This is a genomic window from Aeromonas sp. QDB68, assembly GCF_027707405.1.
In the GTDB taxonomy this organism is placed as follows: domain Bacteria; phylum Pseudomonadota; class Gammaproteobacteria; order Enterobacterales; family Aeromonadaceae; genus Aeromonas; species Aeromonas caviae.
The window spans coordinates 1-82,890 of the sequence record NZ_JAPCIQ010000010.1 but is presented as its reverse complement, the minus strand read 5'-3'; the positions used below and the strand labels follow the sequence as shown (position 1 = coordinate 82,890).

Genomic DNA, 82,890 nt, shown 5'->3' with positions numbered 1-82,890 from the left:
TGGAAGTTTTTTAAAAGCTTCCTGCACCTGCCCATCCTGCTTCGGATGTCGTGAGCGACTGGTTATCCAGGAAAACCCCAGCTCTCTGAGGAGGCGGTAGACATTGGAGAGTTCATAGGCCACACCAAACTCTCGTTCGATATACGTTTGAATATCAGTACCTTGCAGTCGTCCCCCGATGGCCAGCCGGCTTTGTTGGTCGATATATTCGCTAAGCTGGGATAGCTGTTCGGCGCCGAGCTTGGCGGGTCGGCCTGGTGGACGGACACTATCCAGCCCCGCCACGCCGTGTAGCAAGAAGTTGCTCACCCATTTGTTGACACTTGTGCGGCTGACTTTGAGAAAGCGGGCAATGTCAGTTCTGGAATGACCTTCTTGAAAGTGTGCTAACGCCAGGAATCGCATGCGTTTCCTGGCGTTGGTTTCTGCCTTGGCGAGGGCCAAGAAATCGATTGGATCGGACATACTGAGTACAGTGAAACCAGAATAGAGCAATTAGATCACATCTTTAATCTGATTGGTATGAGCCCTTTTTTATTGCAAACAAGCCTTGCGAGGATGCTCGCGACCAGGGTGACTGGAAGGAAATGGAAGCAGGAAGGAGGGGGAGGTGGGGAGGAGGTGAGGGACGGACCCCCACCTCGACACGTCGTTATGCCAGCCAGGACCAGGCTGATTTGGTGATGGCTGCGCCCACCATGTAGCCGAATACTGCGAGAGCGGCCACCCCGGCCACCAGCTTCTGACCGCGGGCAGGGCGCTTGAGCGCCATGACGCCCAGGCCGATGTAGATCACCAGGGCAATCAGCTTGGCCATCAACCAGGGCTGCTGGCCAGGGCTCATCTGCAGGGTCACCGCCAGCAGCACGCCAAACAGCAGCAGGAAGGTGTCGTTGATGTGGGGCAGCACCTTCAACCATTTCTGTTGCAGCCGCCCGCTGCCCGCCAGCGCCAGGCTCCAGCGGTAGAGGAAGAGCAGCAGGCTGACCAGGGCCAGGGTCATGTGAAGGTGTTTGAGCATGGGGTAATAGGCAATCATGTTGCGTCCTTGTCGTTGTCGGGCAGACCGCTGTTCCATTGATGGGCGTGGGTACGCTCCTGTCCTTCCTGATCGTCTTGCAGCAGGTCGGAGAGGATGTCGCGGTATTGCAGGCTCTTGTTGATATAGGTGTGCTCGTCGTCCAGGTAGTTGACCTGTTCCCGCAGCAGTCGGTTGTCATACTGCTTGAACATCTGTCCCGCACGCCAGGCCTGATTGGCCCTGAACCCCAAGAGGGTGAGTGCTTCTACTCCAAGATCCACGGCCGATCCCAGGGTTTCGCGGTGCACGCTGTCTATCCCGTGGCGCAGGATCTCGTGGGCATGGGGTCTGTCCTGGGCACGGGCCAGTATTCTGAGGTGCGGGAAGTGCTTTTTCACCATCTCGATCACTTCGAGGGAGGTGGCCGGGTCATTGAGGGAGAGCACCAGCAGTTTGGCCTTGTGGGCGCCGGCCGCGTGCAGCAGGTCGAGTCGGCTGGCATCCCCATAAAACACCTGGTAGCCGTACTTTCTCAGCATCTCTATCTGGCTGGCATCCTGCTCCAGGATGGTGGTGCCAATACCATGGCCGTGGAGCAGACGCCCCACGATCTGACCGAAGCGACCGAAGCCGGCGATGATGACCGGGTGTTCCACCAGCTCGGGCTGTTCGTGTTCGGGGGTGTCGCTCTGGTTGCGGTAGTCGAACCAGGGCTGGATCACCCGATCGTTGAGGATAAGCAGCAGCGGTGTCAGCGCCATGGAGAGGGCGACGACCAGAGTCAGCAGTGAGATGGTGCTGCCCGGCAGTACCTTGTTCTGGGCGGCGAACGAGAATAGCACGAAGGCGAACTCCCCGCCCTGGGCCAGGGCCAGGGCGAAGGTCCAGCGCTGGTTCGGGGAGAGGCGAATGACAAAGCCGAGCCCCATCAGCACCAGCCACTTGAGCACCATCAGACCGATCACCAGTGACGGGATCAACAGGGGATGGGCGGCAAAGAGGCTGTAGTCGATGCCGGCACCCACCGACATGAAGAAGAGGCCGAGCAGCAGTCCCTTGAACGGCTCTATGTCTGCTTCCAGCTCGTGGCGGTATTCGCTGTCCGCCAGTACCACGCCGGCGAGGAAGGAGCCGAGGGCGGGGGAGAGGCCGACGGATTCCATGAGCACGGCAATGGCGATCACCAGCAGCAGGGCGGCAGCGACGAAGATCTCCCGCATGTGGGACTGGGCGATGGCGCGAAACACCGGCCGCATCAGGTAATGGCCACCCAGCACGATGCCGGCGATGGCGGCCACCACCAGCAGGCCGTGCTGCCAGCCTGCCAGCTCCGAGCTGCCGCTGCTGGCGACCGGCGCGATGGCCAGCAGCGGCAGGATCGCCAGGATGGGGATGACGGCGATGTCCTGGAACAGCAACACCGCAAACGCGGAGCGGCCGCTCTCGCTCTGCATCAGTTTGCGCTCCTGCAGGCTCTGCAGCACGATGGCGGTGGAGGAGAGCGCAAGAATGAGACCGATGGCGAGTCCCTGCTGCCAGGGCAGACCCAAAAGATAACCCACCCCGGTCAGGGCGACACTGGTGAGCAGCACCTGCAGACCACCGGTGCCGAGGATGGGCCCTTTCAGTTGCCACAACAGGGCCGGGCGCAGCTCCAGACCGACCAGAAACAGCATCAGCACCACCCCGAACTCGGCGAAGTGCATCACGTCTTTCTGCTCGCCCACCAGACCAAGCAGGAAGGGACCTATGATGATCCCCGCCAGCAGGTAGCCAAGGACGGAGCCCAGCCCCCACCGCTTGGCCAGCGGGACGGCGATCACCGCCGCCGAGAGGTAGATCAGGGCGTCAAACAGCAATCCATGTCCCATCAGCGGCTCCTCCTTAACATGATGAATGCCGGTGAGGGCTGGCCGGGCCTGCGCCCGGATCGAGTGTGTGTCATGGGAGTACCCCCAGCAGATCGCGCAGATAGGGGCTCTCGGCCAGCTGGGCCGGGGTCAGCTGCTCGTCACGCAGGGCGCACAGCAGTTGGCGATAGTCCTGGCCGCAGCGGCGCAGCGCCTCGGGATCCTCGATCTTGTGGAAAGAGTGCAGCACGAAAGGGGGCAGCCAGCGCATGCCGCACAGCTGTGCGGTCTGCTGGAAGGGGAGCAGGAAGTCGAGCAGCGGGCGCTGGTTGTAGCCGGCGCGGCAGTAGGATTCGGGGCCACCCCCCGTGGTGATGGCGCTGAGCCACTGCTTGCCGTTGAGGGCGTGGGCCTCGGGGCCGTAGGCATAGCCGTACTCCAGCACCAGGTCCATCCACTCTTTCATGATGGCCGGGCAGGAGTACCAGTAGAAGGGGTGCTGGAAGACGATGATGTCGTGCTCCGCCAGCAGGGCCTGTTCCCGTTTCACGTTGATGAACATGTCCGGATAGCGCTGGCAGAGATCGTGCAGGGTGATCCCCTCCAGCCCCTCGATGGCATGCAGCAGCTGCTTGTTGGCCCGGGAACTCTGCAGCGCCGGGTGTGAAAAGATGACCAGAATACGTTTCATGGGATTCCTGAAGAGGGTCTGCTGCCGGCACATGCGACAGATTGTGAGCTGAAACGTTATCAAGAAGCTCCCTGGCCCGCCAGTTCCGGGATCAGTGCGCGCAGCGCCGGATTCAGGGTCTGGTGGGCGGGGTAGCAGAGGCCGATGCGGCGGAACATCCGGGGGCCGCTCACGGGCAGGGTGCACAAGCCCGCTTCGTCCTCCACCAGCCCGTCGGGCAGGAAGCTGATGCCCACCCCGGCCAGCACCAGCGCCATCACCAGCCCCTTGCTCTCGGCCTTGGCCACCAGATTGAGGGTGAGCCGGTCACAGGCCAGCAGGCCTATGGTTTGCTGATGGGCTTCGCAGGGTGGGCACTCAATGAAATCATGGTGTTGCAACTCAGCCAGCTCGATACGCGCCCTGTCCGCAAGAGGGTGTCCCCTGGGAACGCACAGCACGTACTCCTCTTCCCAGAGCGGCAGGAAGATCTCGTCCTCCCGGCGCAGGGCATCCAGGGTCAGCCGGCAGTCGGCCGGGGTGCCGTAATCGGAGAGGGTGAGATCCAGCTCGGGCAGTACCCCCTGCACCCGCCGAAGCAATCCCGCCAGCCGACGGCGGCTGAGGTCGGGCATGATGGCCATGTTGAGTCTCGCACGCGTCGCCTTCTGGCGAAACAGAGTCGGCAGGCGACGCGCCTCTTCCACCAGCTTGACGGCGTGGGGATAGAGATAGTGGGCCGGATCCTTCGCTTCCACCCCCTTCTTGCCCCGGATGAAGAGGCTGTCCCCCAGGCTCTCTTCAAGCTGGCGAAGGCCGGCGGAGAGGGAGGGTTGGCTCACGTGGCAGCGGGCTGCCGCCGCCGTGATGTTCTTCTCTTCATAGATGGCGATGAAGAAGCGCAGCAATCTCAGGTCCAGCATGGGGATACCATAGTTAATTCAGATGATAACCAGCGGAAAACTATATTTATCGCCGATGGATGTAGCGACTATAGTGACTGGGTCCCGTGCTGGCCAGCCCTTGTTTGACGCCCATTTCAACGCATCAGAAGGAAAACTCCATGTCCAAGTCCCTCGTGGTGATCACCGGCGCGTCCGCCGGGATCGGTGCCGCCATTGCCCGCGCCTTCTCCGCCGCCGGCCATCCGCTGCTGTTGCTGGCCCGCCGGGTCGAGCCCATGCAGGCGCTGAACCTGCCCGATACCCTCTGCATCGGGGTCGATGTCACCGACACCGCCGCCATGAAGGCCGCCGTGGCGCAGGCGGAGGCGCAATTCGGCCCGGTGGGATGTCTGGTCAACAATGCCGGCGTCATGCTGCTGGGACAGGCCGACGTGCAGGATCCCGCCGAGTGGCAGCAGATGCTCAACATCAACGTGATGGGGGTTCTGAATGGCGTGCATGCGGTACTGGCCGGCATGAAGGCCCGCCGCAGCGGCACCATCATCAACATCAGCTCCATCGCCGGTCGCAAGACCTTCCCGAACCATGCCGCTTACTGCGCCACCAAGTTCGCCGTTCACGCCCTGACCGAAAATATCCGGGAAGAGGTGGCCGATGTGGGCGTGCGGATGGTGACCATCGCTCCGGGCGCGGTGGAGACCGATCTGCTCAGCCACACCACGGACGAGAGCATCAAGGCGGGCTACCACGACTGGAAGGATCAGATGGGAGGCGTCATTGCCCCCGAGGTGATCGCCGACGCCGTGCTCTACGCCTGGCACCAGCCGGCCAACGTCTGCGTGCGGGAGATCGTGCTGGCGGCCACCCGTCAGCAACCCTGATGCAGACGGGGGAGGGGTTGACCCTCCCCCTGGGCCAAGGGTTACCATAGGCCCTCTTTCGTCAATGAGTCGTCTCATGGTCCTGACCCGTCGCCAACTCGCTCGCGCCCGCCGCTGGCTCCCCCTGTGGAGTCTGGTGCTGGTGCTGATGTCGTTTGGCAGCCGTGCGGCCACCGATCTCTGTACCCTGACGCCCCATTGCAGCCAGAGCGAGCGTACCCTGGAAAAAGCCATGCCCTGCGGCAGCTTCACCTCGGCGCTCGCCATGACGGTGCTCACCAGCGACAGCCTGACGGTTGCCCGGCTTGAGCCCGACAGGCCGACATACCTCTCACCCTCTCTGTTCATGCCGGAGGCGCCCCTGGAGCGTCTCGAGCGTCCGCCCCGTCACCACGGCTGAGTCGAGTTTCCCTTTCCGGGCATTTCTTCTTAACCGAGGTGAGATATGTACAAGTCCCTGTTACTGGCCGTGCTGGCCGGTACCATCAGTTTTTCTGCTCTGGCAACCGGGCAGATGACCGTCTACAAGTCCCAGTATTGCGGTTGCTGCAAGACCTGGATCAAGCACATGGAAGAGAACGGCTTTGAGGTCAAGGTCGTGGAAACCGAGCAGCTTGACCCGATCAAGCAGCAGCATGGCATCACCCCGCAGCTGGCCTCCTGCCACACCGGGGTGGTGAATGGCTATGTGGTGGAGGGGCATGTGCCCGCTGCCGACGTGCAGAAGCTGCTAAAGGAAAAACCGGCGATCCGCGGTCTGACCATTCCGGGGATGCCCCAGAGTGCGCCGGGCATGGATATTCCGGGTCAGCCCTATCAGGTGCTGAGCATCAGTGACGAGGGCGCGACCAAAGTCTGGTCGAGCTACCCCGGCTGATGGATGCTGACCGTGAGCAGACACACTTCCATCATGTGAGGCACACCTGAGCGAACCCGTGTCGCCCACGGTCAGGGAGGAGGGCCGCCATCGCGAGATGGCGGCCCTTTTTCGTCGATTTGGGGGGGAATGTCCGGGGAGCCCTTGCAACCCCGGGCGACAAGGGGCAGATTGATCGCCAATTTTTATTTTCTCAGGGACGCTTTTCCCACTGCCTGCCGGTGTGCCGTCTGGATGCGTGCAGCACCAGCGGGAGGGGCGGCCCTGTGACAGCGCAAAGGATGCGACATGTTCACCTTTTCCCGGGGGTTGCTGCTGGCTTGCCTGCTTGCTGCGCCCTGTTCCCATGCCAACGAAGAGTCCGCCATGCCTACAAGCGATACTTCCACCCAGCCTGTCATTGTCCCCCCGGTGGCTGCCAAGCACCCCCATACCCTGAAAAAACACGGGGACACGCGCGCCGACAACTACTACTGGCTGCGTGACGACGAGCGGCAGAAGCCCGAGGTGCTGGACTATCTCAAGGCCGAGAATGCCTACACCGAGGCCATGCTCGCACCGATCAAGCCGCTGCGCGAGCAGCTCTACAAGGAGATGGTGGCCCGTATTCCCCAGCAGGACGAGTCTGTCCCCTATGTGAAGAACGGCTACCGCTATCAGACCCGTTACGAGCCGGGCAAGGAGTACGCCATCTACTCCCGCAGCAAGGTGGAAGGGGACGGGGCGCCCACCCTGCTGCTGGATGGCAACCAGCGCGCCGAAGGCCACGAGTTCTATGCCCTGGGGGCGCTCGAGGTGAGCCGCAACAACCGTTGGTTGGCGGTGGCGGAAGATTATCTCTCCCGCCGTCAATACAGGATCCAGTTCCTCGATCTGGAGAGCGGCGCCTGGGCCGCCGACACCCTCGAGAACACCTCCGGGAACCTGGTGTGGGCCAACGACAGCAAGACGGTCTTCTACGTGCGCAAGCACCCCAAGACCCTGCTGCCCTACCAGGTCTATCGCCACGAGCTGGGCACGGACCCCGCGAAGGATATCCTGGTCTACGAGGAGAAGGACGACTCCTTCTATGTGAGCCTCTACGCCACCACCTCGGAAGATTTCATCGTCATCTCCCTCTCCAGCACCACCACCAGCGAGGCGCGCCTCATTGATGCCAATGTGCCGGGCCAGACGCCACGCCTGTTCCTGCCCCGCCAGGTGGATCACGAATACAGCCTGGATCACTACCGCGGTCGCTTCTATGTGCGCTCCAACAAGGACGGCAAGAACTTCGGCCTCTATGAGACCAAGGAGAGCCCGGTGGATCGCTGGAAGGCGGTGATCGCCCCCAATCCGGACGTGCTGCTGGAGAGCTATGCCCTGTTCAGGGACTGGCTGGTGCTGGAGGAGCGCAGCCAGGGGTTGACCCGGTTGCGTCAGGTCAACTGGCAGAGCGGCGAACAGAAGGAGATCGCCTTCGACGATCCCGCCTATGTCACCTGGCTTGCCTACAACCCGGAGCCGGACACCAGCGCCCTGCGCTATGGCTACTCCTCCATGACCACGCCGTCCTCCACCTACGAGCTGGACATGGACAGCGGCAAGCGGACTCTGCTCAAGCAGCAGCCGGTGGCGGGCTTCGTGCCTGCGCAATATGCCAGCGAGCGGCTCTGGATCACCGCCCGTGACGGCGTGGCTGTGCCGGTGTCGCTGGTCTATCGCAAGGACAAGTTCAAGAAGGCAGGGGGTGGTGCAGGCACCAATCCCCTGCTGGTCTACGGCTATGGCTCCTACGGCGCCAGCATGGACCCGGACTTCAGCAGCTCACGCCTGAGCCTGCTGGACCGGGGTTTCGTCTACGCCATCGCCCATATCCGGGGTGGCGAGGAGCTGGGCCGCACCTGGTATGAAGAGGGCAAGCTGCTCAAGAAGCAGAACACCTTCAACGACTTCATCGACGTGACCGAGGCGTTGGTGGCGCAAGGCTACGGCGCCAGGGATCAGGTCTATGCCATGGGAGGCAGCGCCGGCGGCCTGCTGATGGGGGCCGTCATCAACCAGGCGCCCCAGCTCTATCGCGGCGTGGTGGCCCAGGTGCCCTTCGTCGACGTGGTCACCACCATGCTGGACGAGTCCATTCCCCTCACCACAGGGGAGTATGACGAGTGGGGCAACCCGAACAAGAAGCGCTACTACGACTACATGAAGGCCTACAGCCCCTACGATCAGGTCAAGGCCCAGGCTTACCCGAATCTGCTGGTGACCACGGGGCTGCACGACTCCCAGGTGCAATACTGGGAGCCGGCCAAGTGGGTGGCCAAGCTGCGTGAGCTGAAGACGGACGACAACCAGTTGCTGCTCAGCACCGACATGGAGGCCGGTCATGGCGGCAAGTCGGGCCGTTTCAAGGCCTATGAGGACATCGCCCTGGAGTTCGCCTTCATTCTGGAGCTGGCTGGCAGCAAGGCGTGATGGCCGGGCCCAAATGAAATCAGCTTGTTACCAAACCCCGTTCCGGCAGCCCCGGATCGGGGTTTTTGCATCTTGGCGACAAAAGCGTCATTAACGTCGTGTTTATGCTGTTCAGTAAGCACTTCGCAATATAACGGACCAGGTTTCTAATCCTTGCCAGTCAAGGGTTGCGAAAGAATCTGGGCGTGCTTTTTATTGCTTCCCTTTGATAGTTCATGTAATTAATCTGCCCTTGAGAAATGAATGATCCGCTTCAAACTTCTCGCTATTTAAATCCGCCATTTTGCTGTTTTGTTTGATTTATGTTGGTGTTATGTGCTTAATCGGGGCGTTAATGCTTTTGAACTGACCCGTTTCTGGTCAGATCACCTCCGATCGGCATGACGCTGATTATCTCACCGCAGGATGATGGTGGCTTTTGGAAGGGCGCGTGCCGCTCGACCATTTCCTCATACGAGGTCGTATAGGCGAACCCAGTCTTGGTGCGGGTCTGTCTCATATTCTCCCGGGAAACGGGTGAAATAAATCAATGAAAAGGATGAAGAACATGAAAGGATTATCCTTGGCGTGCGCCTTGTCGGCGGCTCTGGTCGGTGTGTCGTTTGGTGGTCCGGTGCAAGCGCAGGAGCGCTTCGTGACCATAGGCACCGGCGGTCAGACCGGCGTCTACTACGTGGCGGGCCAGTCCATCTGCCGCTTCCTCAACCGCGGCGCAGCCGATCACCAGATCAAGTGCAACGCCCCGGCCAGTGGCGGTGGTGTTGCCAACGTCAACGGCATCCGCTCCGGCGAATTCAACTTCGGCATCATGCAGTCCGACCACCAGTACAAGGCGATGAAGGGCGTCGAGCCGTTCAAGGCCGAAGGTCCGATGGATGACATCCGCGCCGTCTTCTCCCTGCAGAGCGAAGTGTTCACCATCCTGGCCCGCAAGGACGCCAAGATTGCCAGCTTCGACGACCTGAAGGGCAAGCGCGTCAACATCGGCAACCCGGGTTCCGGTCAGCGTGACACCTTTGAAGAGATCATGGCCGTGAAGGGCTGGGACAAATCCGCCTTCAGCCTGGTCTCCGAACTGAAACCCGCCGAGCAGGCCTCTGCCCTGGGTGACAACAACATCGACGCCATGAGCTACTTCGTCGGCCACCCGAACGGCGCCATCCAGGAAGCCTCCACCACCACGGACACCGTGCTGGTACCGGTAACCGGCCCCGAGATCGACAAGCTGCTGGCCGAGAAGAGCTACTACAGCAAGGCCGAGATCCCGGGTGGTCTCTACAAGGGCAGCCCGAACCCGACCCCGTCCATCGGTGGCAAGGCGGTGCTCTCCACCAGCGCCAAGGCCGATCCGGAAGTGGTCTACCAGCTGGTCAAGTCCGTGTTCGACAACCTGGACCGTTTCAAGCGCCTGCACCCGGCCTTCGCGGATCTGAAGGAAGCCGACATGATCAAGGTGGGTCTCTCCGCTCCGCTGCATGAAGGCGCTGTGCGTTACTACAAGGAACGTGGCTGGATGTAATCCGGCTGCGTCTTCGGATGTGCCCCGGACTCGCTCCTCCTTCGGGGGAGCGAGTCTCATTTATTGCAGTACCTACAGAGTCACACTATGCAGCAAACACAACAACAAGAGGCGCTCTCGGCCGAGGAGCTGATCGCCCAGGACGTCGGTGCCAGGCTGCCCGTCGGCCCCATGAGCTGGATCATCGCAGGTCTTGCGCTGATCTGGTCCCTGTTCCAGCTCTGGATAGCCTCGCCGCTGCCCTTCTCCCTCGGCATCGGCGTCCTCAACGACACTGAAACACGCTCGATTCACCTGGCCTTCGCCATCCTGCTCGCCTACCTGGTGTTCCCCGCCATGCGCAGCTCACCGCGAGACAGGGTTCCCCTTGCCGACATCGCCCTCGGCCTCGTCGGTGCCGCCGTCGCCAGCTATCTGTTCGTGATGTACCAGGAGCTTGCCCAGCGTCCCGGCAACCTGACCACCATGGACTTCGCGGTGGCCTGCGTCGGCATTCCGCTCCTGCTGGAAGCGGCCCGCCGCGCCCTGGGCCCGGCCCTGGCGGTCATCGCCATCGTCTTCCTGGCCTACAGCCTGGCCGGTCCCTGGATGCCTTCCCTGCTGGCCCACCGCGGGGTGAGCCTGCATGCGCTGGCCAACCACCAGTGGATCACCACCGAAGGGGTGTTCGGCATCGCCCTTGGGGTCTCCACCAGCTTCGTCTTCCTGTTCGTGCTGTTTGGCGCCCTGCTCGAGCGCGCCGGTGCGGGCCACTACTTCATCCAGCTCGCCTTCAGCCTGCTGGGTCACCTGCGCGGCGGCCCGGCCAAGGCGGCCGTGGTCGCCTCGGCCCTGACCGGCGTCATCTCCGGCTCCTCCATCGCCAACGTGGTGACCACGGGCACCTTCACCATCCCCATGATGAAACGGGTCGGTTTCTCCAAGGAGAAGGCCGGCGCGGTGGAAGTGGCCTCTTCGGTCAACGGCCAGATCATGCCGCCGGTCATGGGGGCTGCGGCCTTCCTGATGGTGGAGTACGTCGGCATTCCCTACGTCGACATTATCAAGCACGCCTTCCTGCCGGCGGCCATCTCCTACATCGCCCTGCTCTACATCGTGCACCTCGAGGCGCTCAAGCTCGGGATGCAGCCCATCGGCAACCGTCAGCCGCGCCCCTGGCTGCGCCGCCTGACCGGCTTCGCCTTCGGTGCCGCCCTCATTAGCGGCCTCTCCATGGCGGTCTACTACGGTCTGGGCTGGCTCAAGCCGGTACTGGGTGACTATGCCCTGCCGGGGATCAGCGTGCTGCTGGCCGTCGCCTACCTGGGACTGCTGAAGATCGCCGCCAGCAACGCGCCGCTGCCGGCGGAAGATCCGGACAAGCCGCTGGACGAGCTGCCCGAGACCCGCGCCGTGCTGCTCTCCGGCCTGCACTTCCTGCTGCCCGTGGTGGTGCTGGTGTGGTGTCTGATGGTGGAGCGCCTCTCCCCCGGCCTGTCGGCCTTCTGGGGTTCGGTGATGCTCATCATCATCCTGCTGACCCAGCGACCGCTGCTGAACTGGCTGCGCACCGACGGCAAGCATGACTACGGCTCCTTCACCGATGGCGTGGTGGACCTGCGCGAGGGGCTGATTGCCGGTGCCCGCAACATGATCGGCATCGGCATTGCCACCGCCACTGCCGGCATCATCGTCGGGGCCGTCTCCCAGACCGGGGTCGGCCTGGTGCTGGCGGATCTGGTGGAGTTCCTCTCCATGGGCAACCTGCTGCTCATGCTGATCCTCACCGCGCTGCTGAGCCTCATCCTCGGCATGGGGCTGCCGACCACTGCCAACTACATCGTGGTATCGAGCCTGCTGGCGCCGGTGATCGTCACCCTGGGTCAGCAGAACGGCCTCATCGTGCCGCTCATCGCGGTTCACCTGTTCGTCTTCTACTTCGGCATCATGGCGGACGTGACCCCGCCGGTGGGGCTGGCCTCGTTCGCCGCGGCCGCCGTCTCCAAGGGCGACCCCATCAAGACAGGGATCACGGCGTTCTACTACAGCCTGCGTACCGCGGCGCTGCCGTTCCTGTTCATCTTCAACACCGATCTGCTGCTCATCAACGTGGACTTCGCCCACGGCGTACTGATCTTCTTCGTGGCCACCATCGCCATGCTGATCTTCGCTGCCGCCACCCAGGGCTTCTTCCTGGTGAAGAGCCGCTGGTACGAGAGCGTGCTGCTGCTGCTGGTGGCCTTCACCCTGTTCCGTCCTGGCTTCTGGATGGATCTGCTGCACGACCCGTATCGCGACACCGCGCCGGCCGAGCTGGCCCAGACCATGGGTCAGGTGGAGGCCGAGAGCACCCTGCGCCTGCGGATGGAAGGGGAAGATGCGGTGGGCAAGTTGCGCCGCTTCACTGTGTTGCTGCCGGTGCCGGATGGTGCGAGCGGTGAGGATCGTCTGACCAAGCTGGGGATCCAGACCTATGAGCAGGACGGCAAGATCCTGATCGACACCGTCACCTTCGGTAGCCAGGCGGCCGATCTGGGGCTGGAGATGGATCAGCAGATCCTGAGCGTCAAGGCGCCCACCGAGCGCTGGCCCAAGGAGCTGATGTGGCTGCCGGGCTTCCTGCTGTTCGGGGCCGTGGTTTGGCTGCAACGCCGCCGGGTCGCTCGACCCTGATCATCACCCAATAAAAAACGGCGCCTTCGGGCGCCGTTTTTTATGCTGGGCTGTGATGCTGGCCGCTTCGGACCATCAGTCCAGGGCATCAGTTGGACTGGGTCTGCTTCTGTTTTTGCAGTTGGTCGAGGGTCTGCTGCTCCTGCGGGCTGAGGCCAAGCTGCTCGCAGGCCTGTTCAAAGCTGATGCCAAGATGGCACATCATGATGTCGATAGCGGGCAGGTAGTTGGTCATAGCGTCTTCCATGGTGATCCTCCAGAGCTGTCTCTTATGCCCGAGGGCGGGGATGGGGGCAATTAGACTTTAGGTGTAGGGTGCCATCTGCTTCAGCCTCTGCCACTGGCCGGGGGAATTTGCTACTCTTGCGGGCACTAAAGAGGTTGCCGCCCCAGGGTGAGCAGCCGGTGAGGAGCAGGGCATGTTATTGAGTTTCTTGATCATCGCATCGGGCTGGTGGCACATCCGCGCGGCTTACGGCTCAGACTCCCGTCAGTTCTACATCAGCAAACCCCTGACCATGCTGTTCATCATCGCCCTGGCGTTTGGCTACCAGGGCGACGATCACAACGGCTCCCATGCCTGGATCCTGCTCGGTCTCTGCCTGTCGCTGGCGGGGGACGTGCTGCTGATGCTGCCACGGGATCGCTTCATCCAGGGGCTGGCGGCATTTTTTGTCGCTCACCTCTGCTACATCGTCGGTTTCGCCCAGGGACCCCTGGTGCTCAAGCTGGTGGACGGCCTGCTGCTGTTGCTGGTGGCTGGCATGGTGTTCGGGCTCCTGTGGGGCCAGCTCGGCGAGATGAGGATCCCCGTCTTCTGCTACATGCTGGTGATCATCGCCATGGCCTGGGTGGCTGCCGGTGCCTGGCATGCCTCTCTCACTGCCGGCAGCGCCGCCGCCCTGGTGGGGGCGCTGATGTTCCTCTTCTCCGACAGCATGCTGGCACTGGACCGCTTCCGCCGCCCCTTCCCCCATGCCACGGCCTGGATCATGAGCAGCTACTTCGCGGCCCAGTTCCTGATCGCCGCCTCCCTGGCGGGCTGACTGGCGGGCAGCCATGAAAAACGGGCCTTCTGGCCCGTTTTGCTATGTGATCCCCACCTTTCACGCCTCGACCGGTTCTGCGTCAGGGTCCCTCGGGGCCGGCTGCTTGAGCAGCAGCATCAGGGCGCTGGCGACGAGCAGGAAGATACCCATCACGTAGAACACCTGGTTGTAGGCCATGATGGCCGCCTCGCGGCTGATGGTGTTCGACAGCATGGCCCGGGCCTGCAACTGGGCCTGCTCCGGCCCGGCTCCCTGGGCCATCATGTTCTGGGCCAGCTGCATCAGATAGGCCTGCCCCTCAATGCTGGTGGCGGCAAGGGTGCTGCCGATCTGGCTGACATGAGTCCGGGTGTCGTTGTCGATCAGGGTGGCGATGATGGCGATGCCGAAGGCGCCCCCCAGGTTGCGCAGCACGTTGAGCAGGGTTGAGGAAGAAGGGATCTCGTCCGGCGTCAGGCTGGCGGTCGCCACCAGGGAGAGGGGCACCATTATGAAGGGCTGCCCCAGGGCCCGCACGATGAGGGACTGGATCAGCTGGGGCCCGGCGTAGTCGGCATTCATGTTCACGTTCATGAAGCAGCTGATGGCGAAGACCAGAAAGCCGAAGCTCACCAGATAGCGCGGATCTATCTTGTGGGTCAGCTTGGGGACCAGGGGGAGCACCAGCAACTGGGGCAACCCCATCCACATCAGCACTTCACCGATTTCCAGGGCGTTGTAATTGTGGATCTGGGTCATGTAGAGGGGCAGCACATAGATGGAGCCCATCAACCCCATGCCGAGCACCAGGTAGGCGAAGCAGGCCAGGGCGAAGCGCGGGTTGTGCAGCAGCCGCAGGTTGACCAGGGGGTGGCGGCGCAGCAACTGGCTGATGACGAAGAACACCAGGGCCACCACCGAGATGACGGTGAGCCGCACGATGAAGCTCGAGCCGAACCAGTCCTCCCGGTTGCCCTCCTCCAGCACCACCTCCAGGAGGCCGAGACCCACAGCCATGGTGAGGATACCGATGAGATCCACCCGCTTGATCACCTCCCAGTCCACCGGCTTCCTGTCCAGTCCGTGGGCCAGCATGGCCATCACCAGCAGGCCGGGCGGCACGTTCAGATAGAAGATGTAGTGCCAGGACATCTGCTCCGTCAGCCAGCCCCCCAGGGTCGGGCCGATGGCGGGGGCGAAGGTGGCGCACAGGCCGAACAGCGCCATGCCGGTGGCCCGCTTGTGCAGCGGCAGCAGGCTGACGATGAGGGAGAAGGCCATGGGGATCAGGGCCCCGCCGGTGAAGCCCTGCAGCGCCCGAAAGACGATCATGCTGGTGAGGTTCCAGCTGAACGAGCAGAGCACGGAGGCGACGATGAAGGCGCCCGTGGTCCACAGCAGGTAGCGCCGCACGCTCAGTCCCCGGCTCAGCCAGCCGCTCAGCGGAATGGCGATCATCTCCGCCACCAGATAGGAGGTGGAGATCCAGGAGCTCTCGCTCAGGGTGGCCGAGAGTGCCCCCTGAATGTCTTTCAGGGAGGCGTTGGTGATCTGGATGTCGAGGATGGCCATGAAGGCGCCGATGAGGCCCCCCATGACCGCGATCCAGTTGCGGCGTGGTATGGCGTCCATCAGTGGGCGGCCACCACGGGATCAGGGGTGCGGGTGTCGACGATCACCTCGGTGGAGAGGCCGGGCAGCAGCTTGCCCGCCAGGGCGCCCGGATCCGGGATGCGGATCTTGACCGGTACCCGCTGCACGATTTTGGTGAAGTTGCCGGTGGCGTTCTCCGGCGGCAGCAGGGCGAACTTGGCGCCGGTGGCCGGAGAGAGGCTGTCGATGATCCCCTCGACCGGTTGATCCGGATAGGCATCCAGGATCACCTCCACCTTCTGGCCCGGCTGCATGTGCTGCAACTGGGTCTCCTTGAAGTTGGCCTCGACCCACACCTGGCTCAGGGGCACCAGGCTGGCCACCTGCATACCGGACTGGACGTAGAGCCCTTCCCGCAGGCTGCGCTTGCCGATGATGCCGTCAGCCGGGGCTCGCAGCTCGGTGTAGCCGAGTTCCAGCCTGGCTTGTTCAAGCTGGGCCTCGCTCAAAGCCAGCCTGGCCTGGTTCTGCTTGGCTTCGGCATCCAGCACCAGCAGCCGCTCGCGGGCGGCCTGCAAGGCTGCCTTGGCCTCCAGTGCCTGGGCCTGGTTGACCTGCAAGCCGGCACGCACCTCGTCCAGGCTGTCCTGGGAGCTGTAGTGACGCTCATTGAGCTGGCTGACCCGGCGCACCTGCTGCTGGGCCCGGACCTGCTCGGCATTGGCCGAGCTGACTTTTGCCTCGGCCTGGCGGATGAGGCTCAACTGCTGGATACGGGTGGCGGCGAGGTTATCCGCCGTCGCCTGGTTGAGGTGCAGATCGGCCTCGGCCTCCGCCACCTTGGTCCTGTATTCGCGGTCGTCGAGCCGGGCGATGAGCTGGCCGGCCTTCACCGCCTGGTTGTCGGTCACCAGCACTTCGCTGATGTAGCCGGAGAGCTTGGAACCGATGCCGGTCACCTCGCTTTGCAGGTAGGCGTTGTCGGTGCTCTCGAAGTAGCGGCCATGCAGATACCAGTAACCGGCAAACAGCAGGCCGAGCAGGGCCAGCACCAGGGCGGCCAGCAGGGGGATCTTCTTGTGTTGACTCATGATATTGGTTTTCCTGAACTGTGGCGGGCAGGCTAACATCGTGCAACTGTTTCGATTAGTATCCATTCATGAGATATACAGTTTCACTGGTGAAACAATGGACCTGAATGCTGCCTTAATCCTCGTTCGTATCGTCGACAAGGGCTCTTTTACCGCCGCTGCCCAGGAGCTGGGCATGACCAAGGCGACGGTGAGCCGCCGCATCGCCGAGCTGGAGCAGCGTCTCGGCGCGCGGTTGCTCTATCGCTCCACCCGGCAGCTCACCCTGACGGAAGCCGGTGAACAATATTATCTACGCTGCAGCAAGGCGGTGGAGGAGCTGGCCCAGGCCGAGCTGATGCTCAGTGCCAGCCAGCAGGAGGTGACGGGGACCCTCAAGCTGGCGGTGCCCATCGAGACGGGACAGCTGGTGGTGGGCAGGCTGGTGGCGAACTTCCTGCAAGCCTATCCGGGCATGAAGGTGGAGCTGGAGCTGACCAACCGCATCGTGGATCCCATCAGCGAGGGGCTGGATGCCATTGTGCGGGTCGGCGACATGAGCGACTCCAACCTGGCGGCGCGGCGTCTCTGGAGCACCGAGCGGCTGCTGTGCGCCAGCCCGGACTATCTGGCGCGCCACCCGGTGATCCAGAGGCCCGCCGATCTGGTGCATCACGAGCGGATCGCGGTCAGCACGGGGTTCCTCGCCTCGCACTGGTGTTTCGAGCTGGATGATCGTGAAGTGCTGGTGGATCCCCCGTCCCGCTTCCAGGTCAACAACATCACCTGTGCCAGGGAGGCGGCGAAGGCGGGGCTGGGGCTGGCTTCCCTGCCCGCCATGCTGTGCCATGATGAGCTGGCGAACGGGACGCTGGTCTCCTTGCTGCCGGAGTGGCAGCAACCCAGGGTACCCATCTACCTGCTGTTTCCCGAGCGGCGCCTGATGCCGCGCAAGCTGAGGGCATTCATCGATTTTCTGGTGGCCAACGGCCCGGCTTACGGCATCGACAAGCTGCTGTGAAGAGCCCGATGCGGCGATGATTGAACTGGCAAGGGTTTCGAGGACAACGTATGGAGCGGTGGATGAATCTGTATCGGGCATCTTGCTCCCGGAAGATGCTCACCCTGGAATGATGGTAGTGCTGGTGATGACGGCACTGGCAAGGGTTTCGAGGACAACGTATGGAGCGGTGGATGAATCTGTATCGGGCATCTCGCTCCCGGAAGATGCTTGCCCTGGAATGATGGTAGTGCTGGTGATGACGGCACTGGCAAGGGTTTCGAGGATAACGTATGGATCGGTGGATGAATCTGTATCGGGCATCTCACTCCCGGAAGATCCTCGCCCTGGAATGATGGTAGTGCTGGTGATGACGGCACTGGCAAGGGTTTCGAGGACAACGTATGGATCAGTGGATTAACTTGTATCGCGCCTCTCACTCCCTGGAGGCGCATGCCCTGAAAGGGGCCTTGGAGGTAGAGGGAGTCAGGGTGCGCCTCAGCGGCGAAGGGCTCTCCGGCGCGCTTGGGGAGCTGCCGGTGGATCTGCTGCAAGTGACCCTGATGGTGAACGAGCGGGATCGTCAGCGGGCGGGCCGGATCATCGAGCGCTACCAGCAGCGCCAGGGCAACGGCTGGCTGTGCGGTCAGTGCGGGGAGGAGAACGGCGCCAACTTCGATATCTGCTGGCGCTGCCATCACGATCCCCAGGATCACTGAACGCCCCTCGCGCCCTCAGCGCAGGGTGAAGTCGATGTCATCCCCCGCATGGGCATCGTGGTAGGTGGCGAGATCCAGCTCCTTCTCGCTGCGGGCGATGAGCACGGAGACCAGGATGTCGCCGGAGACGTTGACCGTGGTGCGCGCCATGTCGAGGATCCGGTCTATGCCGGCGATGAGCGCCACCCCTTCCAGTGGCAGTCCCACGGCAGTGAGGGTCAGGGTCAGCAGCATCAGCCCGGTACCGGGTGTGCCCGCCGTGCCGATGCTGGCCAGCGTGACGATGCTGATGATGGTCAGGTAGTCCACCAGATGCAGATCCACCCCGAAGGCCTGGGCCACGAACAGGGCGGTGACTCCCTGATAGAGGGCGGTGCCATCCATGTTGATGGTGGCGCCGATGGGCAGCACCTTGGCGGTGATGGCGGGGGAGACCCCGAGCCTGCGTTCGGCGCAGGCCAGGCTGATGGGCAGGGTGCTGTTGCTTGAACTGCTGGTGAAGGCCACCGCCTGGGCATCGACGATGCTCTTGAAGTAGTGCAACGGGTTGAGGCGCGCCATCAGGAGCAGCAGGCTGCTGTAGACGCCGAGCACGTGGAGCAGGCAGCCGAGGTAGACGGCGCCGATCACCTTGAGCAGCGGCAACAGCAGGCTGACGCCGTACTTGCCGGTCATCCAGGCCATCAGGGCGCAGACGCCATAGGGGGCCAGGGCCATCACCATCTGGGTCAGCTTGAACATGCCCTCCGCCAGGGAGGTAAAGAACAGGATGGCGGGGCGGCCGCGTCGTCCGGTGGCGTTGAGAGCGAGAGCGAGGGCCACGGCGAACACGATCACCTGCAATATCTTGCCATCGCCCATGGCCTGCACCGGGTTGCGCGGCACCAGGTGGCTCAGCACGCTGGCCAGGGTAGGTTGCTGCGCCATGGCGCCCCGTTCATAAGGACCCATATTGGCGCCCATGCCCGGCTCCAGCAGCCAGCCCATCATCAGGCCGATGCAGATGGCGACGGCGGTGGAGCAGAGATAGAAGCCGATGGCCTTGCCGGCGATGCGGTCGAGCCGCTTGCCCTTGAGCAGGGCGGTGAGGCCTGCCAGGACGGAACAGAAGATGAGGGGCACCATCAGCATCTGGATGGTGTTGACGAACAGGACGCCGATGGGCTTGAGCAGCAGGGCCTGCTCGCTGAAGCAGAGCCCCAGACCTATCCCGGTCAGCATGCCGAGCAGAGTCTTCAACCAGAGCGGGCGACGGGTCCAGATCCGCCAGGGTTTGAAGACCAATCCATGGAACAGCATGACGCCAATGTCCTTATTTCTGTCTGCGGTGGCAAAAAGGGGCGACAGTGTAGCCATCCCCCCGTCAGGTTGCCACATTATCGACAAAGCGGCGCTCACGACCAGCCCGCTGGCGTTAAAAAAGGCGTTTTGTTGGCCTATATCAAGAACCCTCTCCGGGCTTCCGGCTTTAATTGTCATCTGACATGATGATTAAAGAGGTTCGAGATGCCCCAATCGATACACGGTCACGAAGTGATGGAGATGATGCTGGAGCAGGAGAGTCCGTTTACCCGGGCCAGCCTCAGGGCGGCGATCGCCTCGCGCTTCGGTGCCGAGGCCCGGTTCCACACCTGCAGCGCCAGCGAGATGGACGCCGACGCCCTGATCGACTTCCTGGCCAGGCGCGGCAAGTTCATCGACTCGGAGTCAGGGTTCCAGACCCGCGCCGACAAGATCTGCAACCACGGATGATCGCCAGTGGCGAGCGCGGTGGGGCGCTCGCCGAATCCCGCCACCTTTGTTATATTTCGCCCTCCTTCCCCTCTTGTTGAAAGGTTCTGCCCGGGCGCTCTATGGACACATTCTCCGCTGCCGTCATGCTGTTTCTGATCATGGATCCGCTGGGCAACCTGCCGGTCTTCCTCTCCATCCTGCGCCATGTCGACCCCAAGCGTCGACGCAAGGTAATGCTGCGGGAGCTGTTGTTTTCACTGGTGATCATGATGGGCTTCCTGTTCGCCGGTCAGCAGATCCTGAGCTTCCTCAACCTGCGTCAGGAGGCGGTCAGCATCGCGGGGGGCATCATCCTCTTCCTCATCGCCATCAAGATGATCTTCCCGAGCCCCGGTGGCGTGACCGGGCTGGCGGCGGGGGAGGAGCCCTTCCTGGTGCCCATGGCCATCCCCATGATTGCGGGCCCCTCCATCCTGGCTTCCCTGCTGCTTCTGGCCAACCAGGAGCCGACCCGGATGGTGGACTGGTCATTGGCCCTGCTGATGGCCTGGGGGGCCAGCGCCGTGATCCTGATGTTCTACGAGCTGTTCAACAAGCTGCTGGGTGAGCGAGGACTCACCGCGGTGGAGCGGCTGATGGGCATGCTGCTGGTGATGATCTCGGTGCAGATGCTGCTGGACGGGGTACACCACTATCTGGCGGTGACGGGTCAGAACTGACGGGGCGAATGCTGATGTCAACGTGAAACGGGGCTTCTTGAGCCCCGTTTTTTTTGCGCGTCAGGCGGCAGCGGCCGGGTCGTCCACCGAGGTTTCCAGCTTGCCCATGATGAGGGCGAGCAGGGTCTCCCGCAGCCAGCGATGGCCCGGATCCTCCTCGTGGCGCTGATGCCAGATGAGCAGGTGGGAGATGCTGTCCAGGGCGATGGGCAGCGGCAGCGGCACCAGGGGATAGACCTGGGTCGCGTGGCGGGCATAGAGCCGGGAGAGGGTCACTATCATGTCAGAGTGCATGCCCATGCGCAGGGCCGCCTCGAAGGAGGGCACGGTCGCCTCGATCCGGCGATAGAGATCCTGCTCCGCCAGCTTGTGATCCAGCATCCAGCGATCCCGCCCCTCGCAGTAGGTCTGCACGTGGGGGTAGGCGAGGTAACGGGCGAGATCCCACTCGGGCTCCTGCAAGGCAGGGTGATCCCGCTGCACCAGGCAGGTGAGATCGTCGATGGTGAGCAGCCGCTGGCAGATGGCGTTGGGCAGGGTGTCGAGGCGAAAATCCGAATTGATGCAGTTCTCCCGCACCGTGAAGGCGATATCCACCTGGCCCTGGCTCATCTCGGTCAGGCTGTGCTCGGTCCACTCCTCGTAGCGCAGGCGGATGCCAGGGGCCTGACGCTTCAGCTCGCTCAGGTAGAGGGGGGCAAACAGGGTGAAGGCGCTGTCCATGCTGGCGATGACGAACTCCCGCTCCGTGCTGGCGGGATCGAAGTCCGGCGGCTGGATCAGGTTGTCCAGGGAGAGCAGTATGGGTTGTAGCTGCTGCTGGAGATCCAGGGCGCGGGGAGTGGGATCCATCCCGTAGGCCGAGCGCACGAACAGGGGATCGTCAAAGGTCTCCCGCAACCGTCCGAGGGCCTTGCTGACGGCGGACTGGCTCAGGTGCAAGCGGCGTGCAGCCCGGCTGCCGTTGCGCTCTTCCAGCAAGACTTGCAGGATTATCAACAAATTAAGGTCTATGCGTGCAAGCTGTTCCAGCAACATGATATGAATCCTCTTCAATTCCTAGATGAATATATACCATTTGTTTTCATATCTTGGCGATCCTATGCTCGACGGGTCTCTCGCCCTGGTGGCGGCTGGTACAGGATGTAGCGGTTGAGGGGACAAGTAGCACCGACTCATACGGCGGCCCATGGTCGCCGTATTTTTTTGCGCCTCGTCGCCGTTTTTGCGCGATTTTTTCGCCAACTTGCACCTGCCTTGATTTTGCCCAACAATCGGTACGCTTTCTTTTGATACAACCTCCAGGTATCTAACAGTCAGGAGTCTCCCTATGGGACTGGGTGGCATTCATATCTGGCATCTGCTGATCCTGCTCGTGGTCGTCGTCGTGGTGTTTGGCAGCAAACGCCTGGCTGGCGCCGGTGAGGATCTGGGCACTGCCATCAGGGATTTTCGCAACGCCTTGCGCGACGATGACAATATCCGGAATAAGTAGGAGTGAACGTATGTCTGTAGACGAGAAAGTGGAACTGAACGAGACCTGTGACAGTTGCGGCTGTTTCGCCGAAATTGGCACCATCATCGGCGAAGGTGACGACGTCATGGAGCTGGTGATCGAGGCTGCTGCAGAAGTCGACGCCCGCGAGAAATTTGCGGCTTACGAGGCGCTGGCCAAGCAGGTCACTGCCGAAGCCAAAAGCAGCAGCGAGCTGAGCCGGGGCCCGGATGGCGTGATCCTGAAGGCCCGCCTGCAATTCACCTGCACCGCCGAGAAGCTGATCTTCGAGATGCGCGCCCGCTCCCTCTGAGATCGTGATGACACGGCAGGCTTGCCTGCCGTCTTGCTCTGCCCCTCGCTTTTTCCCTCCCTTTGCGTTGTATAGTGAGTTATCCCACGGACGATCCGTTTTCCGTCCGGCATGCGCCGATCGGCAGAAGATCCCGCGACGCCCCATGACTTGGCGCAGGCGCCTTCTCTGACAGACCCGACGGTGCGCACCGGCCCACAGCGAGGTGGTTAAATCATGATGCGGCGATGGATCTGGGCCCTGCTGGCTCTCTGCTCTCTCCCTCTGCTGGCGGCGGATCTCAAGCCGCAGTTGCTGCCCCAGGCCGGTGATCTCGAACACATCCTGCAAAAAAAAGAGCTCAGGGCCCTGGTGGTCTATGAGCGGGGGTTTTTCTTTTTCGACAAGGGAGCCCAGTACGGCATCCTGGTCAATCAGCTTCAGGGATTCGAGCGTTGGTTGAACCAGACCTACCTGGCCAAGGAGAAGCTCAAGCTCAAGATCATTTATATCCCGGTGCGCCAGGACAAGCTGCTGGACTATCTGGCCGAGGGGCGCGGGGATCTGGTGGCCGCCAACCTGACGGTCACCCCCACCCGGCGCGAGCAGGTGACCTTCTCCCAGCCGCTGATCGCCCCCATCGAGGAGTGGGTGGTGAGCCAGCGGGATCTCCCTGCCTTCAATCGCATCACCCAGCTGTCCGGCCGGCGGATCTGGGTGCGAGCCAGCTCCAGTTATTTCGAGAGCCTGCACCAGCTCAACTGGCTGTTTCGGGAGCTGGGGTTGCCCCCGGTCTACATCGAGACGGTTCCCGAATACCTGCAGGATGGGGACCTGCTGGAGATGGTGTCAGCCGGGATCATTCCGCTGACGGTCACCGACAGCTTCAAGGGGCGGATCTGGCTCGACATGATTGGCGGCCTCAAGGCCCACAGGCTGATTCCGCTGCGGGACAAGGGGCGCAGCGCCTGGGCCCTGCGCAACAACAGCCCGGAGCTGCTCAAGGCGGTGAACGCCTACATCTCGGAGTCGAGCAAGCGGACCCTCTACAGTGACATGACATTGCGCCGCCTGCTGGCGCAGAGCGACCGCATGAGCAACATACTGGCGCCGGACCCGCTGGGGCGACTGTCGACCATTCGCAAGGTACTGGAGGCCCAGGCGGACAAGTATCAGCTGGACTGGCTGATGCTGGCCGCGCTGGCTTACAAGGAGTCGGGGCTCAATCCCAATGTCGGCTCTCACCGGGGGGCCGTCGGCATCATGCAATTGCTGCCGAGCACCGGCAAGGAGGTGGGGATCCGAGGCGCCAGACTCACCAGTCTGGAGGGCAATGTGGAGGCGGCCTGTCGCTACATGCGGCTCATCCTGGACACCTACTTCAATGATCCCGGGATGGACAGGCTCAATCGCCATCTGTTCGCCCTGGCCGCCTACAATGCGGGTCCGAACCGGGTCCAGGCATTGCAGGCCAAGGCGGCCGACAAGGGGCTGGATCCGAACGTCTGGTTCGGCAATGTGGAGCAGCTGGTGGCCAACGACGTGGGCCAGGGGCCCATCAACTACGTTGGCACCATCTACAAATACTACGTGGCCTACCGTTTCAGCCTGCCCCAGCTGGAGGGCAAGTCAGAGGCCATCGAGGCGGTGCAGCCCTGAGCCTGTCAATGCTGGCCGGGGAGGGGATCCTCGTGATGCTGCGCAAGGGGTTCCCAGCCCAGATCCCGGTGCTGCTGGTACCAGGGCATCAACAGCCTGGCCGGGGTGGGATCCGGTTGGCTGGCATGAGGTCTCTGACTGAGGGAGGGGTGGTCGCGCAGTTCCATCATCGGCTCCTTGACACTGGGCTATCGGGGCGGTTGTCTGGGTTATGCCACCACCAGATGACAGGGAGATGACCCTTGATCCCCGCCGACTTTGCCTTGCTCGCCGATCCCGGCGCCGCCCTGAAGGCCCGATGCCAGTTGATCCGCCAGGCTCGCCACCGGATCCTCGCCCAGTATTACAGCTGGGAAGAGGACGGCAGCGGCAAGCTGCTGCTGGCGGAGCTGGTGCGGGCGGCCCGGCGCGGAGTGGTAGTGCAACTGCTCATCGATGATCTCTACGGCGGGGAGAACCGCTTTCTGGAGGCGGTGGCGGCGGAACCGGGCATCGAGGTGCGCCTGTTCAACCCCTTCTGGCTGCGGGGCTGGCGTCCCCTTACCTTGCTACTGGAAGGGGTGCTGAGCTTTCGCCGCATCAATCACCGGATGCACAACAAGCTGCTGCTGGTGGATGGCAGCCAGGCGGTGATCGGCGGGCGCAATATTGGTGATCGTTACTTCGGGCTGGGGATGCCGCCTCACTTCATCGACCTGGATCTGGTCTGCCGCGGCCCCCTCTGTCAGCAGGCCGAGCAGGGGTTCGCGCTGTTCTGGCACAGTCGCTGGAGCCACCCGGTCCGTCGCCTGTTGAGACGCCCCTTGCTGCCAGCCGAAACCCGGGCCCTGAACGATTTCCTGCTGACCCTGACCGACCCCGCCATGGCGGCCGCCTATGATCTGCCGGCCACTCTGTTTGATGAGTGCCCCGTTCCCCTTTGCTGGCATCCCGGGCGAGGGCAGTGCTGGTTCGATCGCCCCGGCAAGGGGCTGGTCGCCCGGCCGACCACGGCGCCCCTGCTGGGACGCATGCTGGCGAGCAATCAGGGGGCCCTGAGGTTGGTGAGCCCTTACCTGATCCTGACACGGGGGCTGCGTCGCCGGCTCAAGGGGCAGCGACGGCAGGGGGTCGACATCGAGATCCTGACCAACTCCCTGGCCAGCACGGACGTGCCCCTGGTCTATGGCGCCTATCGACGTCACCGCCCCTGGCTCGAGTGTCAGGGGGTCACCCTGTTCGAGCTGACGACGGAGGCGTTCAGTCTGCATGCCAAGCTGATCCTGATGGGGAAGGAGGAGGCGCTGCTCGGCAGTTTCAACCTGGATCCCCGCTCCCTGATGCTCAACACCGAGTTGATGCTGCACCTCCATAGCCCGAGGTTGTGCGACGAGTTGCAGCAACTCATTGATGGCTGGTTGCAGCAGGCCGTGCACCCGGTGGCGGCGTCCCCCTCTGCATGGCGGCGCCTGCTGGCGCAATTGAGCGATTGGTTACCTTTGCACCGTTGGTTGTGAGTGGGATCCGCCTTGTGCGAGATCTCGCAAAGCCTTGTGCGCCTTCGAGGATAACGTTTGCCATCCAAAGACGGGACTGGATTGTATAGTATTGTTTTTAATCGATTTATATTAAGAGCGGAGTAACAATCCAGGGGCCTCGACTGCATAGAGGTGCGTGTAGAACGGTTTTTTATTTTATTTAACTGCGTAGTATCTCGAGTGCAAGGACAAACACGGCGGCTGGTCTGCCGTGTGGGTGACGGCAACAGGGGAAATGGGCCAACCGGATTGCTCCGGCAGGCGAGGCGGATCGGGAGCGGAAACCCGTGATGCCAGACAGACCCCCGTGGTTGCGGGAGCCCAATATGGAACATGCTATTTGCGAGGGGGTGACATGCGAATGTTGCCCCATTTTTTTAGGCTATGTCCCAATTACGTGTTGCATCGGGTGCCCTAGCGCCTCATGCAAACACATCTTGGTATTTACCTCCCTGCCGTAACGTTCCAGCATCCTGCGCCAGCCCAGATAATTCCTCAGGTAGTGGGTTGCGACTCCATGGAATCGTTCCATCCACTCCTTCAACCGCCGGTGATATCCGTTCACATGCTGGATGTGGTATGCCCCAATGACTCGCTCACCTCGACGGTTGTACACCACCTGATGTGTTATGCCCCGCGCTTGGCTGAAACTGGCATACACCCCTGCACCATCACTGCAGAGCACTGCATCGGGCGCGATGAGTGGCTGCAACACCGCTTTCACCGTCTGCGCATCCAGCCTTTCCAGCTGAAAGTCGGCTTGATGGCCCGCCCTGTCCTGCACCACCATCACCGGGATGTAATCCCGCCCGGTCCCCCGGGTACGCCCTTTCCCGCCACGATGTCTTGCCGGACGAGGCAACCCTCGCTGCCCCTTGAACGATTCGAGGAAGAAGGTTTCATCCACTTCCACAATGCCTTCTTCCCGTGTTGCCTGGTGGTTTGCCATCGCCTTCAGGAAGCGGTGACGCCACAAGAAGGCGGTGTTCTTGCAAACACCGCAGCGGACGGCGGCCTGGCGGACAGTGAGCCCGTCGATGAGAGCCTGGGCGTAGTCCTCCCAATGCTCAGCCTTACGTAATCTGGCCAAAGGCGTCTTGGTGAGGAGGGAGCTGGTTCGCCGACACTGCTTACAACGGTAACGACGCAGCCCACGGCTCCAGCCCCAGGAGGCCAGCTGGGTGGCATCCGCCTGGCAGTGGGGACAGCCGCAGCATGTGGGTAACTGGGCATGGAGGGACGTAATCGGGTGTGGAGCGGCTAGCTCATGCTGAGCGACACGGCGCTGACGCAGAGTAAGTAATGGAAAGAGGGACAACAGGTGTTGGAAGGCTGGCGTATCCATGATGAAGGTCCTCGCGGTGATGACCTACTTCCAGATTAGCCTTCCAACACATAATTGGGACAGCGCCTTTTTTTATGCCCGCCGTCCGTTTGCCCAATCAAAAAGACCGCCTGCTGGCGGTCTTTTGCGTGATGTCTCGGCGATCAGGCGAGGCCCGCCAGCAGACGACTCCAGTTGCGCTTGGCAACGAGGAAACCGTCTCGCAACGTGCGGTACTCCAGTTGCAGCCTGAGCCTGTCGTAGCGTGCGAGGGCTGTGCGCTTGCGCTGCTCCAGCAGTGACTTGCGGCTGGCATAGTAGTGCTGGATCTGCAGGCTCAGCTTGTCGTACTCCTCCTGCAGCAGTGCCTGCCAGCGTTCCCTGTCGTCCTGTTTGTGCACTCTGGCCTGGGCGCGCTTGAGTTGCATCTCCAGCCTGGCCTGTTCGATGCGTTCCTCCGGGCAGGATCTCAGGTCTTTGGCGAGCCCGCACCAGGCGGCGGTGCGGATCAGCCACTTGGTGGGATCGAACTGCCACCACTGAATACCGTTGCGGTAGTCGTTCTCGAACAGGTGATGGAAGTTGTGATAGCCCTCGCCAAAGGTGAAGAAGGCCAGGATGCCGTTGTCCCGGGCGCTGTTGCGATCCGTGAACGGCTGGCTGCCCCAGATGTGGGCCAGGGAGTTGATGAAGAAGGTGGTGTGATGGGTCATCACCATGCGCAGCACCCCGGCCAGCAACATCATGCCGAGCAGATCCCCGTGCAGGAGGCCGAGCAGCAGCGGAATGCCGATGTTGGTGACCAGAGCCAGGGCCAGATAGTGCCTGTGCTGGAAGGCGACCACGGGGTTGTTTTGCAGGTCGCGCACATTGCTGTAGTCGTGGTAGGTATCGCGCTGGTATTCCCGCAGCATCCAGCCGATGTGGGAGTACCAGAAGCCGCGACCCGCACTGTAGGGATCCTTCTGGTTGTCATCCACGTGGCGGTGGTGGCGGCGATGATCCGAGGACCAGTGCAGCGCCGAGTTCTGCAGGGCGAGCGCGCCTCCGATGGCGAAGATCCATTGCAGGGCCGGGTGCGCCTTGTAGGCCTTGTGGGACCAGAGCCTGTGGTAGCCGGCGGTGATGGAGATGCCGCAATAGCAGAACAGCAGCAGGAAGCAGAGCCACTGCCAGAGGTCGTAGCCCTGGCTCAGTCCATACCAGGGGACCGCTATCAGTGCCGTCAGCCCGGAGAGGGCGAACAGCAGGGTGTTGGTCATGATGATCGGGGGGCGGTCCATTTCACTCGGCTCCTTTCAGCGAACAGCTGTTCACTATTCTCCATTGAGCCGGAATGCGGGTCAATGGTAAAAAAGTCGGAGACAAACCTGATCCCGGCCCCGCCTTCGGGTTATCATCTGGCCTCGCTAATCTCAAGGTGACTGTTTTCGTGGGTATTCGCGCGCAACAAAAAGAAAAAACCCGGCGTACGCTGATCGAGGCGGCGTTCAGTCAACTCTGCGCCAACCGCAGTTTCTCCAACCTCAGCCTGCGGGAAGTGGCCAGAGAGGCGGGCATAGCGCCGACCTCCTTCTATCGCCACTTTCGGGACATGGAAGAGCTGGGGCTGACGCTGGTGGACGAGGGAGGGCTGACCCTGCGCCAACTGATGCGCCAGGCGCGCCAGCGCATTGCCGGTGGTGGCAGCGTCATCAGCACCTCGGTGCAGACCTTCATGGAATTCGTCGAAAACAACCCGAACATCTTCCGGCTACTGCTGCGCGAGCGCTCCGGCACCTCGGCTGCATTCCGTCAGGCGGTGGCTCGGGAGATCCAGCACTTCATCGCCGAGCTGACCGATTATCTGGAAGCCACCACGCAGGCGCCACGGGAAGAGGCCTATATCCAGGCGGAGGCCATGGTGACCATCGTCTTCAGCGCCGGTGCAGACGCCCTCGACATGACTCCGGAAGAGTGCAAGGCACTGTCGGAGCGCACCATCAGCCAGTTGCGGATGATCGCCATGGGCGCCGAGGTGCAGAACCGCAAGCGCCACGAATCTCTCACATAACGCAAGGATGGACAGCCTCATGCATGAACCGAACGCGATTCCGAAGAAGCCCCTGGTGCTGGCCCTGCTGATCGGTATCTGTGGCGATGCCTTCCTGTCGGCCTTGACGGAGTCGGTCGTCCCCTTCTCCTTCTACCCCCTCATCGCCCTGTTGCTGGCGGCCAGCCAGCTCTATCAGCACTATCGCCATGAGCCCATGGTGGGCAACACACCCAGCTGCATTCTGCTCTGCTTCTTTATCGGCGTGTTCGGCCATTCTGCCCTGGTCAAGGTGCAGTACCCCGAGCTTGGCAGCAACTTCTTCTCCCTCATTGCCATGCTGCTGCTGCTCGCCGCTCTCTCCATCAAGCTGGGAATCAGCCTCGGAAAAACGCAAAAGGAGTGACGAATCACTCCTTCTGGTCGGGCCGGGGGTGGCCTAGTCGGCCCTGGGGGGAGTCTCTCCCTTCTTCCTGGCGTCTATGATGGCCTGCAGCTTGGTGCGGATATCCATCATGCCGAACACCCCGAAGATCAGCACCTGGGTGAATTCGAGACGAGTGACCGCGAAGTAGGGTTTGCAGGCCGCCTTGATCATGCTGGCCTGTACCCAGTGCATCAATATCACGATGACGCCGCACACCGGCAGAAAGCCGTTCAGTTTGCCCGGCAGGGTGCCCAGCAGGGCGAGTGCCACACCGAACCAGAAGAACAGCAGCACCCCCATCGCCAACAGATTAAACACCCGCTTCATCGTTTACCTCCCGTACATAGAGTTGATAGCAGGCCTGATGTGATCGACCTGCTTGTCCTTGAGCCGTTGTCCAAATTGACGGAGAAGGGGACTGTGCCCATCTCCCCTTTAAACCGCTGCGTCATGCTTGGTGTCCCGCAGATAGAGCTGATAGCAGACCTGACCAGCCTGCTTGTCCTTGAGTAGTTTCCAGCTGGCGGGCAGCGCCAGATCGGCCATCTCTTTTTCCCGCTCCAGATAGATGAGGGCATCGGATGCCAGCCAGCCGCGTTGCTCCAGCAGCTCGCACACTTGGGGCAGCAGCTCGCGACGAAACGGTGGGTCCAGAAAGACCAGATCGAAGGGGGTGGCCGTGCCTTGCAGCCAGCTCACGGCATCAGCCTGGATCACCTGCCCCTGGCTGCTGCCCAGGGTCGTCAGGTTCTTCTTGAGCTGGTCGGCGGCGCCTCTGTCCATCTCGATCAGGGTGACCTGTTCGGCATAGCGGGACAAGGCTTCCAGCCCCAGCCCGCCGCTGCCGGCGAACAGATCCAGGCAGCGGGTACCGCGCACGTGGGGAGCCAGCCAGTTGAAGATGGTCTCCTTGACGCGATCCGTGGTGGGTCTGAGCCCTTCCACATCCCTGACGGGGAGTTTGCGCCCCTTCCATTGACCGCTGATGATTCGTACCACGCCCGCTCGCCCCTGGGGGGCCGGGCTCTTGCTCGGGCTGTTACGGCTGGATTTCACTCTGGGCATCGCGTTTCGTCGTCAGAAAATAAAGTGATAGTATAAGGCGGTTCATTTTTATGCCGACCCGCCGAGGGACGGCTATCTTAGCAGTCAGCCTTTGATGTGAGTATTTTTAGATGGCAAAAGGTTTGTTTTCCTGGTTGGGTTTCGGCCGCAAGAAAGAAGAGGCTGAGGTCGTTCTATCGCAGGCGCCCGACGCTACCCCGGCGGTAGTCGAGTCGGAGGCAGCTGCTGTTCCCGCGCCTGTCGCCGATGTTGCCCCGGCTGATGCCCCCGCCGCCAAGCCCGAAGCGACGCTGAGCGGCCCTGACGAAGGCCCCCTGGTTGTGGAAGAGCCGGAGGGCGAGCTTGAGCCCGTCATCGTCAATGAGGCCTTGATCGCCACCGAAGCTCAGGTCGCAGACGAAGCCATTGTTGCCGCCGAGGCTCGCGCTGCGGAAGCCCGTGCCGCAGAAGAAGCCCGTATTGCCGCCGAGGCTCGTGCAGCAGAAGAAGCTCGTGTTGCCGCCGAAGCCCGCGCTGCGGAAGAGGCCCGTATTGCCGCCGAAGCTCGCGCCGCGGAAGAAGCCCGTATTGCCGCCGAAGCCCGCGCCGCGGAAGAAGCCCGTATTGCCGCCGAAGCCCGCGCCGCAGAAGAAGCCCGTGTTGCCGCCGAAGCCCGTGCCGCGGAAGAAGCTCGTATTGCTGCCGAAGCCCGCGCTGCGGAAGAAGCTCGTCTTGCCGCCGAAGCCCGCGCCGCAGAAGAAGCCCGTGTGGCCGCCGAAGCCCGCGCTGCGGAAGAAGCTCGTATTGCTGCCGAGGCACGCGCCGCAGAAGAGGCTCGCATCGCTGCCGAAGCCCGTGCAGCAGAAGAAGCTCGTATTGCCGCCGAAGCTCGCGCTGCGGAAGAGGCTCGTATTGCCGCCGAAGCTCAGGCTGCCGAGGAAGCTCGTGTCGCCAAAGAGGCCCAGCGAGCGGAAGATTTGCGTCTGGTCGCCGCGATGGAGGCTGAGGCCGCCGCTCTGGCCGCTCTGCCACTGGCCGCCAAGGTGGACGACGACACTCAGGAGAAGCCGCAGCGGGAGGGCTTCTTTGCCCGCCTCAAGCGCAGCCTGGTGCGTACCAGGGAGAATATCGGTTCCGGTTTCTTCGGCCTGTTCAGCGGCAAGAAGATCGATGACGATCTGTTCGAAGAGCTGGAGACTCAGCTGCTGACCGCCGATCTTGGCGTCGACACCACCACCCGCATCATCGAGGGGCTGGTACAGCACGCGGACCGCAAGCAGCTCAAGGATGCCGAGGCGCTCTACGGTCTGCTCAAACAGGACATGGGCGAGATGCTGGCCAAGGTCGAGCAGCCCCTGGTGATCGACACCAGCAAGAAGCCTTACGTCATCCTGATGGTCGGTGTGAACGGCGTCGGCAAGACCACCACCATCGGCAAACTGGCCAAGCAGTTCCAGGCCGAGGGCAAGAGCGTGATGCTGGCCGCTGGCGATACCTTCCGTGCCGCTGCGGTCGAGCAGCTGCAGGTGTGGGGTCAGCGCAACAACATTCCGGTGATTGCCCAACACACCGGTGCAGACTCCGCCTCCGTCATCTATGACGCCATTGAGGCTGCCCGCTCCCGCGGGGCTGATGTGCTGATCGCCGATACCGCCGGCCGCCTGCAGAACAAGAGCAACCTGATGGAGGAGCTCAAGAAGGTGGTGCGGGTGATGAAGAAGCTGGACGATGCGGCACCCCACGAGATCATGCTGACTCTGGACGCAGGCACCGGCCAGAACGCATTGAGCCAGGCCAAGCTGTTCAGCGAGGCGGTGGGCCTGACCGGCATTACCCTCACCAAGCTGGACGGCACTGCCAAGGGGGGGGTCATCTTCGCGGTGGCCGACAAGTTCCAGATCCCGATCCGCTACATCGGGGTGGGCGAGGGGATCGACGATCTGCGCCCGTTCGTCGCCAACGATTTTATCGAGGCGCTCTTCAGCCGCGAAGAATAAATCCGGCTGACATGAGTCGGCCCGGCCGTGACAAGCATGTGTTCCATACCCCGACTCCGGTCGGGGTATGTCACTATGAGGGCGTAGGCATGGCTCATCCGGGCAAGGATGACATGTGGCATGGTTGTGACCGGTGTTGTCATCCAGGTGTTGTGCCGGTACGGGGGAGTGAGCGCCCCATGCTTTATCCCGGTCGGGGTTTGTCAATCTCAGGGAACCGTTATGATTCGTTTTGACAAGGTCAGCAAGGTCTACAGTGGCGGTCATCAAGCGCTGCAAAAGGTCAGTTTTCACCTGCGCAAGGGGGAGATGGCCTTCCTGACCGGCCATTCGGGGGCGGGCAAGAGTACCCTCCTCAAGCTCATCAGCGTGATGGAACGGCCGACCGACGGCCGCGTCTTCTTCCACGGCGATGACGTCAGCCACATCCAGCGCAGTCAGATCCCCTACGTGCGCCGCCAGATCGGCATGATCTTCCAGGATCACCGCCTGCTGATGGATCGTACCGTGTTCGACAACGTCGCCCTACCCCTGGTGATCGATGGCTACAGCCATGGGGACATCAACAAGCGGGTGGCGGCGGCGCTGGACAAGGTCGGGCTGCTCGGCAAGGAGCGCTACCAGCCGCGCATGCTCTCCGGTGGTGAGCAGCAACGGGTCGGCATCGCCCGCGCCATCGTCAACAAGCCCCCCCTGCTGCTGGCGGACGAGCCGACCGGCAATCTGGATCCCCAGCTTTCCATGGACATCATGCGCCTGTTCGAGGAGTTCAACCGCTTCGGCGTCTCCGTGCTGATTGCCACTCACGATCTGGGGCTGATCGCCCGGATGCGCTACCGCACCCTGACCCTCAAGGCGGGTCGCATGTATTCGTCCGGGGAGGATCGCTGATGGCTATTGTTCGTCATAAACAGCCGCCGTTGCGTCGCTTGATGATGTATGGCGTGGATCACGTGCGCCAGGCCTTTGCCAGCCTGGGTGAGCTGTGGCGCAACCCGCTCGCCTCCCTGATGACCCTGGCGGTGCTTGGCGTGAGTCTGGCGCTGCCTTCCTGTTTCCACGTATTGCTGAAGAATGCCGAAGTGGTGGAGGGGAGCTGGCAGACCAGCTCCCAGATCTCTCTCTATCTGCGCAAGGACCTGCCGGAGCAGAGCATCCTCGACATGAAGCAGCGGATCCTGCTCTATCCGGAAGTGGAGTCCGTCACTTATATGAACCGTGACGAGGCGCTCAGGGAATTTCGGGAGATCTCCGGTTTCGGTGATGCCCTGGATTATCTGGACAGCAACCCGCTGCCGCCGGTGCTGAGCGTGATCCCGGATCCGCGCTGGCAGAATCCGGAAGGGGCCGCCGAGCTGCTTGCCAAGCTGGAGAACGAGCCCGGTATCGAGCAGGGCAAGCTGGATCTGCAGTGGTTGACCCGGTTGCAGGGGATCATGAACCTGCTGCGCCACACCATTACAGGTATCGCGGTGTTGCTGCTTTCCGCTGTGTTGCTGATCGTGGGCAACACCCTGCGCCTGAACATTCTGAACCAGCGTTCCGAGATTGAAGTGCTCAAGCTGGTGGGCGCGACCGATGCCTTCATCCACCGTCCCTTCCTCTATACGGGCATCTGGTTCGGGGTCATCGGCGGCATGCTGGCCTGGTGGCTGACCGAGGTAATGGTGATCTGGAGCGAGGGGGTGGTGAAGGAGCTGGCGGGGCTCTACAACAGCAACTTCCGTCTGGTGGGGATGGGGGCGTTCGACGGCTTCAATCTCATACTGCTGGGCGCCCTGCTGGGGTTGATCGCCTCCTGGTTCTCGGTGCACAGGCACATTCGCGACATAGAACCGTCCTGATTAATTTGTCAGCATTTTAAAGCGCTGGATTTTGCGAACTGGATCAAGTAAAAGAGTGGCCCGTTTCTGGCACGGGCCACTTTCTCAGAGTAATCTGAATTGTGTCTGCGTCGAGGATCATATGTGGATCCTCTGAACCTTTTGATTTATCAATGGTCTACTGACTGCAGCAGAATGAATACGGGTATGGCCCCTATGCCTTGCTCGTCTGACTTGGCAAGCATGTGAAGGTTGCGAGCTCCGCAACAATGGACTTAGCATGCTACTTTTCAGGGGTCCTTTACTGTGACCCCTTTTTTTTGACTGTTCATTTATGATTCATGCCGTCAGCCTAAGATAGGCCGGGTTCATGCTGGGGTGATGTATGATGCAGCACGCAGAATGATACCTGGTCGGTAGACACGTCTTCTCAGGGTGTTAGACTGATTCGATTGAAAAGTAAGAGGTAGAACATGGGAACTTCATTGCAACGCACTATGGCTCTGATTCCGCAAGGTAGTCTGGAAGGCTATATCCAGGCCGTCAACTCGATCCCTGTGCTGAGCGCAGAGGAAGAGCGCGAACTGGCGATGCGTCTGCAGCAGGATGGCGATCTCGAAGCTGCACGCCAGCTCGTTATGTCGCACCTGCGTTTTGTCGTTCACGTGGCCAAGAGCTACTCTGGCTATGGCCTGCCTCAGGCCGATCTGGTGCAGGAAGGCAACATCGGCCTGATGAAAGCCGTCAAACGCTTCGACCCGAGCGTGGGCGTGCGTCTGGTCTCCTTCGCCGTACACTGGATCAAGGCCGAAATCCACGAATATGTGTTGCGCAACTGGCGCATGGTCAAGGTGGCGACCACCAAGGCCCAGCGCAAGCTGTTCTTCAACCTGCGCAAGTCCAAGAAGCGTCTGGGCTGGCTGAACCACGAAGAGGTGCAGGCCGTGGCTGCCGACCTCGGGGTATCCGCTGCCGACGTCACCGAGATGGAAGCGCGCATGAGCAATTACGATCAGGCTTTCGATCTGGTCGGTGACGATGAAGACGAGGGTGGTTTCGCGCCGGTGCACTATCTGGAAGACAAATCTTCCGATCTCGCCGCGAACATCGAGAACGACAACTGGGACAGCCATGCCACCCGTCGTCTGAGTGCGGCCATGGCGACCCTGGACGAGCGCAGCCAGCACATCATCCGTGCCCGCTGGCTCGATGACGAGAGCAAGACCACCCTGCAGGAGCTGGCCGATACTTACGGCGTCTCGGCCGAGCGGGTGCGCCAGCTTGAGAAAAACGCGCTCAAGAAGCTGAAAGATGCCATGGATGCCTGACGGCCTCCTCCGGTAAGAAGCAGGGCCTGATGGCCCTGTTTTTGTTTTGCGGGGATCTGGTCGGCCTTGCCTTGGTTACCCTTGTGTATGGTATGTTGCCGCCACTGCCACAGTAGGGAGAGCAGAAGTGAAACTGTTGAACGACTTGTTTACCAACAACCGCGAGTGGGCGGAACGGATCAAGGCCGAGGATCCCAATTTCTTCGCTACCCTGTCCGCCCAGCAGGCACCCGAGTACCTCTGGATCGGCTGTTCCGACAGCCGGGTTCCCGCCAACCAGCTGATGGGGCTCTTGCCGGGGGACGTCTTTGTCCACCGCAACGTCGCCAACCTGGTGGTGCACACCGATTTCAACTGCCTCTCGGTGCTGCAATACGCGGTGGAGGTGCTCAAGGTGAAGCACATCATCGTCTGCGGCCACTATGGCTGCGGTGGCGTCAAGGCTGCGATGCAGAACCAGGAGCTGGGTCTCATCGACAACTGGCTGCGCAACATCAAGGACGTCTACTTCAAATACGGCGAACAGCTCGAAGCCATCGAGGATGAGCACGAGCGCTTCGACTACCTGTGCGAGCTGAACGTGGCCGAGCAGGTCGCCAACGTCTGTCACACCACCATCATCCAGAATGCCTGGCGCAAGGGGCAGGAGCTGGCGGTGCACGGCTGGATCTACGGCATCAAGGATGGCCTGCTGCACGATCTCGATCTCTGCATCAGCGGCCCTGACCAGATCCCTGACGTCTATCGCGCCTGGCCGGACATGCGTCCGCCCCATCGTCGCCGCTGAGGACCATCCGGTGGCTCCTGCGCTCTACCTTCAGATAAAGCAGCACATCCTGGACGGGATCCGCGAACGCCACTATCAGGCGGGCGACCGGATCCCGACCGAGGCCGCCCTGTGCGAGCAGTTTGCCGTGAGCCGCATGACGGTGAACAAGGCGCTGCGTGAGCTGGTGGCCGAAGGCTGGCTGGTGCGCACCGCCGGATCCGGCAGTTTCGTGGCCGACAGGCGTACCGAGTCGCCGCTCCTGGCGATTCGCAATATTGCAGACGAGATCGCCGAGCGGGGCAGCGAGTACAGCGCGCGGGTGATCCGGCTGCAACGTCAGGCCGCCGACGAGAAAGTAGCGGTACGTCTGGGCCTGCGGGTCGGGGCGCCCACCTTTCACAGCCTCATCGTCCATCAGGCCGATGGGGAGCCGCTGCAACTGGAGGAGCGCTTCGTCGATGCCGAGCGACTGCCCGGTTATGGCGAGCAGGATTTCACCCAGCAGACGCCAAACAGCTATCTGATGGAGATCTGCCCCCTCTCCGAGATGGAGCACGTGGTAGAAGCCGTGTTGCCGAGTGCTGGTGAAGCCGGACTGCTGCAAGTGAGGGTCGACACCCCCTGCCTGCTGCTGCACCGGCGCACCTGGTCAGACGGCTGTCTGGTCTCCTATGCCAGATTGCTGTCGCCGGGTTCCCGCTACAAGCTGAGCTCCAAGACGCGTCTCGCATAGTTGTATATACAAATTAAGCATTTAAAAGCCCACCTCTCGGTGGGCTTTTTTGTGCTTACACTCTAATAAAGCCGCTGTTATCAAGATGTGAATTTGATCCTTCCTTTCTTTTCAGAGATCGGTTATAAATTATTGTATATACATTTAGAGGTCGGTATGAACAAGGAACTGTTGAACTGCGAGCGGGTCTGGCTCAACGTGACACCCGCCACCCTGCGCCCCGATCTGGCGGACTACGGCCTGCTGGAGCCCCATGCCCTTGGCGTGCGGGATGGCAAGATCCACGCTCTGGTCCCCATGCAGGATCTCAAGGGCCCCTATGCCGCCTCCTGGCAGGACATGAAGGGGAAGCTGGTCACCCCCGGTCTTATCGATTGTCACACCCACCTCATCTTCGCCGGCAGCCGCGCCGAAGAGTTCGAGCTGCGCCAGAAGGGGGTCCCCTATGCGGAGATTGCCCGCAAGGGGGGCGGTATCATCAGCACGGTGCGCGCCACCCGGGCAGCCAGCGAGGAGCGGCTCTATGAGCTGGCGTTGCCGCGGATCAAGTCCCTGATCCGGGAAGGGGTCACCACAGTCGAAATCAAGTCCGGCTACGGCCTCACCCTGGAAGACGAGCTCAAGATGTTGCGGGTGGCCCGTCGTCTGGGAGAGACGCAGCCCATCCGGGTCAAGACCACGCTGCTGGCGGCCCATGCGGTGCCGCCGGAGTATCGCGACGATCCAGACTCCTGGGTCGAGACCATCTGCCAGGAGATCATCCCGGCGGCGGCCGAGGCAGGTCTCGCGGATGCGGTGGATGTCTTCTGCGAACACATCGGCTTCTCCCTTGCCCAGACCGAGCAAGTCTATCTGGCGGCGGATCAGTACAACCTCGCGGTGAAAGGGCACATGGATCAGCTCTCCAACCTGGGGGGCAGCACGCTCGCCGCCCACTTCGGCGCCCTCTCGGTGGATCATCTGGAATATCTGGATCAGGACGGGATCCAGGCGCTGGCCCACCGTGGCGTGGTCGCCACCCTGCTGCCCACCGCTTTCTATTTCCTCAAGGAGACCAAGCTGCCCCCGATCGCCGCCTTGCGCAAGGCGGGGGTACCCATGGCTGTCTCCTCCGACATCAACCCGGGCACGGCTCCCATCGTTTCCCTGCGCATGGCCATGAACATGGCCTGCACCCTGTTTGGCCTGACCCCGGTGGAGGCCATGGCCGGGGTGACCCGCCACGCCGCCAGGGCGCTTGGCGAGCAGGAACGGCTGGGGCAGCTCAAGGTCGGCATGCTGGCGGATTTCCTTGTCTGGAACTGCGGCCATCCGGCCGAGCTCAGCTACCTCATCGGTGTCGATCAGCTGGTGAGCCGTGTGGTCAACGGGGAGGAGACCCTTCATGGATAAGTTCAACGGGATCGACATGTCGGTCTGGCAGGGGCGTCAGGATCCCGAAGACGGTGAGTTGGCCCTGCGCTGGCACGATAGGGTGCAACCCTGGCAGGAGAATCGCGAACCCGGCGTGGTGCTGCTCGGCTTTGCCTGTGACGAAGGGGTCCGCCGCAACAAGGGACGAGTAGGCGCGGCCGGTGCACCGCTGGCGGTGCGCAAGCTGCTGACCAACACGGCCTGGCATCTGGGCGCCCCCGTCTATGACGGCGGGGATCTGGCCTGTGAGGACGGCGATCTCGATGCCGCCCACGGGCGCTTGGCCGAGCGGGTCGCGAGTGCGCTGGATCAGGGGCACTTCCCCCTGGTGCTGGGAGGCGGCCACGAGGTGGCGTTTGGCAGCTGGAGCGGCCTGAACCGTCATCTTGGCGGCGAAGGGCGGGTCGGGATCATCAATTTCGACGCCCACTTCGATCTGCGCATGAAACAGGAGCAGGCGAGCTCGGGCACCCCCTTCTTCCAGATTGCCCAGCAATGCGCCGCCCAGGGCACCCCCTTTCACTATGCCTGTCTCGGGGTGGCCGAAACCGCCAATACCGCGGCGCTCTTTGCCCGCGCCGAGGCGCTGGGAGTCTGGCACGTGCTGGACGAGGCGATGACGCAGACCGAGCTGCCAGCCTTGCTAGGCGGGCTGGATGCCTTCATCGCCCGTTGCGACCACCTCTATCTCACCATCGATCTCGACGTGCTGCCGGCGGCGGTGATGCCGGGAGTGAGCGCTCCCGCCGCTCGCGGCGTGGAGCTGGCGGTCATCGAACCGCTCATCGCCCATATCCGGGCCAGCGGCAAGCTCAGGCTCGCCGATCTGGCCGAGTACAACCCGAACCTGGATCAGGACAACCGCAGTGCCCGCGTGGCTGCGCGCCTGGTTCACCAGTTGACCAAGTAGTGGCGCACCGCGCCGCCTGACTGCATCGCTAAACAAGGAGTGTCTATGTCTGTACAACACCAGGATCCCCGCCACGATCCGAGCCGCGTGATCCGTGCTCCCCACGGCACCCAGCTGACCGCCAAGAGCTGGCTCACCGAAGCGCCACTGCGGATGCTGATGAACAACCTGGATCCGGATGTTGCCGAGCATCCCCAGTCCCTGGTGGTGTACGGCGGCATCGGCCGCGCCGCCCGCAACTGGGCCTGCTATGACAAGATCGTCGAGGTGCTGACCCGGCTCGAGGACGATCAGACCCTGCTGGTGCAATCCGGCAAGCCGGTCGGGGTGTTCCAGACCCACAAGGATGCGCCGCGGGTGCTCATCGCCAACTCCAACCTGGTGCCCCACTGGGCCAACTGGGAGCACTTCAACGAGCTCGATAAAAAGGGTTTGATGATGTACGGCCAGATGACCGCTGGTTCCTGGATCTACATCGGCACCCAGGGCATCGTGCAGGGCACCTACGAGACCTTCTTCGCGGTGGCCAACCAGCACTTCAACGGCGAGCCCAAGGGGCGCTGGATCCTGACCGGGGGCCTGGGTGGCATGGGCGGTGCCCAGCCGCTGGCCGCCACCATGGCCGGCTTCTCCATGATCGCGGTGGAGTGCGACGAGACCCGCATCGACTTCCGTCTCAAGACCCGCTACGTCGACAAGAAGGCCCACAGCCTGGATGAGGCGCTGGCCATGGTCGAGGAGGCCAAACGCAGCGGCACCGCCGTCTCCGTCGGCCTGCTCGGCAACGCCGCCGACGTCTTCGCCGAGCTGGTGGCTCGCGGCATCACGCCGGACGTGGTGACCGACCAGACCTCCGCCCATGACCCGGTACACGGCTACCTGCCCCAGGGCTGGAGCGTGGCCCAATGGCGCGATCTACAAAAGAGTGCACCGGACGAGGTCAACGTGGCGGCTCGCCGCTCCATGGCCCGTCAGGTCGAAGCCATGCTGACCCTGCAATCCCGCGGCGCCGCCACGCTCGATTACGGCAACAACATCCGCCAGATGGCGCTGGAAGAGGGGGTCAAGAATGCCTTCGACTTCCCGGGCTTCGTGCCGGCCTATATCCGCCCGCTGTTCTGCGAGGGCATTGGCCCGTTCCGCTGGGTGGCCCTCTCCGGTGATCCGGAAGACATCTACAAGACCGACCAGAAGGTGAAGGAGCTGATCCCGGACGATCCCCACCTGCACAACTGGCTCGACATGGCCCGCGAGCGCATCGCCTTCCAGGGCCTGCCGGCGCGGATCTGCTGGGTTGGCGTCAAGGATCGGGTGCGCCTGGGCCTGGCCTTCAATGAGATGGTGAAGAATGGCGAGCTGAAGGCTCCGGTCGTCATCGGCCGTGACCACCTTGACTCCGGCTCGGTGGCGAGCCCGAACCGCGAGACCGAATCCATGATGGATGGTTCCGACGCCGTTTCCGACTGGCCGCTGCTCAACGCCCTGCTCAACACCGCCGGCGGTGCGACCTGGGTTTCCCTGCACCACGGTGGCGGTGTGGGCATGGGCTTCTCCCAGCACTCCGGCGTGGTGATCGTCTGTGACGGCACCGACGATGCCGCCAAGCGGGTCGGCCGCGTGCTGCGCAACGACCCGGCCACCGGGGTGATGCGTCACGCCGACGCCGGCTACGAGATTGCCATCAACTGTGCCGTTGATGCGAAACTGGATCTGCCGATGATCGACGCCACCGGCAAAGGGGTGAAATAAGATGTTCGAACTCAATCTGCAACCGGGCAAACTCTGCCTCGCCACCCTGCGCCGTGTCAGCCGCGAGCCGGTACACGTCAGCCTGGATCCGGCTGCCCTGGCGGGGATCCACGCCTCCGCCGCCGTGGTCACCAAGGTGATCGAGCAAAACCGGGTGGTCTACGGCATCAACACCGGCTTTGGCCTGCTGGCCAATACCCGGATCCCGGTGGAGCAGCTGGACGAGCTGCAACGCTCCATCGTGCTCTCTCATGCGGCAGGAATTGGCGAGTACATGGATGACGCCACCGTGCGGTTGATGATGGTGCTCAAGGTCAACTCGCTCGCCCGTGGCTTCTCCGGCATCCGGCTGACGGTGCTCGAGGCCCTGATGACCCTTATCAACGCCGAGGTCTACCCCGTGGTGCCGAAGAAAGGCTCCGTCGGCGCTTCCGGCGATCTGGCGCCCCTGGCTCATATGAGCTGCCTGCTGATCGGTGAAGGCAAGGCCCGTCACAAGGGTGAGCTGATCGACGCCGCCACTGCCCTGAAGATTGCAGGATTGGAGCCCATCGCCCTGGCGCCGAAAGAGGGGCTGGCCCTGCTCAACGGCACCCAGGCGAGCACCGCCTTCGCGCTGGAAGGGCTGTTCCATGCCGAGGATCTCTACGCCGGCGCCATCACCATCGGTGCCATGAGCGTTGAGGCGGCGCTGGGCAGTCGCCGGCCGTTCGATGCCCGCATCCACGAGGTGCGCGGTCAGCGCGGCCAGATCGATGCGGCCGCCTGCTACCGCCACCTGCTGGTGGACGGCAGCGAGATCGGCATGTCCCACCACAACTGCGAGAAGGTGCAGGATCCTTACTCCCTGCGCTGTCAGCCCCAGGTGATGGGCGCCTGCCTGACCCAAATCCGTCAGGCCGCCGAGGTGCTGGTGTGCGAGGCCAACGCGGTCTCCGACAACCCCCTGGTGTTTGCCGAGGATGAGGAGATCATCTCCGGCGGCAACTTCCACGCAGAACCCGTGGCCTTTGCCGCCGACAACCTGGCCCTGGCCATCGCCGAGATCGGGTCGCTGTCCGAGCGGCGCATGGCGCTACTCATCGACTCGCGCATGTCCGGCCTGCCGGCCTTCCTGGTGAACAACGGCGGGGTGAACTCCGGTTTCATGATCGCCCAGGTTACTTCGGCGGCCCTGGCCTCCGAGAACAAGACCCTGGCCCACCCGGCCTCGGTGGACAGCCTGCCCACCTCGGCCAACCAGGAGGACCACGTCTCCATGGCCACCTTCGCCGGTCGCCGGCTGGCGGACATGGCCGAGAACACCCGTGGCATCCTGGCGGTGGAACTGCTGGCAGCGGCCCAGGGGCTCGACTTCCGCGCACCCCTGCGCTCCACCGAGCTCATCGAGCTGGCCAAGGGCCGTCTGCGGGAAGAGGTCAGCTTCTATGACAAGGACAGGTACTTTGCACCGGACATCGAGGCGGCCGCCGCCTTGCTGGGCCGTGCCAGCTACAACGACCTGATCCCGGCCGGGACTCTGCCCAGCCTCTGAGACCCAGAGTCTGAGCAACCATAAATAAGACCGCCCATGGGGCGGTCTTTTCATTTCCGTCTCTTGCGCTCCGCGTCGGGGCCATCGGAAGCGGGCAGCGCAGAGTGGCAGCAGACAGAGGCGGCGGCTTTATCCGTGTTCAAACATCCGGAACAGATAAACCACGAACAGCACCGGGGTGAGTGCTGGCAGCCTTATCCGTGTTCAAACATCAGGAACAGGTAAACGACAAACAGCACAAGATGGGTGGCGCCGTGCAGGGCGTGGGTGCGGCCGCTGCTGAAGGTCACTTTACAGACCATGAGGGTGGTGATGAGCAGCACCATGTCGGCAGGGGAGAGGCCCAGGCGCACTTCCTGCCCCATCAGGGAGCCGATGAAGAGCACGGAGGGTACCGTGAGGGCGATGGTGGCCAGCACAGAGCCGAAGTAGAGATTCATGGCCCGCTGCAACTGGTTGTTGAAGGCCGCCTTGATGGCGCCGACCGCTTCGGGGGCGAGCACGATACAGGCGACGATGAAGCCACCCAGCGCCATCGGGGCTTCCATCACGTGCACCCCGTAGTTGATGGGGATGGCCAGGGTCTTGGCCAGGAGGATCACCACCACCAGGTAGGCGAGCAGCAAGAGGGTATGATAGACGTTGCTCTGCAGCGGGCCGTGGTGATCCTCGAGATCCTCGTGATCGCTGTCGACGAAGAAGTGGCTGTGGCTGCGGGTCTGGATCAGCAGGAAGACACCATAGAGCAGGATGGAGATGATGATCAGCATCCATGACATGGCCTTGGAGAGGCTGCCCAGGGTGCCGCCCTGGGTGAAGTTCGGCAGGACCAGACAGAGCAGTGCCAGGGGAATGATGGCTACCAGATAGGATTTGACCCCGTCCAGATTGAAGTTCTGGGTGTGATAGCGCCAGCCGCCAAACAGCAGGGTGAAGCCCACCAGACCGTTGGTGACCAGCATCACTACCGCGAACATGGTGTCACGGGCCATGGTGGGATTGGGATCGCCGGTCAGCATGACGGAGGAGATCATCACCACTTCCAGGGAGATGACCGAGAGGGTCAGGATCAGGGTACCGAAGGGTTCCCCGAGCTTGATGGCGAGGGCGTCAGAGTGACGCACGACGGAGAAGATGGCCCAGGTCACGATGGCAAGCAGGGCCAGCGACACCGGCAGGTAGACCGCAAGGGGGGTTGTCTCTGCCAGCAGGTCGCTCCCCAGGGTTTTGAAGAAGAGCAGGGTCAGCAGACCGGCAGGCAGAGCAATCTCTTGTCGGATAAAAGACTTCATAGGCAGTGGTTCTCATCTCGGGGCGGCCTCGGCCGACGGGGTATGGAGCGACTTGGTGCACCCAAGGTGCACAGACCCATGATAAGGGGAGATGCTCCTCATGCGGAGCATCATTTTGTTGCAAAGGGTTAGAGGCGGGGCAGATACCGCCTCAGTGCGGGTCGGAGGGGCTGGTTGTCTCGCCCTCTTGCCATGCCATCAGCCAGATCTTCAGTTTGCTCAGGGGCATGGGCTTGGCATAGACGTAGCCCTGGATCAGGTGGACTCCGTGGCGATGCAGATAATCCACCTGCTCCTGGGTTTCGACCCCTTCGGCGATCATCTCCATGCCCGATTTGAGGCCGAAAGCGATGGTGGCATCCAGCACGCTGCGCTTGAGGTCGTCCGTGCCTATGGTATCCACGAACATCTTGTCGATCTTGATCTGGCGAATGCCGAGCCGTTGCAGGTAGGCAAAGCCGCCATAGCCGGTGCCGAAGTCATCCAGCTTGAAGTGATAGCCCCTCTCCTGCAGAGCTGCGATCTCCGCCATGGCCCCCTGGATGTGCTTGATGGGATCCCGCTCGGTGAGTTCGAAGGTGAGGCGGGCCGGCGAGGGCCAGCCATGGCGCTGCAACTGGGTGCGCAGACGAGGTTGCTCGATATGGCCCGCCACCAGATTGACGCTGACCCACTGATGCGGGGCCAGGACGGGGAGATCCGCCAGGATGCGCTCCAGCAGTTGATCCGTCATCGGCAGGATGAGCCCCTGCTCTTCCGCATAGGCGATGAAGGTGCCTGGCGACACCAGATCCCGTCCTCGCTGCCAGCGCAGCAAGGCCTCGAATCCCACTACCCTTCGGTTTCTGCTGTCCACTATGGGCTGATAGAAGGGGATGAACTCCCGCCGAGCCAGCCCTCTTTGCAGCAATCCTTTGAGGGATCGCCGGTAGTTTCTAAGGCCCCAGTAGAGGGCCGCCAGCAGCACCCCCAGCGCCCCGGCCGACCAGAGGCCATCACGGTGTATCTGTGAGCGGGCGTAGCGTTTCAGTGCCTCGCCAGCCCAGAGGGTCTGTTCCACCTGATGCTGGGGGTCGAAGCTGAGCAGCCGCATCGGGTGTGGCTCTTCTCGAATGTGCTTGTTGCCACGGGGGAAAAAGAGCCCGGACTGTGTCGGGTGCTTGTGGTTGAACTCCAGGTAGAAACAGTCGTTGCAGGGGGTGCGCAGCAGCTCATGGCTCCAGCTGCTGTCGAGCACCCAATAGGCCAGATTGCCGTTGCGTCTCGCATAGACCAGGGTTTCGCGTTCGGTATCGAACATGGGGGCCGTGCTGGATATATGAAAGTCGGGGGAGACCGGTATGCCGGCGTCGGCAAGCTGGGGCAGGGCGGGGCCCAGGGTGGAGCAGCCGCTCCCGTTGGCAAGCTGCAGGCCGGCCAGGCGAATATGGCGGTTGTAATACTGGGGTGAGCGCAGCAGCGCCATGTCTTTGGGGCCGCAATCGAAGGCAAAGTGGGCGAGTTGAGCGGGGACATCGTGATCCAGGAGCTGGTTGCGCTCCTGCTGGTAGTCGAGCAGAGCCCTTTCCTTTGTCTGCAACAGGTGGTGAGCCAGCTTGTCGCTCAACAGGGGGGTGAGCAACAGCATCAGCAGCGGTGGCAAACAGAAGAGGGCCAGAGGAATCCATAACGGAGATCGTGCAGACATGGTGGGCCCCCTTCTTCCCTGAAATGAAACAACCCGATTGAGACTCAAGCATCATAGCATTAGCTGCATCGATTTGAGTCAAGTTGGTCACACTTGGAACAAAAACGATAATTAATTGATAAATAAAGGATATGGCTACACACCTGAACAAGATTCAATCGCTGACCTGTCATAAATGACAATTGTCCAGCTTATCTGAAGTGGCTAAAGTAGCGATGCGGTTTGACTCACCGTGTGTTCAATACTCCTGTATCTATTTTTGTCAGTAGCACAGAGTGTTAGTTTTGATATGAGTGTTTCTTTTGGTCCCCGTTGTGGGACCATTTTTCTGTCCGTTCCTCAGCCTGTGTCCCCTCGTTCTCTCCCTTGATGCCTCTTTTGCGGCCCGCACAACGGCGCCGCATGACGCATCCGCCCGCTTATTTGCAGAAGCGGGATCTTCATCCATAGGCGGCGTTTGGTCTGGGCTGATACCATGATGCCCTATGGATGCTGTCGGCTACGGAAAGGCACATGAAACTGACCACTCAACTCGTCTCTTTTATTACGCTGTGCGTGATCTCGGCCATGGCCATGGTGATGCTCGGCGGGGTCTTCAGTTTTCGCCAGATGGGAATGGAGCTGCAGCAGAACCGGGTCGACTCTCTGGTGGAGATCATCGACAAGCAGCTCGGGGTGACCGATGACCAGCAAGCCCTTGCCCGCTGGCTGCCCTCCCTGTTGCGGGCCTCCCATGTGGTGGAGCTGGAGATCCGTCAGGACAAGCAGCGAGTCTACTGGTTTCGCGATGTGCAGCAGCAGACGGACGAGAGCCTGCTGATCGCCTACAGCGAGGCGATCCCCAATCAGGCCGGGATGCGGGCCGACTTCAAGCTGGACAGGCCGTTCAAGGAGTTCGAGTACTCCATGAAGGCGATGTTCGGCATCTCTCTGGGTATCTTCATCGTGGTGTTCGGGCTCTGGTACTCCATCCGCTGGCTGCGTCAGCAGTTGCGCGGTGCCGAGCTGCTGGCGGAGCGTGCCCAGCTGATCCTGGATGGCAAGCTGACCAAGCTGGCCCATGACCCTGCCGAGGAGTGGCCTGTCTCGGCCAGTCAGGCTCTCACCCATCTGCTGACCGAGCTGGCCGACGCCCGCAAGGAGCGCAGCCGCTTCGACAACTTCATCCGCAGCAACGCCTTCGTCGACAAGACGACGGGCATCGGCAACCGCCTCTTCTTCGACAACCGGCTGGAGAGCGCCATCATGGAGGCAAGCGTGATCAGCGGCGGTGTGCTGCTGATCGAGTTGGCCGGTCTGGAGGAGCTGGATCCCGAGCTGAGCGGGCGCCCGAGCCAGGAACTCCTGATGGAGGCGAGCGCCATCATCGCCGCCTTCGTGCGCAAGCACAGCGGAGCCCTGCAGGCGCGCTATGCCGGTCAGGTCTTTGCCGTACTGCTGCCGAACATGTCCGAGAGCGAGATGGTGGACGGCGCCAGCCAGTTGCTCAAGAGTCTGCAACGACTGCACTGGCCCGAAGCGGTCAATGCCGACACCGCCGTCTATCTCGGTGCGGTCTGCTATCAAGCACAGGATTCCCTGCTCAAGGTGCAGGAAGAGGCGGAGCTGGCGCTCAAGAGCGCGCGCCTGCAAGGACACAGCGGCTGGTTCCTGTTCGAGAAATCCCTCAACGAGGAGGCGAGCAGCAAGGGAACGGTGCGCTGGCGCACCCTGATCAGCCGTCGCATCGAGGAGCAGGGCATCGACTTCTACGTCCAGCCTGTGCAGCAGGAGCGGGATCAGGTGGTGTTGCAGCAGGAGCTGCTCATCCGCCTTCACGACGAGCAGGGCCGGGAGCTGCAGGCGGGGGTCTTCATGCCCATGGCGGAGAAGGCCGGTCTGCTGCTGCCGCTGGACAGGCTGGTGGTGGCCCGAGCCTTGCGACTGCTGCGCCAGAGACCGGCATCGAGCTGCCCCATCAGCCTCTCTCTGTGCGCCCAGAACCTGCTCACCCGCGAGTTCCAGCGCGAGCTCTTCTTCGAGCTGTTCCAGTTGCCGCGCAGTACCAACGAGGGGTTGATCCTGCAGTTGTCGGAGTCCCAGGTGACCCGCCACTACGAGGCCCTCAAGCGGCCACTTCGGGCGATGCGCATGCTGGGGTGCAGGCTTGCCATCGATCATGCGGGCCAGGACGTGGTGAGCACCCAGTACATCAAGGAGTTCGAGATCCACTTCCTCAAGCTGCACCCCAGCCTGGTGCGGGAGATCCACCTGCGCCAGGTCAACCAGATGGCGGTACGCAGTCTGGTGGGGGGCTGTGCCAATACCCAGACCCGGGTCATCGCGGTGGGGGTGGAGAGTGGCGACGAGTGGAAGATGCTGCGACACCTGGGCGTGCATGCCGGTCAAGGTCCCTGGTTTGCCGACCCCGAGCCCCTCAACCTGCCTGACTAGCGTCCCGGCCGAGGTGACAGGCGGCCCTGCTCCTGCAGGCCCGCCAGTCCCTGCAAGCCACCGGTGTGGATGAAGACGATCTTGCTGCCGCGCGCAATGCGGCCTGCCGCCAGTTCGCGAAACAGCCCCCACATCGCCTTGCCACTGTAGATGGGTTCCAGCGGCAAGCCGGTTTCGGCACTGAATGCCTGCACCCATTGCCAGAGTGCCGGACTGAACCTGGCATAGCCGCCGTCGTGGTGATCCAGCGCAATGCGCCAGCCCGGGGTGGTGGCCGCCGCCGGATGCAACCGGCATACCTCGCCGGTGATGAAGTCGGCACCCTTGAGCACCGCGATGGCCAGGATCTGCTCCTGCGCCCGCTTGCCCGCGATGAGTCCCGCCAGGGTACCGCCGCTGGCGCAGGGCAGCACCCAGAGATCCGGCGAGAAGGGCACCTCGTCGACCAGCTCGGCCACCCCGGGGATGGCCAGCGGGCTGCTGCCTCCTTCCGGTACCAGCAGGGTGTCGTCATCCTCGAACCGGGCAAGCCATTCGGGATCCTGGCGCCGGCGATAGTCCTGCCGGTCGACAAAAACGAGTTCCATGCCCCAGCCTTTCGCCGCTTTCAGGGTGGGATTGCTGACGGTATCCCCTTCACCGCGTATGATGCCCGTGGTGCGCAGTCCCAGTCTGAGTCCTGCTGCGGCCAGGGCGTGGATGTGATTGGAGTAGGCGCCGCCAAAGGAGAGGATGTGGCCCTTGCCCAGCATCTGTGCCTGTTGCAGATGGTATTTGAGCTTTCGCCACTTGTTGCCGGAGAGGGTCGGGTGGATCAGATCGTCCCGCTTGCACCAGAGCGTGACGTCATGGGCTGCCAGCAGAGGATGCCGGATCCGGTGCAGGGGGGAGGGGAGCTGAAGGGGAGCCATGGGATCGTCTCCCGTGGGTGTCAGCGTGGCCGTCGATGCGTCGTTTGTCATAAAGTTGGAGGCTAATAGCCTGTTTATGTTAAGGTTTAGCCGCGTTTTACGCGGCCAGGTGAAGATCCAGATGAAGTCACTGTTCAGACGTTCTCCCTCCAGCCATCAGGTCGGGATCCTGCTGGCCAGCGATCGCATTCTGCTGGCCTGCGTGGACCCCGTTCCCGTGTTTGCCAGCCAGCCTGTCAACGGCCCCCACGACTGGTCCAAGGCCCTGGCCGAGCTGTGTTCCCGGCACGGTCTGGCCAAGTCTAAGGTGCGGGTGGCCCTCGCGGCCAGCCTTTATCAGCAGATCCAGATCGACAAGCCTGCCGTCCCCGATGCCGAGATGGCGGGGGCCCTGCCCTGGGCCATCAAGGATTTCGTCAACGAGCCGGTGTTGCAGCTCGCCATGGATTATGTGGACCTGCCGACTCCCCCTGCCGGGCGTCCGCGCATCAACGTTGTTTGCATGCCCAAGAGCCGGGTGCAGCAGGTGGCGGATGCGGTCAACGGCGCGGCGACCCTGGAGGCCATAGTCAGTGACGAGCTGGCCATGACGGCCCTCTACGAGGCGGACCAGATGGTGCGCATGCTGCTCTGGCAACCCCGGGGGCAGGAGCTGCAACTGCTGGTCTTCCATCGGGGCGGACTTTGTTTCTCCCGCCAGTTGCGCGGATTTGCGAGCCTCACCGGCAGCCATGAGCCAGATGCCGACCAGCTCGACGCGCTGGCGCTGGAGATCCAGCGATCCATCGATTATCTGGCCGGCCATCTCAAGCTGCCGGAGCCCGGCCAGTTGCAACTGGCCATCGCCTCCTCCGCCATGGGGGTATTGGTGCGTCACCTGGAACAGACATTCGGTTTCCCGGTGTCGGCCATGGCAAACAAGGCGGTACTGGCAGGAGTCGAATACCTCAGTGCCTATGGCGCGGCCCTGGGCAGGAGCGACTGATGAAACACCATATCAACCTCTATGGCGCCGAATTCCGGCCAAGACGCCTGTGGGCAAGCCTGCCCCAGATGGCGTTGGTCTGGGGCGGCGTCCTGGTGCTGCTGCTGGGGGCCACCCTCTTCTATGGCTGGCAACAGCAGGGCCTCGATCGTGAATTGGCTGGCGTACGGGCACAGCTCGACGTGCAGCGCGGCGAGGCCAGGCGTCTCGATGCGGAGCTGGCGCGCCATCTGGCGAATGCAGACTTGCAGCGGCAACTGGCCGACAAGCGGGAAGAGCTGGGGGCCAAACAGGCGCTGATGCAGCAGCTTGGCCACCTCTCCCTGCAAAAATCCCAGGGCTATGCGGGGGTGATGGAAGACCTTGCCCGCCTGCGGGATCCCCGCCTCTCCCTGCAACGGATCGAGATAAGCGACGGGCGCATCAACCTCGCGGGCGTGGCCGAACGCAGTCAGGACGTGCCCGCCTGGGTGAACCGCTTCAAGCAGACCCCCTCCCTGGCGGGCAAGCAGTTTGGCGAGCTCACCCTGAGTCGAGACAAGGAGGGCCAGCTTGCCTTCCAGCTCAGTGGCATAGCGCGGGAGACTCCCTGATGGACATGAAGGCACAATGGCAGGGATGGGCGCAGCAGATCGCAGCCCTCAGCCTGCGTGAGCGGATCCTCATTCTGTTGACCGGGGTCGTGCTGCTCGGGGCCATGGGCATCTATGGCTGGCTGGATGACGCCGACGCCCGGCTGGGCCAGGATCGGCTAGCCCTAGCTGCGGCGCAGCGGGATCTGGAGATCCTGACCCTGGAAAACCAGGGCAAGCAGGCCAGGCTGGGGCGGGATCCCGATGCCCAGGTACGCGAGCAGCTCGCCGACGTCGAGACTTCCCTGCGCCAGATGGATGCCGAGCTGCTGGCTCAGACGGTGGATCTGATCCCCGCCCACGAAATGCCCGCGGTGCTGGAAGCCCTGTTGTCCCGCTCCGCCAACCTGCATATGCTCGCGCTCACCTCCCTCAAACCCGAGCCGCTGATGGCCGGGGAGCAGAAGGTGAACCTGTTCAGGCACGGCATCCGGCTTCAGCTGGAGGGCGGCTATTTCGATGTCTACCAGTACCTGAAAGCGCTCGAAGCCCTGCCTCGGCACTTCTACTGGAAGGGCTTTGACTACCGGGTGGTCGAGCATCCCAAGGCGGCGGTAGCGATGGAGATCTACACCCTCAGCACCAGCAAGGAGTTCATCCGTGGTTAAGCGGCATGTCGGCGGGACGGGATCCCGCATTTTTGCCTTCCCATCCTGGCGCTGGCTGGCCCTGTGGGGGAGCCTGCTCGCGCTGCAGGCCCAGGCCGAGGTGCTGCAGGATCCCACCATGCCCCTGGCGGGATCCGGCTCGGCGGCGAGTGTCGCCAAGGAGGCCGGTCTGCCCAGGTTGCAGAGCGTCATCCTGGGGAGCGGGCCCGCCCTGGCGGTGCTCGACGGTCAAGCCTACCGGGTCGGCCAGCAGGTCAACGGATTCCGGCTGGTGGGGATCAGCGCCGACAGCGTGGTGCTGGAAAAAGCGGGCAAACGCCAGACACTGACCCTGTTTGGCAGCAAGATCCGGATGTGAAGTGGGTGTCGCACGGGATGGTGCGGGCCAGGTTTGTCGAGTTTCATAGCGAGTCAGGTGCACGAATAACATGAAAAAACACCCTTTTTGTCTGCTTCCCCTCGCGCTGGCGGTGGCGGGTTGCACTACCTATCGTCACCCCGAGCCGGTACAGGCCAAAGATGCACTCAAGCAAGCGATGAGCGAGCAGAGCCCGACCGCCCCCCTGACTTCCCTGCCGCCCTCGGTGCAGAGCGAGCTGTTGCAGCTCAATCGTCCCCAGCAGCCGATGACCATTCCCGAGAAGCGGATGCGCATCGCGGCCCATGACGTGGACGCGGTGGAGTTCTTCGGCTCCCTGTTCAAGGGCTCCCGCTACAGCGTGGCGGTCCATCCCGGTGTGGCGGGCGTCATTTCGGTAGAACTCAAGGACGTGACCCTGCAGGAGGCGCTGGCGACCGTCGGCGACATGTACGGCTTCGACGTACAGCGCAAGGGCAACGTGTTCCACGTCTATCCCGCCGGTCTGCGTACCGAGACCATTCCGGTCAACTACCTGATGATGTCCCGTCGTGGCCTCTCCCGCACCTCGGTCAGCACCGGCGGGGTGACTTCTAGTGAGAACAACTCAAACAACAGCGGGTTGAATTCCAACAGCAATACCGAAATATCATCTAGCCAGAATGGCACAGGTATTTCGAGTAATTCCAATACTCAAACCACATCGAATGGTACCCAGATTGAGACTGATACCAACAGTGATTATTGGACCGACTTACGTGACACTTTGCAAACACTGATTGGAAATGGTGATGGTCGGGCTGTCATCACCAGCCCACAGGCAGGCTTGGTCACTATTCGCGCCTATCCGAAAGAGCTAAAAGCAGTCCGTGAATTCCTGACTCAATCCGAAAGTCATTTAAAACGTCAGGTCGTACTCGAAGCGCGAATTATGGAAGTAGCTCTTAGTGAAGGTTATGAGCAGGGGGTAGATTGGAGCGGTTTGACAGCTAGTTGGGATGGCAATAAAGGTATTCCCAAGGTGGCTCAGCCAGACCTGATGGCGCCTAATATCCCAGAGAGTCAGCAGACCTATAACCTGCTTAAGGGGGGAGGATCCCTTGGCGAGAGTCTGGTTGGTGCAGTAAATCCGATCTTTAACGCAATTGGTGGGGGGGCTGGTTTCACTATTACTGACGGCAACTTCAATGTGGCGGTCAACCTGCTCAAGACTCAGGGGGATGTGAATACCCTCTCCAGCCCCCGTGTCACTGCGACAAACAATCAGAAGGCTGTGATAAAGGTCGGGACGGACGAGTACTTCGTCACCAATGCGACGACGACGATTACCTCAACCACAACAGGGACTGAGCGGACACCAAATGTTGAGTTGACCCCCTTCTTCTCCGGTATCGCGCTGGACGTAACGCCACAGATCGACGAAGAGGGCAAGGTGCTGCTTCATATCCATCCGTCAGTGATTGATACCGAAGAACAAAACAAAACCATCGATCTGGGCACCACGGGAGGCAAGATGACCTTGCCGCTCGCCAAGAGCTCGATCCGCGAGTCGGATACCGTGGTGCAGGCCAATAACGGTGACATTATCGTCATCGGCGGTTTGATGAAGACCGACAAGCAGGAGATCGTCAGCAAGGTGCCGCTACTGGGGGATATTCCCTGGGTGGGCGAAGCCTTTACCAACCGCCGCGAGAGCACCAAGAAGGTGGAGTTGGTGATCATGCTCAAACCGACCGTGGTGGAGAAAGATACCTGGCAAAACGAGCTGCAACGCTCCTCCGAGCTGCTCGACAAATGGTATCCCCCCAAGGGCTGATCCGGGATGACGCGCCTGTTGAGCACTCCTTCTCCCATGTGGCGGCGCCTCCCGGCTGCAGCCAGTCTGCCCTGCCCGACGGCGGAGGCGCCATGTCGCTGATCCGGGGCTGTCTGCGGCTGCGCGCCCGGGACTCTGGCCGGGAGGGTGCATGTATCTGAGCCACTTCGGACTGCGGGAAGCCCCCTTCGGCCTGACCCCGAACACCGGTTTCTATTACGGCCTGCCCCCCCACGAGGAGGCCATGCAGGTGCTCAACTGGGCGCTGGGGCAGGGGGAGGGCTTCATCAAGGTGACCGGCGAGGTGGGCACCGGCAAGACCCTGCTCTGTCGCAAGCTGCTGAGCGAGCTCGGCTCCGAGGCCTGCCCGGTGCGCCTGGCCTGGCTGCCCAACCCCCATCTCACTCCGGGGGAGCTGCGCACGGCCCTGGCCCTGGAGCTGGGGTTGACGCTGGCGGGGGAGAGCGAGCTGGATCTCACGGATCGCATTCACCGCCATCTGATCTCCCTGCATCGGCAGGGGAGTCGGGTGGTGGTGCTGATCGACGAGGCGCAAGCCCTGCCGGACGAGACCCTGGAGGCGATCCGGCTGTTTGGCAACCTGGAAACCGAATCCAGCAAGCTGCTGCAAATCGTGCTGTTCGGCCAGCCCGAGCTGGATGCCAGGCTCGGGCAGCCCCGTCTTCGCCAGTTGCGCCAGCGCATCGGTTTTTCCTACCGCCTGCGGCCGCTGCGGCTCGACGAGACCCGGGCCTATCTGGAGTACCGGCTGCAGGTGTCCGGCTATCGCGGGGCCGCCCTGTTCGATGGCCGCGCCCTGCGCAGGCTGTGGCGCGCATCCCGCGGCATTCCCCGCCTCATCAACATACTGGCGCAGAAGTGCCTGATGCTGGCCTATGGTCGCGGTGTGCGGCGGATCGACAGCGCCCTGGTCCGGCTCGCCATCCGGGATACCGATGATGCCCGCCGTGGCCGTCTCACCCTCTGGTGGCCCCTGTTGTTGTTGCTGGGCACCGCCCTGGCGTATGGAGTCTGGTCATGAGCGTGATCAATCAGATGCTGAAAGAGCTGGATAGGCGTCAGCAAGAGGCCGAGGGAGTCGCCGTCTATGTGGCGCCGGTGCGCCAGCAAGGCTGGTGGATGCTGGTGCTGACCCTGCTGTGTACCCTGGCCCTGGGGATCCTCGGCTGGCGCACCTGGATCTTCTGGCAGCAGAGCCAGCGAGCCTCCCTGCCAGCGGCGCAGGTCGAGGCCCCCCGCACCGCCCCTGCGGTGGCGCCATCCGCGCCCCTGGCGGTGGTGGCCACCACACAGGCGGTCTCCTCTGCCGCGCCAATGGCAAAGGTGCCCGCCGCCAGTGCCGAGTCGACCGCCGCCATAGTGGCCCCCTCCGCAGCCGAACAGGCTCCGGCCGATGAGGCCGTGCTCGCCGATGAGGGCAATCCGGAGGAAGCGCTGGGGGACGAGACGATCCCGAGCGACGAGGAGCTGCAGCCGGACCTCTATGCCGAGCTGGCTGCTGAGCAGGGCGCCGAAGAGGCGCCTGCACCCGCCGCGCCGCGCAAACCCGGGATCCTGAAGATCGAGACGGTGGAACTCTCCGACGCCGAGCTGGCCACCCTAGCCGAGCGCAAGGCGACCACGGCCATGGCCAAGGGACGGATGCAGGAGGCGCAGGATGGCTACTACGAAGTGCTGGCCCACGATCCCCACAACCAGGGGGCGCGGGAACAGCTGGCGGGCCTGCTCTATGGCGCCGGACGGCTGACCGAGGCCGCCCAGGTGCTGGAAGAGGGGCTGAGGCTGGATCCCGCGCAGGCGGACCTGCGTCTGCTGCTGGCCCGTGTGGCCATCAGCGGCGGGGATCGGCAGAAGGCGCTGGATTGGCTCACCGGCTATCAGCCCGATATTGCCAGCAATCTGGATTATTACGCCACCTGGGCCGGCCTTGCCCAGGAGCTGGGGCAGCCTGTCCAGGCGTCCGAGATGTACGTCAGGCTGCTGCGCCAGCAGCCGGATCAGGGGCGCTGGTGGCTGGGACTGGGGGTGGCGGAGGATGGTCAGGGACACCGTCAGCGGGCACTGGATGCCTATCGCAATGCCCAGTTGCACGGCAATCTGGGGGAGGCCTCCACCCAATGGCTCGAACAACGAATTGGCCAACTGACCCATTGATAGAACGGCAGTTCGATGAGCCCATGCCATCGGACAAGGTAGCGGGCGTGAAGCAACAGAGATCGGAGCAATAATGGCACAACCCAGACTGAAAATGCGCCTAGGCGACCTGCTGGTACAGGAACAGATCATCTCGGATGATCAGCTGCAGCTCGCCCTGCAGCAGCAGCGCCAGACCGGCCGCAAGCTGGGGACCACCCTCATCGATCTCGGCTTCATCAGCGAGGTGCAACTGCTGACCTTCCTCGCCCGTCAGCTGGATGTGCCCTTCTTCGATCTCAACAACCTCACCATCGACGTCTCGGCCGTGGCGCTGTTGCCCGAGGTGCAGGCGCGCCGCTACCGGGCGCTGGCCGTCAACCTGAGCGACGACAAGGTCACCGTGGTGATGTCGGATCCGGCGGATCTGAGCGCCCTCGACGCCATCGCTGCCCTGCTCAGCCCGCGGGAGCTGGTGCTGGCCGTGGCCCGTGAAGGCCAGCTGCTGGAGTATTTCGACCGCCTCTATCGCCGCACCCGGGAGATAGAGAACTTCGCGGTGCAACTGCACGAAGAGCACCAGGAGACCGGCTTCGAGCTGGGGGCCGGCAGCCTCAATGCCACAACCGACGAGGGGGAGGCGACGGTGGCCAAGCTGCTGCGCTCCCTGTTCGAGGACGCGGTACAGGTGGGTGCTTCCGACATCCATATCGAACCGGACGAGAAGGTGCTGCGCATTCGCCAGCGTATCGACGGCGTGCTGCACGAGAACATCCTCAACGAGGTGCGCATCGCCCAGGCGCTGGTGCTGCGCCTCAAGCTGGTGGCCGGGCTCGACATCTCGGAGAAGCGTCTGCCCCAGGATGGCCGTTTCAACATGAAGGTGCGCGGCCGCGACGTGGATGTGCGGATGTCCACCATGCCGGTGCAATATGGCGAGTCCGTGGTGATGCGACTGCTGGATCAATCCTCCGGCATCTTGTCGCTCGCCGAGACCGGGATGCCGCCCGCCATCCTGACCCGCTTTCGTCGTCAGCTCAAACGCCCTCACGGCATGATCCTGGTGACGGGCCCGACCGGCAGCGGCAAGACCACGACGCTCTACGGTGCCCTCTCCGAGCTCAACCAGGCCAGCCACAAGATCATCACGGTGGAAGACCCGGTGGAGTACCGCCTGCCCCGCATCAGTCAGGTGCAGGTCAATCCCAAGATAGGGCTCACGTTCTCCCAGGTGCTGCGCTCCACCCTGCGCCAGGATCCGGACATCCTGCTGGTGGGGGAGATGCGGGACAACGAGACGGTGGAGATCGGCCTGCGCGGCGCCATCACGGGTCACCTGGTGCTGACCACCTTGCACACCAACGACGCCGTGACCAGCGCCCTGCGTCTCATCGACATGGGGGCGCCCGGCTATCTGGTGGCGAGCGCCCTGCGGGCCGTGGTGGCCCAGCGCCTGGTGCGGCGGGTGTGTGAACACTGCGCCTGCGAGACGGCGCCGGACGAGGGGCAGGCCACCTGGCTCTCGGTGCTCTCCGGTGAAGCGCCGGGCCAGCATCGCTATCGCAAGGGGCGGGGCTGCCAGAGCTGCAACTTCACCGGCTATGCGGGCCGGATCGGGGTCTACGAGCTGCTGGAGCTGGATCAATCCATGATGGATGCCCTGCGCCGCAACGATGCCGAGGGGTTTGCCCGGGCGGCACGGGCGCACGAGCACTACCGCCCCCTGGCCCTGACGGCGCTCGACTATGCCCGCGAGGGGATCACCTCGGTGGACGAGGTGCTTCGGCTGGCCGAGGACCTGGGGTAACGCATGAGGCATCTGGATCGTACTGAATCACTCTGCCGGGGTCGCCCATGAACCGTTTTGCCTACAAGGGGCGTGACAGCCAGGGCCAGGCCGTCAGCGGTGTGGTGGAAGCGGTGAGCGAGCTGGCCGCCGCCGAGCAGCTGATGCGCCGCGGGGTGATGCCCACCGAGCTGAAGACCGGCAAGGCCAGGTCTGCCAGCATCGACTGGTCGCTGCTGCTGGAAGGGAGCGTCAAGCTGGAGGAGCTGGTGGTCTTCAGCCGCCAGATGTATGCCCTGACCCGGGCAGGCATTCCCATCCTGCGCGCCATCGCGGGGCTGGAGGAGAGCGCCCACAGCAAGCCCCTCAAGCGGGCGCTTCACGCCCTGGGGGAGGATCTGGCCAACGGCCGGCCGCTGTCGAGCGCGATGCAGTCGCACCCGAAGGTGTTCAGCAGCCTCTTCGTGGCCATCATCCACGTGGGGGAGAACACGGGTCAGCTGGAGGAGGCCTTCCTGCAGCTCGCCAACTATTTCGATCTGGAGCTGGAGACCCGCAAGCGGATCAAGACCGCCATGCGCTACCCCACCTTCGTGCTGATTGCCATCGCCGTCGCCATGGTGATCCTTAATATCATGGTGATCCCCGTCTTTGCCGGGATGTTTGCCAAGTTCGGGGTGGAGCTGCCGCTGGCGACCCGGATCCTGCTGGCCACCTCCCACTTCTTCGTTCACTACTGGTGGCTGCTGCTCGCCATCCTGGTGGGCGCCGTCGTCGGCTGGCGACGCTGGGTCGCCACCACCAAAGGCAGGCTGACCTGGCACAGATGGCAGCTGCGGCTGCCCATCGTCGGCTCCATCATAGAGCGCTCCCTGCTTGCCCGTTTTGCCCGCAGCTTCTCCATGATGCTCAAGGCCGGCGTGCCGCTCAACACGGCGCTGACCCTGGTGGCCGATGCGGTGGACAACGCCTGGATGGCGGGGCAGATCCGCGACATGCGGGGCGGCATCGAGCGGGGGGAGAGCCTGCTGCGCACCGCCGGGGCCAGCGGCCTCTTCACCCCTCTGGTGATGCAGATGATCGCGGTGGGGGAGGAGACCGGCCAGGTGGACGAGCTGCTGCACGAAGCGGCCGAGTATTACGAGCGTGAGGTGGATTATGACCTCAAGAGCCTCACCGCCCGCATCGAACCCATCCTCATCGGCATAGTGGCGGTCATGGTACTGGTGCTGGCGCTGGGTATCTTCACTCCCATGTGGGACATGATGCGAGCGGTGCGCGGGCAGTAGGCAGTATCTTCCGGTCATCCGGATGCCGCCCGTGCCGGGCACAGAGAACAAGGTATGAAAGGGCATGAGCAGAGAGTCCGAGCAGGATGAGCACTGGCTGGGGGGATATCGGCGGGTCGTTGTCTTTATCCTGCTGGCAGTCATCGTCACGACCCTGGTCATGAGCTATCGCAATCACAGGGAAGAGGCGCTGGCCATCAGCGCCAGCCTGCTCGGTGAGCAGTTCGCACAGCGGGCCCAGCGCCTGCACGGACGCTGGCTCGACGAGCGGCGTCCGTCGGTGCTCCATGCCGAGGGCACAGCCTGGCAGTTCGATGAGCGGGGCTGGCCTCTGGCGGTGTTGCCGCGCCAGTCGCCATCGGCCGATTGCCGTCAGCTCTGGCTCGCCCTGCTGGGGCACGATGAGGGGCTTTCATCCTGGCAGGCCCTTGCCAGCGAAGGAGGCGACGGGTGTGAATTCGGCCAGGAAGGGCACTGGCTGTACTACAGCTTCACCGATGGCCGGGTGGTGGCCCTCCCCTGATTGGGTGCTTCAAGTATTTCATTGACATGATTTTTTTCTATCCGCATGAAATAATGCGGACCATTACGGAGGCAGCATGGCAGCAAAAAGAGTGAGACCCATTAGGGCGCTTGGCCGGATGGCCGGTTTTTCCCTGATTGAGCTGGTGATCGTCATCGTGATCCTGGGGATCCTGGCCGTCACCGCCTTGCCCCGTTTTCTCGATGTGACCGACGAGGCGAAGAAGGCGAGCGTGGAAGGGGTGTCCGGCGGTTTCGCCACTGGGGTGTCCCTGGTGCGGGCCCAGTGGGAGGCCGAGGGGCGCGCCAGGCAGGATGGACTCAACACCGTGCTCTATGACGGCTCGCGTTTCTATCTGACCACGCCGACCGACAGTCAGGTCAGCAATGGCGAGCTCTCTCCCGGGTATCCCATGGACACGGCAGCAAGCGGCACGCCCGATGTGGATCCGGCCAGTCTGACGGCGGCCCGCTGCCTCAATATTTGGGAGGGGTTGTTGCAGAATCCTCCCAAGGCTACTGCCCGCTTTGACGAGGTGCGCGGTAGCGGCAATGACCTGAAGTTCTATGCCACGGTGAGCAACAATGGACTGGATTCGGTCTGCCGTTACTATCTGGTCAACAGCCTGAGCAAGGGAAGTGATGGACGTTATCAGGACCCGCAAGGGAGCACGGATGCGTTCATGAGTTTCAGTTATCGCCCGGCCTCCGGCCAGGTGACCACCCATATCAATTGATAAACCGAGGAAAGACGTAATGAAAAAGCAATCGGGCTTTACCCTGATCGAACTGGTCATCGTGATCATCATTCTGGGCATTCTGGCGGTCACCGCCGCACCCAAGTTCCTGAATCTGCAGGATGATGCGCGTACTTCCACCCTGAAAGGGGTTGAAGGTTCCCTGAACTCTGCCGGTGCCATGGTGTATAGCAAGGCCGTTATCGCTGGTAAAGACACTACAGCTTCCGATACGTTGGATATCGGTAATGGTGTCGATGTCGGTATTGCCTTCGGGTATCCCAAGGCGACCAAGGATGATCTGGAGAAAGTATTGCAGCTGAGCACTAATGATTGGAGCTTTGGTACTCCTGCATCTAGCAGCATCAAGATCTTCCCGGCTGGTGTTTCCGCCAGTACTGCCACCGACTGTTATGTCACCTATACGCAAGCTATTACTTCTGGCTCTCAGCCAACAGCAGCAGTCACTGCTTGTAAGTAAATCTTATAAATGAACAAGATAGAGAGAGGCTGTCCTCTCTCTATTTCTTTCAAGGGTTGCTCATCATGACTGAACGGGACGAAGGTTTCACCCTGATTGAACTGGTGATCGTGATCCTGTTGCTCGGGATTCTGGCCGCCTTTGCCGTGCCCAAGTGGCTGGGCAAAGGCGGCTTTGAAACCCATACCCTGCGCGATGAGCTGGTGGCCCGGTTGCGGCTGGTGCAGACCATGAACATGCAGGAAGGGGAGGCGCGCTGCACCCAACTGGTGGTGGAGCCGAGCCGGTTCGGTCATCTGACCCTGCTTGGCAGCTGTACCCCCAAGCCCATCTCCGGCTGGAGTGCGGACGAGCAGAGCCGGGGGCGAGTCATCACCGCCTCCGGCGGCCTCTCCCTGCCTCAAGGGAGCTTTTCTTTCGACAAGCGCAGCGGCCGTCCGCTTTCACCCTCAACCTGCGTCAATGGCTGCAATCTGGCGGTGAGCAGCGGGCAGGAGAGCGCCCGGCTGCGCATCGAGCCGGAAGGCTATATCCATGCGATCCCCTAAGATCTGCCGCGGCTTCACCCTGGTCGAGTTCGTGGTCGGCATCGTGCTGCTGGCCGTGGCGCTCACCGGCATCCTGGGGCTGCTTATCAATCAGGCTCCCCAGGCGGTGGATCCGGTGCAGCAGGTACGGGCCGCCCAGCTCGCCCAGCGCATTCTCGGCGAGATGCTGGAGAAGTCTTTCGACGAGCATTCCGATCACAACGGCGGCCGTTTTCGCTGTGGCGAGACGGCCGGTGTGCCCGCCTTTACCTATCCCCCCTGCACGGCGAGCGCCGACTATGGCCCCGATGGTGGCGAGACCCGCCCCTACGGGTTCAACGACGTGGACGATTTCGACACGGCAGGCCGCTGGGTGGACGCCAACTACTTTACTCAGGCCTCGGCCGCGAGCAGCGAGGAGGAGTATCGACGCTACCAGGTGAAGATCGCGGTGGTGCCGGATACCCTCTTTGGCAGCGCGGGGGAGGGGGCTGAGTCCATCGGCAAGCGCATCACCCTGACCGTGCGCCTGCCGGACGGGAGCGAGCTGGTCTTCGGCCTCTATCGGGGGAACTACTGATGGGCAAGCCACATTCCCGTGAGGCCGCGTGGGAATACCCATGTGCCAGACTCTCCCGTGACCGCGTCCGACCCGGGCGTGAGGGGGGCTTCACCCTGGTGGAGCTGGTGATGGTGATCCTGCTGCTCGGGGTGATGGCGACCTTCTCCAGCCAGTTTATCGGCATCGGCACCCAGATTTACGGGGATGCCAGCCGCCGCGAGCAACTGATGAGCGATGCCCGTTTCGCCCTGGAGCGGCTCAATCGCGAGGTGCGCGACGCCGTCCCCGGTTCGGTGCGGGTCGAGGACGAAGGGGGCGGTGCCCAGGAGCAGGGGGCCTGTCTGCGGTTCTGGCCCATCGCCACCGCTGGCCGCTACCTGGAGACGGCGAGCAGCACCGTGCTTCGCATCGTCGAGCCAGTCACCATGCCGGCAAAGGAAGATACGGCCATCATCTATCCGCTGCCTGACACGACCTCTGGCAGTACCATCACGCTGGACAAGGGGTGTGTGCAGGGGCGTTGCACTGCCAGAGTGACCGAGGTAGGAACTCCCGTCTCCGGGGCCGTGCCGCTGACCCTGGCTGGTGCGCTCGCCAAGGACTCCCCGGGCCAGCGCATCTATTTTGCGAACCAGCAGGTGCTCTATTGCGTGAGAGGGGGCAGCCTCTGGCGCATGGCCAAGTCCCTCGACGACACCCTGAGCAGCAGCGAGACCACCCGGTTGATGGCGGAGCATATTCGTCCCGCCGCCTATTACTTCTATCGGGAACCCGCCGCCTTCAACCAGAGCGAGGTGGGGCTGCGACTGGAGTTCGAGCAGCGCGACGAGCACGTCGTCTTCCACCACAAGCTGGAGACCCTCAATGTGCCCTGACACTCCCACCATGGTGAGGTCCCAGCGGGGCAGCGCCATCCTGATCGCCCTCTTCGTCATCGTCATCATGGCCCTGCTGGCGGCGGCCATGGGGCGTTTCCTGGTGGACAGCAGCGAGAAGCATACGGTGGAGGTGCGCGGCGTGCGTGCCCTGATGGCGGCCCAGAGCGGGCTCGAAGTTGCACTGTACCGGCTCTATCCCAATGGGGAGTGGCAGGGGCAGGCCAGCCGGTGCGTCCCCATAGCGCTCGACTTCACCGAGCCCGGGCTTGCCGGGTGTCAGGCCACCATCACCTGCAACAGGGTGACGGTGAGTGCGGCCGGAGGGACCCAGACCGGATACCGATTCAGCAGCGAAGGGCGCTGTGGCCAGCCCGATGCCGGCAGCGGCCCGAACCCCGATTTTGCCGTCAGCCGCACCCTGGTGGCGGAAGCCTTTGATGGAGCGACGCCATGAGCCCCCTGCCAAGGAGCCAGACCCCATGAAGTCCAGCCAGCCTCTTCGCAGCGCCCTGTTGTGGATCTTGCTGGGATCCACCTCGGTGCAGGCCGCCAGCCAGTGTACAGAAGCCTTCCTTTTCCCGGTGCAGAGCCACGCCTCCCCCGGCATGCTGAGCATGAACAATGAAAGCAAGATCATCAGCACCACAGTGGGGGCCAGTTACCCCTTCCTGACCAAATACATCCAGCCCAACGCCAACTGCAACAACGGTGGTTTCTGGAACAACGGCACCTGGGTCTCCAATTGCAACGTCAGCGGCACCCTTGCCAGTGTGCTCAAGGATGTGACCTTCATCAGCGATCCCGACGCGTTTCCGGCCAACCCGGGGGGCTTCCCCTCCTACAGCGGGAAAAATGATCTCGCTTGCGACGGGGCCATCTCTCCTGCTGCCGGTGACTACAAGAACGCCTCGTGGGGGGGCAACAGCTGCGTGGCGACCCTGAAATCGGGCCAGACCTATCGCTTCGATACCTTGTCTATCAGCGAAGGGGCGATGCTCAACCTCAACGGGGCGACCGTCTATGCCCAGAAGATGACCATCAAGAATGGTTACAACAGTGGCGTCACCGGGTCGGGAGATCTTCATGTGAACGATCTGACGGTGACGGGTCAGGGCAAGCTCAATGACGCCAGGGTCACCGTCTACAGCACCCTTGAGGTCTCGGGCAATGGCAATACCGGGACCGCCGTCTTCCAGCCGCACTACCTGGACAAGGTCACCATGGAGGTCTCTGCCAGTGGCCAGAGCGTGCTCATGGGGGCAGGGGACTGGTTTATCAAAAGCCTGGGGATGAAGAGCAACAGTGCCATGACCTTCCAGGGGCAGAGCTCCCTGGCCGTCTATGAACTCAAGATGGAAAGCGAGAGCCGGATCTCCGCTGCGGGGAGTCGCAGCGATCTGACGCTCCAGCTTCACCAGACCCTGGAGGTGAGCGGCAACGGCACTCTCAACGGGTATCTGCAGGCCAGCTATCTCAAGACGTTCAAACACCAGAGCACCTCCAACATCAATTTCTACTTCCGTGGCGGCAACCACTGGATAGACAAGATGGAGCTCGGCCAGAACGACAGGCTGATCTTTGACAGCGGCAGTGCCGCGAGGTTGTACATCAAGAGCGATCTGGCCCTGAGCGACCAGATGGAGGTTAATGCCGGGGGCAAGGCCAACGACCTGATGATGTATCACTTCGGCAAGGTCACCATGAGCGGCAATACCAAACTCAACGCCATTCTCTATGTGAACGCCGGGGATCTGGCCATGAGTGGTCAGGCCGTGCTGACCGGTGCCGTGTCGGCGGTGAACGTCTCCATGACCAACAACAGCAAGGTGATCCACGAGCCCTTCACCGGCGACTGGCCGGGCATGTGTGAAGACCCACTGACCTGTTTCAGCGATGACTTCTCCGCCAGTACCCTTGGCAGCGACTGGGTGGTGGCTCAACGCAATGGCAGTACCTTGCCCTCTTTGCAAAACGGTCGCCTGCGGCTGACCCAAAATACGACCAACCAGGCCACCTCTGCGACCTTCCAGCGCATCTTCCCGGGGGCCAGCAATCTGGTGACTATCGAGTTTGATCAGTATGCCTACAAGACCTCCGGCTCGAGCGGGGCGGACGGGATGGCGGTGGTGCTCTCCGATGCGACGATCACGCCCCAGCCCGGCGCCTTCGGTGGCCCGCTGGGTTATGGCTTCAAGACCGGGATCAGCGGTTTTGCCGGCGGCTGGATGGGGGTCGGTATCGACGAATACGGCAACTATGCCAACGAGGGGGGCTCCTATAATCCCGGGTCTCGTCCTCAGGCCGTTTCCATTCGTGGCTCCGGTGCCAGTTCGGGGACCTCGGGCTATCGCTATCTGGCGGGAACGGCGAGCAACCTGAGCCCGGCAGTGGACAGCGGAACCAATGGCAACCGCCCCCATCGTTACCGCATCACCATTGACTCGCGCACTGCCGGCAGTTCACTTGCGTCGGTTGAGCGGAACACGGGCTTGGGTTACACCATGCTGGTGGGGCCCATCAATATGGTGAACCAGACGGGGCAGGCGGCGGTGCCCGCCAACTTCCTGCTGTCGCTCACCGGCTCCACCGGTTCTGTGACGAACTACCATGAGCTCGACAACGTCCGGATCTGCGCTCTCAAATCCAATCCGGTGGGGACCCAGATCGATCACTTCGAGTTCGATCACTCCGGTCAGGCCCTGACCTGCAACCCCGAGACTCTGACCATTCGGGCCTGCGCCAACGCCAGTTGCAGCCAACTGTTCACGGACCCGGTGAGCGCCATCCTGACCCCCCTCAAGAATGGCAGCAACGGCTGGATAGCCGGCAGCCAGGTGAGCTACAACGGCAACACCGCCACCGTCAATTTCAGCGGCGGCACGACCACCTTGCAGCTACGCAACAATCTGGCGACGGCCATCACAGTGGGAGTGAGCGGCTCGACGCCGTCCACCAAACCCCTGAGCACCACCCTGTGCCGCGCCGGCAGTGGTGCCCTGAGCGCCGCCGCCTGTACCTTGAGCTTCGCCGACAGCGGCTTCGTGTTCAATGTGCTGGATACCGATGCCAACAAGCCACAGGATGTGGTGATAAGCGCCGTAAAGAAAGACGATGTGACCAAGCTGTGCGTTCCCGATTTTGCCAGCGTGAGCAAGCCGGTCAGCGTCTGGGGGTCTTATGTCACCCCCAATGCCAATGCATTTGGCAGTCAGGTCACGATAGATGGCAATTCTGTCTCGACTTATGCCGCCAATGTGGCTTCGCCGGCGGGCACTGTCATCAACTTGAATTTCGATAGCCAGGGTAAGGCAACGCTGAAGAAAGTGAACTATCCGGATGCTGGGCAGATGCGACTCAATGCCCGTCACGATGGCAGTGGCGACACGGCAGGACTGGTGATGACGGGCTCGGATCTGTTCGTCAGCCGCCCGGCCGGGCTCTGCATCACGCCCACCCAGGGGGCCTGTGCGGCAGGGGATGCCAGTTGTCCGGTGTTCAAGAAGACCGGTGAGGCGTTCCAGCTGAATATCAAAGGGGTGGCTTGGCAAGCGGATGATGACAAGGACCTGTGCAGCGGCAACCTGGCGACCCCCAACTTCGCGCTGGCCAATATTGCGCTGGGCAGCGAGCTGGTGGCACCCAAACCCGGTGTCGAGGCGGTGGTCGGCAAGCAAAATTATGACCATGCCATCGCGGCCGGCAGCATCAACACCATGACTCAGTCACTCAACGAGGTCGGGGTCTTCCGGATGACGGCGACCCCGCCGACCTTGGGTTACTTTGGCTACACCATACCCGCCGCCAGCAGCGTGCCGGTAGGGCGCTTCGTGCCCTGGGATTTCAATCTGATGAGCAGTGATGTTGTGCCAGCCTGTGAGGATATGACGGCACCAGAGCGAGACTTTACCTATATGAGTCAGCCATTTGGCATTGAGCTGGAGGTGGTGGCCCGTAACATGGCGGGGGGGCAGACCCAGAACTATACGGGTCTCTTTGCCAAGGGGGAAGCCTATATCACGACAGCCAACAACAAGGATGGCAACTCGCTGTCGAGTCGCTTGCGTAGCCTACAGCCCCTGCCATGGCTCAACGGGCGAGCGGCGTTTACCGGCACCAGCGAGTTCGTGCGCCTGTCCGACACCCAGCCGGACGGACCCTACAAGTCGCTGTTATTTGGTCTCTATATGAGGGACAACGATGGTGACCACTCCCTGATTGCCAGCCCGAACTTCAATGATGCTGTGGTGGGGGATTGCAACGGTAGCGGATGCAATGCCCGGCTGCTCGACAGTGTGCCGATGCAAGCCTATTTCGGTCGATTACTGGCCAGTACCCGGCAGGGAGTTGCCAGCGCCCCGCTTGCGTTGCCGCTGCAGGTGCAATATTTCGAAGGGGGGGGGTGGAAAATCAATCAAGCGGATGTTTGTACACAACTATCTCTGGCTAATAATGGTTTTGATCCGGCAACCATCCTGGATCCGACGCGCAAGATCAGTTTCAACAACGGCTCCTATGAGGTCACGGGTCAGGTGCCAGGAACCACGCCGCCGCAATCTTTCCGCAGTACGCTGACGCTCAGTGGTTTGGCTGCGCCAGCCAGTGTAGCGACGGCAAACAAAGGTGAGATCCTGTTTCATTTCTCTGCGCTAGTACCAGTACCAAATAAAGTTGTTGGCATCCCCTACAAGGTGGAATTGTCGAAACAGCCGTCACGGCCACTCTGGCTGTCGGATCCACTTACTCAGGCGGGGGAGGCCATTTTCGGCTCCACTCGAGGTAACGATCGCATTATTTATCGCCGCGAAGTGATGCCCTGACACCCGGGCTGACACGGGGAGATAGACGCATTGCTGTACAGTGGCGTCTTATCTCCTTGTTTCGTAGTGTTTGTCGGCCTGAGCGGGTGAGTGATGACTCGCATTTTTGTCGCGCCTGATTGATTGGCGACAGTTTGAGCGCTTGCCCATTGGGGTGGGCATTGGTAAAGTTAGCCGGTTTTCTGCACCTCCAAATTCTTAGGATTTCCCGTAGCCATGTTCAAAAAGCTCAGAGGCGTCTTTTCCAACGATCTGTCGATCGACTTGGGAACTGCCAACACCCTGATCTATGTAAAAGATCAAGGGATCGTCCTTAACGAACCCTCAGTTGTCGCCATTCGCCAAGAGCGCGGGAACGCCAAATCGGTCGCTGCTGTCGGTCATGCCGCCAAGCAGATGCTGGGTCGTACCCCGGGTAACATCTCCGCCATTCGCCCGATGAAAGACGGCGTGATCGCCGATTTCTACGTGACCGAGAAGATGCTGCAGCACTTCATCAAACAGGTTCACGACAACAACTATTTCCGCCCCAGCCCGCGCGTGCTGGTGTGCGTACCCTGCGGCTCCACCCAGGTGGAACGTCGCGCCATCAAGGAATCCGCTCTGGGCGCCGGCGCCCGCGAGGTTTACCTGATCGATGAACCCATGGCTGCCGCCATCGGTGCCGGCTTGCCGGTCTCCGAAGCGACCGGTTCCATGGTGGTGGACATCGGTGGCGGTACCACCGAAGTGGCCATCATCTCCCTGAACGGCGTGGTCTACTCCCAGTCCGTGCGCATCGGTGGCGACAAGTTCGACGAAGCCATCATCAGCTACGTGCGTCGCAACTACGGCAGCCTGATCGGGGAAGCCACCGCCGAGCGCATCAAGCACGAGATCGGCTCCGCCTACCCGGGCGAAGAGGTGCGCGAGATCGAAGTGCGCGGTCGCAACCTGGCCGAGGGTGTGCCCCGCAGCTTCACCCTGAACTCCAACGAGATCCTGGAAGCGCTGCAAGAGCCGCTCTCCGGCATCGTCTCCGCCGTCATGGTGGCCCTGGAGCAATCCCCGCCCGAGCTGGCGTCCGACATCTCCGAGCGCGGCATGGTGCTGACCGGTGGTGGTGCCCTGCTCAAGGACATCGACCGTCTGCTGATGGAAGAGACCGGCATCCCGGTCGTCGTGGCTGAAGATCCCCTCACTTGTGTCGCCCGTGGCGGTGGCAAGGCGCTGGAACTGATCGATATGCACGGTGGCGATCTGTTCCACTACGAATAAGACCCAAAGCCGGCCGAGCGCCGGCTCTTTTTTGACGACTCATGAAACCCATCTTCGGTAGAGGCCCTTCGCTTCAGTTACGGTTGTTTCTCGCCGTCATCATCTCCGTCGCTGCCATCGTCGCGGATTCTCGCTTCGGTGTGTTCAGCCATGTCCGCGTTTATCTGAGCTCCCTGGTGAGCCCGCTGCAATACATCGCCAACGCCCCCGGCACCCTGCTCGACACCATGTCGACCCAGGTGCAGACCCGCGCCGATCTCATCGAGCAGACCAAGCAGCAGGAGCAGCAACTGTTCACCCTGCGCTCGCGCCTGCTCAAGATGGATCAGCTGGAGCACGAGAACCAGCGTCTGCGCGAGCTGCTGGGGTCGCCGGTACACAAGGAGTCCCGCAAGATGGTGGCCGAGCTGCTGTCGGTGGATTCCGACCCCTTCAGTCATCAGGTGCTGATCAACAAGGGGGCGTTGGATGGCGTCTACAACGGCCAGCCGGTGATCAACGATCAGGGAGTGGTCGGTCAGGTGCTCCACGTGGGCTCCACCACTAGTCGCGTGCTGCTCATCACCGACTCCAGCCACGGCATCCCGGTGCGGGTGCTGCGCAACGACTTGCGCGCCATCGCCTCCGGCAGCGGCGAGCTGGACAAGCTGGAGCTGCGCAACCTGCCCCGCAACACCGACGTCCAGGTCGGCGATCTGCTGGTCACCTCGGGCCTGGGCGGCCGCTTCCCGGAAGGTTATCCGGTGGCGACCGTGACCCGCTCCGACTACGTGGAGGGCAAGCCCTTCGCCCAGATCGAGGCCAAGCCGCTGGTGGCGCTGGACCGTCTGCGCTACCTGCTGCTGCTGTGGACCGACAAGAAACCGGAAGTACACGACAAGGATGCCCTTGAGCCTGCGGCGAGCGCCTCGGCGGCCACGGCAACCTCGGCGGCGGGGGCGACGCGCTGATGCTGCAACCCGCCAGCGGCAGGATCTGGATCTGGTGTTCGATCCTGCTGGCCCTGTGCCTCTCCATCCTGCCGCTTCCCTTTCAATTCGAACCCTTCCGTCCGGACTGGCTTGCCATGGTGCTCATCTACTGGGCGCTGGCGCTGCCGCACCGGACCAACGTCGGCACCGCCTGGGTGGCGGGCCTGCTGCTGGACGTGCTGCTCGGCAGCACCCTCGGCGTGCGGGCCATGGCCATGGCCATCACCACCTACCTGGCGGCCTTCCAGTTCCAGAAGATCCGCAACTTCTCCCTCTGGCAGCAGGCGCTGATCATCGGTCTGCTCTCCCTGGTGGGGAAGATCACCGTGTTCTGGGCGGAGCATCTGTTCAGCCGGGCCAGCCTCAACTTCGCCTACTTTTGGTCGACGTTGACGACGATGTTAATATGGCCCTGGATTTTTATGGTCTTGCGCAAGGTGCGGCGTCGCTTCAATATCAAGTGAATGTGAATAAAAACAACGCATTGTAACTGCGCATCGTCTCATTGAGTGAAGTATGAACAAGCACAACGAACTGCAACTCTATCTCGCCTCGGGCTCCCCCCGCCGGCACGATCTTCTGACCCGCCTGGGCTACCGTTTCGAGGTCCTCAAGCTGGATGTGCCGGAGCTGCGCAACGACGGTGAGAAGCCCCAGGATTACGTCTGCCGGCTGGCCCGCGACAAGGCGATGGCCGGTGTGGCCGCGGCGCCGACGGCGCTGCCTGTGCTGGGGGCCGACACCATAGTGGTGCTGGGGGAGCGGGTGCTGGAGAAACCCTCCGACCTGCTGGACGCCAAGGACATGCTGGAAGCCCTCTCCGGGCGGGTACACCAGGTGATGACGGCGGTGGCCCTGGCCACCCCGGAGCGGTGCGATGTGCGACTGGTCACCACCAACGTGGCGTTTCGCAAGCTGGACGAGGCCGAGATCGAAGCCTACTGGCGCACCGGCGAGCCGTGCGACAAGGCGGGCGCCTATGCCATCCAGGGCATTGCCGGCAAATTCGTCAGTCGCCTCGAGGGGAGCTACAGTGCCGTGGTCGGCCTGCCCCTGCTGGAGACGGACCTGTTGATCAAGCAGCACCTCGAGCAGACCCGGTAATCCTCTCGTCAGCAGTGCGCTGCTGAGTTACCCGTTGTTCGTCGTGCCAGAATTCAAAACTAGAAAGGCAAGGTAACTTATGTCGGTAGAACTGCTGGTAAACGTCACCCCCTCCGAAACCCGGGTCGCCCTGGTCGAGAACGGTCTGCTGCAGGAAGTGCATGTGGAGCGTCAGGCCAAGCGCGGCATCGTGGGCAATATCTACAAGGGCAAGATCAGCCGCGTGCTGCCCGGCATGCAGGCCGCCTTCGTCGACATCGGCATGGACAAGGCCGCCTTCCTGCACGCCTCCGACATCGTCCCCCATACCGAGTGCGTGGCGATCAAGGAGAAGGAGCAGTTCCAGGCCGGCAACATCGCCGAACTGGTGCGCCAGGGGCAGGACATCATGGTACAGGTGGTCAAAGACCCGCTCGGTACCAAGGGGGCCCGCCTCACCACCGACATCACCCTGCCATCCCGTTATCTGGTCTTCATGCCGGGCAGTGCCCACGTGGGGGTCTCCCAGCGCATCGAATCCGAGGCGGAGCGCGAGCGCCTCAAGCGCACCGTGGCCGGCTATGTGGACGAACTGGGCGGCTACATCATCCGCACCGCCGCCGAAGGGGTGGGGGAGCAGGAGCTGGAACAGGACGCCGCCTTCTTGAAGCGCCTGTGGCGCAAGATCCTCGAGCGCAAGCAGAAGTATCCCCCCTGCAAGATCCTCTATGAGGATCCCAGCCTGGCGTTCAGGGTGGTGCGTGACTTCGTCGGTGCCGAGCTCGACAAGATCCGGGTCGACTCGCGCCAGAGCTTCGATCAGCTCAAGCGCTTCACCGAGGAGTACGTGCCCGAGCTTGCCAACAAGCTGGAGTACTACACCGGCGAGTCGCCGATCTTCGATCTCTACGACGTGGAGAACGAGATCCAGCGGGCCCTGGAGCGCAAGGTGGAGCTGAAATCCGGCGGCTACCTCATCATCGACCAGACCGAAGCCATGACCACGGTGGACATCAACACCGGGGCCTTCGTCGGCCATCGCAATCTGGAAGAGACCATCTTCAACACCAACGTCGAGGCCACCGCCGCCATCGCCCGTCACCTGCGCCTGCGCAACCTCGGTGGCATCATCATCATCGACTTCATCGACATGCAGTCCGAGGATCACCGTCGCCGGGTGCTGCACAGCCTGGAGCTGGCGCTGGCCAAAGACAGGGCCAAGACCAACGTCAACGGTTTCTCCCAGCTCGGGCTGGTGGAGATGACCCGCAAGCGCACCCGGGAGAGCCTGGAGCACGTGCTCTGCGCCGAGTGCCCCGAGTGCAAGGGGCGCGGCCGGGTCAAGACGGTGGAGTCGGTCTGCTTCGAGATCCTTCGGGAGATCATCCGGGTCAACCGCGCCTACGACGCGGATCAGTTCACCGTCTATGCGGCCCCCTCGGTGGCCGATTACCTGCGGGGGGAGGAGTCCCACAGTCTGGCGGAGCTGGAAGTCTTCATCGGCAAGCAGGTCAGGGTGGTCTCCGAGCCGCTCTGTGGGCAGGAACAGTTCGATGTGGTGATGATGTAATTGGTCTATCGCTGGCTGAGTCGGGGCTGGTTGGCCCTCGGAGTCTTCTTCGTGCTGCTGGCCGTTCTGGTCAGCGTGGTACGACTGGGCGGCCCTTTGCTCAACCAGCACCGGGCGGCCGTGATAGGGACCCTGCTCGGAGAGAGTCAGCTCGAGGTGAGCGTGGATCACGTCGGGCTGGAGTGGACTCCCCGCGGCCCGGCCATCGGGCTGGAAGGACTGGCCATCGCCCCCGATTCGGGGCGTTTCTCCCTGCGCCTTGGCAAGGTGTGGGCCCACCTCGACTTCTGGCGCTCCCTCAACGAACTCAGACCGGTGTTTGGCCAGTTGATCCTGAGCGACGGCAACATCGCGCTGGACATGACCCAGCCCGCCACCCCCGTCAGCGGGAAGAGCGCGAACCAGCAGGAAGCCCTGCTGCACTTCCTGCTGACCCAGCTCTCCACCTTCGACATTCACGACACACGCCTGAGCCTCACCACGGCACTGGGGGAGGTGCGCGCCCTCGACATCGCCCAGTTGCGCTGGCAGAACCGCGGCAAGCGGCATCAGGGGGTCGGCAAGGCCTATCTCATCAACGGGGTGGGAGAGAGCACCCTGGACCTCATCATCGATGTGGATGCCCCCGAGGTGCGGCTCGACCGCCTCAAGGGCCAGCTCTATCTGGGGGCCAGCGAGCTGGACATCAGCCCCATGCTGGCCCGGATCCACGCCGGCGCGCCGCCGGTGAGCGGCCAGCTCGACTTCCAGCTCTGGAGCGAGTTCGAGAAGGGCAGGCTCGGCAACTCCCTGCTGGCCTTTGGCAACAACCACCTGATCTGGAAAGACGAGATCAAGGGAGAGCCGCACCGCCTCGACCTGCAGGGGGGCAAGATCCAGCTGCGTCGGGACGGCGAGGCGTGGCAACTCGCCAGCCACGACGTCATCTTCAAGCTCGATGGCGCCACCTGGCTGCACAGCCGCCTGCAGCTCGAGCGCATCGGCTCGCGCATCCAGGGCTATGTGCCCGCCATCGATCTCGACCAGATTGCCAACCTGAGCCAGCTGGTCTCCGGCCTCTATCCCGAGCTGACCGAGACCCTCAAGCGCACCCGGCCAAGGGGCCAGTTGCAGGAGCTGGTCCTGCAGGCCGACGGGGACTGGCAGGGGCTCTCTTTGCAGGGGCAACTGCGCGGCTTCGGGACCCGGGCCTGGCACGATGTGCCCGGTCTGCAAAAGCTGGACGGCGACTTCTGGCTGACCCCGAACGGGGGACGCGCCCGCCTGACCCTGGGCAAAGGCAAGGTGGATCCGGCCCGCCACTTCAAGGAACCCATCCCGGTGGACAGCCTGAGTGCGGCCCTCGACTGGTGGCGGGCGCCGCAAGGCTGGGTGCTCTATGGTCAGGACATTGCCCTGGAGAACCCGGATCTGCGCCTCGCCAGCCGGTTTCGCCTCGAGCTGTTCGAGCACCCCTTCCTCGCCCTGACCGGGCGGATCGACGTCAAGAACGCGGCCCATGCGGATCGCTACTACCCCCTGGCGGTGATGGATGAGGGGCTGGTGAGCTACCTGAGCGGCGCCATCAAGGGGGGCAAGGCCAAGGGGGCCGACCTGCTCTGGTACGGCGAATTCCGTGACTTCCCCTACGACAACGGCAAGGGCGTCTTCCAGGTGGCGGTGCCGCTGCAACAGGCCACCTACGAGTTTTTCCCGGGCTGGCAGCCGCTGACCGACCTGCAGATCGATCTGCTGTTCCAGAACGCCAGCCTCGACATGAACAGCCGCGCCACCCAGCTCGGCAAGGCCAGCTCCGACTCGGTGCACGCCTGGATCCCGGACCTCTATCCGGGGGCTCACCTCTACGTGGATGCCAGGGTTGAGGGCGAGGGCAAGGCCATCAGCGACTATTTGCAGGACTCGCCGCTGGGGGGATCCGTCGGTCAGGCGCTGCGGGAGGTGGAGATCCGCGGCCCCATGAAGGGCACGGTGAAGCTTGACATACCGCTGGATGGCGAGGGGGAGGTCAAGGCCAGCGGGGAAGCCAGCTTCAAGGACAACAAGGTGAGGATCGCCTCCCTGGACCTGCCACTCGACGGGGTCGCAGGGACGCTCGAGTATGACAACGAGCAGACGCGCATTCACAACCTCAAGGCCAGCCTGTGGAACCAGCCGCTGACCCTGGATTATCAGGGGCGGCAACTGCCCCACGGCTATCAGGCCGACCTCAAGTTCCAGGGGCAGTGGGACAGCCGCCGCCAGCGCCGGGATATACCGGCCCTCGAGATGCTCCAGGGGCGCAGCAACTGGTCGGGTACCCTGGGGCTGACCCTGCCCGAGAACAAGGCGTTCAGCTTCCAGCTGGCGCTGGACTCCAACCTGCAGGGCATGGGGCTGGATCTGCCCGTGCCCCTGACCAAGGCGGCGGGTACCCGGCTGCCCCTCAAGGTGACGGCCCGTGGGCGGGATGGCAGCGCCGATATCCGCGCCGTGCTGGGGGCGGACATCGACATGCAGAGCCGCCTGGTGTACGGCGACGGCGTGCCCTACCTCGGCCGGGTGCGGGTCAACATCGGCCAGCCCGGGGCGCGGGTGATGCAGGACAAGCCCATGCTGCTCGCCATCAATCAGCAGCAGGTGGACGTGGCCGGCTGGCTGGCCCGTCTCAAGCAGTGGCTGCCTGCTGGCACGGCGCCGAGTGACAATGCGGTGGTGGGTCCCGCTTTCTTGCCCCAGGAGTGGTGGGTAGATGGCCAACTGGCCCGTGCCGACATCGGCAGCGCCAGCCTCAAGGCGGTGCACTTCACCCTGGGGCCGGTGAACCAGGCCACCGAGGTGATGATCGACAGCCCCGACGTGATGGGGGTGGTGCGGGTGCCGGTGGCCGATGGGCGCCCCATCGATGCCAAGTTTGCCCGCATCTACTGGTCCGGCAAGGGGACCGATCTCAGCCCGGATCCCGATGAGCGCCAGGACCGGGCCATCATGGACGCCATTCCCTGGCTCACCTTCAGCTGCGTGGATTGCCGCTTCGGCGAGCTGCCCCTGGGTGAGGTGAAGGGGGAGCTGCTGCCCGGGGCCAACCGGCTGGATCTCAAGGGGCTGGAGATGCGCCTGGCGGGCAGCACCCTGCGCGGCAGCGCCGAGTGGCTGGCCCGTGGCAGCCAGATGCAGACCCGTGCCAGGGTGAACCTCGAGACCCGCAACAGCGAGCTGCTGCTCAAGCGGCTCGGCTACACCTCGCCCATCGGGGATGCCCCGGGCAAGCTGGCGCTGGATCTGAACTGGCGTGACGTGCCCTACCGCCTGAGCCTGCCGACTCTGGCGGGCAGCATCGACTACCAGCTGGAGGGAGGCACCCTGCGGGAGGTCAACGACAAGGGGGCCCGGCTGCTCTCCCTGCTGAGCCTCGACTCCCTGATGCGCAAGCTGCGCCTCGATTTTCGCGATGTATTCGACAAGGGCTTCTATTTCGAGTCCATGTCCGCCTCCGCCAAGGTCAATCAGGGGGTGGTGGAGAACAACGACTTCTACATGAAGGGGGCGGCGGGCAACCTGCGGGGCAAGGGCATCGCGGATCTGGTGCGCTGGCGGCTCGACTTTGATCTGAGTTTCTCCCCGAACCTGGGGGGCACCCTGCCCGTGGTGGCGGCCTTCTCCCTGACTCCCATCACCGGGCTCTATGTGCTGGCCCTCTCCAAGCTGCTGGAGCCCGTGGTGGACGTGGTGACCCGCATCGATTTTCGGGTCTCCGGCCCGCTGGACGCCCCCAGGCTGGTGGAGGCGGGGCGGGATCGCGCCCGCATCAAGCTCAACCAGCAGCAGAAGGAGGCGGTGGATGCGGTGGCGCCCGGCCTGCCCGCCAAGGAGGTCACCCCCTTCCTGCTCAATCCCAAGCATCAGGGCTCGGGTCAGCGCTGAGGGCCAGCGCCGGGCTGGGGGACTTTCCCCCGGCCGCCAAACCCCTCATAGTGCAGATATTGCCCTGCGAGCCGAGAAGGCCTTGTGTCACCGGCTCGCCCAACAGAAGGAGCGCGTCATGTGGCTAGCCGCCATGCAGTTGATTTCGGGTCGTACCTGGCAGGATAACCGGGAGCGGATCGCCGCCGAGCTGGCGAGTCTGCCCGGGGAGCGCCCCTTGCTGGTGCTGCTGCCGGAAAACTTCGCCCTCTTTGGCGAGCGGCAGGGGTATCTGGACGGGGCAGAGCCATTGGGAAATGGCCCAATCCAGCAGCAACTCTCTGATTGGGCCAAATCCCACGGCATCTGGCTGGTGGCCGGGGCCATGCCCACCGCCATCGCCGGTGCCGACCACATCCACACCAGTACCCTGGTGTTCGATCCCGACGGCGAGCTCAAGGGGCATTACCACAAGATCCACCTGTTCGACGTGGACGTGGCGGACAATCACGGCCGCTACCGGGAGTCGGAGACCTTCAGCCCGGGTGATCAGCCTGTGCTGGTGGACTCCCCCTTTGGTCCCCTCGGCCTCTCTATCTGTTATGATCTGCGCTTTCCCGAGCTTTACCGCCAGTTGGCCCGGGCCGGTGCCCGGGTGCTGCTGGTGCCTGCCGCCTTTACCGCCGTCACCGGCGAGGCGCACTGGGAGCCCCTGTTGCGGGCCCGTGCCATCGAGAACCAGTGCTACGTGGTGGCCGCCAACCAGGGGGGCACCCACGAGACGGGGCGCCAGACCTGGGGCCACAGCATGGTGATCGACCCCTGGGGCCGGGTGCTGGCCTGTCGGGCGTCGGGGCAGGGCACTGTGCTGGCGCCGCTGGATGGGGCCCTGATCGATGAATTGAAACGCACCATGCCGGTGCTGCAACACGCCCGCCTGCTGTGAGCCCGCGGCCGTGGATTTAACCGTTACGACATCTCGCATGAGAGTGGAGAGAAAGATTTGAGTCTATTGAGCCAGGTTAGTGCCTCCCTGTTGGCCCCGAACGATCTCGACGAAGGGCGGCTGCAACAGCTGCTCGGCAGCCTGATGAGCCATCAGGTGGAGTTCGGCGACCTCTATTTCCAGCGCAGCTGGCACGAGTCCTGGATGCTGGAGGACGGCATCGTCAAGGATGGCAGCTACAACATCGATCAGGGGGTGGGGGTGCGCGCCGTCAGCGGCGAGAAGACCGGTTTCGCCTACTCGGACGAGCTGAGCCTGCTGGCGCTGCAACAGTCGGTGACTGCCGCTCGCGGCATCGCCGCCGCCGGTGCTCACGGCAAGGTAAAAGCATGGGCTCGCACCGAAGCAAACCTGCTCTACCCGGCGCTGGATCCCCTGCAGACCCTCGACAAGCAGCAGAAAATTGCCCTGCTGGAGCAGATGGACAAGTTCGCCAGAAGTCTGGATCCCGCCATCAATCAGGTGATGGCCTCCATCAGCGGGGTCTATGAAGAGATCCTGGTGGCCGCCACCGATGGCACCCTGGCCGCCGACGTGCGTCCGCTGGTGCGCCTCTCGGTGACCGTCATCGCCGAGAAGGGGGATCGCCGTGAACGCGGCAGCGCCGGTGGCGGTGGCCGCTTCGGTTACGACCATTTCCTCGAGCTGGACGGGCTCGAGAGCCGGGCGTTTGGCTATGTGCGTGAAGCGGTGCGCCAGGCCCTGGTCAACCTGGAGGCCATCGACGCCCCGGCCGGCACCATGCCGGTGGTGCTCGGTGCCGGCTGGCCCGGCGTGCTGCTGCACGAGGCGGTGGGTCACGGTCTGGAGGGGGACTTCAACCGCAAGGGCTCCTCCGCCTTTGCCGGGCGCATCGGCGAGCAGGTGGCTTCCAAACACTGCACCATCGTCGATGACGGCACCCTGCCGGGTCGGCGCGGCTCCGTCTCCATCGACGACGAGGGGACGCCGGGGGGCTACAACGTGCTGATCGAGAACGGCATTCTCAAGGGTTACCTGCAGGACAAGCAGAACGCCCGCCTGATGGGGGTGCCGCTCACCGGCAACGGCCGCCGCGAATCCTACGCCGCCCTGCCGATGCCGCGCATGACCAACACCTACATGCTGGCGGGTCAGTACGATCCGGCGGAGATCATCGCCTCGGTGAAGAAGGGCATTTATGCCCCCAACTTCGGTGGCGGTCAGGTGGACATCACCTCCGGCAAGTTCGTCTTCTCCGCCTCCGAGGCCTACCTCATCGAGGATGGCAGGATCACCGCGCCCATCAAGGGAGCGACCCTTATCGGCAACGGCCCCGAGGCGATGAGCCAGGTTTCCATGGTGGGCCGTGATCTCGCGCTGGATCGCGGAGTCGGGGTCTGCGGCAAGGAGGGGCAGAGCGTGCCGGTCGGCGTCGGCCAGCCCACCCTCAAGCTGGATCAGCTCACCGTGGGCGGCACCCAGTAAGGTCACACACCTTTGTAAACCCCGGCCCGGCGCCGGGGTTTTTATTGGAACGCGCAAGCAATAAAAAGCCCCGGCAGGCGCCGGGGCTGGGAAAGGGGTCGGGTCAGTTGACCGAAATGGCGCGGGCGTCGATGAAGAAGCGGGCGTGGCCGTGGTCATCCACCCTTATCTGGGCGAGCAGGCGATCCTTTCGCTTGAACTCCCATCCTGTCTTGATCCGGGTCAGCGCGGGGCTGGCGGCACCGACCACGTTCAGATACTCATGAAACAGGCTGTAGCTTCCAATCTCGGTCAGCATCTTTTCCATTTGCATATCTCCTCAAGTGATGGGGTCAGCACATGCCACGCTAGCGGCAACCTTCTGAACCCTGCCTGTACAAAAACCAGACTACCCCATCAAGATGAAGGCAATATGATCAGGCGCAAGATCAGGAGGGATTTGCACGAAAAATGACACCGTTTTCAATCAGGGCTCGCGCGGCACGGCGAGATGATCGAGGGCGGTAGATCCGGCATGGGTCGGCAAGGCGGCAGCGGGTTGTTCCATCACCTGGCCATGGAAGACGGGATCCTGCGCCACCTCCTTGACGCCGTTGATGCAGAACTGCATACCCATGCACACCAGCAGGAAACCCATGATGCGGGTCATGGCGTCGATGCCGGTGGCTCCCAGGATCTTGCACACGGGATCTGCCAGCTTGAGCACACCCCAGCTGATCAGGCTCATCAGGGCGAAGGCGGTGACCATGGCGGCATAGATGACGACGCGATCGGCCTCGGCCGGCAGCTCGGCGATCTGGGCCGCGCCGCTGATCACCAGCGCCATGGTGCCGGGTCCGCACATGCTGGGCATGGTCAGGGGCACGAAGGCGATATTCTGGTTGGCCTCGACCCCGGCAGACTGGTTTGGCGAGGGGAACAGCATGCGAAAGCCGATGAAGGCGATGATGAGGCCACCGGCCAGGCGCAGGCCGGGAATGGAGATCCCGAACAGATCCAGGATGGAGGATCCGATGAAGAAGCTGACGCACAGGGTGGCGAACAGATAGAGGGCGGCCATGTTGATCTGGCGGCGAATGTGCTCGCGGGACATGCCCTTGCTCAATCCCAGCAGCAGGGTGGCCGTGGTGGGCGGGTTGACCATGGGCAGCAGGGCCAGCAAGGCGAGAAAGACGACCTGGAAGAACATAGTGGACCTCGGGCAGATGGACGGATTGGGGTGAGCTGGCAGGTCCGCAGCGGACCGCCACCCGGTCGATGATATCCGCAAAGAACAAGCCCCGACAGTGCGGGGCTTGCTTGGGAAGGATCAGGCGGCCTGCGGGGTGGCCTGGCGTTGGCCGCGCTGGCGCAGCCAGAGCCAGATGCCGAGCACGAAACCGAGGGCGGCCAGGCTGACCACATAGTGGGAGGGGGCCAGCACGTCCTCCTTCATCCAGAGGGTGACCAGCATGGGGGTGAGACCGCCGAAGATGGCGTAGGCCACGTTGTAGGAGAACGACAGCCCGGAGAAGCGCACCACCGGCGGGAAGGCATTGACCATGACGTAGGGCACGGCGCCGACGATCCCCACCGCAAAGCCCGCCAGCATGTAGAGGGGCACCAGCTGATCCGTGCCGGCTGCCAGGCTGTGGTAGAAGGTATAAGTGGCGCCGGCCAGCAGCAGGGAGCCCAGGATGAAGGTAGGACCGCTGCCGATGGCATCGATCAGGCGACCATAGACGATGCAGCCCAGGGTGAGGGCGACGATGGCCAGGGAGTTGGCGGTCAGGGCATCGGCCGGGCTGATGCCGTGGACCTTCTGCAGATAGGTCGGGGTCATCAGGATCACCACTACTATGCCGGCGGAGAGCAGCCAGGTCAGCAGCATGGAGACGACGACGCTGCCCTTGTGTTCACGCAGCACCGTCTTGAGGGGCAGCTCCTCGGCCAGGGACTTGTTGGCCTGCATCTCGGCGAAGATCGGAGTCTCGTGCAGCCAGCGGCGCAGGTACATGGCGACGATGCCGAACACGCCGCCGAGCACGAAGGCCAGACGCCAGCCCCAGTCGCTCACATCGCCCGGGCTCATGCCACGGTTGATGGCGGTCGCCACCAGGGAGCCGAGCAGGATGCCGGCCGTCAACCCCGCGGTGAGGGTGCCGCAGGCGACACCGACCCGGCGGGCGGGCACATGTTCGGCCACGAAGACCCAGGCACCGGGGACTTCCCCGCCGATGGCGGCCCCTTGCAGGATCCGCAGCAGCAGCAACAGCAGGGGGGCGGCGATGCCGAGCACGGCGTAGGTGGGCAGCAGGCCGATCAGCAAGGTCGGCAAGGCCATCAGGATGATGCTGAGGGTGAACATCCGCTTGCGGCCGATGAGATCGCCAAAGTGGGCCATGATGATGCCCCCCAGGGGGCGGGCCAGGTAGCCGGCGGCGAAGATGCCGAAGGTCTGGAACTGGCGCAGCCACTCGGGAATGTCGGCCGGGAAGAAGAGCTCGCCGATGACCACGGCGAAGAAGACGAAGATGATGAAGTCGTAGAATTCGAGGGCGCCGCCCAGCGCCGCCAGGCTCAGGGTCTTGTAATCCTGTCGATTGAGGGGGCGACCGTGGTCGTGCGATGTGCTGACTTTACTCATATCCTTATGTTTCCCATCGTTTTTTTAGTTATTCTCCCCGGTGTGCTGCGGGGATACGCTCACCCACGAGGGTATGCTTTTGTGTCCCGCAATGTAAATCGCACAATTCGCAACACTGTCTTGCAGCACGGTGCGGCAAGAAGCTGGAGAGATCATGACGAAGAAAAAGGTACTGCTCTCCTGGAGCAGCGGAAAAGACAGCGCCTGGGCCTTGCATCGCCTGCGCCAGGATCCGGCCATCGAGGTGGTGGGGCTGTTCACCACACTCAACCAGGCGTTCGAGCGGGTGGCCATGCACGGGGTGCGCAAGCAGTTGCTGTTGGCACAGGCTGAGTGCGTGGGCTTGCCGCTGACCACCATCGACCTGCCCTGGCCCTGCAGCAACGAGGAGTATGGGCGCATCATGACGGGCTTCATCGCCGATGTGCAGGTCAAGGACATTTACCACATGGCGTTCGGGGATCTCTTTCTTGAGGATGTGCGCGCCTATCGGGAGCGGCAACTGGCGGGGACCGGCATCACGCCGCTCTTCCCGCTCTGGGGCAGCGACACGACCGAGCTGGCGCAGGCGATGATCGACGCCGGGCTCAAGGCCAGGGTCTGCACCCTGGATCCGGGCAAGCTGGACGCCGGGTTAGGTGGTCATGAATTCGGTCCGGCCTTCCTGGCTGCCCTGCCCGCCGGGGTGGATCCCTGCGGCGAGAACGGGGAATTTCACACCCTGGCCTGGGACGGCCCCATGTTCCTGCATCCCCTGCCCATCCGGGTGGGGGAAACGGTGCTGCGGGACGGCTTCGTCTTCACCGATCTGCTGGCGGAGGATTCCGAATGAGGGAAGACCCCCTCGGGTGAGAAAGGAAAGGGGCCGGCTCCGTGAGGAATCGGCCCCTTTGCGTTTGCCCCCTTCAGCGGGCGGCGAAGGTGTCGCAACTGGCGGGCTTGCCGCTGTCAAAACCGCGTTTGAACCAGGTGAGGCGCTGGGCCGAGGTGCCGTGGGTGAAGCTGTCAGGAACGACCCGGCCCTGACCCTGCTGCTGCAACCTGTCGTCGCCGATGGCCTGGGCGGCGTTGAGCGCCTCTTCCAGATCGCCGCGCTCCAGCACCTGCTCTTTTTCCATGTAGTGGCCCCAGACCCCGGCGAAGCAGTCCGCCTGGAGTTCGAGCTTGACCGACAACCGGTTCTGGGCGACCTGGCTCAGCCCCTGTTGCTGCTGGCGCACCTTGGTGGAGATACCGAGCAGGTTCTGCACGTGGTGGCCCACCTCATGGGCGATCACATAGCCCTGGGCGAAGTCGCCGTCGGCCCCCAGCTTGTCGCGCATGTCCTGATAGAAGGAGAGATCGATGTAGACGGTACTGTCGGCCGGACAGTAGAAGGGCCCCATCACCGACTGCCCCTGGCCGCAGCCGGTGCGGGTCGCACCGCGATAGAGCACCAGTCTGGGGGCCTGATAGTGGTTGCCGCTTTGCTGGAACATCTCGCCCCAGGCGTCCTCCGTGGAGGCGAGCATCACCGAGGTGAAGCGGGCGAGGGGATCGTTGGCAGCCTGGGACGAGTTCTGACGCTGGGGCTGGCTCTGCGGGGCCGGATCCTGCAGCAGGGGGCCGAGGTCCACGCCGTAGTACCCCGCCACCATGACCACCACCAGCAGGATCAGGCGCCCCTTGCCACCGATGGGCAGGCCGCCGCCCCCGTTGCCGCCGCCTTGCTGGCGTCGGTCTTCCACATTGTTGCTCTCACGGCGATCTTGCCAGCGCATATCCCCATCTTAAATGCGAAAGGGGACTCCCTCCGACGTAGGTGGGAGGGGAATTTCGCCGGGGCGTCAGCCCCGCTGG

77 protein-coding genes are annotated in these 82,890 nt (G+C 62.8%); 55 read left to right on the top strand and 22 right to left on the bottom strand.

Features of this window, described 5'->3' with window-relative positions:
• The 5 genes from PG892_RS05670 to PG892_RS05650 form a co-directional block, all read right to left on the bottom strand.
• Nucleotides 1-465, bottom strand: a 465-nt coding sequence (locus tag PG892_RS05670; protein ID WP_270825216.1) for an IS630 family transposase, incomplete at its 3' end; no start/stop codon positions are given.
• 187 nt (nt 466-652) lie between these two features.
• Nucleotides 653-1,039 (bottom strand): SirB2 family protein, encoded by a 387-nt coding sequence (locus PG892_RS05665; protein WP_039040394.1) that lies wholly within the window; start codon nt 1,037-1,039, stop codon nt 653-655.
• Nucleotides 1,036-2,892: a monovalent cation:proton antiporter-2 (CPA2) family protein gene (locus PG892_RS05660; RefSeq protein WP_270825215.1), complete on the bottom strand. Its 1,857-nt coding sequence runs from the start codon at nt 2,890-2,892 to the stop codon at nt 1,036-1,038. The genes PG892_RS05665 and PG892_RS05660 overlap by 4 nt, the downstream gene beginning before the upstream one ends.
• Nucleotides 2,893-2,962: 70 nt before the next feature.
• Nucleotides 2,963-3,562: an NAD(P)H-dependent oxidoreductase gene (locus PG892_RS05655; RefSeq protein ID WP_042015286.1), complete on the bottom strand. Its 600-nt coding sequence runs from the start codon at nt 3,560-3,562 to the stop codon at nt 2,963-2,965.
• 59 nt (nt 3,563-3,621) lie between these two features.
• Nucleotides 3,622-4,464, bottom strand: coding sequence for a LysR family transcriptional regulator (locus PG892_RS05650; RefSeq protein ID WP_200163583.1), 843 nt, complete (start codon nt 4,462-4,464; stop codon nt 3,622-3,624).
• Between the two features lie 140 nt (nt 4,465-4,604).
• On the opposite strand from PG892_RS05650, the gene PG892_RS05645 reads away from it, so the two are divergent.
• The 6 genes from PG892_RS05645 to PG892_RS05620 all read left to right on the top strand — a co-directional run bounded on the left by PG892_RS05645 (nt 4,605) and on the right by PG892_RS05620 (nt 12,829).
• Nucleotides 4,605-5,327, top strand: a complete 723-nt coding sequence (locus tag PG892_RS05645; RefSeq protein WP_041214285.1) for an SDR family oxidoreductase — start codon at nt 4,605-4,607, stop codon at nt 5,325-5,327.
• Nucleotides 5,328-5,403: 76 nt separating this feature from the next.
• Nucleotides 5,404-5,727, top strand: coding sequence for a hypothetical protein (locus PG892_RS05640; protein WP_041214286.1), 324 nt, complete (start codon nt 5,404-5,406; stop codon nt 5,725-5,727).
• A 45-nt stretch (nt 5,728-5,772) separates the two neighbouring features.
• On the top strand, nt 5,773-6,204 hold the full coding sequence (locus PG892_RS05635; RefSeq protein WP_043154436.1) for a DUF411 domain-containing protein: 432 nt from the start codon (nt 5,773-5,775) through the stop codon (nt 6,202-6,204).
• Between the two features lie 288 nt (nt 6,205-6,492).
• Nucleotides 6,493-8,658: a S9 family peptidase gene (locus tag PG892_RS05630; RefSeq protein WP_270825214.1), complete on the top strand. Its 2,166-nt coding sequence runs from the start codon at nt 6,493-6,495 to the stop codon at nt 8,656-8,658.
• A gap of 547 nt (nt 8,659-9,205) precedes the next feature.
• The gene (locus tag PG892_RS05625; protein WP_041212355.1) at nt 9,206-10,177 is read left to right on the top strand and encodes a TAXI family TRAP transporter solute-binding subunit; all 972 of its coding nucleotides are present in this window, start codon (nt 9,206-9,208) and stop codon (nt 10,175-10,177) included.
• Between the two features lie 87 nt (nt 10,178-10,264).
• Nucleotides 10,265-12,829, top strand: a complete 2,565-nt coding sequence (locus PG892_RS05620; RefSeq protein ID WP_270825213.1) for a TRAP transporter permease — start codon at nt 10,265-10,267, stop codon at nt 12,827-12,829.
• Nucleotides 12,830-12,917: 88 nt separating this feature from the next.
• Here PG892_RS05620 and PG892_RS05615 read toward each other — a convergent pair whose 3' ends face one another.
• Nucleotides 12,918-13,076, bottom strand: a complete 159-nt coding sequence (locus tag PG892_RS05615) for a hypothetical protein (RefSeq protein ID WP_005332188.1) — start codon at nt 13,074-13,076, stop codon at nt 12,918-12,920.
• 172 nt (nt 13,077-13,248) lie between these two features.
• Here PG892_RS05615 and PG892_RS05610 point away from each other — a divergent pair, with 172 nt between their 5' ends.
• Nucleotides 13,249-13,875 carry a lysoplasmalogenase gene (locus tag PG892_RS05610; RefSeq protein WP_039040401.1) on the top strand — a complete coding sequence of 209 codons (627 nt, stop codon included), beginning with the start codon at nt 13,249-13,251 and terminating at the stop codon, nt 13,873-13,875.
• Nucleotides 13,876-13,935: 60 nt separating this feature from the next.
• Here the strand turns inward: PG892_RS05610 and PG892_RS05605 are convergent, their stop codons facing one another.
• Complete coding sequence (locus tag PG892_RS05605; RefSeq protein WP_041212190.1) at nt 13,936-15,489, bottom strand: DHA2 family efflux MFS transporter permease subunit; 1,554 nt, start codon at nt 15,487-15,489, stop codon at nt 13,936-13,938.
• On the bottom strand, nt 15,489-16,541 hold the full coding sequence (locus PG892_RS05600) for an HlyD family secretion protein (protein ID WP_039040403.1): 1,053 nt from the start codon (nt 16,539-16,541) through the stop codon (nt 15,489-15,491). Before PG892_RS05600 ends, PG892_RS05605 begins: the two co-directional genes overlap by 1 nt.
• Before the next feature lie 97 nt (nt 16,542-16,638).
• Here PG892_RS05600 and PG892_RS05595 point away from each other — a divergent pair, with 97 nt between their 5' ends.
• Genes PG892_RS05595 through PG892_RS05585 form a run of 3 tightly spaced genes read left to right on the top strand, consistent with a single transcriptional unit; the run spans nt 16,639 to nt 18,239 of the window.
• A complete protein-coding gene (locus tag PG892_RS05595) occupies nt 16,639-17,541 on the top strand; it encodes a LysR family transcriptional regulator (RefSeq protein WP_010672586.1) in 903 nt (300 codons plus the stop codon).
• Between the two features lie 16 nt (nt 17,542-17,557).
• Entirely contained in the window at nt 17,558-17,941 is a 384-nt protein-coding gene (locus PG892_RS05590; protein WP_270825212.1) for a hypothetical protein, read from the top strand.
• Entirely contained in the window at nt 17,925-18,239 is a 315-nt protein-coding gene (locus tag PG892_RS05585; RefSeq protein WP_010672587.1) for a putative signal transducing protein, read from the top strand. Before PG892_RS05590 ends, PG892_RS05585 begins: the two co-directional genes overlap by 17 nt.
• A gap of 15 nt (nt 18,240-18,254) precedes the next feature.
• Here PG892_RS05585 and PG892_RS05580 read toward each other — a convergent pair whose 3' ends face one another.
• Nucleotides 18,255-19,538, bottom strand: a complete 1,284-nt coding sequence (locus PG892_RS05580; RefSeq protein ID WP_042881904.1) for a dicarboxylate/amino acid:cation symporter — start codon at nt 19,536-19,538, stop codon at nt 18,255-18,257.
• A gap of 207 nt (nt 19,539-19,745) precedes the next feature.
• Between PG892_RS05580 and PG892_RS05575 the strand changes: the two genes are divergently transcribed.
• Both PG892_RS05575 and PG892_RS05570 read left to right on the top strand, forming a co-directional pair.
• Entirely contained in the window at nt 19,746-19,991 is a 246-nt protein-coding gene (locus PG892_RS05575; RefSeq protein ID WP_045522984.1) for a YecH family metal-binding protein, read from the top strand.
• Between the two features lie 101 nt (nt 19,992-20,092).
• Nucleotides 20,093-20,692 (top strand): YhgN family NAAT transporter, encoded by a 600-nt coding sequence (locus PG892_RS05570; protein ID WP_010672590.1) that lies wholly within the window; start codon nt 20,093-20,095, stop codon nt 20,690-20,692.
• 60 nt (nt 20,693-20,752) lie between these two features.
• Here the strand turns inward: PG892_RS05570 and PG892_RS05565 are convergent, their stop codons facing one another.
• A complete protein-coding gene (locus PG892_RS05565; protein WP_041214292.1) occupies nt 20,753-21,730 on the bottom strand; it encodes a LysR substrate-binding domain-containing protein in 978 nt (325 codons plus the stop codon).
• A 292-nt stretch (nt 21,731-22,022) separates the two neighbouring features.
• Here PG892_RS05565 and tatA point away from each other — a divergent pair, with 292 nt between their 5' ends.
• The 3 genes from tatA to PG892_RS05550 all read left to right on the top strand — a co-directional run bounded on the left by tatA (nt 22,023) and on the right by PG892_RS05550 (nt 24,138).
• Nucleotides 22,023-22,187, top strand: a complete 165-nt coding sequence (tatA, locus tag PG892_RS05560) for a twin-arginine translocase TatA/TatE family subunit (RefSeq protein ID WP_010672592.1) — start codon at nt 22,023-22,025, stop codon at nt 22,185-22,187.
• Nucleotides 22,188-22,197: 10 nt separating this feature from the next.
• Nucleotides 22,198-22,500, top strand: a complete 303-nt coding sequence (locus PG892_RS05555) for a YfcZ/YiiS family protein (RefSeq protein ID WP_124813490.1) — start codon at nt 22,198-22,200, stop codon at nt 22,498-22,500.
• Between the two features lie 216 nt (nt 22,501-22,716).
• Complete coding sequence (locus tag PG892_RS05550; RefSeq protein WP_042015292.1) at nt 22,717-24,138, top strand: lytic transglycosylase F; 1,422 nt, start codon at nt 22,717-22,719, stop codon at nt 24,136-24,138.
• A gap of 5 nt (nt 24,139-24,143) precedes the next feature.
• On the opposite strand, the gene PG892_RS05545 is transcribed toward PG892_RS05550, so the two are convergent.
• Nucleotides 24,144-24,305, bottom strand: coding sequence for a hypothetical protein (locus PG892_RS05545; protein WP_010672595.1), 162 nt, complete (start codon nt 24,303-24,305; stop codon nt 24,144-24,146).
• Between the two features lie 75 nt (nt 24,306-24,380).
• On the opposite strand from PG892_RS05545, the gene PG892_RS05540 reads away from it, so the two are divergent.
• Nucleotides 24,381-25,634 carry a phospholipase D-like domain-containing protein gene (locus tag PG892_RS05540; RefSeq protein ID WP_270825211.1) on the top strand — a complete coding sequence of 418 codons (1,254 nt, stop codon included), beginning with the start codon at nt 24,381-24,383 and terminating at the stop codon, nt 25,632-25,634.
• A 403-nt stretch (nt 25,635-26,037) separates the two neighbouring features.
• Here PG892_RS05540 and PG892_RS05535 read toward each other — a convergent pair whose 3' ends face one another.
• The gene (locus PG892_RS05535) at nt 26,038-27,000 is read right to left on the bottom strand and encodes an IS1595 family transposase (RefSeq protein ID WP_180898764.1); all 963 of its coding nucleotides are present in this window, start codon (nt 26,998-27,000) and stop codon (nt 26,038-26,040) included.
• A gap of 143 nt (nt 27,001-27,143) precedes the next feature.
• Nucleotides 27,144-28,262: a fatty acid desaturase gene (locus tag PG892_RS05530; RefSeq protein WP_039040410.1), complete on the bottom strand. Its 1,119-nt coding sequence runs from the start codon at nt 28,260-28,262 to the stop codon at nt 27,144-27,146.
• Nucleotides 28,263-28,411: 149 nt separating this feature from the next.
• On the opposite strand from PG892_RS05530, the gene fabR reads away from it, so the two are divergent.
• Entirely contained in the window at nt 28,412-29,032 is a 621-nt protein-coding gene (fabR, locus tag PG892_RS05525) for an HTH-type transcriptional repressor FabR (protein ID WP_010672598.1), read from the top strand.
• A gap of 19 nt (nt 29,033-29,051) precedes the next feature.
• Nucleotides 29,052-29,417, top strand: coding sequence for a YijD family membrane protein (locus PG892_RS05520; protein WP_010672599.1), 366 nt, complete (start codon nt 29,052-29,054; stop codon nt 29,415-29,417).
• A 33-nt stretch (nt 29,418-29,450) separates the two neighbouring features.
• Here PG892_RS05520 and PG892_RS05515 read toward each other — a convergent pair whose 3' ends face one another.
• Together PG892_RS05515 and rsmD are read right to left on the bottom strand one after the other, a co-directional pair.
• Nucleotides 29,451-29,765 (bottom strand): DUF1145 domain-containing protein, encoded by a 315-nt coding sequence (locus PG892_RS05515; RefSeq protein ID WP_010672600.1) that lies wholly within the window; start codon nt 29,763-29,765, stop codon nt 29,451-29,453.
• 108 nt (nt 29,766-29,873) lie between these two features.
• Nucleotides 29,874-30,503 carry a 16S rRNA (guanine(966)-N(2))-methyltransferase RsmD gene (gene rsmD, locus PG892_RS05510; RefSeq protein ID WP_109422015.1) on the bottom strand — a complete coding sequence of 210 codons (630 nt, stop codon included), beginning with the start codon at nt 30,501-30,503 and terminating at the stop codon, nt 29,874-29,876.
• Nucleotides 30,504-30,613: 110 nt separating this feature from the next.
• On the opposite strand from rsmD, the gene ftsY reads away from it, so the two are divergent.
• From ftsY to hutH, 10 genes are all read left to right on the top strand, one after another.
• Nucleotides 30,614-32,479, top strand: coding sequence for a signal recognition particle-docking protein FtsY (gene ftsY, locus PG892_RS05505; protein WP_270825210.1), 1,866 nt, complete (start codon nt 30,614-30,616; stop codon nt 32,477-32,479).
• 222 nt (nt 32,480-32,701) lie between these two features.
• Nucleotides 32,702-33,370, top strand: coding sequence for a cell division ATP-binding protein FtsE (ftsE, locus tag PG892_RS05500; protein ID WP_010672603.1), 669 nt, complete (start codon nt 32,702-32,704; stop codon nt 33,368-33,370).
• A complete protein-coding gene (gene ftsX, locus PG892_RS05495) occupies nt 33,370-34,323 on the top strand; it encodes a permease-like cell division protein FtsX (protein ID WP_029313524.1) in 954 nt (317 codons plus the stop codon). Before ftsE ends, ftsX begins: the two co-directional genes overlap by 1 nt.
• A 452-nt stretch (nt 34,324-34,775) precedes the next feature.
• Nucleotides 34,776-35,630, top strand: coding sequence for an RNA polymerase sigma factor RpoH (gene rpoH / locus PG892_RS05490; protein ID WP_029313526.1), 855 nt, complete (start codon nt 34,776-34,778; stop codon nt 35,628-35,630).
• Between the two features lie 127 nt (nt 35,631-35,757).
• Complete coding sequence (can, locus tag PG892_RS05485; protein WP_010672606.1) at nt 35,758-36,417, top strand: carbonate dehydratase; 660 nt, start codon at nt 35,758-35,760, stop codon at nt 36,415-36,417.
• Nucleotides 36,418-36,427: 10 nt separating this feature from the next.
• Nucleotides 36,428-37,132 carry a histidine utilization repressor gene (hutC, locus tag PG892_RS05480; RefSeq protein ID WP_041212197.1) on the top strand — a complete coding sequence of 235 codons (705 nt, stop codon included), beginning with the start codon at nt 36,428-36,430 and terminating at the stop codon, nt 37,130-37,132.
• A 156-nt stretch (nt 37,133-37,288) separates the two neighbouring features.
• Nucleotides 37,289-38,524, top strand: coding sequence for an imidazolonepropionase (gene hutI / locus PG892_RS05475; protein ID WP_010672608.1), 1,236 nt, complete (start codon nt 37,289-37,291; stop codon nt 38,522-38,524).
• Complete coding sequence (gene hutG, locus PG892_RS05470) at nt 38,517-39,455, top strand: formimidoylglutamase (protein WP_270825209.1); 939 nt, start codon at nt 38,517-38,519, stop codon at nt 39,453-39,455. Before hutI ends, hutG begins: the two co-directional genes overlap by 8 nt.
• A gap of 45 nt (nt 39,456-39,500) precedes the next feature.
• Entirely contained in the window at nt 39,501-41,204 is a 1,704-nt protein-coding gene (gene hutU, locus PG892_RS05465; RefSeq protein ID WP_257712228.1) for a urocanate hydratase, read from the top strand.
• A gap of 1 nt (nt 41,205) precedes the next feature.
• Nucleotides 41,206-42,738, top strand: coding sequence for a histidine ammonia-lyase (hutH, locus tag PG892_RS05460; protein ID WP_010672611.1), 1,533 nt, complete (start codon nt 41,206-41,208; stop codon nt 42,736-42,738).
• A gap of 194 nt (nt 42,739-42,932) precedes the next feature.
• Here hutH and PG892_RS05455 read toward each other — a convergent pair whose 3' ends face one another.
• On the bottom strand, nt 42,933-44,030 hold the full coding sequence (locus tag PG892_RS05455; protein WP_010672612.1) for a calcium:proton antiporter: 1,098 nt from the start codon (nt 44,028-44,030) through the stop codon (nt 42,933-42,935).
• A gap of 151 nt (nt 44,031-44,181) precedes the next feature.
• Nucleotides 44,182-45,717, bottom strand: a complete 1,536-nt coding sequence (locus PG892_RS05450; protein ID WP_257712333.1) for an EAL domain-containing protein — start codon at nt 45,715-45,717, stop codon at nt 44,182-44,184.
• Nucleotides 45,718-46,230: 513 nt separating this feature from the next.
• Between PG892_RS05450 and PG892_RS05445 the strand changes: the two genes are divergently transcribed.
• Nucleotides 46,231-48,150, top strand: a complete 1,920-nt coding sequence (locus PG892_RS05445; protein ID WP_257712332.1) for an EAL domain-containing protein — start codon at nt 46,231-46,233, stop codon at nt 48,148-48,150.
• Here PG892_RS05445 and PG892_RS05440 read toward each other — a convergent pair.
• The gene (locus PG892_RS05440; protein WP_257712331.1) at nt 48,147-49,061 is read right to left on the bottom strand and encodes a 1-aminocyclopropane-1-carboxylate deaminase/D-cysteine desulfhydrase; all 915 of its coding nucleotides are present in this window, start codon (nt 49,059-49,061) and stop codon (nt 48,147-48,149) included. The genes PG892_RS05445 and PG892_RS05440 overlap by 4 nt on opposite strands.
• 121 nt (nt 49,062-49,182) lie before the next feature.
• Here PG892_RS05440 and PG892_RS05435 point away from each other — a divergent pair, with 121 nt between their 5' ends.
• The 25 genes from PG892_RS05435 to tldD all read left to right on the top strand — a co-directional run bounded on the left by PG892_RS05435 (nt 49,183) and on the right by tldD (nt 78,425).
• On the top strand, nt 49,183-50,046 hold the full coding sequence (locus PG892_RS05435; RefSeq protein ID WP_257712330.1) for an MSHA biogenesis protein MshI: 864 nt from the start codon (nt 49,183-49,185) through the stop codon (nt 50,044-50,046).
• Nucleotides 50,046-50,639: a PilN domain-containing protein gene (locus tag PG892_RS05430; protein WP_041212203.1), complete on the top strand. Its 594-nt coding sequence runs from the start codon at nt 50,046-50,048 to the stop codon at nt 50,637-50,639. Before PG892_RS05435 ends, PG892_RS05430 begins: the two co-directional genes overlap by 1 nt.
• Nucleotides 50,639-51,286 carry a type 4a pilus biogenesis protein PilO gene (gene pilO / locus PG892_RS05425; protein ID WP_257712329.1) on the top strand — a complete coding sequence of 216 codons (648 nt, stop codon included), beginning with the start codon at nt 50,639-50,641 and terminating at the stop codon, nt 51,284-51,286. The genes PG892_RS05430 and pilO overlap by 1 nt, the downstream gene beginning before the upstream one ends.
• A gap of 28 nt (nt 51,287-51,314) precedes the next feature.
• Nucleotides 51,315-51,644 (top strand): SctD/MshK family protein, encoded by a 330-nt coding sequence (locus tag PG892_RS05420; protein WP_223952760.1) that lies wholly within the window; start codon nt 51,315-51,317, stop codon nt 51,642-51,644.
• A 70-nt stretch (nt 51,645-51,714) separates the two neighbouring features.
• Nucleotides 51,715-53,460 (top strand): pilus (MSHA type) biogenesis protein MshL, encoded by a 1,746-nt coding sequence (mshL, locus tag PG892_RS05415; RefSeq protein ID WP_201933860.1) that lies wholly within the window; start codon nt 51,715-51,717, stop codon nt 53,458-53,460.
• A gap of 151 nt (nt 53,461-53,611) precedes the next feature.
• Complete coding sequence (locus PG892_RS05410) at nt 53,612-54,502, top strand: ExeA family protein (protein ID WP_257711915.1); 891 nt, start codon at nt 53,612-53,614, stop codon at nt 54,500-54,502.
• Nucleotides 54,499-55,635 carry a tetratricopeptide repeat protein gene (locus PG892_RS05405; protein ID WP_257711916.1) on the top strand — a complete coding sequence of 379 codons (1,137 nt, stop codon included), beginning with the start codon at nt 54,499-54,501 and terminating at the stop codon, nt 55,633-55,635. The genes PG892_RS05410 and PG892_RS05405 overlap by 4 nt, the downstream gene beginning before the upstream one ends.
• Nucleotides 55,636-55,708: 73 nt before the next feature.
• On the top strand, nt 55,709-57,421 hold the full coding sequence (gene mshE, locus PG892_RS05400; RefSeq protein ID WP_257711917.1) for an MSHA fimbrial ATPase MshE: 1,713 nt from the start codon (nt 55,709-55,711) through the stop codon (nt 57,419-57,421).
• Between the two features lie 47 nt (nt 57,422-57,468).
• Entirely contained in the window at nt 57,469-58,689 is a 1,221-nt protein-coding gene (locus PG892_RS05395; RefSeq protein WP_270825208.1) for a type II secretion system F family protein, read from the top strand.
• A 64-nt stretch (nt 58,690-58,753) separates the two neighbouring features.
• Complete coding sequence (locus PG892_RS05390; RefSeq protein WP_049637308.1) at nt 58,754-59,212, top strand: hypothetical protein; 459 nt, start codon at nt 58,754-58,756, stop codon at nt 59,210-59,212.
• A 76-nt stretch (nt 59,213-59,288) separates the two neighbouring features.
• On the top strand, nt 59,289-59,948 hold the full coding sequence (locus PG892_RS05385; protein ID WP_257711918.1) for a type II secretion system protein: 660 nt from the start codon (nt 59,289-59,291) through the stop codon (nt 59,946-59,948).
• 19 nt (nt 59,949-59,967) lie between these two features.
• The gene (locus tag PG892_RS05380) at nt 59,968-60,429 is read left to right on the top strand and encodes a prepilin-type N-terminal cleavage/methylation domain-containing protein (protein WP_257711919.1); all 462 of its coding nucleotides are present in this window, start codon (nt 59,968-59,970) and stop codon (nt 60,427-60,429) included.
• Nucleotides 60,430-60,494: 65 nt separating this feature from the next.
• Complete coding sequence (locus PG892_RS05375) at nt 60,495-60,977, top strand: prepilin-type N-terminal cleavage/methylation domain-containing protein (RefSeq protein ID WP_257711920.1); 483 nt, start codon at nt 60,495-60,497, stop codon at nt 60,975-60,977.
• Nucleotides 60,964-61,536: a prepilin-type N-terminal cleavage/methylation domain-containing protein gene (locus PG892_RS05370; protein ID WP_257711921.1), complete on the top strand. Its 573-nt coding sequence runs from the start codon at nt 60,964-60,966 to the stop codon at nt 61,534-61,536. Before PG892_RS05375 ends, PG892_RS05370 begins: the two co-directional genes overlap by 14 nt.
• On the top strand, nt 61,536-62,393 hold the full coding sequence (locus PG892_RS05365; protein ID WP_257711922.1) for a PilW family protein: 858 nt from the start codon (nt 61,536-61,538) through the stop codon (nt 62,391-62,393). Before PG892_RS05370 ends, PG892_RS05365 begins: the two co-directional genes overlap by 1 nt.
• Complete coding sequence (locus tag PG892_RS05360) at nt 62,383-62,850, top strand: MSHA biogenesis protein MshP (protein ID WP_235690568.1); 468 nt, start codon at nt 62,383-62,385, stop codon at nt 62,848-62,850. The genes PG892_RS05365 and PG892_RS05360 overlap by 11 nt, the downstream gene beginning before the upstream one ends.
• A complete protein-coding gene (locus PG892_RS05355; RefSeq protein WP_270825206.1) occupies nt 62,834-67,213 on the top strand; it encodes a DUF6701 domain-containing protein in 4,380 nt (1,459 codons plus the stop codon). The genes PG892_RS05360 and PG892_RS05355 overlap by 17 nt, the downstream gene beginning before the upstream one ends.
• 216 nt (nt 67,214-67,429) lie before the next feature.
• Complete coding sequence (locus PG892_RS05350; protein ID WP_005308111.1) at nt 67,430-68,470, top strand: rod shape-determining protein; 1,041 nt, start codon at nt 67,430-67,432, stop codon at nt 68,468-68,470.
• 41 nt (nt 68,471-68,511) lie between these two features.
• Nucleotides 68,512-69,420: a rod shape-determining protein MreC gene (gene mreC, locus PG892_RS05345; RefSeq protein ID WP_029313545.1), complete on the top strand. Its 909-nt coding sequence runs from the start codon at nt 68,512-68,514 to the stop codon at nt 69,418-69,420.
• The gene (mreD, locus tag PG892_RS05340; RefSeq protein ID WP_010672635.1) at nt 69,420-69,905 is read left to right on the top strand and encodes a rod shape-determining protein MreD; all 486 of its coding nucleotides are present in this window, start codon (nt 69,420-69,422) and stop codon (nt 69,903-69,905) included. Before mreC ends, mreD begins: the two co-directional genes overlap by 1 nt.
• A gap of 52 nt (nt 69,906-69,957) precedes the next feature.
• Nucleotides 69,958-70,545 carry a Maf family protein gene (locus tag PG892_RS05335; RefSeq protein WP_143238171.1) on the top strand — a complete coding sequence of 196 codons (588 nt, stop codon included), beginning with the start codon at nt 69,958-69,960 and terminating at the stop codon, nt 70,543-70,545.
• A 79-nt stretch (nt 70,546-70,624) separates the two neighbouring features.
• Nucleotides 70,625-72,094, top strand: a complete 1,470-nt coding sequence (gene rng, locus PG892_RS05330) for a ribonuclease G (protein ID WP_010672637.1) — start codon at nt 70,625-70,627, stop codon at nt 72,092-72,094.
• Nucleotides 72,095-75,994: a YhdP family protein gene (locus tag PG892_RS05325; protein WP_223916461.1), complete on the top strand. Its 3,900-nt coding sequence runs from the start codon at nt 72,095-72,097 to the stop codon at nt 75,992-75,994.
• Nucleotides 75,995-76,112: 118 nt separating this feature from the next.
• Entirely contained in the window at nt 76,113-76,919 is an 807-nt protein-coding gene (locus tag PG892_RS05320; RefSeq protein WP_010672639.1) for a carbon-nitrogen hydrolase family protein, read from the top strand.
• A 57-nt stretch (nt 76,920-76,976) separates the two neighbouring features.
• Nucleotides 76,977-78,425, top strand: a complete 1,449-nt coding sequence (gene tldD / locus PG892_RS05315; protein ID WP_069785497.1) for a metalloprotease TldD — start codon at nt 76,977-76,979, stop codon at nt 78,423-78,425.
• 103 nt (nt 78,426-78,528) lie between these two features.
• Here the strand turns inward: tldD and PG892_RS05310 are convergent, their stop codons facing one another.
• The 3 genes from PG892_RS05310 to PG892_RS05300 form a co-directional block, all read right to left on the bottom strand.
• Nucleotides 78,529-78,732, bottom strand: coding sequence for a hypothetical protein (locus PG892_RS05310; RefSeq protein WP_041212219.1), 204 nt, complete (start codon nt 78,730-78,732; stop codon nt 78,529-78,531).
• A 159-nt stretch (nt 78,733-78,891) separates the two neighbouring features.
• On the bottom strand, nt 78,892-79,614 hold the full coding sequence (locus tag PG892_RS05305; protein ID WP_052815346.1) for a MarC family NAAT transporter: 723 nt from the start codon (nt 79,612-79,614) through the stop codon (nt 78,892-78,894).
• Between the two features lie 120 nt (nt 79,615-79,734).
• Nucleotides 79,735-81,051, bottom strand: a complete 1,317-nt coding sequence (locus tag PG892_RS05300) for an MFS transporter (RefSeq protein WP_270825205.1) — start codon at nt 81,049-81,051, stop codon at nt 79,735-79,737.
• 154 nt (nt 81,052-81,205) lie between these two features.
• Here PG892_RS05300 and PG892_RS05295 point away from each other — a divergent pair, with 154 nt between their 5' ends.
• Nucleotides 81,206-81,883, top strand: a complete 678-nt coding sequence (locus tag PG892_RS05295; protein ID WP_257711924.1) for an adenine nucleotide alpha hydrolase — start codon at nt 81,206-81,208, stop codon at nt 81,881-81,883.
• Between the two features lie 73 nt (nt 81,884-81,956).
• On the opposite strand, the gene ypfJ is transcribed toward PG892_RS05295, so the two are convergent.
• Nucleotides 81,957-82,811, bottom strand: a complete 855-nt coding sequence (gene ypfJ, locus PG892_RS05290) for a KPN_02809 family neutral zinc metallopeptidase (protein WP_109111810.1) — start codon at nt 82,809-82,811, stop codon at nt 81,957-81,959.
• Nucleotides 82,812-82,890: the final 79 nt, after the last annotated feature.

Coding starts and splice junctions, on each gene's coding strand:
- PG892_RS05665 (WP_039040394.1), bottom strand. CDS start 1,039: ATGATTGCCTATTACCCCATGCTCAAACACCTTCACATGACCCTGGCC.
- PG892_RS05660 (WP_270825215.1), bottom strand. CDS start 2,892: ATGGGACATGGATTGCTGTTTGACGCCCTGATCTACCTCTCGGCGGCG.
- PG892_RS05655 (WP_042015286.1), bottom strand. CDS start 3,562: ATGAAACGTATTCTGGTCATCTTTTCACACCCGGCGCTGCAGAGTTCC.
- PG892_RS05650 (WP_200163583.1), bottom strand. CDS start 4,464: ATGCTGGACCTGAGATTGCTGCGCTTCTTCATCGCCATCTATGAAGAG.
- PG892_RS05645 (WP_041214285.1), top strand. CDS start 4,605: ATGTCCAAGTCCCTCGTGGTGATCACCGGCGCGTCCGCCGGGATCGGT.
- PG892_RS05640 (WP_041214286.1), top strand. CDS start 5,404: ATGGTCCTGACCCGTCGCCAACTCGCTCGCGCCCGCCGCTGGCTCCCC.
- PG892_RS05635 (WP_043154436.1), top strand. CDS start 5,773: ATGTACAAGTCCCTGTTACTGGCCGTGCTGGCCGGTACCATCAGTTTT.
- PG892_RS05630 (WP_270825214.1), top strand. CDS start 6,493: ATGTTCACCTTTTCCCGGGGGTTGCTGCTGGCTTGCCTGCTTGCTGCG.
- PG892_RS05625 (WP_041212355.1), top strand. CDS start 9,206: ATGAAAGGATTATCCTTGGCGTGCGCCTTGTCGGCGGCTCTGGTCGGT.
- PG892_RS05620 (WP_270825213.1), top strand. CDS start 10,265: ATGCAGCAAACACAACAACAAGAGGCGCTCTCGGCCGAGGAGCTGATC.
- PG892_RS05615 (WP_005332188.1), bottom strand. CDS start 13,076: ATGGAAGACGCTATGACCAACTACCTGCCCGCTATCGACATCATGATG.
- PG892_RS05610 (WP_039040401.1), top strand. CDS start 13,249: ATGTTATTGAGTTTCTTGATCATCGCATCGGGCTGGTGGCACATCCGC.
- PG892_RS05605 (WP_041212190.1), bottom strand. CDS start 15,489: ATGGACGCCATACCACGCCGCAACTGGATCGCGGTCATGGGGGGCCTC.
- PG892_RS05600 (WP_039040403.1), bottom strand. CDS start 16,541: ATGAGTCAACACAAGAAGATCCCCCTGCTGGCCGCCCTGGTGCTGGCC.
- PG892_RS05595 (WP_010672586.1), top strand. CDS start 16,639: ATGGACCTGAATGCTGCCTTAATCCTCGTTCGTATCGTCGACAAGGGC.
- PG892_RS05590 (WP_270825212.1), top strand. CDS start 17,558: ATGATTGAACTGGCAAGGGTTTCGAGGACAACGTATGGAGCGGTGGAT.
- PG892_RS05585 (WP_010672587.1), top strand. CDS start 17,925: ATGGATCAGTGGATTAACTTGTATCGCGCCTCTCACTCCCTGGAGGCG.
- PG892_RS05580 (WP_042881904.1), bottom strand. CDS start 19,538: ATGCTGTTCCATGGATTGGTCTTCAAACCCTGGCGGATCTGGACCCGT.
- PG892_RS05575 (WP_045522984.1), top strand. CDS start 19,746: ATGCCCCAATCGATACACGGTCACGAAGTGATGGAGATGATGCTGGAG.
- PG892_RS05570 (WP_010672590.1), top strand. CDS start 20,093: ATGGACACATTCTCCGCTGCCGTCATGCTGTTTCTGATCATGGATCCG.
- PG892_RS05565 (WP_041214292.1), bottom strand. CDS start 21,730: ATGTTGCTGGAACAGCTTGCACGCATAGACCTTAATTTGTTGATAATC.
- tatA (WP_010672592.1), top strand. CDS start 22,023: ATGGGACTGGGTGGCATTCATATCTGGCATCTGCTGATCCTGCTCGTG.
- PG892_RS05555 (WP_124813490.1), top strand. CDS start 22,198: ATGTCTGTAGACGAGAAAGTGGAACTGAACGAGACCTGTGACAGTTGC.
- PG892_RS05550 (WP_042015292.1), top strand. CDS start 22,717: ATGATGCGGCGATGGATCTGGGCCCTGCTGGCTCTCTGCTCTCTCCCT.
- PG892_RS05545 (WP_010672595.1), bottom strand. CDS start 24,305: ATGGAACTGCGCGACCACCCCTCCCTCAGTCAGAGACCTCATGCCAGC.
- PG892_RS05535 (WP_180898764.1), bottom strand. CDS start 27,000: ATGGATACGCCAGCCTTCCAACACCTGTTGTCCCTCTTTCCATTACTT.
- PG892_RS05530 (WP_039040410.1), bottom strand. CDS start 28,262: ATGGACCGCCCCCCGATCATCATGACCAACACCCTGCTGTTCGCCCTC.
- PG892_RS05520 (WP_010672599.1), top strand. CDS start 29,052: ATGCATGAACCGAACGCGATTCCGAAGAAGCCCCTGGTGCTGGCCCTG.
- PG892_RS05515 (WP_010672600.1), bottom strand. CDS start 29,765: ATGAAGCGGGTGTTTAATCTGTTGGCGATGGGGGTGCTGCTGTTCTTC.
- rsmD (WP_109422015.1), bottom strand. CDS start 30,503: ATGCCCAGAGTGAAATCCAGCCGTAACAGCCCGAGCAAGAGCCCGGCC.
- ftsY (WP_270825210.1), top strand. CDS start 30,614: ATGGCAAAAGGTTTGTTTTCCTGGTTGGGTTTCGGCCGCAAGAAAGAA.
- ftsE (WP_010672603.1), top strand. CDS start 32,702: ATGATTCGTTTTGACAAGGTCAGCAAGGTCTACAGTGGCGGTCATCAA.
- ftsX (WP_029313524.1), top strand. CDS start 33,370: ATGGCTATTGTTCGTCATAAACAGCCGCCGTTGCGTCGCTTGATGATG.
- rpoH (WP_029313526.1), top strand. CDS start 34,776: ATGGGAACTTCATTGCAACGCACTATGGCTCTGATTCCGCAAGGTAGT.
- hutI (WP_010672608.1), top strand. CDS start 37,289: ATGAACAAGGAACTGTTGAACTGCGAGCGGGTCTGGCTCAACGTGACA.
- hutG (WP_270825209.1), top strand. CDS start 38,517: ATGGATAAGTTCAACGGGATCGACATGTCGGTCTGGCAGGGGCGTCAG.
- hutU (WP_257712228.1), top strand. CDS start 39,501: ATGTCTGTACAACACCAGGATCCCCGCCACGATCCGAGCCGCGTGATC.
- hutH (WP_010672611.1), top strand. CDS start 41,206: ATGTTCGAACTCAATCTGCAACCGGGCAAACTCTGCCTCGCCACCCTG.
- PG892_RS05455 (WP_010672612.1), bottom strand. CDS start 44,030: ATGAAGTCTTTTATCCGACAAGAGATTGCTCTGCCTGCCGGTCTGCTG.
- PG892_RS05450 (WP_257712333.1), bottom strand. CDS start 45,717: ATGTCTGCACGATCTCCGTTATGGATTCCTCTGGCCCTCTTCTGTTTG.
- PG892_RS05445 (WP_257712332.1), top strand. CDS start 46,231: ATGAAACTGACCACTCAACTCGTCTCTTTTATTACGCTGTGCGTGATC.
- PG892_RS05440 (WP_257712331.1), bottom strand. CDS start 49,061: ATGGCTCCCCTTCAGCTCCCCTCCCCCCTGCACCGGATCCGGCATCCT.
- PG892_RS05435 (WP_257712330.1), top strand. CDS start 49,183: ATGAAGTCACTGTTCAGACGTTCTCCCTCCAGCCATCAGGTCGGGATC.
- PG892_RS05430 (WP_041212203.1), top strand. CDS start 50,046: ATGAAACACCATATCAACCTCTATGGCGCCGAATTCCGGCCAAGACGC.
- pilO (WP_257712329.1), top strand. CDS start 50,639: ATGGACATGAAGGCACAATGGCAGGGATGGGCGCAGCAGATCGCAGCC.
- mshL (WP_201933860.1), top strand. CDS start 51,715: ATGAAAAAACACCCTTTTTGTCTGCTTCCCCTCGCGCTGGCGGTGGCG.
- PG892_RS05410 (WP_257711915.1), top strand. CDS start 53,612: ATGTATCTGAGCCACTTCGGACTGCGGGAAGCCCCCTTCGGCCTGACC.
- PG892_RS05405 (WP_257711916.1), top strand. CDS start 54,499: ATGAGCGTGATCAATCAGATGCTGAAAGAGCTGGATAGGCGTCAGCAA.
- mshE (WP_257711917.1), top strand. CDS start 55,709: ATGGCACAACCCAGACTGAAAATGCGCCTAGGCGACCTGCTGGTACAG.
- PG892_RS05395 (WP_270825208.1), top strand. CDS start 57,469: ATGAACCGTTTTGCCTACAAGGGGCGTGACAGCCAGGGCCAGGCCGTC.
- PG892_RS05390 (WP_049637308.1), top strand. CDS start 58,754: ATGAGCAGAGAGTCCGAGCAGGATGAGCACTGGCTGGGGGGATATCGG.
- PG892_RS05385 (WP_257711918.1), top strand. CDS start 59,289: ATGGCAGCAAAAAGAGTGAGACCCATTAGGGCGCTTGGCCGGATGGCC.
- PG892_RS05380 (WP_257711919.1), top strand. CDS start 59,968: ATGAAAAAGCAATCGGGCTTTACCCTGATCGAACTGGTCATCGTGATC.
- PG892_RS05375 (WP_257711920.1), top strand. CDS start 60,495: ATGACTGAACGGGACGAAGGTTTCACCCTGATTGAACTGGTGATCGTG.
- PG892_RS05370 (WP_257711921.1), top strand. CDS start 60,964: ATGCGATCCCCTAAGATCTGCCGCGGCTTCACCCTGGTCGAGTTCGTG.
- PG892_RS05365 (WP_257711922.1), top strand. CDS start 61,536: ATGGGCAAGCCACATTCCCGTGAGGCCGCGTGGGAATACCCATGTGCC.
- PG892_RS05360 (WP_235690568.1), top strand. CDS start 62,383: ATGTGCCCTGACACTCCCACCATGGTGAGGTCCCAGCGGGGCAGCGCC.
- PG892_RS05355 (WP_270825206.1), top strand. CDS start 62,834: ATGGAGCGACGCCATGAGCCCCCTGCCAAGGAGCCAGACCCCATGAAG.
- PG892_RS05350 (WP_005308111.1), top strand. CDS start 67,430: ATGTTCAAAAAGCTCAGAGGCGTCTTTTCCAACGATCTGTCGATCGAC.
- mreC (WP_029313545.1), top strand. CDS start 68,512: ATGAAACCCATCTTCGGTAGAGGCCCTTCGCTTCAGTTACGGTTGTTT.
- mreD (WP_010672635.1), top strand. CDS start 69,420: ATGCTGCAACCCGCCAGCGGCAGGATCTGGATCTGGTGTTCGATCCTG.
- PG892_RS05335 (WP_143238171.1), top strand. CDS start 69,958: ATGAACAAGCACAACGAACTGCAACTCTATCTCGCCTCGGGCTCCCCC.
- rng (WP_010672637.1), top strand. CDS start 70,625: ATGTCGGTAGAACTGCTGGTAAACGTCACCCCCTCCGAAACCCGGGTC.
- PG892_RS05320 (WP_010672639.1), top strand. CDS start 76,113: ATGTGGCTAGCCGCCATGCAGTTGATTTCGGGTCGTACCTGGCAGGAT.
- PG892_RS05310 (WP_041212219.1), bottom strand. CDS start 78,732: ATGGAAAAGATGCTGACCGAGATTGGAAGCTACAGCCTGTTTCATGAG.
- PG892_RS05305 (WP_052815346.1), bottom strand. CDS start 79,614: ATGTTCTTCCAGGTCGTCTTTCTCGCCTTGCTGGCCCTGCTGCCCATG.
- PG892_RS05300 (WP_270825205.1), bottom strand. CDS start 81,051: ATGAGTAAAGTCAGCACATCGCACGACCACGGTCGCCCCCTCAATCGA.
- PG892_RS05295 (WP_257711924.1), top strand. CDS start 81,206: ATGACGAAGAAAAAGGTACTGCTCTCCTGGAGCAGCGGAAAAGACAGC.
- ypfJ (WP_109111810.1), bottom strand. CDS start 82,811: ATGCGCTGGCAAGATCGCCGTGAGAGCAACAATGTGGAAGACCGACGC.